We start from the raw sequence: 115343 nt of genomic DNA, 5'->3' as shown, positions 1-115343 counted from the left end.
TCCGTCCACGGCGGGATATGGGTCAGCACCAGCCGCCCCACCCCGGCGTCCCGCGCCTGAACCCCGGCCTCCCGGCCGTTCAGGTGGAGATCTGGAATGTCCTCTTTGCCATGGGTGAACGATGCCTCGCAGAGAAAGAGATCGGCCCCCTCCGCCAGCTCGTGCAGCGGCTCGCACATCCCCGTGTCACCGGAGTACGCCAGTGTCCGCCCGCCGTGCTCCAGCCGGATCCCGTACGCCTCCACGGGATGGGCGACCCGCTCGGTCCGCACGGCGAACGGCCCGATGTCGAAGGTGCCGGACTTCAGGGTGCGGAAGTCGAAGACCTCGCTCATCGCGGTGGGGGTCGGGACATCCGCGTACGCGGTGATCAGCCGCTGCTCGGTGCCCTCGGGCCCGTGGACGGGTATGGCGTCGCAGCGCCCGCCCTCGTGGCGGTAGTACCGGGCCACGAAGTACGCGCACATGTCGATGCAGTGATCGGCATGCAGATGGCTGAGGAAAACGGCGTCGAGGTCGTAGAGACCGATATGGCGCTGTAGCTCGCCGAGGGCGCCATTGCCCATGTCGAGGAGCAGCCGGAAGCCGTCGGCCTCTACGAGGTAGCTCGAACAGGCCGATTCCGCGGACGGGAACGACCCCGAGCAGCCGACGACGGTGAGCTTCATGGAGCTTGAACCTCCGTTGACGGGGAGGGCTGGGGGTGGGTCTGGGCCATGCGGTCCGTTGAGCGTAAAGCGCAAAAGGAGGGCTCGCGCCTCCGGGGAGGGGGGTTGTGAAGGAACTCACCTGCGCTGTCACTGATTCGGACGGCGCGGGAGGGCCATCTCGGGGGTGGGGCCGCGCTCCGGGGCACCCCTTCCGCCGGATTCCGCCCCGGCTCGGTGCCCCTGTGCGCCCCCCGCGGCGCGCGGGCTCCCGACGGGGCTCCGCCCCGTACCCCGCGCCTCAAACGCCGGCGGGGCTGATTCCGCCGCGCCCGACATCAGCCCCTCCGGCGTTTGAGGCGCGGGGGGGCGGGGTCCGGGGCGGAGCCCCGGTTACGGGAAGGGACGGGGAGGGGAAACGGCCCCGGCGGGGGTCACCCGGAGGCGTCCCCGGGGAGGAGCGGCTCGCCCCCGGGGCCCGGGGCGGAGCCACCCGGAGGGGTCAGGCCCAGAGCTGGCCCTGGAGAGCCTCGATCGCCGCCTCCGTCGTCTCCGCGGTGTACACACCCGTCGACAGATACTTCCAGCCCCCGTCGGCCACGACGAAGACGATGTCCGCGGACTCCCCCGCCTTCACCGCCTTGCGGCCGACCCCGATCGCGGCGTGCAGCGCCGCCCCCGTCGAGACCCCCGCGAAGATCCCCTCCTGCTGGAGGAGTTCCCGTGTACGGGTCACCGCGTCCGCCGAGCCGACCGAGAAGCGCGTGGTGAGGACGGACGCGTCGTACAGCTCCGGCACAAAGCCCTCGTCGAGATTGCGCAGCCCGTACACCAGGTCGTCGTAGCGCGGCTCCGCCGCCACGATGCTGACGCCGGGGACGTGCTCGCGCAGATAGCGGCCGACGCCCATCAGTGTGCCGGTGGTGCCGAGGCCGGCCACGAAGTGGGTGATCGAGGGGAGGTCGGCCAGGATCTCCGGGCCGGTGGTCGCGTAGTGGGCGCCCGCGTTGGCCGGGTTGCCGTACTGGTAGAGCATCACCCAGGACGGGTTCTCGGCGGAGAGCTCCTTCGCCAGGCGGACGGCGGTGTTGGAGCCGCCCGCCGCGGGCGAGGGGATGATCTCGGCGCCCCACATGGCGAGCAGCTGCCGGCGCTCCTCGCTCGTGTTCTCCGGCATCACACAGACGATCCGGTAACCCTTGAGCCGCGCGGCCATCGCCAGCGAGATGCCGGTGTTGCCCGAGGTCGGCTCCAGGATGGTGCATCCCGGGGTGAGCCGGCCCTCCTTCTCGGCCTGCTCGATCATGTGGAGCGCGGGGCGGTCCTTGATCGAGCCGGTGGGGTTGCGGTCCTCCAGCTTGGCCCAGATGCGGACGTCGTCGGAGGGGGAGAGCCGGGGCAGCCGGACCAGCGGGGTGTTGCCGACCGCCGCGAGCGGGGAGTCGTAGCGCATCAGTACATGCCGCCGGCGACGGCGGGAAGGATTGTCACGCTGTCGCCGTCGGAGAGTTCGGTGGCGATGCCGGAGAGGAAGCGGACGTCCTCGTCGTTGAGGTAGACATTGACGAAGCGGCGCAGCTCACCGCCGTCGACAATGCGCTCCCGGATGCCGCTGTGGCGGGTTTCGAGGTCGGCGAAGAGCTCGGCGAGCGTGTCCCCGCTGCCCTCCACGGCCTTGGCGCCGCCGGTGTAGGTGCGGAGGATGGTCGGAATGCGGACCTCGATGGCCATGGCGTGGACTCCAGTCGTGGGAGAGGAACTCGGAGGGGGAATCCCGGAGGCTCGGTGCGTCTCGGGAACTCTTCGGAACTCGCGTGCGGCAGGGGCGCGGCTCGGCCCCCGCGCGGGGTGGTGCGGAGGACGAGCTCCGTGCTCAGGTACACATCGCGCTGGCGAGTCGGCACAGGTCGACATGCAGCCGCGCCACGAGCAGGACGGAACCGCTCGGCGTCTTGTCGCGCATGTCGTGGAGAACCATGCGGTCATCGTATCGATTCCCGGTCCGGGATCCGGAATGTGATCTCGCATCCCGGACGGGGATCGCTCACGATACGGACCGCAGACCCGGTGGCAGATAGGTGATGGCGGGCGCTCCGGTCACCGGGTGGACCGAGACATCGGCGTCCACGCCGTAGACATCGGCGAGAAGTTCTGAGGTCAGAACCTCCGCCGGGGTGCCGGAGGCGACGATCCCGCCGTCCTTCAGCACATGGATCCGGTCGCAGTGATAGGCGGCGAGGTTGAGGTCGTGCAGGGCCAGCAGGCTGGTACAGCCCAGGGTGCGGATGAGGCCGAGGATCTCCAGCTGGTATCGGATGTCGAGATGGTTGGTGGGCTCGTCCAGGATGAGCAGTTCGGGCCGCTGGACCAGCGCGCGTGCCACCAGGGCCCGCTGGCGCTCCCCGCCGGAGAGGGAGGGGAAGAGCCGGTCGGCCAGTTCCGCGACGCCGAGCCGGGCGAGCGCCTCGTCCACCAGGGCGGTGTCCCCGGAGTCCGAGGGCTCCCAGAACCGCTTGTGCGGGGAGCGGCCCATCGCGACGATCTCGCGGACGGTCAGCTCGAATTCGGCGGGGCTCTCCTGCGGCACCCCCGCGACCCGCTGGGCGCGGGCGCGGGCACCGAGGGCGAGCAGATCGGTGTCGTCGAGCCGGATCGTTCCCGCGGTGGGGCGGAGGGTGCCGTACACACAGCGGAGCAGTGTGGTCTTGCCGCTGCCGTTGGGGCCGACCAGGCCGGCCGTCTCACCGGGACGGACGTCGAGACCGACACCGCGCAGCAGGGTGCGGCCGCCGGTGGCGTACCCGACCCCGTCGAGGGTGAGCGCCGCGCTGCCGGGCGGGGGAGGAATGACCTTCACAGCGCGGCTCCCTGTGCGGTACGGCTGCGCATCAGCCAGAGGAAGAGCGGTCCGCCGATGAGCGCGGTCAGCACCCCGACCGGAATGTCCTGTGGGGCGAAGAGGGTACGCGCGCCCAGATCGGCGACGATCAGCGCGACGGCGCCGGCCAGCGCGGCCACCGGGAGCAGCGCCCGGTGGGTGGCGCCGACCAGCAGCCGGGCCGCGTGGGGGACCATCAGGCCGATGAAGCCGACCGCGCCGCTCGCCGAGACGAGTACCGCGGTGATCAGCGAGACCAGGACGAAGACGGCGGCCCGGAAGCGGGCGACATCGAGGCCGAGCACGGTCGCCCCCTCCTCCCCCACCAGCAGCAGATCCAGCGGCCGGGCGAGTGAGAGCAGCAGCGGCAGCCCCAGGCAGACCACGATGCCGGGCGCCCAGAGGGTGTCCCAGCGGGCGCTGCCGAGCCCGCCCAGCGACCAGTAGAGCGCCTCGCGGAAGTGCTCGGGCCGCGCGGAGGCGACCAGTACGAGGGTGGTGACGGCGGAGAGGATGTACGAGACGGTCACACCGGCCAGCACCAGCCGGGTGCCGCTCATCGTGCCGCCGCCGCGGGCCAGTCCGTAGACGAGGGCCAGCGCGACCAGCGCCCCGGCGAACGCCCCGGCGGGCATCGCGACGGCGGTGGTGGCCCCGACCCCGAGGGTGAGCACCACGACCGCGCCGGTGGACGCCCCGGAGGAGATCCCGAGCAGAAACGGGTCGGCGAGCCGGTTCCGTACCAGCGCCTGGAGGACCGTGCCGACCACGGCGAGCCCGGCGCCGACGGCCGCGCCGAGCAGCACCCGGGGCAGCCGTACATCGACGACGATCGTCCGGAAGGGGCTCGGCGCCGCCCCCGGCAGCAGGGCCTCGATCACCTGTCCGGGCGGGATGGAGACGGAGCCGGCGGCCAGACCGGCCACGACGGCCGCCGCGAGGGCGGCCAGCAGGCCGGTGACCACGGCCGGGTACCGCAGCCGGGCGGCGGCACCCGCCCGGGGCGCCGCCCCCGGCCGCCCCTCCTTCACGAGCGGCGGCCGGGAGGAGACGTCGGAGGTCACCGCGCGGTCTCCGGCGCGAGCTGCGCGGCCAGCTTGGTGATGGCGTCGGGCATCCGGACCCCGACGACCGCGTCGGAGAGCGGCAGCACGGCGAACCGCTTGTTCTTGATCGCCGGGACATCGCGGAGCGCCGGGTCCTCCAGCAGCCGCTGCTTCTTCTGCTCGACGCTGGTCTTGCCGTAGTCGTAGATCACGACGATCTCGGGCTTGCGGGCCACCACCTGCTCCCAGGTGGCGTCGCCGAAGGTCTTGTCGAGGTCGGCGAAGACATTCCGGCCGCCCGCGCGGGTGATCAGCTCATTGCCGATGCCCTTGCCGCCGGCCGTGAAGGCGGTCTTGTCGCCGCTGTCGTACACGAAGACGGAGACGGCCTTCCGCCCCTTCAGCTTCTCGCCGGTCGCGGCGACGGAGGCCCGTGACGCCTCGATCCACTTCTTCGCCCGGTCACCGGCGCCGAAGGTGCGGCCGACCTCGTCGACCTCCCGGTACACATCGTCCAGGGTGGTCTTCGACTTGGTGCAGTACTCCAGATTGAGGCGGCTGTCGATGCCGGACTTCTTCAGCTCCTGGCGGGTCCGGCCGTCCTTGGCCTCGAAGGCGCTCGCGTAGCCGCCGTAGACGAAGTCGGGGTTGGCGGCGAGCAGCTTCTCCTTGGAGGGGTACTCCTTGGCGAGTACGGGTATCGCGGCGTACGCCTTCGCGTACTCCGGCAGCACCTGGTCGTCGAGATAGGCGGTGCCGACCAGGGACTTCTCCAGACCGAGCTCCAGCATGACCTCGGTGACGTGCTGGTTCATGGTCACGGCCCGCTTCGGGGGCGCCTGGTAGGTGGTCTTCACACCGCAGTTGTCGACGGTGTACGGGAATCCGGGGGCCGGCTTCGCGGCATCGGTCTTCTTCTCGGTCTCACCACCGCAGCCGGTGAGGGCGAGCGGGAGCAGCAGCGCGGCGGACATCAGGGCGGAACGGCGCCTGGACATGACGGGGTACGGCCTCCTCCGGGGATTTCCACGTCCCCTTGGTGCTGGGAGAAGGCGGCAGGTCAGTTCCTGGCTGGCGAGCGCCCCGCGGACGGGAGCGCTCGGTCACAGTGGCGGGACCGCGCCGGATTCGCACCGGCTTCCTGGGTCCAGCCGCCCACTTGTCGGATCTTCCGACGGGATCAGTATGCAGCCACGATCTTGACCTCTTCCTCGCTCACCTCACCGGCGACGATCCGGAAGGAGCGGAACTGGAAGGGGCCCGCGTCGTCGTTGTCGGCGGTGGAGACCAGGACGTAGTGGGCGCCGGGTTCATTCGCGTACGAGATGTCCGTACGGGACGGGTACGCCTCGGTCGCGGTGTGCGAGTGGTAGATGATCACCGGCTCTTCGTCGTTGTCGTCCATCTCCCGGTAGAGCTTGAGGAGATCCGCCGAGTCGAACTCGTAGAACGTGGGCGAGCGGGCGGCGTTCAGCATGGGGATGAACCGCTCGGGCCGGTCGGTGCCCGCCGGGCCCGCGACCACGCCGCATGCCTCATCCGGGTGGTCCGCGCGGGAGTGCGCCACGATCTGGTCGAAGAGAGCCTGGGTCAGCGTCAGCATGCCGATCAGGATAAGCAGCCCGCCGCGGGCGGCCCGGGGCGGTGCCCCGGGCCGTCCGTCCGCGCGAGGGTCAGCCCCTGCCCGCGCCGGCCTTGCTGAACGCCGCGCCCTGCGGGTCCTTCTTCTTCAGTACGAGGTAGGCGACGGCCAGCCCCAGCGCCCAGACGGGGGCGCAGTAGAGCGAGATCCGCGCGTCCTTGTCGATCCCCATGAGCACGATCACCATGCCGATGAAGGCGAGCGCGAACCAGCTCGTCCAGGGGGCTCCGGGGGCCTTGAAGGAGGACTGCGCCACCTCGCCGCGGTCGGCCTTGGCCCGGTAGCGGATGTGACTGGCCAGGATCATGATCCAGGCCCACATGCCGGAGATGGTGGCGAAGGAGACGATCTTGTTGAAGGCGTCGCCGGGCCACTGGTAGTTGATCCAGACACCGATCAGCATCAGCCCTGCCGAGAAGGTGGTGCCGATCAGCGGGGTGCCGTTGCGGGTCAGCCGGGTGAAGATCTTCGGGCCCTGGCTGTTGAGCGCGAGGTCGCGCAGCATCCGGCCGGTGGAGTACATGCCGGAGTTGCAGGACGACAGCGCGGCGGTGAGCACGACGAAGTTCACGATGGCCGCGCCGACCTGGAGGCCCATCTCGTCGAAGGCGGCGACGAAGGGGGAGACACCGGGCTGGAAGTTGGTCCAGGAGACTACCGACAGGATCATGATCAGCGCGCCGATGTAGAAGACGGCGATCCGGATCGGCACGGTGTTGATCGCCTTGGGAAGGTTCTTCTCCGGGTCCTTGGACTCACCGGCCGTGACACCGACCAGCTCGACCGCGAGGAAGGCGAACATCACGATCTGGAGGGTCATCAGGGTGCCGCCGATGCCCTTGGGGAAGAAGCCGCCGTCGCTCCACAGCAGGGAGACCGAGGCGGTGTCGCCGGCGTCGGAGAAGCCGATGGTGAGGATGCCGGCACAGATGAGGATCATGCCGACGATCGCGGTGACCTTCACCATCGAGAACCAGAACTCCAGCTCTCCGAAGAGCTTCACCGAGATCAGGTTCGCGGCGTACAGAATGATCGTGAAGGCGAGCGCGGAGATCCACTGGGGCGCGTCGAACCAGTACGTCATATAGGCCGCGGCGGCGGTGACCTCGGTCATTCCGGTGACGACCCAGAAGAGCCAGTAGGTCCAGCCGGTGGCGAAGCCCGCGAAGGGCCCGATGAACTCGCGCGCGTAGTCGGAGAACGAGCCCGCGACCGGGCGGTACATCAGCAGCTCGCCGAGGGCGCGCATGATGAAGAAGATCACGACGCCCGCGACGGCGTACGCCAGGATCAGGCTGGGCCCGGCCTTCGAGATGCCCTTGCCCGCACCGAGGAAGAGCCCGGTGCCGATCGCCCCGCCAATCGCGATCATCTGTATCTGACGGGCCCCGAGCGCCCGGTGATACCCCTGCTCCTCGGGTGCCGCCGCGCCGACCGTGGTCGCGCCCGCGGTGACGGCCTCGCCGTCGTGCCCGTCATCCTTGCCGACCTGCACTGAGGTCATGGTGATGCGCCCTTTCTCCATGCTGATCCGCGTCCGCCGCGACTGGCGCGTGCGTCTGCGGATCAGGTCCTGATCCCCCCGGATATGGATGGAGTGCCACCGGCGGTCCGCCGGTCCAAGCGCCTCCAGGGACATGGGTGGCGGCCCTGGCGGTCGTGCAGATTTATCACGGTTGAAACGGAGATCAAGTACATCGAATATGACTCACATCACCAATAAATGCGGGCAAATAGGTATCGGCGGGGTGAAGGGGGTGGGGGCGGTGACGTGATCGTTATCCGGATTTGAGTGTCCGCTGAGCGTGGGGGTACCGGTGGGTAGGCGGGGTACGGCTGCCTCCGGCGGGGCGGAGTCTTGTGCGCCCTTCCCCGTGGTGCGGGTCCTTTTGCGGGGCTCCGCCCCGCGCCCCGCGCCTCAATCTCCCCCAGAGCTTCGCCTGGGAGGTACCCCCAGCGAGGCTGAATTTGCTTGCCCTCTTTCGCGGGTGCGAGTTGGCGTGGGGGCGGTGTCGCGTCGTCGTTCGGGTTGTCCGGGGTGCGGGCCAATAAGCGGCCCCCCGCCCCAAGCCGCTTGTTTCCGGTGCGGGAGCGCCCGCCCAGAAGCACCCGCCCACTCTGACGCCCATCACGATCCGACCCCCGGGTGACCTTCCGGACCGGGGTTCCCCGCCTTGTGAAACCGACTCGGAACGCACGGACAGACAGAGCACCGTCATCACGCACTGGGGTCACTCGCGGAAGAGGGGGACGCGCAGGAGCGGTACTGGGGCATCAAGCGTGATTTGTGGCGCAAACCGGAGTAATCAATACAAGACCGGGTGCGCGCGCCGTAAATCATGCAGCCCCAGTACCGAACCGGAGCGGCACCCAACCCGCACCAACAAGCACCCCAGCCCGGGCATACGGGCACCCCGCACACACAAGAGCCCCGCCGGTTAGGCCGTCAGGGTTTCGACCAGGGTCTCCTGGAGGACGCCCAGCCACAGATACGCCATCACCATCGGCTTGCGCGGATCGTCGTCCGGGAGGCGGTACAGCCCCGCCCCCTCATCGTCGTCCGTGACCTCAAGACGCGTACCGATCGTCAGCCGGAGATCATTCAGCGCCCGCAGCCACCGCACGCTCACGTCGGGGGTGAGCTTCAGGACCGCCTCGTCCTCGCCCGTCACGCTCAGGGTGTCCAGCGCCCGGACGATCGCCACCGCGTCCTCGCGCTTGCCCGCGCGCAGGTCGTTCTCCGTGAAGCGGCGGAATTCGGCCGACGAGGCCCGGCCGTCGTCGTCCTGCGGGGCGGTCGCGGCGGGGTCCTCGTACGCGTCCGGGAAGAGCCGGGCCAGCGCCGGGTCCGAGGGCGCCTCGCTCGGGCCCTCCGCGAAGAGCGCGGCGAGCGGGTCCGCGCCCTCGACGGGCTCGTCGCCGGGGCCGATCAGCTCAAGGAGCTGCACCGCCAGCGAGCGGAGGATGGAGATCTCGACCTCGTCCAGGGCGATGGCCGCACCGCCGCCGGGAATGGCCTCGAAGTGCCCGGGCATCAGTTGCGGTCCTGGGTGAGGGTCGCCCACAGCCCGTAACCGTGCATGGCCTGCACATCGCGTTCCATCTCCTCGCGGCTGCCGCTGGAGACGACCGCGCGGCCCTTGTTGTGCACGTCGAGCATCAGTTTGCGCGCCTTGTCCTTGGAGTATCCGAAGTACGCCTGGAAGACATAGGTGACGTAGCTCATCAGATTCACCGGGTCGTTGTGGACGAGCGTCACCCACGGCACATCCGGCTCGGGGACGATGAAGGTCTCTTCCGCCGACTCGGGGCGTTCGATCTCTGTGGGAGCAACACTCACCCGGTCCATGCTGCCACTCACGGGGGCTCAGCGCATAAACGGCTCCCATCTCGTCACTCTGACGAAATGTGGGGTAGCATCCGGCCATTGAGTGGCCGGCCCGGCATGGGGGCCGCCGATACGAGAGCGCGAGGGTGAGTGTCGTGAACACTGCGGACCTGGGCCTGCCGGTGGATGTCCCGTCGACCGCCCTCTTCACCGACCAGTACGAGTTCACGATGGTGCAGGCGGCGCTGCGGTCCGGTACCGCCGACCGGCACTCGGTCTTCGAGGTCTTCACCCGCAGGCTCCCCGAGGGCCGCAGATACGGCGTGGTCGCCGGGACCGGCCGGGTGCTGGACGCGGTGGAGAACTTCCGCTTCGACGCGGACATCCTCGGCTTTCTGCGCGAGCAGCGGATCGTGGACGAGCCGACGCTGGAGTGGTTGGCCGGATATCGCTTCCGGGGCGACATCCTGGGCTATCCCGAGGGCGAGGTGTACTTCCCCGGCTCGCCGATCCTGCGCGTCGAGGGCTCCTTCGCGGAGTGTGTGCTGCTGGAGACGGTGATCCTCTCCATCCTCAACCACGACTCGGCGATCGCCGCCGCCGCCTCGCGGATGTCCGCCGCCGCCGGGGGCCGCCGGCTGATCGAGATGGGGGCCCGCCGTACGCATGAACTCTCCGCCGTGGCCTCGGCCCGCGCGGCGTATGTCGGCGGCTTCGACTCGACCTCCGATCTGGCGGCGGGGTTCCGTTACGGCATCCCGACGGTCGGCACCAGCGCCCACGCCTTCACGCTGCTGCACGACAGCGAGCGGGACGCCTTCCGGGCCCAGGTCGACTCGCTCGGGCGGGGGACGACGCTGCTGGTGGACACGTACGACGTGGCCGAGGCGGTCCGCACGGCCGTGGAGATCGCCGGTCCGGGGCTCGGCGCGGTCCGTATCGACTCCGGCGATCTGCTCCTCGTCGCCCACCGGGTCCGCCAGCAGCTCGACGAGCTCGGCGCCCGGGACACGAAGATCACCGTCACATCGGATCTGGACGAGTACGCCATCGCGTCGCTGGCCGCCGCGCCGGTGGACGCGTACGGGGTCGGCACCCAGCTCGTCACCGGCAGCGGTCACCCCACCTGCTCGATGGTCTACAAGCTCGTGGCCCGCGCGAAGTCCGCGGACCCGAGCGCGCCGCTGGAGCCGGTGGCCAAGAAGTCGCTGGGCGGCAAGGCGTCGGTCGGCGGGCGCAAGTGGGCCGCGCGGCGGCGGGACGCCGAGGGGTTCGCGGAGGCCGAGGTGGTCGGTGTCGGCCCGGTGCCGCCCGGCCTGGAGGACCGGCAGCTGCTGGTGGAGCTGGTCAGGGGCGGCGAGACGGTCGCCAGGGAGCCGCTGGACACGGCCCGCGACCGGCACATCGCGGCCCGTGCCGGGCTGCCGATGTCGGCCATCCAGCTCTCCCGGGGCGAGCCGGTGCTGGCGACCGAGTATCTGTAGGCGGTGCGCCCCGGGAATGCGCCGGGTATTCACGGGGAACCCGCGGGAGATGCAGAGAAGACGCGTCACGGGCCGCGCACCGGGCTCCGGTGGCGCCCCTCCCATATGCCCGGTGGAGTCTCTAGGCTCAATGGCACCCAGAGGGCAGCCGCGCCCCGGCTCCATATCCGCGTAACCACCGCATCTCCGTGAGGACAGCCGCCATGCACCGCGCCTTGATCGTTGTCGATGTACAGAACGACTTCTGCGAGGGCGGCAGCCTCGCGGTCTCCGGCGGGGCCGAGGTCGCCGCCGCCATCACCGATCTCATCGGGCAGGCCGCTCCGGCGGGCTACCGCCATGTGGTCGCCACCCGTGACCACCACATCGATCCCGGTGACCACTTCTCCGACACCCCGGACTATGTCGACAGCTGGCCGCGGCACTGCGTCGCGGGCACGGAGGGGGTCGGCTTCCACCCGAACTTCGCCCCCGCCGTGGCGTCCGGCGCCGTGGACGCCGTCTTCGACAAGGGCGCGTACGCCGCGGCCTACAGCGGCTTCGAGGGGTCGAACGAGAACGGCGAGACGCTGGCCGGCTGGCTGCGGGCGCACGAGGTCACGGAGGTGGACGTGGTGGGTATCGCCACCGACCACTGTGTCCGCGCGACGGCCCTGGACGCGGCCCGGGAGGGCTTCACCACCCGGGTGCTGCTGGAACTGACGGCCGCGGTGTCGAAGGAGCGGACGGAGCGGGTGCTGGTGGAGCTGCGCGAGGCGGGTGTGACGCTGACCGGCGAGCCGGCGGCCTGACCCGGCCGGGCGGGCACGAGCGCCGCCGGCCGGCGGGCACGAGGCCGGGCGGGCACCGAGGCCGGCGGGCACGGGAAGGGCCGGCGCACCCCCGGTCGCTTCCCCGCGCGGGCCCCGTACCCCGGGCGGACGCCTTCGTCACTCCCCCGCGCGGGCCCGTTCCCGCAGCAGGACCCGGGCCGGATGCCAGAGCTCGCCCCCGGCGCTCCCCGGCTGGGTGCGCCAGAGCAGGCCGTCCGGGTGGTGCAGTACGGCCGTGATCTCGTCCGGTGTCGGCGGCTCCGCGTTCCCCCGCAGATAGACCGCCCGCAGCCCCAGATTGCGCAGTCTGGTCAGGGCGCGCGCACGGTTGGCGGCGTGGACGAGGAAGCGGGCCGGACGGCCGTCGCCCAGCGGGCTGGGCAGACTGAGCGCGACGACCACGCTGCCGTTCGGCAGCTTGCTGAAACCTCCGCCGGGCATGGTGGAACACTCCCCCGTCAGCTGATGTGTCAATAAGGGTTGGTCTCCACGCACCTAAACACGATCGGCCGCTGCCCGCCAGGGGGCAACGGCCGATCATGGTCTGACCTGCGGCGATGCTGACTACTTGACGGAGGGGTCCACCCTCACAGTGATCTTGTCGCCGCTCGCCGACTCCTTCACCACGGTGATCTTGGTGTTGGTGTCAGTTACACGCACCCCACCGGTGGGGTTCTCGGCGTACCAGTACGTACCCTTGCGGTCGTCGAAGACCGCATTGCCCTTCTTCGCCTTGAGCTGCGTCGGGACATTCCCCTTGTGCAGCGTGAAGCCGTCGTACGGCTTCGTCGAGAAGGTCGAGTCGAAGGACTGGATCCGGTTCCGGATCAGCGTGCCGTCCGCCCACTTCAGCGGCTCCGGGTTGGCGTCGACCGGAAGGATCCGGCCCTCACCCGGGTGGGAGCTGGTGTTGTTGGTGGTGCGGAAGGTGTCCCACACCCAGATGAGCAGGCCGTTCTGGTACGGGTAGTGCTCGACCCACTTGTTCTGCGGCGCGGTGAAGCCGTAGTTGTACGGGCCGACCTGGAGGGTCTTGTCGTACGAGACGTACTGCCGGTTCTCGGCGATGTAGTACTGCTCGTAGTCCTTGGTGAAGGAGCCCCCGATACGGGAGAAGCCCTTGCTGGTCCAGGCCGCGTCGGCGGTCTCGGCGCCGTCGCTGAAGACCGGGGCGCCGTCCGCCGTGACGGTGATCGCGTCGGCGGCGAAGCCCTTCTCGGCGGTGGCGTTGTCGGTGCGGTAGTTGAAGCGGAGGTCGATCTTGCCGCCCGCGTAGGCGTTCAGCGGGTAGGCCAGCTTCTTGTACGCGCCCGACCTGCCGGTGAGTGCGGGCCGGTCGCTCGCGTCGCGGGTGATCGGCCGGCCGTCGGCGGTGCCGTCGAGCGCGGTCCAGCTGCTTCCGCCGTTGGTGGACACCTCGGTGTAGAGGTAGTCGTAGCCGTTCTCGATCTGCCACCAGCCGGAGAGGTCCAGGGAGGCGGCGGACTTGCCGGTGAGGTCGACCGAGCGGGTCAGGGTGTTGGAGAGGTTGTCACCCATGTCGCTCCACCACTGCCGGCTGCCCTCGGCGGGCGGCACGACGGGGGTGGTGCCCGGCTTCTTGGGCAGCTCGACGACGAGCGCCTGCGGGAGCTTGGTGTTGTACGCGGAGACCCCGAGGGTGTGCCGCGACTTGGTCGCCGCCTTGGCCTTCTCGTAGTTGAGCCAGCCGAGCTGGAGCTTGTCCCAGGCGGTCATGTCGCCGGGCAGCTCGCCGATGCTGCCGTCACCCATGCCGAGCCAGGAGCCGACGGACATCAGGCTCCAGTAGCCGGTGGAGTTCTCACCGCGGCCGGAGATGTCGTAGTGGTCGGGCAGGCCGAGGTCATGGGCGTACTCATGGGCGAAGACGCCGAGTCCGCCGTTCTCGGGCTGCACGGTGTAGTCGGCGACCCAGATGCCGGTGTCGCCGATCTGGGTGCCGCCGGCCTTGTTGTTCGCCGGGCCGGCCTGGCCGACCGCGGTGCCGTACGCGTACCAGCGGTGCGCCCAGAGGGCGTTGGCGCCCTGGGCACCGCCGCCGGCCGACTCGTCCTCGCCGGCGTGCACGAACTGGAAGTGGTCGATGTAGCCGTCGGGCTCGTTGAAGTTGCCGTCGGTGTCGAAGTCGTACCGGTCCCAGACGTCGTACTCGGCGAGGGCCGCCTTGATCTGCGCGTCCGACTGCCCCTGCGCCTTCTGGCCGGCGACCCAGGCGTTGACGCCGTCGCGGACCGCGTCCCAGGCGTTGTTGCAGGTGGACTCGCCGCAGTAGTTCGAGCCGTAGCGGGCCTCGTTCCAGTCGACCTTCACCCAGTCCGAGACGGCGCCCGCGACCGAGTAGCGGCCGGAGGAGACCTTCTCGTAGTAGGTCTTCAGCGACTCCTTCTTCTTCCCGGAGGCGTCCGTGCCACTGCCGAAGTAGAGCTCCTGGAAGTGGGCGCGGTTGTAGTCCGCCTGCCAGATCGTGGAGTTGTCGCGGGCCCGGTCCGGCTTGGCGATCCGGTTGTGCAGCGGGCCGGGGGTGCCGCCGTACTTGACGACGGACGGCTGGGGCCCGTCGCCGTCCGGGTCGTACAGGGTCTCGTTGTCGACCTTGTCGCCGAACTCGACCAGGATGGTGAAGATCTTGTCGGTCTTCTCCCGGCCCAGCTCGACATACTTGCGGTCGTCGAGCTTCACGACCTTGGACGCACCGCGCTGCTGCACGGTCGCGTCCCCGGCTATCACCTTCTCCAGCGCGGTCTCGCGCTGCTGTGCCTGCTTCTTGCTGAAGGGGCCGTCGAGGTCGTGGTCGACATGGCCCTTCTGCGGTGCCGGGTCGTCGCTGTGGCCGTGTCCGTGGCTGTCGGCGGCCGGCGCGGCGGCGCGTGCCGGGGACCCCTGATCCCCTGCCCGCGCGGTGCTGAGCGCCGAAACAGCCGCGGTGCTCACGGCGAGTGCGACGAGTACGGCGGACGCTCTGGTCGTCCGTCTCCTAGTGGTCACTTGATTGGTGTCCTCCCCCGCGCCTCGCAGGGACCATGGGTGGGGCTGTCCCGGCGGATCGGCGCGTCACAAGTGACGGCATTCGACCGTAGTCGGTGAGGAAAAAACAACCCTTGACTCGGACATTCCAACTGCACTATGCAGGAGAGCAGTTCCGCTATCCGGACAATCTTTCGGCCGATCCGGCAAATCGGTGAAGGGCGCACAAGAGGAACCGCCGGTCTGTCCATATGACTCCGTGCGCCCCCTATGCACCGGCACCGTGGGTTAGGTCACGCTTACCCCGGGTTCCGTGATGGCGTGGGGCCCCGTAAAGTCATTGGGCAGTGCGAACGCGTTGAGAGAGAACCCCCGAACATCTCCCGACAGCCCGTCAGGACGGATACCGCCATGCCGCGTCCGAATACCGCACAGCTCGCCTACGGTTCGGCCACCGTCGTGTTCTCCACACTCGCCCTGCTGCTGCTCACCGGCACCACCGCCACCGCGGGGGTCGTCGCCATCGGCGTCGCCTCGCTGGCGCTCGGGCTGCTGGTGGCGACCTCCCTGCCGCCGGCCCGGGCCGCGGCGCCGGCGCGGGCCTCCCGGAGTGCGCGCGACGGCCGTTCGGCCGCCCGCCCGGAGCCCGCGGGGGTGGGCGAGGGTTCGCGCCGCGGCTGAGCCCGCGCCGCGCGAGCGCGTCCCTCATTGCGGGACCGTCACCACGACGGTACGGCCCGCCTTGTCGTGCAGCCCCTGTTTGTAGGGCTTGTCGGTCAGGATCGTGACGATGAGCACCAGCCACCAGAGGCAGAAGCAGCAGATCAGCGCGGGCGCCCAGAGCACCGCGGCCCGGATCAGCGAGGAGCGGGTGTCGGGGGTGCTGCCGTCGTTGAGCATGGCGACCCGGAGTTTGAGCAGCCGCTTGCCCACGGTCTGGCCGTTCTTCTTCACCATCCAGGTGTCGTAGCCGATGTACGCCACCAGGGAGATCGCCGACCAGACCCACTGACGGCCGGTGTTCACCTCATTGGCGATGTCGTCCCAGCTGTCCCCGCCATCGGCGTTGACGCCCCAGCCGCCGAAGATGAGCGAGAGAAGGAAGAGCGGGACGAAGACGATCAGGGTGTCGATGATCCGGGCGGCGAGCCGTTTGCCGAAATCGGCGAGCGGGGGCATTCCGGCGAGCGGGTCGGGGCCGCCGCCGTAGGGGCCGCCGTAGGCGTTGGGATCGTACGGGGGCATTCCGCCGCCGCCCCCGTAGGGGGAGCCGGGAGGTGGCGGGGCACCGCCGCCGTAGGGGGAGCCGGGGGGCGGGGGGCCCGGCCGGCCGCCGTCGCCCCAGCCCTGGCCGGTGCCGTCCCCGCCGGCGGGGTTCTGGGGCCGCTTGCGGAAGGGATCGTCGTCGGGGCCTCCGGGGCCGGGGGGCGGTGGCTGATCGTTGCTCATGAGGGCAGTGCACCCCGAGCGGGCGGGACCCGCAAAGGCTGGCGCGCGTTCGGGGGACTTCTTCCAGCGGTTCGGCGCAGTGCCGCTGACAGCGGATCAGCCGGGGCCGGAGCCGGCGGCCGGCGCGGCGGGGGCGGCGGGGTCAGGCGGCGGTGACGAAGGTGTGCGCGGCCTTGTCGTGCCAGCACTGCCGCCACGGCCGGTCGATCAGCGCCCAGAGGACATTGACCGCCCCGACGGCGATCAGCCCGAGCCCTCCGTACACCAGCCAGCGCCGCAGCGCGGCCCCGAAGGGCGGGGGCTCGTGGGACTCGATGTCGACCACCTTGAGTCCGCAGAGCTTCTTGCCGAGGGTGCGTCCCCAGCGGGCGACCGGCAGCGCCTCGTACAGGGTCCCGAGGATCAGCAGGGCGGCGAGGACGATCGCGAGATGGACGCCGGTGGTGGAGTCGATGAGCCAGACGGTGACGGTCTGCCCGGAGTGTCTGGCCGCCTCGATCTTGGCGTCGACATGGGCGACGGCCCGGGAGACCACGGGCACGGCGACCGCGCCGACGAGCCCGCCCAGGACCAGGGTGTCGATCAGCCGGGCGGCCACCCGCCGGCCGAGCCCGGCCGGCCGCGCGGCGGCCTGCGCCCGCGCCATCCGCAGGAAGGGGTCGTCGGCCGGCGGCTTCCAGGGCGTCACGGGCTGCGGCTCGGCCTCCCCCGTGCGCGCCAGCCGGTGCACCTGCTGGGCCCAGGAGGCGGCACCGCCGCCCGGTCCTTCGGCGACCGGTGCCGGTGCCGGTGCGGCCGCCCGGGGCTGTGCGGACCTCGGCTGCGGGGGCTGCGGCCGTTCGGCGGGAGCGGCTCCGGGCGTCACGGACCCGACGGCGAGCCCCTCGGGCACACCCCGCGCACCCGGTGTTCCGGTCTCGGCGATCCTGGCCCGCAGCGCGCGGATGGTCAGGGTGCTCTCGGTCGCCGCCGGGCGTTCCCCGCCGCCGGCCGGCCGGGCGCCGGGCACCGCGCCCGCGGCCGGGTCGGCATCCGGCGCGGCGGTCTGCTCGGCGGGCGCGGCGGCGGCCTGCGCGGGGAGCCGGGTCTCGGCCGCGGCGCGCGGATCGGGCTCGGCGCCCCGGGGTTCGGCGCCCAGGGGTTCGCGTCCGCCGCCGCCCCAGTTCACCCGGTGGTCGCGCTCGCCGCCGAATCCGGACTGGCGGGCGGTGTCGGCCGCCCAGGCCGTCGCCGGTTCGGGCCGGGAGGGCTGATCGGAGGGCTCCTCGTCGAGGAAGACCGGTCCGGTCTCCTCCACCACCCGGGTGGGCGCGGGGTCGGCCGGCGCCGGAGCCGTCTCCGCCCTGGGCGCGGGCCTGCTCGTACCGGGAACCCAGGACGCGCCGTTCCAGTAACGGACATATCCCGGGATGGAAGGATCCGGATAGAAACCTGCGACCGGAGTGTCGTCACCGGCGGCCGGGGTTGGGGCGCTCATCACCGTGGACCCGTATCTCCTAGAGAGCCTCTATGCAAGGCTCCACATCTACCAGACACCCGCGTTTCGCCGGGCCGCTCCGACGGTAACAACCCCTTTCCGGTACGTTCCCGACACCACCGCTCCCATGGGTCCCGGGCCACCCGCGCGGCGGAACGCACGGGCGGGTCCGGGGGCCGGATACCCCCGTGGAGGGGCGGGCGCGGCCGTCCGCGGCGCGCGGGGCGCGGTGTCCGGCGGCCGTGTCACCCGAAGGAGACCGGGCCCCGCGCGCCGGGCGGGCGCGGCTCAGTCCGCGCCGGAGCCGGGCGGAAGCCGGGGTTCCGGGACTGCGGTGCGCACGGGGCCGTCGCCGCCCGCCCGGAGGGCCCGGGGCTCGGGGGGCCGGGGCGCGGAGGACTGGGGCGCGGGGGCCCGTGGCTTCGCGGCAGGGGGCTTCGCGGCGCGGGGATCCGAGGGCCGGGGCTCGGGAGCCGGGGCGAAGTCGCCGATTCCCAGGGCCGCCTCGCGCCACTTCGCGGCGAGGACGAGGAGGCGTTCGCTCTCGCCGGGCGGGGGCGCCGCGGCGGCACCGGACAGAAGACGGCGCAGCATCACGGCGGCGAACGCGACCGCGTGCCCGGCGGCGGTCGCGTGGGGTTCGACACCGGGCGCGCCCGCCGGGCGGCGCAGGGTTTCGAGGCGGGCGGCGGCGGCGAGCAGCCCGCGGTGGACCTCCTCGTACCCGGGGCGGTCGATCACGGTGTCGGCCACGGAAGGCTCCTCATGGTCACTGACGGCGTCGGCACGGGTACCGTACGTCCTTCTCCCGGGCCGGCCGGTGCGGCGGGCCGGTCCCGGCCGGCTCATCCGGGCCACCGGCGCGCCCCCAGCGGAATTCGAGCGACGGCCGTGCCTCCGGGGGCACATTCCGGGTGGTGCGGCGGTCGCGCGGACCGGGCGCCGGCGGCCGCGGACCGGCCGGCCGCACCCGGCGGAGTGATCACGAAAAGTTTTTCCCGAAAGTCGCGTCATAGTCGCGGGCGGTACTGCTCTCTCCAGTGCGGGCCCGGTCACGGGCACGCACCGGACGTCGGCACGATCCCGTGCGCACACCGTGCACACCTGTTTCGGACCGGCGCGACAGAGAAGGAGAGAGCTCATGCACTCAGTGGTCGAACGCGAGCTGGAGCTGAAGCTGGTGCTGTCCCCCGAGCGCGGGGTGTCCGTGCCGGCGCGGTTCACCTACCGCACGGACGACCCGTACGCGGTGCACATGACCTTCCACATCGGCTCCGAGAACCCCGTCCGCTGGACCTTCGCGCGGGAGTTGCTGGTGGAAGGGGTGTTCCGGCCCTGCGGGCACGGCGATGTGCGGATCTGGCCGACCAAGGTGGACGGCAGAAGCGTGGTGCTGCTGGCGCTCAGCTCGCCGGACGGTGACGCGCTGCTGGAGGCGCCGTCCGTGGCGGTGTCGGCGTGGCTGGAGCGGACGCTGCGGGTGATCCCGCCGGGCGCGGAGAGCGGAATGCTGGATTTCGAGGACGGGCTGAACGCACTGCTCTCCCCCCGGGAGGCGGGCGGCGCCTGGGCCCGGGGGCACTTCCCCGCACGCGGGAAGGAGAGCCCCGGGGCCGCCGAGGAACCTCCGGAGGGGGAAGCGCAGTAGCCCCGGGCCGGGCGGGATCGGGAAGAGCCGGACACCTCGCGACGGGCCTGGGCCGTGTCTCCGCGGTTTCGTCCGTCCGTCGTGCCCTGGCACGCGCGCTCGCCGCGTTGTCGTCAGTCGCCCGTGCTCCGCATCGGCTCCTTCCTCCGCCTCGCGATCGCACGCACCAGACCCGCCGGACCCGCCCTCCGGGCGGACGACGCCACGGTGAAGACACTCCCTAGGAGTACGGAGCCGGGTCGTCCAGAACGTACGTGCGGGTGATGAACTCCACCGAGTGGCCGTCGGGGTCGTCGAGATAGACCCCCCGGCCACCGTGGTGGTGGTTGATCTCCTGCGGTTCGTTGTGCATCGGGTCGGCCCAGTAGGGGATCTCCCGGTCGGTGATGCGGGCGAAGATGGTGTCGAACTCCTCGTCGGAGACGAGGAAGGCGAGGTGCTGGGAGACGATCTCCTGGTCCCAGTCGACGTAGTCGAGGGTGACCCCGCCGTCCAGGGGCACGCTCGCGAACGGGCCGAACGGCGTGGGGTCCGGCTCCCCGATCAGTTCGGTGAGGAAGCGGGCTCCGGCGAAGCGGTCACTGCTGTGGATGATGGTGTGGTCGAGTCGGGCGGGCATGGCGGGACCCCCTTCTGCGGCGGTGCTCGGTGTGTTCTCACCGTAGGAGGGCCAACCGGCCCCGGGCCATCGGGATTTGGCCTTACATCGGGGGACCGAGAGTCGATCCGGCCAATCGGCTCAGAACAGCTTTCCGGGGTTGAGAATGCCCAGCGGATCAAAGGTCTCCTTGATACCGCGCTGCAACTCCAGCCCCACCGGGCCGAGCTCGCGTGCCAGCCACTCCTTCTTCAGGGTTCCCACGCCGTGTTCGCCGGTGATGGTGCCGCCCAGTTCGAGGCCGAGCGCCATGATCTCGTCGAAGGACTCCCGGGCGCGCCGGGACTCGTCCGGGTCGTGCTGGTCGAAGCAGACGACGGGGTGGGTGTTGCCGTCGCCCGCGTGGGCGCAGACGCCGATCGTCAGACCGTGCTTCTCGGCGATCGCGGCCGTGCCGTCGAGCATCGCGCCGAGCCGCGAGCGGGGTACGCAGACATCGTCGATCATCGTCGCGGTGCCGAGGCTCTCCAGGGCGGGCAGGGCCATCCGGCGGGCCTGGAGGAGGAGTTCGGACTCGGCCGCCGAGTCGGCGGGGACGACCTCGGTGGCACCGGCCGCCAGGCAGAGCTCGCCGACCGCGGCGAGATCGGCGGCCGGGTCCGCGGTGTCGAAGGCGGCCAGCAGCAGGGCCTCGGTGGTGTCCGGCAGGCCCATGTTCCCCAGGGTGTTGACGGCCCGGACCGTGGTGCGGTCCATCAGCTCCAGGAGGGAGGGGGTGTGGCCGCGCTCCATGATCGAGCAGACCGCCGCACAGGCCGCCGCGGCGGACGGGAACTCGGCGCCCAGGACCAGTTGCGCGGGGGGCTTGGGCCGCAGCCCGAGCACGGCCTTCACCACGATGCCGAGGCTGCCCTCCGAGCCGACGAAGAGCCGGGTGAGGTCGTATCCGGCGACCCCCTTGGCGGTGCGGCGCCCGGTGGTCAGCAGCCGGCCGTCGGCGAGGACGACCTCGAGGCCGAGGACGTACTCCGCGGTCACCCCGTACTTCACACAGCACAGCCCGCCGGACGCCGTGCCGATGTTCCCGCCGATGGTGCACTCCTCCCAGCTGGAGGGGTCGGGCGGATAGCAGAGACCGTGCTCCTCCACGGCGCGCGAGAGCACGGCGTTGATCACGCCCGGTTCGACGACCGCGATCCGGTCGACCGGGCTGATCTCCAGGATCCGGTCCATCTTGGTGAGCGAGAGCACGATCCAGCCGTCGGAGGCGTTGGCCGCGCCGGAGAGTCCCGTACGGGCGCCCTGTGGGACGACCGGCACACGCAGCGCGGTCGCCGTGCGCATCACGTGCCGGACCTGCTCCACCGTGCGCGGCAGCACGACGACGGCCGGGGTGCCCGCGTCGCAGAAGCTCGCCATGTCGCGCCCGTACGACACCGTCACCTCGGGGTCGGTGATGAGCGCTTCGGCGGGGAGACCGGCCCGGAGCCGTTCGAGGAGATCGTCCATGATCCCAGCGTCGCACCCGGGGCCATCTGTGTGAACCCGTCCGCGAACCGGTTCACGACGCAGGTCACATTCTTCGTATGGACTGACTAATGACGCACAGTGAGCGCCATGAGCAGCGAACATGTGAAGAACGCCGCCGTCGGCGCACTCGTCGCCGCGACGCTGATCGGCGGGGTGATCGCGGTGGCCGCCGTCGGCGACCCGGGCGGCGGCGCGCGGCCGGCGCCGGGGCCCGCCGGACGGGCCCGCGCGGCGGTGGCGCTGGGCGCCCCGGCCGCCCCGGCGGATCTGAACGCGCTGATCGCCGACCGGGAGCGATGGCTGGCGGAGCACCCGGAGGACGGCGAGTCATGGGCCGAACTGGGGACGGCGTACGCCGAACGCGGCGCCCGGCAGGCCGACTGGGCCGCGCTGGGCCGGGCCGAGCGCGCGCTGGGGCGTTCACTGGACGTGCTGCCGGCCGCGGAGGGCAACACCGAGGCGCTGACCGGGCTCGCCGTGCTGGCCAACGCCCGCCAGGACTTCACCGCCGCCAGGGGCTACGCCGAACAGGCGCGGAAGCAGCGCCCCAGACGGTGGACGGTGTATCCGGCACTGATCGAGGCGTACACCGGGCTCGGCGCCTACAAGAAGGCCGGGAGCGCGCTGGAGGCCATGCAGAAGCTGTACGAGGGCCCGCAGGCGCGCGGCGTGGCGGCGCGGCTGTACCGGGTGCGCGGCTGGCGGGAGGACGCGGCGTCGACCGCGTACGACTCCGCCGCGGGCGCCGACGGCCCGGCGGAGAAGGGCGCGGCGCTGCTGCGGCTGGGGGATCTGGCCTGGGAGCGCGGGGAGCCGGCGGAGGCGCTGACCGCCTACGACCTGTCGCTGCGGCTGGCCCCCGGCGCGCGCGACACACTGGCCGCCCGGGGCCGGGCGCTGGCCGCGCTGGAGCGCACGGAGGAGGCGCTGCGCGACTACCAGGCCGCGCTGGCGGGGAGTCCGCGGCCCGAGCATGCCCTGGAGGCCGGGGAGCTCTACCAGTCGCTGGGGCTCGGCGGGGACGCGGAGTCGCAGTACGAGAAGGTGCGGACGGCCGCGGCGCGGGCGGCGGAGCACGGCGGCAACCAGGAGCTGGTGATCGGCCGCTGGGAGGCGGACCACGGCGATCCGGCGGAGGCGGCGGAGCTGCTGCGCGCCGAGTGGGACGGCGGCCGGCGCTCGATCGAGGTGGCGGACGCGCTGGCGTGGGCGCTGTTCCGTTCGGGGCGGGCGAAGGAGGCGCTGCCGTACGCGAGGAAGGCGACGGAGGAGGGGATGCGGTCGCCGCTCTTCTTCTACCACCGGGGCGAGATCGAGCGGGCGCTGGGACGGTACGGGCCCGCGCGCCGCTTCATCGGGCAGGCGCTGCGGATCAACCCGTACTTCTCGCCGCTGCTGGTGTCCGGGGCGCGGGACGCGCTGGAGGCGCTGGGCGAGCCGCCGCCGGGCGGGCCGCGGAAGGTGACGGGGCGGGAGGGGCTGTTGAAGCCCCGGCTCGCACCGAGGCGCGGGGCGGGGACGGGGAGTACGGGTGCGGGGGGTACGGCGGGGGCGGCGCCGGGACGGACCGCGGCGGGCGCGGCGGGCGGGCGGTAGGGGTGCCGGGGTGCGCACGGCGGAGGAACGGATGAGGTTCATCGGCGCCCGGCGACGGCTCGGGGGCGCCACCGGGGCGGGCCGGCCCGGCCTGATCCGCAAGAAACGGCCTAGGTGAGGGTGGCGTACACGATCAGGTTGTCGACCGTGTGGCCCTGCGCGTCGTACATGCCGTCGCAGGTGATCAGGCGGAGCTCGCGCCTGCCGTTGGTCTCCCCGTACACCTTGCGGGTCGGGAAGGCGTTCTTCCTGACCGCCTCCGTGCGGGTCACCGTGAAGCGGGCGGTCTTCCCGGCGGAGTTGCGGACGGTGATCTCGGCGCCCTTGCCGATCTTCCTCAGGTCCTTGAAGACGGCCGGCCCGGACTTGGTCTCGTTGTGGCCGATGATCACCGCGGCGCCGGGCTCGCCGGGGACCGCACCGCCGGTGTACCAGCCCGCCGTCATGTCCTTGCCGGGCGGCGGGACCTCGACGGTGCCGTCGTCGTTCAGCCCGAGTTCCATCAGCTCGGACGCCACCTTGATGGAGGGGATGGACACCTCCACGGGCGCGCTCTTCCCCGTCGCGGGGGAACCCTGCTCCGTCGCGGGGGCGGATTCCTCCTTCGCGGGGGCGCTCTTCTCCGCCGCCGGGGCGCCCGCCGGCTCGGCGGCGGCGGTGCCGGTGCCGGTCTCCGTCGAGCAGCCCGCGAGCGCCGCGGCGAGGAGGAGTGCGGCGAGTGCGGGCAGTGCGGCGCTCCGCCGCCGGGTGCGCGGGTGGTGCGTCAGAGTCATCGGGGCTCCAGGACGGGAGGTGCGGAGCCCGCGGCGGCACGGGGGGGGGCCGCCGCGGGTCCGGGCTTGCGGGACGGGTCAGCCGTTGGCGCCGGCCGGGGCGGCGCCCCGGCGGCGGATCACGAGGGTGCTCGCGCCCGCGAGCAGGGCGAAGCCGGCGACCGAGCCGACGATGACGGCGGTGTTGCCGCTGCCGCCCGCGGCGGCGGGCTGCTCACCGGCGGCGACACCGCCGCGCGGGGTGGTCGCCTTGCCGTCGCGGCTCAGATCGATGACACGGGTGTCACCGGCGCCGCGCTTCTCCTTGACGGCGGGCGAGGGCTTGTCCCCCGCGGCGACACCGCCGCGCGGCAGCTTCACCACCTTCGCGTCGCGGCTCAGGTCGAAGATCTGGCGCTCGCCGGCCTTGCGCTTCTCCTGAACGGCCGGCGAGGGCTTGTCCCCCGCGGCCACACCGCCGCGCGGCAGCTTCACCACCTTCGCGTCACGGGCGGGCGCGGGCGCCGGCTTCTCGCTCTTGGACTTGACGGCCGGGGAGGGCGACGCGGGGGTGGTGGAGTCCGCGAACGCGACACCGGCCGGGGCCAGTACCGCGCTGATCGCGGCACCGGCGACAGCGAGGGCGCGCAGGGAAAGTCGGGAAGACATCAGGACGGCTCCATTCCAGCGGTGATCCGGGTCGTGCCGGGCCCGTCGGGGACGACGCTCCCGGCATGGCACCCAGGCTGGCGTGAAGTTGTGAAGAACCTGTCAGGGCGCTGTTGTACCCGGATCAGGGTCGGGGCGCGGACGCCGGACGCCGGTCCCCGGGGCCGCTGAGGGGCCTCGGGAACCGGCGTCCGGCCGGAAGGGATCTGTCTGAAGGGATCCGTCTGAAGGGGTCAGCCGGAAGCGGCCGGCGCCCGGTCAGCGCACCACGCGCGCGGTCGCCCTGCTCACCGCCGAACCATGGGCGTGTCCGGTGAGCTTGGCCGTCACCTTCACGGTGATCTTCTTGCCGGCCTGCGCGGACTTGAGGGTCAGGCTGGTGCCGGTGGCACGGGCGATGGCCACGCCGTTGGCGTACCACTGATACGTGTACGAGCTCGGCACCGGTGTCCAGGTGCCCCGGGCGACGGTGAGCTCGCGGTTCACCTTCGCCGTGCCCGAGATGGCGGGCGCCTTGGTCGCTTTGGGGGCGGCGCCCTTGGCCACGGTGACGGGTGTGGTGGTGGCGGTGCCGTTGGCGTGGCCCGCGCGTCTGGCGGTGACCGTCACCGTGAGCTTCTTGCCCGCGTGCGCGCCGGCGATCGTGTATGTGGCGGCGGTGGCGCCGGAGATGGCCGTGCCGTTCGCCTTCCACTGGTAGGTGTACGACGTGGCCGCCGGTGTCCACGCACCCGGTACGGCGGCGACCTTCCCGCCCGCCTTCACCGATCCGGTGATCTTCGGATCGGTGCCGGCCCTGGGCGCCGCGCCCTGGCCGACGGCGACGGTCCCGGTGCCCGCCTGGCCGAAGACATGGCCCGGACGGCTCGCGGTGACCGTCAGGGTCAGGTTCCGGCCCGCGTAGCCGGCGGGCAGGGTGAGGGTCGGTCCCTCACCGACGATCTCCGTGTGGTCGATCTGCCAGAGATAGCCGTACGACGCCGCCGCCGGCGTCCAGACACCCGGGTCGGCGGTGAGCTTCTCCCCCACCCGCACCGTCCCGATGATCTTCGGACCGACCTTGGGCAGGAGGGTGGGGCCCCAGGGGATGGAGACCGGGTTGCTCCTGGCCGATCCGTTGTGATGGCCGTCCAGCTTTGCGGTCACCCGCACCACGACCGTGTGGCCACCCAGCTCGTCGGAGACCGCGAGGGTGGGCCCGGTCGCACCGGGGATCGGCCGGCCGCCGCTCTCCCACTGATAGGCGTACGAGGTCGGCTGGAGGGACCAGCGGCCCGGGTCGGCGGCGAGGGTCCCGCCCAGCTCCGGCAGGCCGAGGATGGACGGGGCCTGGGTGGCGTACGGGGCGGGCTGGGTCGGCTGCACGGTGAACCGGCCGTGCGGAATCGCCGTGCCCTTGCGCGGGACGAACGACAGATCCCACTGCCCCGGCGCCGCTCCCGTCAGGTCGATCCGGAGCGTGAGCAACCAGGGCTTTCCGTGTCCCCGGGGCGAGCCGGGGCCCCTCTCGGATCCCGCCGGTCCGCTCAGCCCGCCCGGTCCGGGGCGGCCGGGGCCGCACTCCCCCCGCTCCCGGCCGGCGCGGCGGCGCCGGCCGGCAGCCGCAGGGTGAAGACCGACCCCTTCCCCGTCTCGCTCGACACCGACACCGAACCGCCGTGCGCCTCCGTCAGTTTGCGCACGATCGCCAGCCCCAGACCGCTGCCCCCGGTGCGCCGGCTGCGGGACTTCTCCGCCCGCCAGAACCGGTCGAAGACATTCGGCAGATTCTCCGCCGCGATGCCCTCCCCGGTGTCCTCGACCTCCACCAGCAGCATCGCGCCGGACGGCCGGGCGCGCAGGGTGACCGAGCCGCCGGGCGGAGTGTGGCGTACCGCGTTGGCGACCAGATTGCCGACCGCCTGGCGCAGCCGGACCGGGTCCGCGAAGAGCTCCGGGTCGTCCGGCCCGGCGCCGGCCGCGCCGATACCGATGCCGATGCCGATGCCGATGCGCAGCCGGACGAACGCGGCCTCGGCGCGCGCCAGGTGCGCGGCGCGGACCTGGGCCAGCAGCTCCCCGATCCGGACGGGCTCCGGGTGCAGCCGCAGCGCTCCCGCGTCCGCCTCCGCCAGATCCTGGAGGTCGTCGATGATGTGCTGGAGCAGCACCGCCTCCTCCAGGAGCGAGGAGATGAACGCCTCGTCGGGCTCGGCGATCCCGTCCTCGGCGCCCTCCAGCCAGCCCCGGATATTGCTCAGCGGGGTGCGGAGCTCATGGGCCACATCGCTGACCATCGCCCGCCGCTGGGCCTCCAGCCGGTCCCGGTGCGCGGCCATGTCGTTGAACGCCGCGGCCAGCCGCCCGACCTCGTTGTCCGCGATCACCGGGACCGGCTCGGCGCTCTCGCCGTCCCTCATCCGCTGCGCGGCACCGGTCAGCGCCCGCAGCGGGCGCACCAGCCGGGTGGCGGCCAGCAGCGACGCGCCGACCGTGAGCGCCAGTACGAGGGCGGCGACCCCGGCGATCCGGGCGGTGCTCCTCGGCGAGAGATCGAGCAGCGGCACGGTCGCCTTCTCCGACTCCCCGATGAACAGCAGCGCCTTCGGGGAGACATGGGGGGCGAGTTGTTCCCCGCGGGATGCCGCCACACAGTCGGCGATGGCGCGGTCCTCGCCGCTGTCCGGGGTGACGGGGAAGATGTCGCCCGACGGCGGGCCGGGCGCCGGCAGCACCTCCGCCTTGTCCAGGAGCACCCGCCGCGGCTTCTCGGCGGGGACCGGGGCACCGGGCCCGCCGCCGGTGCCCCGCTGTTCCCAGGAGAGGTCCAGGGTCAGCCGGGCGCCGTCGCGGCCCTTGCGCTTCAGACAGGCGTCGGAGAGCTTGTTGAGGGCGGCGAGGGCCCTGCTCTCGGTCTTCGTGGGCCGGGCGAGCTCGCCGAGACCGCAGCGGCCCGTGCCCTCGATCTCCTGGGCCGGGCGGACGAACTGCACCAGGGAGCGCCCGCTGTGGGCTGTCACCACATTGGCGGCGATACCGATCTCCTTGAGACAGGACACGCTGCGCTTCGCGCTCGCGGCGACCGTGCGGGCCTCGGCGGCGGTCAGCTTGAAGGGACCGACCGCGAGCGGGTCTATCTCGTCCGTCGTCTCCGTCGTCCGTCCGCCGCTCCGCGTCCCGGTCCTGAGCGGGGCGCTGCTCATACGGAGCGGGTCGACGATCGCCGAGTGGTTCCCGGGGAGCGCGGTCCTCTCCGCCGGACCGGTGCCGGCGGCGGCCGAGTCCGCGATGAGGGCACGGTCCGCGGTGGTGAGGGCGATCCGGAGGCCGTACTGCGCGGAGAGCTTGCGCACGGTCTTCCCGACACCCTCCCAGCGCGGGTGGGTGGCGGCGTATTCGCGCAGCTCGTTGTAGATCTGGGCGTCGGTGTCGAGGGTCTGCCGCTGCTCCTCCCTGATCGCGCCGGAGGTGGTCTGCACGGCGAGCCAGGCGGTGGCCGCCACGGAACAGGCGGCCACCAGCGCGGAGACGGAGAGCATCCGGCCGAGCAGGCTCTTGCGCAGCGGTACGCGGCCGGGGTTGCGGTCCCCGGCGCGCCGCTCACGCGCGCCCACGGCGGCCTCTCGTCCCGGCACCGGAGCCGCTTTCCGCCTCCGCGCGGGCGGGGTCGGCGAGTTTGTAGCCGACCCCGAAGACGGTGACCAGCCGGACCGGCCGCCGGGGCGCGGGCTCGATCTTCTTCCGCAGATTCATGATGTGGACGTCGACGGTCCGGTCGCCTATGTAGCGGGCGAAGCCGTGGAGTTCCTCCAGGAGCCGCTGCCGGGTGAAGACCCGGCCCGGTTCGGCGGCCATCGCGGCCAGGATCCGGAATTCGCCGGGGGTGCACTCGATCCGGACGCCGTCCGCGGTGACCTCGTGCCGCTCGGGGTCGACGAGGAGGGTCCCCACCGCGAGTACGGGATCGGGCTCGGCCGCCGGTGCCGCCCCCGCCGCGCGGGCCCGGCGGAGCAGGGTCCGCACCCGGGCCATCAGCTCGCGCGGGCTGTAGGGCTTGGTCATGTAGTCGTCGGCCCCGAGGTCGAGCCCGAGCAGCAGATCGTCCTCGGTGGAGCGGGCGGTGAGCATCAGCACCGGCAGCTCGTACGCCTCGGCCCGGAGGATGCGCAGCACATCGAGGCCGTCGGCCCTCGGCATCATCACATCGAGCACCAGCAGATCGGGTGGCCTGCGGCGGACGGTCTCGATGGCCGCGCGGCCGTCCGTCACCAGCGTGACGGAGTGGCCCTCCCGTTCGAGATAGCGGCGGACCAGCTCGGCCTGCTTCTCGTCGTCCTCGGCGATCATCACATGTGCGCACACACGCTCGATCGTAGGCGGGTGGGACGGAAGGGGCGGAGATGGGCGACAAAAAGGCGGGGTACGGGGGAAATCGGGCGGGATGTCCTCCGTACCCCGCCCGTCAGGGGGCGGAGCCGCCGCGCGAGTCACGGCTCACGAGTGCGCCGGCTCAGAGGTTGCCGCGCTTCTCCTGCTCGCGCTCGATCGCCTCGAAGAGGGCCTTGAAGTTGCCCTTGCCGAAGCCCATCGAGCCATGGCGTTCGATCATCTCGAAGAAGACGGTCGGCCGGTCCTGCACCGGCTTGGTGAAGATCTGGAGCAGATAGCCGTCCTCGTCGCGGTCCACCAGGATCTTCAGCTCGCGCAGGGTCTCGACCGGCACCCGGGTCTCGCCGGCCCACTCGCCGAGGGTGTCGTAGTACGAGTCCGGGGTGTCCAGGAAGCTGACCCCGGCCGCCCGCATCGAGCGCACGGTGGCGACGATGTCATTGGTCGCCAGCGCGATGTGCTGCACACCGGCGCCGCCGTAGAACTCCAGATATTCGTCGATCTGGGACTTCTTCTTGGCGATGGCGGGCTCATTGATCGGGAACTTCACCTTGAGGGTGCCGTCCGCGACCACCTTCGACATCAGGGCGGAGTACTCGGTGGCGATGTCGTCGCCCACGAACTCCTTCATATTGGTGAAGCCCATGACCTTGTTGTAGAAGGCGACCCATTCATTCATCCGGCCGAGCTCGACATTGCCGACGCAGTGGTCGATGGCCTGGAAGGTCCGCTTCGCCGGGGGCGCCACCAGGGGCTCGGCGGAGCTGAATCCGGGCAGGTAGGGGCCGGTGTAACGGGAGCGGTCGACCAGGGTGTGCCGGGTCTGCCCATAGGTGGCTATCGCGGCCAGGACGACGGTGCCGTGCTCGTCCGTGAGCTCGTACGGCTCGGTGATGCCCCGGGCGCCGTGGGCGACGGCGTACTCATAGGCGGCGCGGGCGTCCGGCACCTGGATGGCCAGGTCGACCACGCCGTCGCCGTGCTCGGCGACATGCCCCGCGAGGAAGGCGCCCCGCTCGGTGGACTGCCTGATGACGGAGGTGAAGACGAATCGGGCGGAGCCGTTCTCCAGAACATAACTCGCCGTCTCGCGGCTGCCGTTCTCCGGTCCGGAGTACGCCACGAGCCGCATGCCGAAGGCGGTCGAGTAGTAGTGCGCGGCCTGCTTGGCATTGCCGACGGCGAAGACGACCGCATCCATTCCCTTCACCGGGAAGGGGTCGGCCTCGCGCGCGGTGGTGGGGTGGTGATCGATGGTCTCAGTCATAGCCGCAGACTCCTCTCGTTCCACAAGGTGCGCAATAGTTCGCCATTCCCCTGGGCAATATGCCCACCCCTGCCCCACCATGGTCATGCCTTCTGTACAAGATGACCATTGGGGAGACGCCATGGCGATCGATCATCTGGACGGCCGTCTGATCGTGCTGCTGGCGCGGGAGCCGAGAATCGGCGTTCTGGAGGCGTCCCGCAGGCTGGGCGTGGCACGCGGCACCGTCCAGGCGCGGCTGGACCGGCTCCAGTCCCAGGGGGTGATCCGGGGCTTCGGCCCGGACGTGGACCCGGCGGCGCTGGGCTACCCGGTCACGGCCTTCGCGACCCTGGAGATCAAGCAGGGCCAGGGCCCGGACGTGCGGGCCCATCTGGCCTCCGTGCCGGAGGTGCTGGAACTGCACACCACGACGGGCCACGGGGACATGCTCTGCCGGCTGGTGGCCCGCTCGAACGCCGATCTCCAGCGGGTGATCGACCGGGTGGTCGGCTTCGAGGGCATCGTCCGGGCCGCCACGACGATCGTGATGGAGAACCCGGTGCCGCTGCGGATCATCCCCCTGGTGGAACAGGCGGCGGCGGACCGGGCGGGGTGAGCCCGCCGGCCGGCGCCGCATCACCCGGGGATTCGTTGCAAAGCTTTCTCTGCAAAGATATCTTTGCATCATGACGGAGTCATCATGACGGAAGAGCCCGAGCGGGAATCCCGGTACCGGCCACTCGATCCGCGCACCCTGCGCGGGCTGGCCCATCCCCTGCGGATGCGGCTGCTCTCCGCGCTGCGGCACGACGGCCCCGCCACCGCGTCGCAGCTGGCCGAGCGGTTCGGCGAGTCCAGCGGTGCCACCAGCTACCATCTGCGCCAGCTCGCCGCCCATGGCTTCGTGGCGGACGACCCCGGCCGGGGCAAGGGCCGGGAGCGCTGGTGGAAGGCGTCCGCCGAGGGCAACAGCGCGGATCACACCCTCTTCACCGACGCCGATCCCGCCGTGCGCGGAGCGGCCGGCCTCTTCCTTCAGGAGGTGGCGGCCCAGCATGCCGAGGAGACCGCGCGCTGGCTCGCCGCCATGCCCGAGTGGCCGGAGAGCTGGCGGCGCGCCTCGGACCTCAGCGACTTCACCCTCCGGCTCACACCGGACCGGGCGTACGAGCTGAACGAGCGCGTCCACGCCCTGATCGAGAGCTACCGGGACCACGAGCCCGCGCCGGGGACGGCGGACGCCGCGCAGGTCCGGATACAGCTGCACGCCTTCCCGCGCACGGCCGGCTGACCGAGAGGAGCCCGGCATGGATTCGACGGAGCACCCGAAACACCCGGAGGGCCCCGGAGAGCCGGGAGCCCCGCAGAGCCCGGAGAGCACGGGGCATCCGGAGGTCCCGGAGCCCCGGGAGGAGACGGAGCCGGAATCCGGTCCCGGCCACGGACCGCCGCCCCGGCGCGGCCCCCTCGCGAGCCTGCTGGCGGCCAACGCCGTATCCATCACCGGGAATTCGCTGACCCTGGTCGGCGTCCCCTGGTTCGCGCTGGAGACCACGGGCAGCGCCGCCAAGGCCGGACTGGTCGCCTTCTGCGCCACCCTCCCGGTCGTGGTCTCGGCGGTCTTCGGCGGACCGGTGATAGACCGGCTCGGCCGCCGCCGGGTCAGTATCGCCTCCGACGCCGTCTGCGCCGTCGCCGTCGCCGCGATTCCGCTGCTGCACCACGCGCGGCTGCTGGATTTCTGGATGCTCTGCGCGCTGATGGCGGTCACCGGGCTGTTCCACGCACCCGGCGAGACCGCGCGCTATGTGCTCCTGCCCGAACTGGCCCGTATGGCGGGCACTCCGCTCCCCCGCGCCGCCGGCGCCTTCGACGCGGTCTCGCGCGGCGCGCGGATGGCCGGCGCGGCGCTCGCGGGCGTACTGATCGCGCTGACCGGCGCCGATGTGGTGCTGCTGCTGGACGGAGTGACCTTCGCCGTCTCGGCGGTGCTGGTCTTCCTGGGGATACGGGGCGTGCGCTCCGCCGAACCCCGCCGGGACGCGGCACCGATCACCCTCGCCGCCTACCGGAACGAGCTGCGCGAGGGGTACTCCTTCCTCCGGCACAGCGGGCTGCTCCTCGGGCTCACCCTGATGGTGATGCTCACCAACGGCCTCGACCAGGGCTGGAGCGCGGTACTCCTGCCGGTCCACGCCAAGGACAATCTGGGCGGCGCGGGCCAACTGGGCTTCCTGGTGGCGCTCTTCGCCGGGTCCGCTCTGCTGGGGGCCGTGCTGTACGGGGCGTTCGGCGAGCGCTTCCCGCGCCGCGTGGTCTTCCTGGCCGCCTTCCTGGTCGCCGGCGCGCCGAGGTTCGTGGTGGCGGCTCTGACGGACGGCACGGCTCCGCTGGCGCTCACCATGATCGCGGGTGGCCTCGGAGCGGGCATGCTCAACCCGATCCTGACGACCGTGACCTATGAGCGCGTACCGGACGAGCTGCGCAGCCGGGTGATGGGGGTGACCCTGGCGGGAGCGCTGCTCACCACCCCGCTGGGCGCTCTGGCCGCGGGCTTCCTGATCGAGCGGACGGGCCTGCCGGCGGCGCTGCTGACCCTGGGCGGGCTCTATCTGCTGGCGACGCTCACCCCGCTGCTGCCGTCCTGGCGCGGCATGAACGCACCCCCGGCCGGGACGGCCGGGGTCAGCAGGACGGCACCTTCCGGCCGGAGTCGAGTGCCTTCAGGGAGTTCACGGCCCCCTGAAGGGTCGTGACCGGGATCAGCCGCATCCCCTTGGGCGCGGTGGACTTCGCGTCCGAGCACTCCCCCTCGGGCACCAGGAAGACGGTCGCCCCGTCCCGCCCGGCGGCCTGGGTCTTCAGCCCGACGCCGCCGACGGCGCCGACCTTGCCGTCGGCGGTGATCGTCCCCGTACCGGCGATGTCCCGGCCGCCGGTGAGATCGCCGCCGGAGCCGTTGCCGCCGATCTTGTCGACGATCCCGAGGGCGAAGAGCAGTCCGGCGCTCGGGCCGCCGATGTCGGCGAGGGTCAGCTCGACCTTCACCTTCGCCGGGTCCTCGCCGAGATAGCCGAGCGCGGCCCGGGTCGCCTCGCTCTGCGACTTCTCCATGTCGGCGATATTGCGCTTCTTGACCTGCTCGGTGGACTTGCCGGACGGATAGACGCTGTCGCGCGGCAGTACGGAGCGGTCGGTGCGGAACCAGCTGTCGTACACCTCGCCGAGGCCGATGTCGGCGTCCGGGCCCGTCGCGACGATGGTGGTCATCCGCAGCGCCCCGTCCGTCTCGCGGACGGGCGCCCCGGTGATGGTGATGACCGGGGTGCCCCGGTGCTCCCCGAGCACATCGGCGGTGTCGCCGGGCTGTGCGATCACATACGGCAGCGGCGCGAAGGCCGCGGTGGCGAGAAGGGCGGCGACGGGGAGCGCGCAGAGGGCGAGCGCGCGGGGGCGCGTGAGACGGGAGAGCACGGTGTCAATCTATCCGGGGCGGGGGCGAGCGGGGGCACGGACGGCGGCGGTACGGGGAGGGCCGACCCGCTCCGAGGGCACGGTCCGATCGCCGGCCCGGCCCGGCGAAGGGGCGGACCGAACCGCCCCTCCCCGGCCCGTGCGGCCCCCGTTCCCCGTTCCCGCTCCCCGTTCCCGTTTACTGCTCCCCGCCCCCGGTCACCGCAGGGCGTCGGCCACCTCGCGCGCGGCGTCGACCACCCGGGGGCCCACCCGTTCGGGTACCGAGTCGGTGAGCATGACCACGCCCACACTGCCCTCTATCCCGGTGACCCCCACCAGCGCGGCGGCGGCGCCGCTCGCGCCCGCCTCCAGCTCACCGTGGGTGAGCGTGTAGCCGGGGTGGTCGGCATGGCCCTGGCGCGCGGCCAGGATCGCCTTGCCCGCGGCACCCCGGTCCAGGGGATGGCGGAAGCCGGCCCGGTAGGCGACGTGGTAGTCGGTCCAGGTGGGTTCCACGACGGCGACGGCGAGCGCCTCCGCCCCGTCCACCAGGGTGAGATGGGCCGTGGCTCCTATGTCCTCGGCGAGTGCCCGCAGCGCGGGCATCGCGGCCTCCCGCACCAGGGGGTGGACCTGGCGTCCGAGCCGCAGCACCCCGAGGCCGACCCTGGCCCGGCCGCCGAGATCGCGGCGGACAAGGGCATGCTGTTCGAGGGTGGCGAGGAGACGGTAGACGACGGTTCGGTTGACGCCGAGTTTGTTGGACAGCTCGGTCACGGTCAGACCGTGGTCGGTGTCGGCGAGCAGTTTGAGGACCCGCAGTCCCCGGTCGAGCGTCTGGGAGGTTTCCGCTGTCACGACGCCCTCTCATTCAAAAGTGAGTGATGGCGGATCCTCGCGGCTGACTTCCGCGGCACCGGTCCCATCGGCACCGCACCCAGAGGCCCGCCGGCAGGCCATGGCGCACCGGCTGGGCCCCGCGGCGGGCTGCCACGGGGCTTTCGCATGGCGGGGACAGTAGCGATCCGGTCCGCTCAGCGGAAGACCTCGTCCAGAATCCGGGCGTGACAGCGCGTCGGAGCACCGCTTGGCCCCTGTTCGGGGTGTACGTCCCGCACATCGGCGCGGTGCGGCCGGCGGAGGCGTGCCGATATCACGCGGCGGTGGGGTGATGAGGAGTGCCGCGTACGCGAACGGGGCCGCCGGGGCTTCCCCCGACGGCCCCGTGACCGGCGTACCGAACGACCCGGACCCGACCGGACGGGTCAGCGCATCCGGGTCGCCCACTCCTGGACCTTCTTGATCCGCTCACGGATCTGGCCGGCCGTCGCCTCCGCGCTCGGCGGGCCGCCGCACACCCGGCGCAGCTCGGTGTGGATCACCCCGTGGGGCTTGCCGCTCTGGTGGGTGTAGGCGGAGACCATGGTGTTCAACTGCTTGCGCAGTTCGAGGAGTTCCTTGTGGGAGACGACGGGCCGCCGCTCGGCGGGCAGCTCCAGCAGATCGGCCTCGGCGTCCGGCCTCTTGCGGCTGTGCGCGATCTGCCGGGCCTGCCGCTTCTGGAGGAGCATCTGCACCTGGTCGGGTTCGAGCAGGCCCGGAATGCCCAGATAGTCCTGCTCCTCCGCGCTGCCGGGATGTGCCTGCATACCGAATTCGGCGCCGTTGTACATGACCCGGTCGAAGACCGCGTCGGACTCCAGCGCCTCGAACGGCAGCATGTCCTGATCGCCGGTGTCCTCGTCCTGCTCCTTGTTCGCCTCGTCCATCTCCTTCTCGGACTCGGCGTAGGGGTCCTCCTCCCCTTCCTTCTTCGGCCGGTCGAGCACATGATCGCGCTCGACCTCCATCTCATTGGCGAAGCCGAGGAGGTTGGGGATGGTGGGCAGGAAGACGGAGGCGGTCTCACCGCGCCGCCGCGACCGCACGAAACGGCCGACGGCCTGCGCGAAGAAGAGCGGTGTCGAGATGGTGGTGGCGTACACCCCGACCGCGAGCCGGGGCACGTCCACCCCCTCGGACACCATGCGGACCGCGACCATCCACCGGTCGTCGCCCTCGCTGAACTCGTCGATGCGCTTCGACGCGCCGGTGTCGTCGGAGAGGACCACCGTCGCCTTGCAGCCGGTGATCTCGCGCAGCAGCTTGGCGTACGCGCGGGCGGAGTCCTGATCGGTGGCGATGACCAGCCCGCCGGCGTCCGGAATCGACTTCCGCACTTCGAGCAGGCGCTGGTCGGCGGCGCGCAGCACATTGGGCATCCACTCGCCGCGCGGGTCGAGCGCGGTGCGCCAGGCCTGCGAGATCGCGTCCTTGGTCATCGGCTCGCCGAGCTTGGCCTCGATCTCGTCCCCGGCCTTGGTGCGCCAACGCATGTTGCCGCTGTAGCTGAGGAAGATCACCGGCCGGACGACCCCGTCGCCGAGGGCGTTGCCGTAGCCGTAGGTGTAGTCGGCGGAGGAGCGGCGGATGCCGTCATTGCCCTCCGCGTAGGTGACGAAGGGAATGGGGTTGGTGTCGGAGCGGAAGGGCGTACCGGTGAGGGCCAGCCGCCGGGTCGCGGGGTCGAAGGCCTCGAGGCATGCCTCGCCCCAGGACTTGGAGTCACCGGCGTGGTGGATCTCGTCCAGGATGACCAGGGTCTTGCGCTGCTCACAGCGGTTGCGGTGCAGCATGGGCCGGACACCGACACCGGCGTAGGTCACGGCGACGCCGTGGTACTCCTTGCTGAGCGGTCCCGCGCTGTAGTCGGGATCCAGCTTGATGCCTATCCGCGCGGCGGCGGCGGCCCACTGCTTCTTCAGATGCTCGGTCGGTGCGACGACGGTCACCTGCTGGACGACATGGTGGTGCAGCAGCCAGGAGGCGAGGGTGAGCGCGAAGGTCGTCTTTCCGGCGCCGGGTGTGGCGACGGCGAGGAAGTCGCGCGGCTGCTCCTGGAGGTATCTCTCCATGGCCCCCTGCTGCCAGGCGCGCAGCTTGCCTGCGGTGCCCCAGGGGGCACGGCCGGGGAAGGCGGGGGAGAGATGGTGGGAGTGGGAGGCGGTAGTAGTCACGGTCTCCGGTTCGACACTCGTCCGTGGGACGGGGCGGGGGCTCGGGCTCGGTCTCGGCTTTCGCTCGGGTACGCCGGACTCTCGCCCGGGTACGACAACCGGGCCACCCTACCGGGGCGACGGCGCCGACCCGGGCCGGACGGAGCGACTCCGGGGCACGGTGAGACGGGCCTCACAACCCGCCGTCACGGTGGGGTGGAACGCCCCCTCCGGTCGGTGACACCGACCCGGGGAGGGCGGTCGCGGGTGGGCCCGGAACCAGGCTCCGGAGCCTGAACGGGCCCCGGATCCCGGCCGTCCCCGTACCCCGGCGGGTGCCGGGGCTCAGCGGCCGTCGGGGCTCAGCGGGCGTCGGGCACCCTCAGCCGGGTGACCACCCACGCGCCCACCAGCGCCACCACGGCCATCGGCAGGAAGAACGCCACGAAGGCGGCCGGATTGGACTCCCCGGCACCCATGACCCCGTGACCGGCGATCGAGCCGCCCCCCAGGGCCGCGAAGAGCGCGCCGCCCATGGTCAGCAGCATGGTGTTGGAGAGGCCGTCCGAGATCTGGAGGGCGGCGGAGTTGGCGCCCGCCTCCTCCGGCGCGGAGAGCTTCAGCAGCATCACACTGGTGGAGGCGATCACCATGCCCATCCCGAGGCAGCCGAGGCCCCACGCGACGCCGAGCGTCCACACCGGCACCGACTCGATCAGTACGGCGGGGGCGAAGGCGATCGCCCCGCCGGCCAGCAGCATCCCGAAGACCATCAGGCGCTCCCGATAGGGCTCCATGCGCGGCCGGGACTGGATGAACGAGCCGAGCGCCCAGGTCGCGCCGCCGACGGCGAGGGTGAGCCCGGCCATCGTCGGGGAGAGACCGCGCTGGGTGACCAGCATCAGCGGGATGAAGAACTCCGCGGCGATGAAGGAACCGGCGGCGAGCCCTCGCAGCAGGACGACGGACGGCAGCCCGCGCGCGGCCCGGTAGGTGCCCCTCGGCAGCAGTCCGAGCACGGCGGGCACCAGCAGCGCCGCGCCGGCCGCCGCCGGGAGGAGGGCGAGCCAGTTCCGGTCCTGGGCCGCGTACTGGAGCAGCACCGCACCGGCCGAGATGCCGAGCGCCAGCCGGATCCGGCGCGCGTCGAACGCCTGCCGGGGAGCGGACGGGTCGGCGGGCCCGGCGGCCATCCGCCGGATCGCGGGGAGCGCGAGGACGAGCGGGAAGACGACGAGGACGGGGATGCCGACGAAGACCCAGCGCCAGCCCAGGTGCTCGGTGACGGTACCGGCACCGAGCGGCCCCACCACCGAGGGAATCATCCAGCTCGCGGCGAAGGCGGCCAGGATCGAGGGCCGCAGCCGCTCCGGGTAGGCGCGCCCGATGACCACGTACAGCGCGACGATCACCATGCCGCCGCCGAGCCCCTGGACGGCCCGCCCCAGGATGAAGGTCCACATGTTGCCCGCGACACCGGAGAGCACCAGCCCGGCCCCGAAGGCGGCGATCCCGGAGGCGAGCGGCCGCAGCGGCCCGTCCCGGTCGGCCCACTGCCCGGCGAGGACCATCGCGAAGAGACTGGTGGTGAAGTACGCGGAGGAGGCGAAGGCGTACTGCGCGACGCCGTTCAGCTCACGGGCCGCCACGGGCATGGCCGTGTTGACGGCGGTCGCTTCGAAGGCGATCAGTACGACAACGGCGATGATCCCGATGCTGAGCGCTCGATATGTCCGCCCTAGGACTCCGCTCTGCGGGTTCTGATCAGCGAATTCGTCATGGGTCCGGGGTATCGGCGAGGTGACGTCGGTGTCACGGGGTTCGAGGGCGGTCATTGACCCAGAGTAAGGGGCGTAGTCAAGATTGAACCCTGTCTTTGGGCGGGGCCGGGGCTGGTCCCTTGGTCGTACGACTGTGAACGGCGTGTGGCGGTCGCGTTGCGGGATCCCGGGATTCCTTGATCGGGCGGAACCGGGCGCCCTACGGTCGATGCAGTAGCACAGCACACGGCCGTGTGCCCGAGTGGTTGAGGGACTCGCCTGCAAAGCGAGTTACGCCGGTTCGATTCCGGTCACGGCCTCCATGTACGCCGGCCCGCGCCCATCGTGCGCGGACCGGTCACCGCCTCCGCGCACGATGTGGGCGAGGCGGCCCCGGGAAGCCCGGGGTGAGCCGGATCACCCCGCCACCCGTGCCTCTCCCAGCCGGGACAGCACCGTGTCGACGGTCTCCGCCGGGGACTGCCCCGTGGTCTCCAGCCAGAGCCCTGTCCTCGGCGTCCCCTCCCGCAGAATCCGGTCCATGACCTCGGGCGTCCAGCCACCGGGCCCGTACCCCGTCTTCGGCCGCGCCGCCTCCCGCGCCTGAACCGTCGCGGGGGACGGGGCCAGCACGACGACATGGAATGGACGGGTCCGGACCATCGCGGCGTACGCGGCGAGGTCGGGCCCGATGACGATGTCCTGCACCACCGCCGTCCACCCCGCCTGCGCACAGGTGTCCGCCGCCTGCGCGGAGAGCCGGTGCCGCAGCCGGAGCTGTGCGAGGGCCTCGCGCTCGTCCTCGTCCCCCATCTCCACCCGCCCGGAGACGATCATCCGCCGGAAGCCGTCCCCCCGGATGTGCACGGCTCTGGGCAGGCGTTCGGCCAGGGCCTGGGCCACGGTGGATTTACCGGCCGCCATGATGCCGGTGATGAGGACGACGGAGGAGGCCGGCAGTCCGGCCGTCGGGAGCTCGGTCATACGGGGACGGTAGCCATGGCGGGCGGCCGCCCGCGAGGCGATTTTCCCTGGCGGGGCGGACGGGCCGGCGGGTGCACCGCATACGGCGGTGAGCTCGCGCGCGGCGGGCAGCGCTCCGAGCCGAACGGCTCGATACGGCGGGGGTGTTCCCGTGCCGGTGCCGATGCCGATGCCCAGGAGCGCCCCGGCGTGGTCCCCGCGTGTGCGGGGATGGCCCCGCATATGAACTGGTTCATGAAGTTCATCACTGCGGTCCCGTGCGCTTACCGGCTTCGAGGTCGGTCAGTGGCTCTGCCGGGGTGTCTGGGAGCGGAAGCTGCGGCCGAGTTCGGGGCCCAGCCCGAAGTAGTGACGGAAGTTGTAGATCAGTGGGCTCCACACGGCCGGGTCGATGTGCTGGGAGCCGGGGACGACGATGCGCGGATCGGCATGGACCTTGAGCACCTGGGCCTCGACGATGAGGAACGCTCCGGAGGCATCGGGTTGGACCCGGGCGGCGCGGGCCTCCAGCTGGACAGGACATTCGGCGGCCCTGGGGGGCCGAACCAGCTCGGAGGGTTCGGGTCGCAGGCCGGCAGCGGCGAACTTGTCCGGCTCGAAACGGAAGGTGCCGCGCTTGTCCGCGGGTATCGGGGTGCGTCCGGTCAGCGGCGCCAGCCGCTCCACCGCCGGCCACTGGGCGGGCGCGGGGAGGTTGACCACGAGATCGGGGCGGCTGCGGAGATTGTGCGCGGTCTGTCCCCCGGGCCCCAGACCGAGGACGATGACGTGGCCCAGTGCCCAGGCCGAGGACATCGGCGCCAGATTGAAGGAGCCGTTCTCGTTCTCCGTCGAGAGCAGTACGACCGGCGTCCCGAAGTACAGGATGCTCGGCTCGATGGCCGCATGGGCGGCCGACGTGTTGTCGGGTGTGGTGCTGGGTGTCGCGGTGTCCATGGGAGTCGACCGTAGGGTGAAGACTCTTCGGTCCCCGCCGAAGGATCGCTGGTGGATGATGGACGGCGATGAGAAACCATGACGCGAACCTGGAGGGCCCGGACCTGGCCGCTCTGGCCGGACTTCTGGCGGACGGCACCCGCGCGAGCTTCTGCCTGGCCTTCTGGACGGTCGGGCATGGACCGCGACCGAGTTGGCGCGCCATGCCGGGGTGGCCGCCTCGACGGCCACCGAGCACCTGAACCTCCTGGTCGGCGGAGGACTGCTCGCGCAGGAGCGTCAGGGCCGTCATCGCTACGTCCGTCTCGCCGATCCCGAGACGGCCCAGCTGATCGAGACCCTTGCCTCCATGGCGCCTCGACGCGGCGATCCGCCCCGCTCACTGCCCGCTGTCAACCGGAGCCGGGCGTTGGCCCGCGCCCGCACGTGCTATGACCACCTCGCGGGCGCCCTCGGGGTCGCGATCACCGAGGCGATGACCGACCGGGGGCTGCTGGACTGGGAGCAGGGGCTCACGCTCACCGGCAACGGGACCGACTGGCTGGCCGAACTCGGCATCGTGCTATCGGCCGCTACGCGGCGTCCGCCCGTCCGCTCGTGCCTGGACTGGACCGAACGCCGCCCTCACCTGGCCGGTGCCGTCGGTGCCTCCCTGTGCCGTCACGCCTTCGACTCCGGCTGGATCACCCGGATCGGCACCAGCCGCGCCGTCGCTCTCACCGAGACCGGTCGCCGCGCGCTCCGAGTCCACCTCGGCCTGTCCGGCGAGACGCACACGCCCATCAGATGAACACCGATCCCACCCGGTCAGACACTGTCGTCCCCGGCCCCGCGCCGCAGTCTGTGGTTCGTTGGTGACCCACGCTCCTGGACCCGCAGGTCACGAATGGTGGTCCCCGCGCCTGCGGGGGTGTGGGCATGTCACCCGGGCCGCCGGGACACAACACCGAGCAGGGCGCGGCGATGCGTCCACTCACGACAGCTCGGCACGGGCGGCAAACAGCCGGCAGAGGTCCGTGAATCGCCGCTCATCGCATATCGCGAGCCGGTCCATCAGCACACAGTCCGCGCCTGGCGCCACCGGGCGCCGGAGCCACTGCGCCATGAGCGTCAGCAGCAGAAGTAACAGAAGGCCGGTGTACGGGCGGTTCACCGGCCATCACCGGCGGACGTGGCGAGAACGCACCAGGTAAGGGTCCCGTCGCTGCTCACACCCCAGGTGTCGGAGAGCGCGTTGACGAGGAAGAGCCCACGCCCGCCTTCGTCCTCCGGGCCCGCGATCCGAGGGCACGGCCGGCCCGGACCACCTGCCCCGGTGACGACCTCGACGCACAGGTACGTCGCGGTCCGCGAGAGCCGGGTGGTGACCGTGGTCCCGTGACCGTGCTGGACGGCGTTCGTTACCAATTCGGAGACCAGCACGTCGACCGTCTCGGTCAGCTCCTCCACATCCCACCAGAGCAGTTGGGTACGCGCCAGCCGCCGCATCCGGCACGGCCACGACAGCTCCCGTTCCGTGAGCGGATCGCCCGGTGGGCGCGACCTGTGGAGGCTGGCGGCGAAGCCCTCCACGGTGTCCGGACATCCGGACACCAGGCGCCCGGAGTGGCAGATGGTGCCGGCGTGGGGTGCGGAGACAGCGATTGGCATAGCCCGGTCCTCCAGTGGGGGTTTTCGGACAAGCTGCGGCTGGACCCCATGGTCGCGAGGTCCGGATATGCGCATCGGTGTCCGGCTTGGCGCTGACTCAACTACTGTCTTGCACTGCGAACTTCACATGCAAGACGGCATGCAATTTTCGCGGAAACTGGCATATACAGCGAGGCGGACTCTCCCCTGTGCGAGGCGAACCACGGGTGGCACACTCAGGACTCGGCACTCGTCGGCACAGGCAGAGAGTCAGCTCCACAGGACTCGGGCGCGATTGAGCCCGACTTGGGGACGGATGGGGAGGACCCACACAGTGGCAGCACCCAAAGGGCCGACGAGCCGACGTGTATATCTCGGCAAGGTCTTCGAGAAGCTGCGTACGGATCAAGGACTGTCCATCGCCGAGGTGTCGGGGGTGCTCAACTTCTCCAAGGAGAAGATGTGGCGGTTCGAGAAGGGCCGCACCAGCCTGCCGAACACGGACGACCTCCGAGCGCTCATGGAGCATTACGGAGTGACCGACGAGGAAGACGTCGAAAGTCTGCTCAAGATCCACCGCGAGTCGCTGAGCCAGGGCTGGTGGGTCCCGTACAACCCTCATCTGCAGAAGGGCATGCGGGAGTACGTCGGCCTGGAGGCCGATGCCCGCGCCATCAGCGCCTGGCAGCCGAATCTGGTCTTCGGCCTCTTGCAGACCGAGAACTACACCCGGGCACTACTGGAGAGCGCAAAAGCGGTCGATGAGATCACGACCGAGTTCATAGACGCCAATGTCGATCTGCGCATGAGCCGGAAGCAGCTCCTGATCGAGGACGAGCCCCGCTCCATCTGGATCATCATGGCCGAGGGGGCTCTGCGCAGCACCATCGGCGGGCCGGAGGTCATGAGCGAACAGTACGAGGAGATCGGCCGGCTCGCCGCGCTCGATCACGTCACCGTGCAGATCGTCCCGTCTGCATCCGCTGGATATCGGGCCAGCCAGAATTTCATCATGCTCGATCTGGAAGAGCCGCTGTCGCGGATGGTGCAGGCGGATCACGTCAATGGCCAGGCATGGGTTACCGACAAGAAGCCCGATGTCGGCCGATTCTCGCGCAGGTTCGATGCACTGCGGGCAGCGGCGCTCGATCCCTCCGAGACGCCGAAAATACTGAAGTCTCTAGAACGGGAGTCCTAGCCATCACCACTCAGCCGAAGTCCACCGATGTGGCACCCGAGAGTGCTTGGTTCAAATCCTCCTACAGCGGGGCCGAGGGCAACGCCTGCGTCGAGATCGCGGACCTGACCCCCCGGGTGGGCATCCGCGACTCCAAGGACAAGCAGGGGCCCGCCCTGGCCATCCCCACCGGCGCCTGGCACGCCTTCCTCGCCTTCGCCGCCGATCCAGCAACCACCTGACCGGCGGCAGGCGAGCAGGCCGACATCCCCGACGCGGGGCGGTTCCGGTCTTCGCGGCCGGATAACCCGCGCGCCGACGGCCCGCCCGACTCCGATTGACAACTTCACACACTGTCAGGCTACGCTCACGCTCCGACAGTCGCACAAAAATGTGTGACCCCGGCGGTGCTACCAACACCCCGGGGTCCGACAGCGAAGAGACGAAGGTCTTCGATGCGTGTTCACCTTAGCGCGCGCACGCGCGCGTTCACGGTGCTGGGCAATGATGTGCTCCAGGACCGCAGGCTCAGTTTCACCGCCCGTGGGCTCCTCGCCTATCTGCTCTCCCTCCCCGACGGGGCACGCGAGGACGTGCGGACCCTCGCGGACCGGCATCCCGGCGTCGGGCGGCTCGGAATCGCGCGGGCGCTCGATGAGTTGATCGCGCTGGGGTATTACGTACGCCGGACCGTACGGGACCGGGACAGTGGACGGATCCGTACCGAGACCAGCGTCCGCGACCAACCCGACAACGCGGATGGCTTACCGCTTCCCGTACCGCCGGGAACCGGTGGCGCGACCGCCGGGCGGGCGGGAGCGTTCCCCAAGGGGAAAAAGAACCAGGGAAAAAAACCTCCCACCCCCTGCCCCGGCACCGGCGGAAAAACGGAGGCACCGGCCCGCGCCGTCGCGCTGCTCGCGCGGATCGGGGTCGTGGAGCCGAAGCTCGCTCTCGGGGCCGCCGAGGTCGTGGAGTTGGCGCCCCTCGCCGCGCCCTGGGTTGAGCGCGGGCTGTCCGATCTCCAGATGCGGAATCTGCTCACCGGCGGGCTGCCACCGGTCGTCCACTCCGCGAAGTCGCTGCTGGCCAACCGGCTCGTCCGCAAGCTCCCGCCGGTGCGTCCCGTACGCGACCCCGTCGCACCCGCCGCGCCGCCCGCCGAGTGCGGGCGGTGCCGGGAGCCACTGCCCCGCGGGGCGACGGCCTGTGGAAGGTGCGACACATCACCCGCCGCCGGAACCAACACACCGCCCGGCGTGCCGGATCCCGGCGGCGTGGCCCGCCATATGCGTACGCTGCGCACCGCACTCCGCCGCGACAGCCCCGCAGAAGCAGCCGCCCGGGGGTGAGCTCACGACCCCGAGGACGTCACCACGGCCGCCTGGGGGCGGATCGGGAGGCGGTTCACCGGGCGGCCGGTGGCCGCCCGCACCGCGCCCGCGACGGCGGCCGGGGAGGTGACCACCGGGACCGCGCTCGCCGCCTTCGCGCCGAAGGGAGCGATCACATCGCGTTCCTCGATCAGCTTGACGATCCGGATGTCCGGCGCGTCGAGGGCGGTCGGCAGGGCGTAACCGGTCAGGTCGGGGCGGCGGATCAGGCCGCGTGCCGTGCGGAGGTTCTCCGTCAGGGCGGTGCCGACGCCGAGGGTGACCCCGGCCTCGATCCGGCTGGCGAGCTGGGCCGGGTTGAGGACCCGGCCGACATCCTGGGCGACCGCCATCTCGACCACCCGGATGGAGCCCACCTCGATGTCGACATCGACCACGGCGCGCACCGCGCAGAAGGCCATGCCGACGAAGGCGTCGCCCTGGCCGAATTCGTCCAGTGGTTCGGTGGGGTGCGGGCGGCACTGCGCGGTGGCCCACAGCTCCTTGCCGTCCAGCGCCTCCATCACGGTGGTGGAGAGGACTCCGTCGTACGAGGTGATCTTGCCGTCGGTGATCTGGAGCAGCTCGGTCGACATGCCGAACTTGTGCGCGAGCGGCTGGAGCAGCTGGGTGCGGACCATCTTCGCCGCGCGCTCGACCGCGCCGCCGGAGACCCAGGTGTGGCGGCCGTGGGCGGACGGGCCGGCCGGGGGCTGGTCGGTGTCGATGGCGGCGACCTGGACGTCCTCGATGCCCAGGGTCTCCTGGACGATCTGGCGGGCCAGGGTGGCGAAGCCGGAACCGGGGTCGACGGCGGCGCAGATGACGGTGGCCATGCCGTCGTGGACCTTGACGGTGGCGGTGGAGACCTCGTCGGTGCCCTCCGCGCCCAGCATGTGGACCATGCCGAGGGCATAGCCGACGCCGCGCCGCACCGCGCCCGGTTCGCCCGCGCCCTCGGGGCCGCCGGGGAGGAGCCAGTCGTCCTCGGGCGAGTCCTTGGGGAGGGAGGGGAGCGGATAGTCGCGTACGGCTTCGAGGAGTTCGGCGACCGGGGCGGGGCAGGTCACGGTCTGGCCGGTGGGAAGAATGTCGCCGGTGGCGAGGGCATTGCGCAGCCGGATGTCGGTCGGGTCGAGACCGATCCGGGCGGCGAGCTTGTCCATCTGCGCCTCGTAGGCGGCGCACACCTGCATCGCGCCCTCGCCGCGCACATGGCCGGAGGGGGGGTTGTTGGTGCGGACCGCCCAGCCCTCGATGAAGGCGTGGGGGACGACATAGGGGCCGCAGGCGAAGGCGACGGCGGCGGCGAGGGATTCGGCGGAGGAGTCGGCGTACGCGCCCGCGTCCAGCAGCAACTGGGCCTCGACCTTGACCAGCCGGCCCTCGGCGTCCGCGTGGTGGCGGTAGCGCAGGAGGGTGGGGTGGCGGTGGGCGTGGCCGAGAAACGACTCCTCGCGGGTGGCGGTGAGCTTGACCGGGCAGCCGGTCTTCAGGGCCAGCAGACCGAGCGGGAGCTGGAAGCCGGGGTCCTCGCGGTCGCCGGTCGCGCCCGGGACTCCGGTGACGACGATTTTCACCCGGTCGGGCTCAAGGCCGAAGCAGGCGGCGGCGAGATCGCGGTCGGTGTGCGGGTCGGTGGAGGCGACATAGAGCTCGACGCCGCCGTCGGGGCGGGGCACGGCGAGGCCGGCCTCGGCGCCGATGGGGGCGGGGTCCTGGCGGCCGATGCGGTAGAGGCCCTCCACGACGACCTCTCCGGTGATGTCGGGGTCGCCGTACTGGAGCGGGATGTGGCGGATCAGATTGCCGTCGGGATGGAGCGGTTCGGCGACGAACGCCTGCTCGGGGTCGGTGACCGGCTCCAGGACCTCGTACTCGACGGTGATCGCGGCGGCGGCGAGCCGGGCGGTGTCGGGGTGGTCGGCGGCCACGGCGGCGATGGCCTCGCCGTGGTGGCGGACGATGTCGGAGGCGAAGACGGGCCGGTCGACGACGCGGCGGCCGTAGGCGGAGTCGCCGGGGATGTCCTGGTGGGTGACGACCGCGCGCACGCCGCGCATCTCCAGCGCGCCGGAGGTGTCGATGGCGGTGATCCGGGCGTGCGGGTGCGGGGAGCGCAGGATGGCGGCCCAGAGCAGCCCCTCGGCCCAGAGATCGGCGGCGTACGGGAAGGTGCCCTCGGTCTTGGCGCGGGTGTCGGCCGGGGGGAGCGAGGCTCCCAGGCCGTGGGCGGGCTGTTCCGGCCGGGGGGCGGGAGCCGGCCGGTGCGTCGCGGTGCCGGCCGCGTCGTTGGTCACGCCATGCCTCCGTCATGCGGGTGGGGCTGCACACTACCGGCGCCGGGGGGCGCCTGGTGCGGAATGCGGGCTTCCGTCGCACCTGTGACAGATGTGGCCTCTGCGGCCTCCGCGGCGGCGCCGGCCGCGGCCTCGCGTCCGGCGACCACGTCCCGCACGGCGTCCAGGACGCCTCGGTAGCCGGTGCAGCGGCAGAGGTTGCCGCAGAGCGCCTGGCGGGTCTCCAGCTCGGTGGGGTGGTGGTTGCCTTCGAGGAGGTCGTGCACGGTCATGGCCATGCCGGGGATGCAGAAGCCGCACTGGACGGCTCCGCAGGCGGCCAGGGCGCGCTGGACGTCGGAGGGTTCGCCGTCGGTGGCGAGCCCTTCGACGGTGCGGACCTCGGATCCGGCGGTGGTGGCGGCGGGGACCATGCAGGAGGCGACGAGCCGGCCGTCGACCTGGACATTGCAGGCGCCGCACTCGCCCTGGGAGCAGCCGTCCTTGGCGCCGGCCAGGCCGAGGCGCTCGCGCAGCACATAGAGCAGCGATTCGCCGATCCAGGCGTCGGCGACGGAGCAGTCGGTGCCGTTGACGCTCAGGACGTAGGAGGTGAGCGGGTGCTCGTCGGCGGGGGTGTGGAAGACCGGATCGAGGTCGGCTTCGCCGGCCTCGCCCTCGGGGTCCGTTTCGGCCTCGGCGTCGGCCTCGGGGCCGGTCGCGGCCTCGGGCTCGGGCTCGAACTCGGCCTCGGTGTCCGGGTCCGGTTCGGTGCCGGACTCGGCTTCCGGCTCCGGCTCGGCTTCCCGCTCCTGTGCCTGTTCCTGCTCCTGTTCCCGGACAGGGGTCTGCGGTACGGGGGCTTCCGCCGCCGGCCCGGGCGCCGGGGCCTCGGCCTCCGGGGCGGGCGGCTCCGCCACGGGTGCGTGCGGCGATTCCACGAACGCCTGCTCGACGGGTGCATGCTCCACCGGCACGTGGCCGGCCGGGGCGTCGTCCGCCGGCGCGTGATGGTCGGCGGGCGCGTGGTCCGCCGGGGCGTGCTCGGCGGGGGCCCAGGGAGCGGGCGCGCCGCCGGGCAGCGTGGCGGGCGGTTCGGTCGCCCAGGGGGCGGTGGCGCCGCCGGGCAGGGTCGCGGGGGCGGAGTTCCACTGGTCCCGGAGCATGGCGGTGGTGAATTCGCCGGTCTCGTCGGAGAGATCGCCCCGGGCGGCCGGGATCGTCCACTCGCCCGTGCCGTCGGCGGGCGGGCCCGCGCCCGGTCCGGGCTCGGCGCGCCCGGTGTCGTGGAAGACCCACTGCTCGGTGGCTTGGGGGTCGTCCGCGCCGCGGCCGCCGTGCCGGTGGTCCACGTCGTGGTGGTCGACGCCGAGGTGTTCCACACCGGAGTGGCCCGAGTGGGCGGGGCGTCCCGGCTGTCCGGTGCCCGCCTCGGGCCAGCTCTGCGCGGGCGGCTGCTGTTGCGACCGGCCGTGCTCCCGGGCGTGCTCCCGCACGGGCTCCGGGCCGTGTTCCTGCACATGCTCCTGCACGTGTTCCGTCACGTGGTCCTGGGCGTGCGGGATCCGCCACTCCCCCGGCACCTGCGGGTCGGCGGCGGGCGTCAGCGGCCGGATCATCGGCGGCACATAACCGTGCCCCGGTGCCTCCAGCGGCGCGCCGCCCAGGTCCTCCTCGGTGGGCAGCTGCACGAAGGCGGTGGCGTCGTGGTCGTACTCGCCGTGCGGCATCGGCTGCCAGCCGCCGTGCGGCGCGTGCTGCGCGCGTACGGGCGGACGGCCGCCGTGCGGTTGTTCGTGCGGGTTCTCTTCGGTGCTCACGACAGCGCCCTCCCCAGTGCACGTCGGGCCAGCGCGGCGACGGTGCGCCGCAGATGCAGTACGGCGGGCGGGTGGACCGGCTGTTCCTCGCCCTGGGGGGCGGGGGGCGGGTCCGGGATGCAGGCGGCGGCCACGTACTCGCCGAAGGCGGCCAGCGCCTCCGCCGCGAGGCCGCGTTCGCCGTCCCAGTCGATGAGCGAGGCGATCCAGCGCTCGGCGTCCAGCGGGCGCAGCGGCATCGGCGCGATGGCGCCGACCGCGCAGCGCACCCCGCGCCGCATCGGGTCGAGGACGACCGCGACGGAGGCGGTGGCGCGGCCGGGGCCGGTGCGGCCGGTCGCCTTGAGGAAGACCTGGGGGGCGTGGAGCAGCGGCACCCGGACATGGCCGATGAGTTCGGCCGGGGCGAGCATCTCGCGGCCGGCGAGCAGATGGGAGACCGGGATCTCGCGGCGGCTGCCGCCGGGCCCGGCGATGATCAGATCGGCTTCCAGCGCGGCGAGCACGGGCAGCGCGTCACCGGTCGGGGCGGCGGTGGCGATATTGCCGCCGAGGGTGCCCGCGTTGCGGATCTGCGGCGGTCCGGCGGCGCGCGCGGAGGCGGCGAGCGCGGGGATGAGCGCGGCGAAGTCGGGCCGGCCCATCCGGGCGTGGGTGAGGCCGGCGCCGAGGAGGGCGTGGCCGTCCTGGTAGCGCCAGCCGCGGATCTCACTGATACGGCCGAGGCCGACCAGCCCCGACGGGCGCAGCTGTCCCTTGTTGACGGCCGACATGAGGTCGGTGCCGCCGGCCACCGGCACGGCGGCGGGCATGTCGGTCAGGGCTGCCACGGCCTCGTCGAGCGAGGTCGGCAGCGTCACCGACCGCGATGTCTGCGGTGCGTGCGTGGTCACCCAGCTGCCCCTTCCCGGTGTCCGGCGATCCCGCCTGTGTTGCCGTACCGTACGTGCTCACAGGCCGGACGTGGCAACTCTGGCACATTCTCGGAGCCGACCGGCGAGAGGGTCCACGAAGGACGCATCCATCACGGATGCGCCCTTCGCACGATGGTGCCCCATTCTGAAGCACCTTCCGAACCTTGCCCGGATTGACACTTTTCGGCCATTCTCAAGCGAGTTGTCCCGGCAGACTCCGCATGACCGCTCCACGGTCGCAGAGTCGGGGCGGCGCCGGGCCCGCTCCGGGAAAGCCTCACACGTTCGGAGGCGCGCCCTCCCTCGGGAATCCGGCCACACCGGGACGCTTCTGCCACGGCAGCGGGCCGCCGGGCGGACGGTAGTCGACGCCCAGGGCGTCGAGCCTGCGGTAATGGGTGGCCATCCGGCGCTCGAACCCCGCGTAGTCGCGGTCGGCGGATTCCGGCAGCGCGGACCAGGCGACCTCGGCGAAGGCGGCGAGGCGCGGGAAGACCTGGTAGTCGATACGGGAACGGTCCTGCATGACCTCGGTCCAGACATTGGCCTGGGTGCCGATGATGTGCGCGGCGGCCTCCGGGGAGAGCCCGGGCGGCACCGGGTCGAACCGGTAGACGTCCTCCAGGGTGCGCACATAGCCGATCGGCATCGGCTCGTCGGGGCCGCCGTCCTGCCGGTGGTCGAGATAGACCTGCTGTTCGGGGCACATCACCACATCGTGTCCCGCCTCGGCGGCCTCGATGCCGCCGGCGTACCCCCGCCAGGAGGAGACGGCGGCGCCGGGCGCGAGCCCGCCCTCCAGGATCTCGTCCCAGCCGATGAGCCGGCGCCCGCGCGCGGTCAGCCAGGTGTCGAAGTGGCGGATCAGCCAGGACTGGAGTCCGTCCTCGTCACCGACGCCGAGTTCGCGGATCCGGGCCTGGGCGGTGGGCGACTGCTTCCACTGCTCCTTGGGGCACTCGTCGCCGCCGATGTGGATGAAGGGCGAGGACTCGGCCGGGAAGAGTTCGAGGATCTCCTCCAGGACGCCCTCGTAGAAGCGCAGGGTGTGCTCGGTGGGCGCGAGGACATTGGGGCTCACTCCCCAGTTGTCCCAGGGGGTGAGCGACGCGGTGTCGACGACATCGGTGTTGCCCAGCTCCGGATATGCGGAGATGGCGGCCTGGGAGTGTCCGGGGATGTCGATTTCGGGGACGATCCGGATATGCCGCTCGGCGGCGTAGGCGACGATTTCCCGGATGTCGTCCTGGGTGTAGTAGCCGCCGTACGGCTTCTCGTCCCAGAGTTCCGATGCCCGGTGGCCCCATTTGGTGCGGGAGCGCCAGGAACCGATCTCGGTGAGCCGGGGATGGCGCTTGATCTCGATGCGCCAGCCCTGGTCGTCGGTGAGATGGAAGTGGAAGACATTCAGTTTGTGCGCGGCGAGCAGATCGAGATACCGCAGAATGTCGGTCTTCTGGGTGAAGTGGCGCGACACATCGAGCATCAGACCGCGCCAGGCGAAGCGCGGTCCGTCCTCGATGCGCTGGACGGGAATTCCGCGGCGGGCCGCGGCGCCGACCGGCGCCCGGCGGAACGCCTCCGGCCCGAGGAGCTGCCGCAGGGTCTGCGCGCCCCAGAAGACGCCCGCCCCGCTGCCGCCCAGGATCTCCACCCCGTCGGGGGTGACGGTCAGCCGGTACGCCTCCGGCGCCAGCGCCTCGTCCACGGTCAGGGTGATGGTGTTGGCGCCGCCGGGCCCGCCGGGGGCGAGCGGCAGGCCGATGGCGGCTCCGACGCCGGCGCGCAGCCAGCGCTCGGCGGTCCCGGTGCCCGGTCCCGCGTAGAGGGCGGTTTCCGTGTCGAGGACGAATTCGGCGCCGGGCGCGGTCACATCGGGTGAATCCGTGACGGAATTCGGTGCGGGAATCAGATCGGGGGCGACCTCTGCGGTCATTTCGGGTTCTGTCCTTTCCTGTCGTCCGGAGTTCTCGGTACGTCTCGGTCGGTCTCGGTCCGCGCCGGCCGGAGCCGGGCCGCGTCGGTGTGTTCCGGCCCGCGCCGGCCCGGCTCGGTCCGGCTCAGTCCTTGACCGCGCCGCCCAGTCCGGAGACGAGCCGGCGCTGGACGAGTACGAAGAAGATCAGCACGGGAACGGTCATGATGGTGGATCCCGCCATGATGCCGCCCCAGTCGTTTTCATCGGGTTTGAAGAAGACGAGCAGTGCCATCGGCAGAGTCGACTGCGAGGTGTCGCTGATGATGAAGGACTTGGCGAAGAGGAAGTCGTTCCAGGTGGAGATGAAGGAGAAGACACTCGTCGCCACCAGGCCGGGGAAGACGAGCGGGAAGAGAATCTGCCAGAGGAATCGGGTGCGGCTCGCGCCGTCGATGTAGGCCGCTTCCTCCAGCGCCTCCGGCACCGCCTTCACGAATCCCCGCAGCATCCAGATGGCGAAGGGCAGCGAGAAGGCGATGTGCGGGAGAATGAGCGACCAGAGGGTATTGAGCTGGCCGGTGTCCCGCATGAGGAAGAAGAGCGGGATGGCGAGCGCCTCGATCGGCACCATCTGCGCCACCAGGAACATGATCAGGAGGGTGGTGCGGAATTTGAACCGGAATCGGGTGACCGCCGTCGCGGCGAGGAAGGCGATGAGGGCCGAGACCAGCACCACCACCGTCGCCACGAAGAGGCTGTTGAGGAAATAGCGCCCGAATTCCTGCTGCTCGAAGACGCGGCGGAAGGAGTCGAGCGACGGGGAGAGCGTCCAGGGGCGTGCCTCGGTGGACTGGATCTCGCCCGCCGGCTTGAAGGCGGAGAGGACCATCCAGTACAGCGGGAAGGCCACCACGACCGCGATGACGAGCGCGGATGCCTCGGCGGCCAGTCGCCAGGGACGGCGGATACGGGGCAGGCTCACAGTTCTTCTCCCTGCCGTCGGATCAGGCGCAGATACACGAGGGTGACGGCGAGCAGAATCAGCAGCATGACCACGCCGATCGCCGATCCCAGGCTGTACTGCGAGGAAGCGAAGGCTTTCTGATACGCATACACATTGAGCACGAGATTCTGGCCCGCGATACCTCCGCCATTCGTCATCACATAAATCTGGGTGAAGACCTTGAAGTCCCAGATGATCGACTGGATGGTGACGACAACCAGAATGGGGCGGAGCATGGGTGCGGTGATCGAGCGCCAGATCCGCCACTGGGATGCGCCGTCCAGGGAGGCCGCCTCCAGCACTTCGGTGGGAATGGCCTTGATGCCCGCGTACACGGTCACCATCACAAACGGGAACGAACACCAGACGACTTCGAAGAGGACCAGTGCGAAAGCGCTGTAGCGCCCATAGGTCCAGGAGAAGTCCCCGAGTCCGAGAAGCCGGTTGACCGGGCCGTAATCGGGGTCGAAGAGAAAGACCCAGACGGTGGAGCCGGTGATGGCGGGGGTGGCCCAGGCGCCGAGCGCGGCCAGCATCAGCAGGAGCCGGGGCAGTGCCCGGATCCGGGTGAGCAGGACGGCGAGGGCGCAGCCGACCGCGAGGGTGGCCACCACACAGGAGGCGGCGAAGAGCACGGTCGCGCCGAGCACCTGCCAGAACTGCTCGTCGGCGAAGAGTTCCCGGTAGTTGCCGAAGCCCTTGAAGGTGGTGGGTTCACCGCCGCTGACCTGTGCCTGGGTGTATTCCAGGAAGGAGATCAGGCCGAGCTGGTAGATCGGGTAGACCAGCAGCCCGGCGAGGACCACGAGGGCGGGGATCAGATAGAGCCAGGGTGTCCAGCGGCTGCCGTGGCGGTTCGAGCCCGGTCCCCGGCGCTTCGGCCTCCCGCTCCCGGCGCCCGGGGTCTTGGGGCTGCGGCCGGGGGCCGGAGCGGTCCGGGTGACCGCCTCCGGCCCTGCGGCTGTCGGTTGGTGCGTCATATCGGTCAGCCGCTCGCGCTCAGCCGGCGGCCGAGAAGGCCGCGTCCATCTTCTTCGCCGCGTCGCCGGAGGCGGCGGCCACGTCCTTCTTGCCGCTGACGATCTCCTGGAACATCGTCGGCAGCACGAGCGAGGCGTCGATCTGGCCCCAGCCCGGGGAGGCGGGCACGAACTTGGTCTCCGCGCCGAGGGTCTTCACGAAGGGCTCGACGAACGGCTCCTTCTGCGCGACCTCGCCGCGTACATCGGTGTAGGTCGGCAGGAAGCCCATGGCGTCGAAGAGCTTGCGCTGGGTGTCCTTGGCGGAGAGCTGCTTCATCAGGTCCACCGCGAGGGTGCGGTGGGAGCTGCTCTTGAGCACGCCGATGTTGTTGCCGCCCGCGAAGGCCGGCGCGATCTCGCCGTTCTTGATGCCCGGCAGGGGGACGACCGCGTACTTGCCCTTGACGCTGCCCGCCTCGACGGCCTGGTGGCTGAAGTCGCCGCCGATGGCCATGCCGGCCTTGCCGGAGGCGAAGGCGGTGACGGTGGCGTTGCCGCCCATGGAGGCGCACTTGGCGGCCGGGCAGTTGTCGTCGCCGAAGAGCGAGGTGTACGCCTTGATGCCCTGCTGGGCCTCCGGGCTGTTGATGGCCGCCTTGAAGGAGGTGCCGCTGTCCTCGGCGATCTCGCCGCCGTTGGCCCAGATGAACGGCATCGCGCCGTAGGTGTACGCGCCGCCGACGGCTATGCCGTAGAGGTCGGGCTTCTCCTTGCGGATCTTCTTCGCGGTGGAGATCAGCTCGGCCTGGGTGGTGGGCGGCTTGAGGCCGAGCTCCTCGAAGACGTCCGTGCGGTAGTACAGCGCGCGCACGCCGACGAAGAAGGGGGCGCCGTAGACCTTGCCGCCGACGGTGACCGACTCGGTGGCGGTCGGGTCGACGGCCTTGGCCTCGTCCCAGGCCATGAATTCCTTGGTGACGTCCGCGAGTCCGCCGTCCTTGACGTAACCGGCCGTGTCGGTGTTGCCGTACTCGATGACGTCGGGGGCGCTCTCGGGGTCGTTGAAGGCCGCCTTGATGCGCTGGGCGCGGGTCTCGACGGGGATGTACTCGACCTCGACCTTGGTCTTGGCGTTCTTCCCGGTGAAGGCGGCGATGGCCTCGTCGACGACCTTCTTCTTGGGGTCGTTGTTGACCTCCTGGAAGAGCCAGACGCGGAGGGTGCCGGACTTCTCGTCCTTCTTCGCGCTGTTGTCGGAGGTCTGCGGGGCACAGGCGGTGGCGGTGAGACCCGCCAGCACCAGGGCCGCGGCGGGGGCAGTGATACGGGTACTGAGCTTCATCGGCGGTCCCCTACGAGTAGTCATTGCAGCATCTGCAACGCACGTTTCGTTCTGCACAACACCGAGGAGGCTAGAGCGGCGGCACACCGGGGACAAGAGGTCTCAACCACTCTGTGACCGGGTGACGCATTCTGTGCAACGCGGGAGGCCCGGGGCGGGGAGACCGGAACGCCCGGTGAGCGGGCGGGCACGCAAACGGCCCCGGGGGCGCGCTCGACTTCGCGCGCCCCCGGGGCCGTACTTTTCCGGCTGTCCGCCGTAACCGGCCGCCGGCGAATCCGCCGCCGGCGGCGGGACCGGCCGGCCGGTTCACCGGAACCGGCCGCGGCGGGTCACTTGTCCTTGCCGCCCTTGTCCTTGTCGCCACCGGGGCCCATGGACTCGTAGATCTCCTTGCACATCGGGCAGACCGGATACTTCTTGGGGTCGCGCCCCGGCACCCAGACCTTCCCGCACAGCGCCACCACGGGAGTGCCGTCGAGCGCGCTCGCCATGATCTTGTCCTTCTGGACATAGTGGGCGAAGCGCTCGTGATCGCCGTCGCCGTGCGACACCTGGGGTGTCGGCTCTACAAGGGTTCCCGTCCCTGTCCCGCGATCGGGCTCAAGAGTGCTCATGAACTCCAAGGGTACCCGTGCCGGAACGGCCCGTAGCCCGCCCACCCGGGACTTCTTCGGCCTGTCTCGCGGAGCCCCGCCGAGGCGCCCGGCCGGGGTCAGTTCATGGAGGGATCGTCCGGATAGGTGGCGAACATCGCCAGCTCGCTGCGCTGTCTGCGCAGCACCGCCCGCCAGAGCGTCTCCGGCTTCGGCGAGGAGACGTCGCCGGGCTCGGACTCGACCACGTACCAGGCGCCGTCGCCCAGCTCGCTCTCCAGCTGGCCCGGCCCCCATCCGGCGTATCCGGCGAAGATGCGGAGCGCCCCGATGGCCGGGCCGAGGAGCTCGGGCGGGGTCTCCAGATCGACCAGGCCGATGGCGCCGTGCACCCGGCGCCAGCCCACCGGGCCCTCGTCGCCGGGGATCACGGCGACCCCGAGCGCGGAGTCGAGCGCGACCGGCCCGCCCTGGAAGACCACCCCCGGCTCGCCGGCGAACAGCGCCCAGGGCGCCAGGATGTCGGCGACCCCGACGGGCGTCGGCCGGTTGAGGACCACCCCGAGGGAACCCTCGTCGTCGTGGTCGAGCAGCAGAACGACCGCCCGGTCGAAATTGGGGTCGGCCAGGGCGGGCGTGGCGACGAGCAGCCGCCCTGTGAGCGAGGACACCTCGGTCATGCGACACATGATCCCGCATCCCGGCCCCGCGCGGGGCCGTAGCGGGCGGACCGGGTACCGGCGCAGCTCAGACGGGATACGGAGAAGGCCGCCCCGAGCATCCGGAAGGTGACCCTCCGCAAGGGCGGCGGAACCGAGAGTGCTGTACCGAAGTCATTACGCCGCGGAGCGTCCCTGCCCTTACGGCACAGGGGGTGCAGCCCCTTACCCTTTTCTCTGACCCTCTGCCCGACCACTCCGGAACGCGAGATTCATGACCGGCACAGACGATGTACTGCTTGTCCACGGCGGGACCCCGCTGGAGGGCGAGATCCGCGTCCGCGGCGCCAAGAACCTGGTGCCGAAGGCGATGGTCGCCGCGCTGCTCGGAAGTGAACCGAGCAGACTGCGCAATGTGCCCGACATCCGCGACGTGCGGGTGGTGCGCGGACTGCTCCAGCTGCACGGTGTGACGGTCCGGCCGGGCGACGAGCCGGGTGAGCTGGTGCTCGACCCGACGTACGTCGAGAGCGCCAATGTCGCCGACATCGACGCCCACGCCGGCTCCTCGCGCATCCCGATCCTCTTCTGCGGCCCGCTGCTGCACCGGCTGGGCCACGCCTTCATCCCCGGCCTCGGCGGCTGCGACATCGGCGGCCGGCCGATCGACTTCCACTTCGACGTGCTGCGGCAGTTCGGCGCGAAGATCGAGAAGCGCGACGACGGCCAGTATCTGGAGGCCCCGCAGCGGCTGCGCGGCTGCAAGATCCGGCTGCCCTACCCCTCCGTCGGCTCGACCGAGCAGGTCCTGCTGACGGCGGTGCTCGCGGAGGGCATCACCGAGCTCTCGAACGCGGCCGTGGAGCCCGAGATCGAGGACCTGATCTGCGTACTCCAGAAAATGGGCGCGATCATCTCGATGGACACCGACCGCACCATCCGCATCACTGGCGTCGACCGCCTCGGCGGTTACGCCCACCGTGCCCTCTCCGACCGCCTGGAGGCCGCCTCCTGGGCTTCGGCGGCGCTGGCCACGGAGGGCAACATCTATGTGCGCGGAGCCCAGCAGCGCTCGATGATGACCTTCCTCAACACCTTCCGCAAGGTCGGCGGCGCGTTCGAGATAGACGACGAGGGAATCCGCTTCTGGCACCCCGGCGGCTCCCTCAACGCCATCGCCCTGGAGACCGATGTGCACCCCGGTTTCCAGACCGACTGGCAGCAGCCGCTGGTGGTGGCGCTCACCCAGGCCGCGGGCCTGTCCATCGTCCACGAGACGGTCTACGAGTCCCGGCTGGGCTTCACCTCCGCGCTGAACCAGATGGGCGCGCACATCCAGCTCTACCCGGAGTGCCTGGGCGGCTCGGACTGCCGCTTCGGCCAGCGGAATTTCCTCCATTCGGCGGTGGTCTCCGGCCCCACGAAGCTCCAGGGCGCCGATCTGGTCATCCCCGACCTGCGCGGCGGCTTCTCGTATCTGATCGCGGCTCTGGCGGCGCAGGGCACCTCCCGGGTCCACGGCATCGACCTGATCAACCGCGGTTACGAGAACTTCATGGACAAGCTCCGGGAGCTCGGCGCCAAGGTCGAACTCCCGCCGAGCACCTCCCGTACCGCCTGACCCACCCCGCACACCCGGCACCGCACACGACAGGGCCGGCCCCGGATCGCTTCCGGAGCCGGCCCTGTTCGTGTGCGGCACGGGCACATCCGGCCCCGCCGGCGAACCCGGCCCCGACGGCGATTGAGGCGCGGGCACAACCAGCCCCGACGGCGATTGAGGCGCGGGGGCCGGGGCGGAGCCCCGCTCGGCCCCCCACCGCCCCCGGGCATGCGGAAGGGCGGCCACCCCGGCGAACCGGGATGACCGCCCCTCGCAGCGTCACGCAGACGAGCCCAGCGGGCTCACTTGCCCTTCGCCGCTTCCTTCAGCTTCGAGCCCGCCGAAACCTTCACGCTGTAGCCGGCCGGAATCTGGATCGGGTCGCCGGTCTGCGGGTTGCGCGCCGTACGAGCCGCACGGTGCGTGCGCTCGAACGTCAGGAAGCCGGGGATGGTGACCTTCTCGTCGCCCTTGGCGACAACCTCACCGACGGTCTCGGCAAGGGCGGCCAGCACGGCGTCGGCGTCCTTGCGGGTCACCTCGGCGCGGTCGGCCAGCGCGGCCACCAGCTCACTGCGGTTCATGTTCTTACTCCCGTGTTTCTACTTGCCTGTGAGGCGTGAGATCGAAGCCGATGCTGCCAGGGCCCTCTGACAGTCCCCGGACCAGGGTCTGCATCAGACCCTCTCGCCCGATTACGCATCCTGCCCCCACCAACGGCGGGAACGCCAATCCGGCACCCACCCGAGTCACACGAAAAGCGCCAATGCAACGTCGCGGTGACGCTGCGTTCACCAGGTGTGGGCTCCGCGGAGCCGCCGGGGCCATGGTCCGTCACCCTAGATCGGCGGCGGGGGCCCGGCGCTCCGCGACGCGCCGTGGAGCGGCCGGTCAGACGCCTGTGTGCCCGGTCACAGTCGCCCCCGCGGCCTTCGCGGCGGTGCGGACGGCGCCCGCGACCGCACCCGCGACCTTGTCGTTGAAGACGGACGGGATGATGTAGTTCGGGTTGAGCTCGTCCTCGGTGACGACCCCGGCGAGGGCACTCGCGGCGGCGAGCATCATCTCGGTGTTGACGGTACGGGACTGGGCGTCCAGCAGGCCGCGGAAGACACCCGGGAAGACCAGGACATTGTTGATCTGGTTGGGGAAGTCGGAGCGCCCGGTGGCGACCACCGCGGCCGTCCGGCGGGCGATCGCCGGGTCGACCTCGGGGTCGGGATTCGCGAGTGCGAACACAATCGAGTCCTCGGCCATGGCGGCGACATCCTCCGCGCCGAGCAGATTCGGGGCCGAGACACCGATGAAGACATCGGCACCGGCCACGGCCTGCCGGAGGGTGCCGGTGACGCCCTCCGGGTTGGTGTTGTCGGCGATCCAGCGCAGCGGCGAATCGGCGGCGGCGGCCACCAGATCCTCGCGCCCGGCGTGCACCACACCATGGATGTCGGCCACGACGGCGTGCTTCACACCCGCCGCGATCAGCAGTTTCAGGATGGCGGTACCGGCCGCGCCGGCGCCGGACATGACGACCCGGACATCCCCGATGTTCTTGCCGACGACCCGCAGCGCATTGGTCAGCGCGGCGAGCACGACGATCGCGGTGCCGTGCTGGTCATCGTGGAAGACCGGGATGTCCAGGGCCTCGCGGAGCCGCGCCTCGATCTCGAAGCAGCGGGGCGCGGAGATGTCCTCCAGGTTGATGCCGGCGAAGCCGGGGGCGATGGCCTTGACGATCGCGACGATCTCGTCGGTGTCCTGGGTGTCCAGGCAGATCGGCCAGGCGTCGATGCCCGCGAACCGCTTGAACAGGGCGGCCTTGCCCTCCATGACCGGCAGCGCGGCCATGGGGCCGATGTTGCCGAGGCCGAGCACGGCCGAGCCGTCGGTGACCACGGCGACGGAGTTCCGCTTGATGGTGAGGCGGCGCGCGTCCTCGGGGTTCTCCGCGATGGCCATGCAGACCCGGGCGACGCCCGGGGTGTAGATCATGGAGAGGTCGTCACGGTTGCGGATCGGGTGCTTGGACTGCATCTCGATCTTGCCGCCGAGGTGCATCAGGAAGGTCCGGTCGGAGACCTTGCCGAGGACGACACCCTCGATGTCCCGCAGACCTTCGACGATCTCGTCGGCGTGCGCGGTCGAGGAGGCGGCGATGGTGACATCGATCCGCAGCTTCTCGTGGCCGGACGCGGTCACATCCAGGCCGGTCACGGAGCCGCCGGAGGACTCCACGGCCGTGGTGAGCTGGGAGACCGCGGTTCCGCTCGCGGGCACCTCCAGCCGGACCGTCATCGAGTACGAGACGCTGGGCGCCGTTGCCATGACCGGGTTCCTCTGCTTTCCCTAGCTTCATTGCTATCCGTCCGGCGGGTGGTGACCCGGCGGGCGGTATGCCGATGTTCGCACCTACCAGCCAGTAGCCGGTAATAATGGTCGTTTTGTTTCCGGAAAACACATTCCACGGTGTGAGATATGCCCGGCCCGGCCGGGAGCCGCCGGACCGGGCCCGGAAAGGCCCGGCGGGGGCGCGCGGCGGGGGCGGACCGGGCCCGCGTACACGCTGGAGTGTGACGGGAACCTCACGCGCGGGGGCCCGCCCGGCACGAGAAAACCCTCCCCGGGGGGGGAGGGTTCTCCGAAGCTGAGCGACACCGGCCCGCCATGCTCGCCTCGCGGCAAGTGGTCGCTCGTGGCGACGAAGGTTGGGCCCGGGGGCTTGGATCGGGCCGGTGTCACAACCAGGCTAACAAAGAGCACCGATAAGTGATTCCCCCCTCACCGGTTGACTCTCCATCAGCCCTGTGCGGGTACCTCCCGGAGCAGTTCGGGCACCCCGTCCGCGTCGGGGTCGTCGCGCCGGTCGGAGACGACCGTCAGCTCCTGGGTGGCCCGGGTGAGGGCCACGTACAGCACCCGCAGTCCGACCGCCGTGCCCTCGGAGATGTCCGCCGGGGAGACGACCACGGTGGCGTCGTACTCCAGCCCCTTCGCCTCCAGCGAGCCGAGTGCCACCACCCGGTCGCCGAGCCCGGCGAGCCAGCGGGCGGCCTCCTCGCGGCGGTTCATGGCCACCACGACGCCGACGGTGCCGTCGACCCGGTCGAGCAGGCGTTCGGCCTCGGCCCGGACCACCCGGCCGAGCTCCCCGCCCCGGCCGGCCGCGGAATCGCCGCCGCCGACGACGGCGAAGCGCGGGACGACTCCGGTCGAGCGGACCGCCGACGGCGACTCCATCCCGGGCATGGCACGGGCCAGCACCCGGGCGGCGAGTTCGGCGATCTCGGCCGGATTGCGGTAGTTGACGGTGAGCCGGAACCGGCGGCGCGGCCGGCTGCCGAGGGCTTCCTCGCGGGCCTCGGCGGCCTCCTCCGGGTCGGGCCAGGAGGACTGCGCCGGGTCCCCGACGACCGTCCAGGTGGCATGCCGTCCCCGGCGGCCGACCATCCGCCACTGCATGGGCGTCAGGTCCTGGGCCTCGTCGACGATGACATGGGCGTACTCGGTGCGCTCGGCCGCCAGCCGTTCGGCCCGCTCGCGCTGGCTCTCCTCGCGCTGGGGCATCAGCTCCTCCAGGCCGGTGAGCTGGTCCAGCGGATCCAGCTCACGCCGCTTGCGGGGCCGGGGCGGGGCGCCGAGCAGGGTCTGGAGCTCGTCCAGCAGCGCCACGTCGTGGACGGAGAGCGGCCCGGTGCCGTCCTCGCCGACGCGCTTGAGGGAGCGGGCGAGCCGGCGCACCTCGCCCGGGTTGAGGATCCGGCGGGCCCAGCGGCCGAGCCGGCGCTCCTCGGCCATGGCGGCGAGCACCCCGCGCGGGGTCAGCTCCGGCCACCATTCGTCCAGGAAGGAGATGAAGCTGTCCTCGCCCGTGACGTCCTCGTCGAAGGAGGAGCGCAGTTCGGCGGCGAGCTCCGGATCGGTGTGCCGCCCGGCGGACCCGGAACGGGACCAGAGCGCGTCCAGCAGCAGCCGGCGGGCGCGCGGGCGCAGCAGATTGACGGGGGCGGTGCCGCCGAGGACGTTGTTGCGGATCCGCTGGAGGTCGTCGGCGGACAGCTCCAGCCGGCGGCCGAAGGCGACCACCCGCAGCCGGTCCGGCGTGGCCGGGGCGCCGTCGTCGTCCAGGGTGAGCCGGCCGTCCCGTACGGTCACGGTCGGCGCGGAGCGCTCCAGGGCGCCTCTGGCGGCCTTGCGGAGCACCTTGAGCATGCGGGCGGAGCCCTTGATCCGGGCGACGGCCGGCGCGTCGTAGACGGTGGCCTCCGCTCCGTCGACCAGGCTGCCGACCGCGCGGATGGCGACCTGGCCCTCCTCGCCCAGGGAGGGCAGCACTCCCTCGGTGTAGGCGACGAGGAGCGGGGTCGGGGAGACGATCAGGATGCCGCCCGCGTACCGCCGCCGGTCCTGGTAGATCAGATAGGCGGCCCGGTGCAGCGCGACCGCGGTCTTGCCGGTGCCGGGGCCGCCCTCCACATGGGTGACGGAGGCGGCGGGGGCGCGGATGACCAGGTCCTGTTCGGCCTGGATGGAGGAGACGATGTCGCGCATGGTGTGGCTGCGGGCCTGGCCCAGGGCGGCCATCAGGGCGCCGTCGCCGATGACGGCGAGCGGGGTGCCGCCGAGGCTGGCGGTCAGCTCGGGGCGCATCAGGTCGTCCTCGACGCCCAGCACCCGGCGGCCCTTGGAGCGGATGACCCGGCGGCGCACCACCCGTCCCGGTTCGACCGGGGTGGAGCGGTAGAAGGGCGCGGCGGCGGGGGCCCGCCAGTCGATCACCAGGGGGGCGTACTCGGTGTCGAGGACCCCCATCCGGCCGATGTGCAGGGTCTCGGCGATGTCGGCGGTGCCGTCGGGGCGCACGGCGTCGTCGGCGGGCTCCACGGAGGTGTGGGCGCCGTCCGGGCCCTTGACGCCGTCCTTGCCGGAGAGCAGGTCGATCCGGCCGAAGAGGAAGTCCTCGAATTCGTTGTTGAGCCGGTTGAGGTGGACACCGGCCCGGAAGACCTGGGCGTCGCGTTCGGCGAGCGCGCCGGGGGTGCCGACCTGGCCGAGCTGGGCGGCGTCGCGGAGCAGGAATTCCGCCTCGCCGATCTTCTCCTCCAGCCGGCGGTAGACGCGGTCGAGGTGGGTCTGCTCGACGGCGATCTCGCGGTCGCGGACGGAGTCGTCGCGGGGCGCGTCGTCACGGATCACGCTCTCGCCGTCCGTTCCGGCGGGGGGTACGGAGGCGGCGGGCCCCGGATCCGGGGCCGCTCCGGGATCCGGGGTCGCTCGCGGGTCCCGGGCCGCTCCGGGATCCGGGTCCGCTTCCGGGTCCCGGGCCGTCTCCGGGTACGGCCGCGGGGCGGCGCCCGGGGGCGGCTCCCCCGCGGCTCCCCGGCGCTTCTCCGGGGCGGATTCCGCGCCGGAACCCCGCCCCGGTTCCGGGGCGGCCCCCCGGGCGGAGCCAGCTGTGACGGAACCGTCTCTGACCGGGTCGACAGCGTCGACAGCGGCTTCCTGCGCGGCCACCGAAGGCCCCCTTCTGACGTGCACTGGGCGACCGTCAACCGTACGCGAAGGGGGCGATTCTGTCAGGCTTCAGCCTCCGCGGGCTCGCGGCCGTCGAACGCACGGACCTCGAAACGATCGATGTCCCGTCGGTCCATGGCCGCACCGCCGCGGACGCGGAGCGGATTCCTCGCGGTCTCGTTCGGGCTGTCCGGAATGCCATATCCCCATGTGGGGACGGTCCAGGATGTCATGATCTCCCCTTCGCCGGTCCTGGATACGGCGAGGAGGCCGCGCTCGGGCCGCCGCCCGCCGGGTGCGCACGGCCGCTCCTCGCTCCCCGCCCCGGCGCGGGGTGTCAGACCCGGGTCACGGCGGCGGCCCGGCGCCGGTGCCGGGCCACCCGCTCACGGTTGCCGCAGACCTCACTGGAGCACCAGCGCCGTCTGCGCCCGCGCGAGGTGTCCAGATAGACCCGGTGGCACCGCTCCCCCTGGCACTCCCGCAGCCGGGCCCGCGCGACCGGGTCGGTCAGCAGCTCCAGGACGTCCCGGGCGACGGCCGCGAGCAGCGCCCCGCACTCCGGGGCGGTGCCGAGGGCGCGCACCAGGGTGCCGTCCGCGTCCGGCACGGCCCTGATCACCGGCGGCGGTCCGGCGGCGACCGCGTTCACCCGCTCCAGCGCGGGCTCCGCGCACCGGCCGTCGATCTGGGCCCGCACCAGTTCGTCCGTCCAGCCGCGCAGTTCGGCGAAGCGCCCGGCCCACGCGTCGGCGAAGGCGCCGAGCGCGGTTCCGGGCGGCAGCAGGCCGGCCCCGAGCAGCCAGCGGACGAGCCCGCCCGGCGCGGCCAGTGGCTCGCCCCCGCCCTCCTCCGCACCGTCGTCACGGGATTCCGCGGTGGCCATCAGATCCAGGCACATCCGGCCCGAGTCGTGCCGCCACTCGTACGGAGCCGTACGGGTCGCATCGTCCGCCATGCGCCTGTCACCGCCTCAAGGTCACTGCCTCAGGGTCACTGCCGGGGTCGTGGTGCGGGGGTCTCACCGGGGGGGGGTGGTGCGGGGGTCGTACGGGGGTGGTGGTGCGGGGAGCGCCCCGGGCGCGCGGGGGGCGTACGGAACAGCCGGCGGGCGCCGTGGGGCATGTCCCCCAGAGTGCCTGTCCGAACGGACGGCCGGAACCCCTCCCGCCATCGGGGTCCGGCCGTCCGTCCGGGATCGGTGTCAGTCGCGCACGACGTCCGGGGCGATGTCCTCCCGCTCCGGGGCGGTCTGCCGCGGCGCGGCGGAGCGCGCGGCGGCGGCCGGGGGCGTGCCGCAGAAGGTGGCCTCCAGGGTGCGGGGCAGGGTGTTCAGCACGGCTCCGGTGTTGGAGACGTTGGCGACCGAGGTGACCGAGCGCTTCCCGTCGGCGGAGGTGAAGGCGAAGGTGTAGTACCCCTGCACGGTGCCGGTGTGCCCGTAGACCGAGACTCCGCAGGAGAGATCGCGGCGGCGGAGGCCGAGACCGTACCCCTGGGTGGCGTTGACCGGTGTCCAGGTGCGCATGTCGGCGAGGCGCGCGGAGGAGAGCAGCTCACCGCGGAGCAGGGCGGAGAGGAAGGTGTTCAGATCCCGGGTCCCGGAGATCACCGCGCCCGCGCTCTGGCCCCAGGAGACCGTCTGGCGGGTGGAGTCCACCAGCGCGCCGCCGGCCTCGTCGGGGCGGAGGTAGCCCTTGGCGTGCCGGCCGGGGATGGCGGTGGCGGGGTGGACGTAGAAGGTGTCACGGAGCTTCAGCGGCTCGATGATCCGGTCCCGGAACTCCTCGCCGACCGTGTCGCCGGTGATCTTCTCGATCAGCATTCCGGCGACGGCGAAGTTGGTGTTGGAGTACGAGTAGGAGGTGCCCGGCGTGACCTGGAGCGGCTTGGCCAGGGAGAGGTCCACCAGCTCACGGTAGGTGAAGACCCGGTTGCGGACGGCCTCGAAGCCGGGAACCGTACGGGCGAAGAGGTCGTTGGTGTAGTCGTACAGGCCGCTCCGGTGGCTGAGCAGATGGCGCACGGTGATGCGGCTGTCGATCAGTCCGGGCAGATAGGTGTTGACCGGGGCGTCCAGCGACAGCCTGCCCTCGTCGACGAGCTGGAGGAGGACGACCGCGGAGAAGGTCTTGGAGACGCTTCCGATCCGGAAGCGGTCGTCGGCGGTGATGGCCCGCCCGTCGCCCCGGTCCGCGATCCCCTCCGCGATCTTGTGCACCGTGCCGTGATCGTCGATCCGGGCCATCGCGCCGGGTGCTCCGTTGGCGAGCGCCGTCCGGAGCGCGGCCCGCAGCGCCGCCGTGTCGGGCGCGGGCGCGGCCGAGGTGTTCCGTGCCGAGGCGGTCCCCGCCCCCTTGCCGCCCCGGTCCGTGTCCGGGCCGCTCGCGGCGTGTGCCGGTACGACCAGGAGCGAGAGCAGTGCGGCTCCGAGTGCCGTGCCTCTGCCCACCATGCCTGAGACCATCGGTGTCCTTCTCCGTTTCGCGAGATGACCGCGCCCACGAGTGCGGACACGGCTACCCCGTATGAACGGGAAAAGGGCGCCGGGGTTCCGTCCGGCGGAACGAACTCCTCCGTCTGCCGCCGGAGTTGACCCGGGGAGCGGAGCGGGGACGGTCGCTTCGATCGCTCCGGCCCCGGAACACGACAGAGGCCCGGCTGTCGGAACAGCCGGGCCTCGGCCCACATGGGGTGTTGGTGGAGATGGCGGGAATCGAACCCGCGTCCAACGGTGCAGAACCAGGACTTCTCCGAGCGCAGTCCGCTGCGATTTTCTCGGCCCCGGAGATCACACGGACAAGTCTCCGACGGGCTCAGTCACTGTTTGATTTCCCTCCGGACCCCGTGACCGGGCCCAGAGGTTTAGTTCCCTAGTTGACGCCAGGAACCGGGTCGGGAACAGCCCCGGGCTGACGCTCCATTAGTGAAGGTTCGCTTTGGCTACCTGAAATCAGGCAGCGAGGGCGAAGGCTTCGGAGTTATCGCGCTTGGAATTGGCGATTATTTTTTGCGACATATGGTTTACGAGATCATTGCCGCTTCCTCGGCTCGCTTCTCCTGCCTCGACATCCGCTGTCGAAACCGATCATCCCCATGTTGATTTTTCAATGCTCGCCCCTGCGGTGAGGAGCTGACGCCATCGTACGCGACCAACGGCGACAGGTGCCAGCATATTCCGCCCGGCGGGCTCCCCGGCCTGCTCACGGCGGTGCGGCACCCCCGTACCACCGGGCCGGGAGCAGCCCGGCGGGCGTCACGCCCGCTGCCTCCGGCGCACCGCCGACATGACCTTCTCCGCCTCGCGGTGGTCCTGGCGCTCCCGGAGGGTCTGCCGCTTGTCGTACTCCCGCTTGCCCTTCGCCAGCGCGATCTCGATCTTCGCCCGGCCCTTGGTGAAGTACAGGGCCAGCGGGATGATCGTGTGGCCCGTCTCCTGGGACTTCGCCTCCAGCTTGTCGATCTCCTCCCGGTGCAGCAGCAGCTTCCGCTTCCGGCGCACGGAGTGGTTGGTCCAGGTGCCCTGGGAGTACTCGGGAATGTGCACGTTGTGCAGCCATGCCTCATGGCCGTCGATCTGGACGAAGCCGTCCGTCAGCGAGGCCCGCCCCATGCGCAGCGACTTCACCTCGGTGCCGGTCAGCACCAGACCGCACTCATAGGTGGTGACGATGAGGTAGTCGTGCCGCGCCTTCTTGTTCTGCGCGATCAGCTTGCGCCCTTGAACCTTTTCCTTAGCCATAGTGCGCCCATTTTCGCACTACGACCCCGTGCCGAGGCCACCCAATACTGTGCGCGCCTGTTCCTCCGCGCCCTCGTCGGCCGGGAGATCGGGGGTGATGCCGGCGCCGTCGACACTGTGGCCGGCGGGGGTGCGGTAGTGCCCGACGGTGAGCTCGGCCACCGAGCCGCCGGGGAGCTCGCTGGGCATCTGGACGGATCCCTTGCCGAAGGTGCGGGAACCGACCGTGACCGCCCGGCCCCGGTCCTGGAGTGCCCCGGTGACCAGCTCGGCCGCGCTCATGGTGCCGCCGTCGACCAGGGCGACCAGGGGCCGCTCGGTGTCGCCGCCCGGCTCCGCGTACAGCGCCTGCTGCTCGCCCCGCAGGTCGTACGTGGCGACCAGACCGCCGTCCAGGAAGGCAGAGGCGGCGGTGACGGCCTCCGTGACCAGCCCGCCCGGGTTGCCCCGGAGATCGAGCAGGACACCGGCGCCGTGCGGGGCGCCCCGGACCGCCTCGCGCACCCGGGCGCCGGATCCCTTGGTGAAGGCGGCGATCTTGATCATCACCGCCCCGCCGTGCAGATGCTCGACGGTCACCGACTCGGTGGCGACGGTGGCCCGGGTGAGCGAGCGGGTCCAGCTCCGGCCGGCCCGCTCCAGGCCGAGCGCCACACTCGTGCGCTCCCGGCCGCGCAGCAGCGCCACCACCTCGGTCACGGGGCGCCGGTCGACGGCCTCCCCGTCGATCGCGCGGAGCCGGTCACCGGCACGGATGCCCGCCCGGTCGGCCGGACCGCCGTCTTGGACCCGGGCGACCTCGACCCGGCCGTCCCCCGAACGGCGCGCCCAGAGCCCGACGCCGGTGTAACGGCCGTCGAGGGCCTGGCGGAACGATTCGTACTCCCGCTCGTCATAGACCGAGCCCCAGCGGTCCCCGCTGCGGCTGACGAACTCCTCGGCCGCCTCCGTACCCGACTTCCCGTCCGCCACCGCCTCGGCGGCGGCACGGGCCAGATCCTCCCGGTCGACGGTGGACCCGGCCGGGCGGACGGCGAGGGGGCGGGGCTCGGCGTCCTCGTCGCGCGGCAGCGTATTGGTGGCCGCGCCGGTGGCGAGAACAGCCGCGAAAACCAATGTCAGGGCCGCCCCGCGGCGAATGCGGCGGGGTCGGGGGAGACGGAGATCCGGGCCCGGCATGGCGACGAGTCTAGGGGAAGCGAAAGGCGCCGTACGGTTGTTGTCCGTACGGCGCCCGGGGCGCATGTCACACCTTGAGGTACTTGCGCAGAGCGATGGCGGCGGCAAAGGCGGGCATCAGCAGACCGATCGCGAGGACCAGCGGCAGTTTGGTGAAGACCGCGTCCCAGCCGATGAAATCGACCAACTGCATCTTGTCCGCGAGCGCCAGGCCGTTGTCGATCAGGAAATAGCGCCCGAGGAGCAGGAATCCACAGGCGACCGCGCCGCCGAGGAGTCCCGCGAAAGCGGCTTCCATGATGAACGGCATCTGGATGTAGAAACTGGACGCGCCGACCAGTCGCATGATTCCGGTCTCACGCCTGCGGCTGAAGGCCGAGACACGCACCGTGTTGACGATCAGCATCATCGCGATCACCAGCATCAGGCCCATGACACAGAGCGCCGCGATCCGCATGCCGTTCATCAGGGAGAAGAGGTTCTCCAGAATGTCGCGCTGATCACGGACCGACTGCACACCGTCCCGGTCGGCGAAGGCGGAGGCGACGACCTGGTACTTCTCCGGGTCCTTCAGCTTGACCCGGAAGGACTCCTGCATCTGGTCCGGGGTGATGGTGGCCGCGATCTCCGTGTCGCCGTACTGCTCCTTGTAGAGCTTGTACGCCTGCTCGGCGGTCTCGTGATGGACCTTGTCGACGACATTCATCTTTTCGAGGTCGGCCTTGATCTGGTGCCGCTGCTGATCGGTCACCGCGCCCTTCCCGCAGGAGCGGGCGGTGATCGTGGCGTCGTTCTTGTTGCAGAGGAAGATCGAGACGTTGACCTTGTCGTACCAGAAGTCCTTCATCGTATTGACCTGCTGGCTCATCAGCAGCGCACCGCCGAAGAGAGCGAGCGAGAGGGCCACGGAGACGATGACGGCGAAGGTCATGGTGAGATTGCGGCGGAGACCCACGCCGATCTCCGACAGTACGAACTGGGCGCGCATCGCGTGCGTTCAGCCTTTCTTGCGCTCTGACTTTCCTGCGCTCTTGTTGATTGCGCGAGATCGCGCTCTTCGTGCGGTCCGGGCGCGAGCCCTGCCGGGGGCGCTGGTCAGTTCTGGTAGCCGTAGACGCCGCGAGCCTGGTCACGGACGAGACGGCCGGATTCCAGCTCGATCACGCGCTTGCGCATCTGGTCGACGATGTTCTGGTCGTGGGTGGCCATCACCACGGTCGTACCGGTGCGGTTGATCCGGTCGAGCAGTTTCATGATGCCGACGGAGGTCTGCGGGTCGAGGTTGCCGGTCGGCTCGTCGGCGATCAGGAGCATCGGCCGGTTGACGAACGCGCGCGCGATGGCCACCCGCTGCTGCTCACCGCCGGAGAGCTCGCCGGGCATCCGGTCCTCCTTGCCGCCGAGGCCGACCAGATCGAGGACCTGGGGAACGGCCTTGCGGATCTCACCGCGCGGCTTTCCGATGACCTCCTGGGCGAAGGCCACATTCTCCGCGACGGTCTTGTTCGGGAGCAGCCGGAAGTCCTGGAAAACGGTGCCGAGCTGGCGGCGCATGTGCGGCACTTTCCAGTTCGACAGCCGGGCCAGATCCTTGCCGAGCACATGGACGAGTCCCTGGCTGGCGCGCTCCTCGCGGAGGATCAGCCGCAGAAAGGTCGACTTTCCGGAACCGGACGAGCCGACGAGGAAGACGAACTCCCCCTTCTGGATGTCGAGCGAGACATCGTGCAGGGCCGGCTTGCTCTGCTTGGGGTAGCTCTTGGAGACATTGTCGAATCGGATCACGGGTGCACCATGGTCGTCCGGGAGTGTAGGTGTGCGTGACACTACGCGACGGGGGCTCGCGGGCGCAGTCCGCGGCCTGGGATGCACGTTTTGTCCCCCGGGCCGGGGGGCTCCGGGCACTCCCCCTCAGGTGCCCGCCTGGAGAGGGGCGCGCCGAAAGGCGTGGGAGCTGGCACAGTGGTAGGGGAACAGCCGCACCCCGGGAATCGTTGTTCCGCAGAGAGCCCGAGTCCGGAGAGCCTGATTTTCACGGTCCGCGCGTATCCGCGTCCGGCGTATCCGCGTCCGGCGGGTCCGGGGCGCGAGAGGAGGAGAGCGCATGACCTATGACCGATTGGTGTGCGCCAACTGCGCGGCCCCGGTCACGGAGGGTCGCTGCTCGGTCTGCCGTGCCAGCCGCCGGCGCCTGGAGGAGCAGGGCGAGGGCCCGTTCGGCGGGATGAATCCGGCGATGCTGCTGGCCCTGCTGGTGCTGCTGGTGGGAGCACTGGCCGTACTGGCGGCACGGACGGCGTAGCGGCGCCGATCGGCGCCTCTGAAGCATGAAGAAGGGTCCGGGGTGCTGTGCCACACCCCGGACCCTTCTCCGTACTCACGCGTACCGCTACGGCACCGGGAGCGACACTGTCACTCTCCGTGCCGGTTGTTCACTGTCCGGCATTCTGCGGTCAGGCGCTCCGCGGTCAGGCGGCGGTGCGGTTGCCGCCGACGAGCCGGGGCAGGAACCGGAAGCCGATACCACCGACGATCATGGTCGCGGCCCCGATGACCAGGTACCCGGTCTCCAGCGCACCGGTCTCGGCCAGCTCTTCCTTGGCCTGGCCCTGCTGGACCGGCTTGGAGCCGGCGTTGTTGGTGTCGGTGTTGTCGGTGCACTCGACACCCTCGGAATTCACGGTGCACTCGCCACCGCCGGTGGAGCCGCCGGTGGTGCCACCGGTGTTTCCACCGGAGGTGGTGCTGGTGCTCGCACCGGACGTGCTGTTGCCGCCGGAGTCGTCACCGGAGCCACCGGAGTCGCCGCCGTTGCCACCGGTCGAGGGGCCACCGGACGTCGGGTTGCCCGAGGTGGGGTTACCGGAGGTGGGGTTACCCGAGGTGGGGTTACCGGACGTCGGGTTGCCCGAGGTGGGGTTACCGGACGTCGGGTTGCCCGAGGTGGGGTTACCGGACGTGGGATTGCCCGAGGTGGGATTGCCCGAGGTGGGGTTACCCGACGTGGGGTTGCCCGACGTCGGGTTGCCCGAGGTGGGGTTACCGGAGGTCGGGTTGCCCGAGGTGGGATTGCCCGAGGTCGGGTTACCCGACGTGGGGTTGCCCGAAGTCGGGTTACCGGACGTCGGGTTACCCGAAGTCGGGTCACCGGTGGTCGGGTTGCCGGACGTCGGGTCGCCGGTCGAAGCCGCAGCACCCGACTGCTGCCCCGGGTCCACACCGGTCGCACCGCCGGCACCGGTCGTTCCGGTGGTACTGAAGGTGCCGGTGCCACTGTCCACACCGGTACCGGCCTGGACGGACAGGGTCTCCGTACCGATCGCCGAGGCCACACCCGCGGCCGTCAGCGACGCCCCGGCGGCGATCACCGCGCCGGCGGCGACCCGTGCCACACGGATCCGCGTCTTCTTCGTCATTTAGCTGCTACCCCCAGTAGCTCATCGTCAGGTAAGGCAGGGTCCAGGACGGTGACCGCGGAGGGCTTGTACTCTCCCCCGCTCACCCACGCCCCGGAAATCACGCATGCCGCGCGCAACCCTTCCCACTTTTCGCGGACGCGTCAAGGCGGATGAGTACGCGGTGCCCGATATGAGGGAAGTTGCCGGACGTGGGGTGCGCAACTGTGACGAAGGGCCTCACCAACCGGCTTTACATCAGGCCGTCTTATCGACAAATCGAGTCATGCGAAGAGAGACCGGCAGAGCCGATGCCCCACCCCGCCGAACGCCCGCGTTGAGCTCTCGGCCGGGCTCCCGCATGGGTCAACGGGATTGCGGCGCGGTGGAAATCCCGCAGCGAACCCTCAGAACGAACCGAAGAATCGATCCCACCAATCAGGCTCCCCGGAACCGTGGAAAACCAGACGGGCAACCCCGTCATAACGGGTCGTCAGAAGCTCTTCCGGGATCACGACGTACCCCGATTCGACGAGGGCCTGCTCCGCTTTCCCAAGGTCAGCGAGGTCGAGAGCGCCCTCGGCGCGCGCTTCGTCCGTACCGAGGAAAGCACCGGGGTTGTCCGCGGCGATCATGGCAAGCGGCTTGAACTTACTCACCAGGAAGACAATCCGCATCCCGCGGACCGTGGCCTCTTCAGGCACATCGATTCTCCCGTACTGGGCGGAATCTTGAATGTCCCGGTCGATTTCACAGTTCACCGAGAAGCGGGACTCGATCTGTTCGATCAGGCGGTCGAAGGACGCGTCGGCTTCGGCACGGCTGTAGCCGTCCGGGAATTCCAGCCCAGCAGGATCGTCCAGCCGGCGCAGAATGTTCATGAGATCCACACTCATCCCCGCATTCTTCAACCGAGAAGGCGCCCGACCCTGTCGGGGTCGGGCGCCTTCTCTTCACAAACATGAGGGCCAAGGGCCCGAGGTGCTATCGCTCCTGGCTCTTGCGCCAGCGGATGCCGGCCTCCAGGAAGCCGTCGATCTCGCCGTCGAGGACCGCCTGCGGGTTGCCGACCTCGAACTCCGTGCGCAGGTCCTTGACCATCTGGTACGGGTGCAGGACGTACGAGCGCATCTGGTTGCCCCAGGAGTTGCCGCCGTCGCCCTTGAGGGAGTCCATGAGGGCCTGCTCCTCCTGACGGCGGCGCTCCAGCAGCTTCGCCTGGAGGACGTTCATCGCGCTCGCCTTGTTCTGGATCTGGGAGCGCTCGTTCTGGCAGGAGACCACGATGCCGGTGGGGAGGTGGGTGATGCGCACCGCCGAGTCGGTGGTGTTGACGCCCTGGCCGCCGGGGCCGGAGGCGCGGTAGACATCCACCCGCAGCTCGGACTCGTCGATCTCCACATGGTCGCTCTGCTCCACGACCGGGAGCACCTCGACGCCCGCGAAGGACGTCTGGCGGCGGCCCTGGTTGTCGAAGGGGGAGATGCGGACCAGGCGGTGGGTGCCCTGCTCCACGGAGAGGGTGCCGTAGGCGTACGGGGCCTTCACCACGAAGGTGGTCGACTTGATGCCGGCCTCCTCCGCGTAGGAGGTCTCGTAGATCTCCGCGGCATAGCCGTGGCGCTCGGCCCAGCGCAGATACATGCGCTGAAGCCGCTCGGCGAAGTCGGAGGCGTCGACGCCGCCGGCCTCGGCGCGGATGTTGACCAGGGCCTCGCGCTCGTCGTACTCGCCGGAGAGAAGGGTGCGCACCTCCATCTCGTCGAGCGCCTTGCGGACCTCGGTCAGCTCGGACTCGGCCTCGGCGAGCGTGTCGGCGTCGTCCTCGGCCTCCGCGAGCTCGAAGAGCACGGAGAGATCATCGATCCGGCCGCGGAGCGCCTCGGTCTTGCGCAGCTCTGCCTGGAGGTGGGAGAGCTTGCTGGTGATCTTCTGGGCCGCATCCGGGTCATCCCACAGCGACGGGGCCGCTGCCTGCTCCTCGAGCACGGCGATGTCGGCCCTCATCCTGTCGAGGTCCAGGACGGCCTCGATCGACCCCATGGTCGAGGAGAGGGACTTCAGCTCTTCGGATACATCGACGACTGCCACGGGTCCAGCGTAACGGCTGAGCGCCGGAGCCCGGGCCCCACGGGTGGGCGGAAGCCGTCGCGGGGTCCCGGAAAACGGTCGGAGGCGGATGGGAGGGGGTGCACGGCCACTCGCGCACGGCCGGCCCTTGCGGCCCGCCCCCGTACGGCCGGGGCCTCCCCGAGGGTGCCCGTGAGCGGCTTCCGTACCCCTTGTGAGCTGGGGTTACGGCTCGCTCGGGGAGGACTGTTCGGTGTCGCGCGGCGGGCGCTCCCGCTCGGCCGAGTCCGCGGTGGCCAGCCAGCCGCCGACGCCCAGCGCGGCGGCGAGGAGAAGGCCCGTGGCGCCGAGGGCGATGCGCCGCTTGCGGACCGCCGGGGAGAGGGTGCCGGACTTGTTGCGGGCCGAACCGGGGCGGGGCTGCCCCGGGGAGCGGGGGGCGCGGGCCGTGCCGTGGGCGCCGCCGGCGAGCTCGTCGGGGGCCGGGACGCGCATCGAGGTGTGGGTGTCGCGGTTGGAGTCGGCGGGGGCCGCGCCGGGGACCAGCGGGACGGCTCCCCGGCGGCGTACCTCGCCGGCGGGCTCGGGGTCGGGCTCCTCGTACGGTTCCGGCGGGGGTTCGGAGCCGGGTTCGTCCACGTCCAGCGGAGGCATGCCCGCCAGCGCCGGGAGCAGCTCGCGCAGCCGGGTGCCCAGCTCGGAGGCGCGGAGCCGGGAGGCGGGGGCCTTGGCCAGGCACTGGACGACGAGCTGCCACAGCTCGTCGGGGATGCCGGGGAGCGGGACCACGGTCTCGGTGACATGGCGGCGCAGTACGGCTCCGGGGTGGCCGCCGCCGAAGGGGGTGAAGCCCGCGAGGAGTTCGTACAGCACCGTCGCGAGGGCGTAGATGTCGACCGCGGCGCGCGGCGGCAGGCCCTCCACGATCTCGGGGGCCAGATAGTCGGGTGTGCCGATGATCCGGGTCGACTTGGTGCGGCGGGGGGTGTCGATGAGTTTGGCGACGCCGAAGTCGGTGAGGAGGGCGGGGTGCGCGGCGCCCGGGCCGAGCGGGCCCTCCATGTCGAGCAGGATGTTCTCCGGCTTGACGTCGCGGTGGACGACTCCGGCGCGGTGGGCCGCGGCGAGGGCGTCGGCGACATCCGCGATGATCGCGACCGCGGCCTCGGGGGCGAGTCTGCGTTCCCGGTCGAGCCGGGTGCGCAGATCGGTGCCCCGGATCAGGTCCATGACCAGGGCGAGATCGTTTCCGTCCACGACGAGGTCGCGGACGCCGACGATGCGGGGGTGGTCGAGCCCGAGCAGCGCGGTGCGTTCCTGGACGAAGCGCCCGACCAGTTCCTGATCGGAGGCGAGATCCTCGCGCAGGATCTTGATGGCGACGGGCCCTTCGGGACCCTCGCCCGCCCAGACGGTGCCCGCGCTGCCCCGTCCGAGGATCTGGTGGGCTGTGTACCGGCTGCCGATATTCCGTGCCAAGACTGCTCCCTCAGCGGCTGGCGATGCCCTTAACGTACGCAAGGTTCCGGGGGCTGTGTGCCCCGGGACGGCGCCAACCTTGACTTCTCCGGGCGAAATTCGCCCGGAGAAGTCGATAAATCCATTCAGTGGCCGCTATTGGGCTCCGCCGCCGGTGCCATTGCCGGTGCCGGGTTCGGCGGGTACCTCGGAGGCGCCGAGCTCGGAGATCCAGTCGGTGACGCTGGAGATCCCGTCGCCGATCGCCTGCCAGTACCCCTTGCCCTCGGCCACCCAGCTCTGGAGCGGGGTGAGCTCCCAGACCAGCCAGCCGGCGACGAACATCATCACGACCATGACCAGACAGCCCTTGAGGCAGCCGAGGCCGGGGATGCGCACCGGGTTGGCGCTGCGACGGCGCGGCTCCCGGGGCGGACGCGGCGCGGGCGCCTGCGGCTGCTGGGGCTGGGGAGACTGCGGAGCGTACGGCTGGGGGTTGTACTGCTGCTGCTGAGGGGCGTACTGCTGCTGGGGAGGCTGCTGCGGCTGACGGCGCGGCTGCTGCCTCGGCTGGGGGCGGGGCTGCTGCTGCGGCTGCGCGTACTGCTGCTGAGGAGGCTGGTGGGGCGGCTGGTGCGGTGCCTGGTGGGGCGGCTGCTGCGGCTGCCGCTGCGGGCGCCGCCGGAGCGGGTCCTCGCTCGGGTCCAGATACTGGATCTGGGTCTGGTCGTTCCGGTCGCGGGCGGCCTGGAGCTGGGACTGCCAGGGGTGCGGGTCGCCCGGCTGGGATCCCTGCTGCGGGCCCTGGCCCGGTGCGCCGTCCGGGCGCGGCGGCACGGGCGGCAGGACCGCGGTCGGGTCGGGGGCGCCGCCGCGCGGCAGCACGCTGGTCGGATCGGCGGCGCCCGCGGGCCCGCCCGTCCGCATCACGCTGGTGGCGGCGTTGGGGTCGTGCGCGCCGAGTGCGGCGTTGTTCGGCAGCACCTGGGTGAGGGCGGCGGCATCCTGGCCCGGGGGGACCTGGGCGGGAGCCGGGTCGGGGGCGAGCAGGGCGGCGACTCCGTCGGCCGCGGCGACCTGGGCGGAGCTGGAGTGGACGCCGATCCCGGCCGCGACGGTGCGCAGCGCACGGGCGAGACTGACCGCGCTCGGGCGCTCGTCGGGCTCCTTGCGCAGGCAGCGCTCTATGACCGTCCACAGCGGTTCGGGGACGGTGGTGGGGCGGCGCGGCTCCTCCATCAGATGGCGCTGGAGGACTTCGAGCGCGGTGCCGCCGTCGAACGGAGGCCGGCCGGTGACCAGCTCGTACAGCAGGATGCCGGCGCCGTAGACATCGACGGCGGAGGTCTGCGGGCGGCCCTCGGCGGACTCCGGGGCGATGTAGGCCGGGGTGCCGACGAACTCATGGGCGCGGGTCAGGCCCGGCGAATCCGCGAGGCGGGCGATGCCGAAGTCGGTCAGCATCGGGTGCATCTGGCCGTCGGCGTCGGTCTTCAGCAGGACATTCGCGGGCTTCAGATCGCGGTGGACGACGCCGTCGGCATGGCTGGCGGCGAGCGCGTCCGCGACCTGGGCGGTCAGCAGGGCGGCGGCGACCGGGGTGAACCGGCCGCTCTCGCGGAGATAGCGGTGCAGATCGGGGCCGTCGATCAGATCCATGACGAGGGCGAGGAGATCGCCCTCCACGACCAGATCCCGGGTCCGCACGATATTGGGGTGGGTCAGGCGGAGGAGTACGGAGCGCTCGCGCAGAAAGCGCATCACGACATCCGCGTCGTTCGCCAGCTCCTCCCTGAGGACCTTGATCGCGACGGTCTCGCCCGGCTGTCCTGCCACGGCCGCCTCGGCGCCCGCCGTCTCCCGCTGCCGGGCGCGCCAGACGGTGCCGGTGGCACCGCGTCCGAGCGGCTGCTCCAGGAGGTACTTGCTGCCTACAGGCCGCACGTCATGCGCTCCCTGCTGATCGTGGTCCTTGCGTGGCCCGGGCCCACGGTGGAACACGCCCGGGTGTCCGACCCACTTTAGTGCCGCCGAACGGACACCGGCCGGTTGTCCACAGGCGGTGATCGCGGTTCGCGCGCCGCCGGGGTGTCCGGCGCCGGGCCGGTGGCGCCCGGCGGTGTCCGGTGTGAGGACGCGGAAAGGGGCCGGAAGGTTGCCGTCCGGATGTGCCGGGCCGTCGTGCCGGACACCACACCCGGCCGGCTTTTCCCAATCCAGCCAGGCACTTTTCCGTCCGGACCGGATCAATCAAGATCACTTATTGGCGGTACCCGGGCGTGTTGTCAGTGTCAGGTGCGAGGATGCCCCCAGCGCGGAATCCATGGGGTGGGGGAGCCCTGTGATCCGTGCCAGAACTGCCGGGTGGGGGCGATTCGAGGCGGCTCCCCCGCCGGGCACCCCGCGCAGAAGGGATTGCTGACGGCGATGCAGATCCGGCTGACCGTTCTCGCGCCGCGGGGCGGCCCGTCCGCGGCGGCGGGACCAGCGTCCGGCCCGAGCGCCGGGACCGGTGTGCGGGCCGGGTCCGGAGCCGGCCGCGGCGCCCCCTCGGGCGCGCGCGGGCGCGCGGGTTCCGGGTCGCGGGCCTGTGACGTCCTCATCACCGCCCCCGCGGGCACGGCGCTCGCGGCCGTCGCCTCCGGGCTGGCGACCGCCGTGGCCGGCCCCGATGTCACCGGCGCCGTGGTGCTCTACGCGGGCGAGGAGCGGCTGGACGCCCAGCGCCGGGTGCTGGGGGAGCCGCCGCTGGTGGACGGTGCGGTGCTCTCGCTCCACTTCCCCTTTCCCGGCGCCGCGGAACCGCCGGGCGCCGACACCTCGGCGCAGCTCCATGTCGTCGCGGGGCCCGACGCGGGCGGGGTGCATCTGCTGCACGGCGGGCGGATCAGCGTCGGGCGGTCCGCGGGTGCCGATGTGCCGCTGGACGACCCCGATGTCTCCCGGCTGCACTGCGAGGTCACCGTGGGGGACGACGGCCTGATCACGGTCGCCGACCTCGGCTCGACGAACGGCACACATCTGGACGGACGGCCGGTGGGCGAGCACCCGGTGGCGCTGCCGCCGGGTGCGCTGCTGCGGCTGGGCGAGTCGACCCTCCGGCTGACGGCCGGGGGCCGGGCGGCGGCCCGGGTGGCGACGGTGCCGGACGGGGAGGGTTTTCTGCGCGTGCCGGGGGCGGAGGCGGTGGCCCCCGGGGCGCCGGAGGACGCGGGGCATGCGGGCGACGGATCCGGGGCCGGTGCGGATGCGGCGGGCCGGGAGGCGGCTCGGGCCGGCGCGGGTACGGCCGGCCCGAGCGGCATGGGCGGCGCGGATGCCCCCGGCGCGCGCGCGGACGGTTCCGGCGGGCAGGGGCGGGCGGGTGAGCAGGGCCGTTCCACACCGTACGGGCAGGGCGCGGGGGCCGTGCCCGGACCGCGCGGCGCGCAGGGCGGCGGGCACCGGACACCCGGTGCCGTGACCGCGTCCGGTTTCCACGCGGACTCCGGTGCGGGGGCCGGCGGACACCGCGAGTCCCGTTCCGGGGCAGCGCACGGACCGTATGAGAGCCATCCGGAGGATCCGGAAGCGGGCGGCCGGCGCACCTCCCGGGCTCGCGGCGAAGGATCGGTGCCCACCGGCAGTACGGGTACGGCGCACTCCGCTTCGGGCGCGGGCGGCGCCCGTGCGGAGGGCACCGCCCCGGGCGGCGGGTACATCCGGGAGAGCGGCCCTGCGGAGGGCGGCCGTCCGGGGGCGGGCGCCGGCGATCCGGGAGCCGGGTCCGCGTATCGCGACGACCGGACTCATGGCGCGGGCACATCGCACGGCGACCGTCCGGGAGCCGGTGACACCCCCCGCCGCGAGCGGCCGGGCGGAGGCGACACGGCCCGCGAGCACCGCCGGGGAGCGGACAGCGGGCAGCCCGGCGACCGTCCGGGCCCCGGCGGCTCATCACACGGTGCCGCGCACTCGCCCGGTGGCGCCGCGGGCGGCCGGGCCGTGGACAGCGGCGGGCCCGGGGAGGCTCGGGAGCGGGACACGGCGACGGGGTCCGGGGCCGCCCGGGTGCCCGCGCAGTACGCACCCGCACAGGACACCGCACCGTACGGCGGGGCGGAGGCAGCAGGTCCGGCGCCGGAGGAGTCCGGCGGGGCACACCCCGGGGGCCGGGCACCGCGCAAGCGGGGCATAGGGGCATGGGCGCGGCGGCTGACCGGGGCCCGCGAGGAGCCGGCCTCGGCGGAGCCGGAGACGGCCGAGCCGCCGGCGGTCGCCGCGCCGGTCTCCGAGTGCTGGCCCGACCCCGCCGCGATTCTGCTCACCGCGCTCGGACCGGGGCCCCGGCTCTGGGAGCGCGGGCCCCGGCATCCCGAATCGCTGGTGCTGCGGCTCGGCACCGCCGACCGCGACGGGCTCACATCCGTCCCCGTGACCGTGGGGCTGCGGGAGGCCGGATCACTGGGGCTCGCCGGGCCCCGGGGCCGGCTCGCCGGGCTGGCCCGGTCCGCCGTGGCCCAGCTCGCCGCGCTGCACTCCCCCGGCGATCTGGAGCTCGTCCTGATCAGCGCCGACCGGAACCGCGCCCTGGAGGAGCGCCGGGCCGAGTGGGCCTGGCTCGGCTGGCTGCCCCATCTGCGGCCCGCCCGCGGCCAGGACTGCCGGCTGCTGCTGGCGTACGACCGCGACCAGGCCGCCGCCCGCGCCGCCGAGCTGACCCGGCGGCTGGACGACGGACCGCTCGGTCCCGGCTGGGCGAGCGCCGACCGCACGGCGGTCGCCGAGGCCGCCGACCGGTACGACGGCCCGCGCACCGTCGTCGTCGTGGACGGCGACCCCGGCTCGTCGGCGCTGCGCGAGACCACCGCCCGGCTGGCGGCCAATGGCAGGGCGGCCGGAATCCATCTCATAGCCCTCGCGGAGACCCCCGCCGCCTCCCCGCTCTCCCCGGTCGCCGCCACCTATGAGGCGGCCTGCGAGACCGCGCTCCCCTTCCGGGAGTGCGGGGCCGTCGGAATCCTCAGCGGCGATGTGGCCACCGCGCTGCGGGTGCTGCGCACCGCGGGCGGGCTGCCCGCGGGTCATGGCACCCCCGCCGCGGTGGACGCGGTGTCGGCGGCCTGGGCCGAGCGGTTCGGCCGGGCGCTCGCCCCGCTGCGCGTCGAGGGGTCCGGCGCCGGCACCCGCCCGGCGACCGCGCTTCCCAGAACCGCGCGGCTGCTGGACGAACTCGGTCTCGCCCGGGCCACCCCCGCCTCGCTGATGGCCCGCTGGGCTTCCGCCGGTGACGGCTCCGGACCGTCCGAGACGGTCATGGTGCTCGGCACCGGCCCCGGCGGCCCGCTCGCCGTGGATCTCCTCGCCGAGGGCCCCCATCTGCTGATCGAGGGCCCGCCCGGCAGCGGCCGCACCGAGCTGCTGCGCGCCGTCGCCGCCTCCCTCTCCGCCGGTGCCCGGCCCGACCGGGTCGGGCTGCTGCTCATCGACGGCGCGGGCGGGGAGCGCGGCGAAGGGCTCGCGGCCTGCACCGAACTGCCCCATGTCGCCGAGCACCTGGTGGCCGCCGACCCGGTGCGGATGCGGGTCTTCGCCCAGGCCCTGGGCGCGGAGCTGAAGCGCCGCGCCGAATTGCTGGGCGGGATCCCCTTCGCCGACTGGCACTCCCGCCGCCGGTCCGGCCGGCTCACCGGCCCGCGCCCGCCCGCGGGCAGCGACCCGCGCTCGCACGCCGACCCGCGCTCGCTCACGGATCCGCGCTCGCACGCCGACCCGCGCTCGCTCGCCGATCCGTCGTCGGCCGGCGATCTGGAGTCTCCGCCGAGCGGCACCCTCCGGCTCCGTCCCGGCGCCCGGACGAGAACCTCCGCGGCGACGACCGACCGTCCGCTGCCCCGGCTCGTGGTGCTGGCCGACGACTTCGACGCACTGGTCGCCCCGGCGCTCGGCAGCACGGGCCGGCCGGCCGCCGGTTCGGTCGTCCGGGCGCTGGAGGCCGTCGCCCGCGACGGCGAGCGGCTGGGGGTCCATCTGATCGCCACCTCGGCCCGGCCCGACCGCACCGCCGACACCGAGCTGGCCCATGGCGCACGGCTGCGGGTGGTGCTGGATCCGCCGCCCGCGTCGGCCGGCCCGGACGATCCGCTTCCGGGTCGCGGCAGGCTGGGCCACCCGGACGGCCGGGTGACTCCCTTCCAGGGCGGCCGGGTGACGGGCCGTATCCCGCGCACCGCGACGCTCCGTCCGACGGTGGTGCCGCTGGAGTGGGAGCGGATGGGCGATCCGCCGACCCGCCGGCCGGTGCGCGAGCTGGGCAATGGGCCGACGGATCTGGCACTGCTGGCCAGTGCGCTGGAGCGGGCGGCCAGCCTGGTGGACGCGATTCCGGTGGCGCCCCTCTCCCCCGTCCAGTCCTGAGCGGGGGACGCACCCGAGGACCGCGAGCGAGGCGGGCGTGGCGCCGGCGGCAAGCCGGCCGGCGCCGCCCCCGTACCGCCCATGCCCGCGCCCGTACCGCACGGCCCCGTAACCGCCCATGCCCGCGCCCGTACCTCACGGCCCCGTAACCGCCAACGCCCGCGCCCCGGCCGACGCCACACCCGCGCCTTCCGCCCGCTCCGTACCACGGGCGTCGCTTTCGCACACAGGGAACGGCGGCACCGCGCGGTGGCCCGGTGTGCCTCCCGCGTACGCGTCACCCCCGCCCCGGACGCGACACGCAGGCGCGCATCCGGCATCGAGGTCACCCGAGCCTCACACAACACACGCACAACTCTCTTACTCCTTGGGCACATTGAGTGGTGAGCGCGCCGCGGAGGCATCACGAAAGGCTCCCGGGACTCCGCGCCGGTATTGCGGGCCCCCGGCCCCGGGCGTACACCTGACCGACAACGGGACAGCGTTCAGGGAGAGACGGGGCAGGAATGCGCACAACTCTTCGCACAGGCAAGGCCGCGGTGGTGTTCGCCGCCGTCGCCGCCCTCGCCCTCACCGGGTGCGGCGGCGACGGGGACAGTGGCGGCGGTACGGGCCCGGAAGGGACCGGCGGCAAGGAGTCCGCCGCGTCCGGCGTCCGGCTCCCGAAGCTGGACGGCGAGAAGATCGAGGTGGCCGCCGTGTGGAGCGGCCCGGAGCAGGAGAACTTCGTCAAGGTGCTGGACGAGTTCGAGAAACGGACCGGCGCCGAGGTCACCTTCGTTCCCGCCCAGGACCCGATCGTCAACTTCCTCGGTACGAAGATCGCCGGCGGCAGCCCGCCCGATGTGGCGATGCTGCCCCAGCCCGGCGCGGTCCGGCAGGCCGTGGAGCGCAAGTGGGCCAAGCCGGTGGGCGCCGAGGCCAAGGCCGAACTCGCCGAGAACTACTCGGCCGGCTGGCAGTCCATCGGCCAGATCGACGGCGAGCAGTACGGCGTGTACTACAAGGTCGCCAACAAGTCGCTGATCTGGTACAACAACACCGTTTTCGAGAACGCGGGCGCCCAGGTCCCCAAGACCTGGAAGGACTTCCTCGCCACCGCCGAGACGATCTCCGCCTCCGGTGTCGTCCCGGTCTCCGTCGCCGGCGCGGACGGCTGGACGCTCACCGACTGGTTCGAGAACATCTATCTCTCCCAGGCGGGTCCCGAGAAGTACGACCAGCTCGCCCAGCACCGGATCAAGTGGACCGACGCCTCCGTGAAGGACGCGCTCACCTCGCTCGCCCAGCTCTTCGGCAAGCCGAACCTGATCGCGGGCGGTGCCGACGGCGCTCTCCAGACGGAATTCCCCGCCTCGGTCACCCAGACCTTCACCGGCGGCGACCAGCCCAACGGCGCGATGGTCTTCGAGGGCGACTTCGTGACCGTGAACATCGCGCAGACCGATGCCGAGATCGGCAAGGACGCGAAGGTGTTCCCCTTCCCGGCGGTCGGCGCGCAGCCGCCCGTGGTCACCGGCGGGGACGCGGCCATCGCGCTGAAGGACAGCAAGGGCGCGCAGGCCCTGCTGACCTTCCTCGCCTCGCCGGACGCGGCCGAAATCCAGGCGCGGGCGGGCGGATTCCTCTCCCCGAACAAGTCGCTGGACCTCGCCGCGTACCCCAATGACGTCCAGCGCGACATCGCCAAGGCGCTCATCGAGTCGGGGGACGACTTCCGCTTCGACATGTCGGACCAGATGCCGCAGTCCTTCGGCGGCACGCCCGGCAAGGGCTTCTGGAAGATCCTTCAGGACTTCCTGAAGAACCCCGGGGACATCGCGGGGACCCAGCAGAAGCTCGAATCGGACGCCGCCAAGGCGTACAAGAGCTGACCGGTGAGCGACACAGCGGAGGGGAAGGCGGCGGACCCGGTGCCTCCGGGCCCGCCCGCCGCCCGGCGCAAGAGCGTGACCGGCACCAGCAGGGTCATGGCCGCGGGCTTTCTGCTGCCCGCGCTGGTGCTGCTGGGCGCGCTCGTGGTCTACCCGATCGGGTACTCGGTCCACCGTTCGTTCTTCGACAAGTCCGGCGGCGGCTTCGCCGGTTTCGACAATTACGCGGAGATCTTCACCGACAGCACGATCCTCACGGCGGTCTGGAACAACGCCGTCTGGGTCGTGGTCGCGCCGGCCGTGGCGACGGCGCTGGGGCTGATCTTCGCCGTGCTGACGGAACGGGTCCGCTGGGGCACCGCCTTCAAGCTGATCGTCTTCATGCCGATGGCCATCTCCATGCTGGCGGCGGGGATCATCTTCCGGCTGGTGTACGAGCAGGACCCGGAGCGCGGGGTCGCCAACGCGGTGTGGGTGGGGGTGCACGACACCTTCGCCGAGTCGGCGGCCTTCCCGCGGGCCCGTCCGCTGCCGGTGCATCCGCTGAAGGCGGGCGAGCGGGGCGCGTTCGTCACCCGGGAGCCGGTGAGTGCCGGTACGCCGGTGCTGCTGCCGCTGGTCGGGGTGGCGCCCGCGAAGATGCCGTCCGGCGCCGGCCCGGCGAGGGCGGCGGAGCCGGGCGGCGACGGCCGGATCACCGGTACCGCCTGGCTGGATTTCACCCGGGGCGGGGGCGGCAAGCCCAATGTCATCGACGGAGAAGAGCTGGGGCTCAAGGGCATCAAGGTGGAGGCGGTCCGGGACGGAAAGGTGGTCGCCTCGGCCAGAGCCGGCGCCGACGGCCGGTTCTCGCTGCCCGCGTCCGCCGGCGGAGCGCAGCTCCGGCTGCCCGCCGAGAACTTCCGGGAGCCGTACAACGGTGTCGACTGGCTCGGACCGTCACTGGTCACCCCGGCGATCATCGGCAGCTATGTCTGGATGTGGGCGGGTTTCGCGATGGTACTGATCGCGGCCGGGCTCGCGAGTGTGCCGCGGGAACTCCTGGAGGCAGCCCGGATCGACGGCGCGAATGAGTGGCAGGTCTTCCGGCGGGTGACGGTGCCGCTGCTGGCGCCGGTGCTGGCGGTGGTGCTGGTCACGCTGATGATCAATGTGCTGAAGATCTTCGACCTCGTCTACATCATCGCTCCGGGGTCGGCCCAGGACGATGCCAATGTGCTGGCGCTTCAGCTGTACCGGTCCTCCTTCGGCACCGATTCCCATCTGGGTGTGGGCAGTGCGATCGCCGTGCTGCTGCTGTTGCTGGTGATTCCGGTGATGTTCCTCAACATCCGGCGTCTGCGAAGGGAGAGCCGCCGATGAGCACGGGACATGGCGGGGTGAAGGGGAAGCGGTCCCTTCCGGTCCGGATCGCGGCGCGGGCCGGCGGCGGCGCGATGCGGGTGTTCCTGATCCTGGTGGGTCTGTTCTGGCTGATGCCTGCCTTCGGGCTGCTGGTCTCCTCGCTGCGGGGGCCGTCCGACATCGCGGAGAGCGGCTGGTGGAAGGTCTTCACGGCCCCCGCGCAGCTGACGGCGGACAACTACTCCCGGCTGCTGGAGAACGAGGCGATCACCGGCTCGCTCTGGTCGAGTGTCATGATCACCGTTCCGGCGACGGTTCTGGTGGTGGTGATCGGGGCGCTGGCGGGGTACGCCTTCGCCTGGATGGACTTCCCGGGCCGCGACTGGTGGTTCATGCTGGTGGTGGGTCTGCTGGTGGTCCCGGTGCAGGTGGCCCTGGTACCGGTGTCGAAGCTCTTCGGCGAGATCGGGATCTTCGAGACGACCCTGGGCGTGATCCTGTTCCATGTCGCCTTCGGGCTGCCGTTCGCCATCTTCCTGCTGCGGAATTTCTTCGCCGAGATCCCGCGCGAGCTGCTGGAGGCGGCCCGGCTGGACGGGGCGGGTGAGCTGAGGCTCTTCACCCGGGTGGTGATGCCGCTGGGCGCTCCGGCCATCGCGTCGCTGGGCATCTTCCAGTTCCTGTGGGTCTGGAACGACATGCTGGTGGCCCTGATCTTCGCGGATTCGGAGAACGCGCCGATAACCGTGGCGCTCCAGCGCCAGGTCCGGCAGTTCGGCAACAACATCGATGTACTGGCTCCGGGCGCGTTCGTCTCGATGATCATTCCGCTCGCGGTCTTCTTCGCCTTCCAGCGGCACTTCGTGTCGGGGGTGATGGCGGGGGCGGTGAAGTAGTCACCTCTTCGCCGCCCATCGGGGGGCGGGGCCGGGTCCGCGGGCGCTCCGGCGCCGGGCCCGGCCTCGCGGCGTTACGGGCCCCGGCTCACCCCTCGGCGTACGGGCCCGGCCTCGCGGCGTTACGGGTCCGGGCCTCCGGGCCGGAGGAGTACGGGCCCGGGGGCGAAGGCACCGCCAAACAGGTGCACCATCGGATCCGGAAATAGCGCGAAAAGCCACCAAAGCGGGTTAAAGTACGCGCCGATGACGCCTCAAGGGATCGCTCCGCTGCCCGCCGCCCACCAGCTCTCCCTCACCCCCGGGGAGCGGACCCGGCACCCCCGGCACGCCCTCGCGCTCGCCGCCGCCTGGACGGCGACCCGCGTCGGCATGCTGGTGCTGCTGCTCGTCGACCGGATCGGCGACTCCGGAGTCGCCGGGGAAGTGCACACGCTCTACCGGGGCTGGTACGACCAACTCGTCCAGGGCGCCTTCCCGGCCGGGGATGTCACCTGGCAGTACCCGCCGGGCGCCGCGGTGGTCTTCCTCTCCCCCGCGGCCCTGCCCTGGTTCACCTACTTCCAGGCGTTCGTGGCGGTGATCCTGCTCGCCGACGCGGTGGTGACCATCGCACTCGCCCGCGCCGGGATCCAGGGCGCCTGGCTCTGGGTCTGCGGGGTGCCACTGCTGCTCAATGTCCCGCTCGCGCGCTATGACATCCCCGTCACCGCCATCGCCGTACTCGCCCTGCTCTCACTGCGCGGACGGCCCCATCTCGGCGGGGTGCTCGCCGGCATCGGCGCGATGATCAAGGTGTGGCCGCTGCTGACCGTGCTCGGTACGCCGCCGGGCCGCACCACCCGGGCGGTCTGGAGCTCGGCACTCACCTCGGCGGCCGTCCTGCTCGGCGTCCTGCTGATCGGATTCAGCGATCCGCTGGACTTTCTGCGGCACCAGGGCGCGCGGGGGGTGCAGATCGAATCGCTCGGCGGGACCGCGCTCCACCTCGCGGGGAAACTGGGCTGGTCGGGTGAGGTCGCCTACCAATACGGGGCGTTCGAATTCACCGGCCCCTATGTCTCCAGTGTGGCGCGGCTCTCCCTGGCGCTGAGCCTGGCCGCCCTCAGCTGGCTGGTGATCTGGCGGATCCGGGCGCGGCGCTGGAATCCGGCCACCCCCTATGACGCCGCGTTCGCCGCCGTCCTGCTCTTCACCGTCACCAGCCGGGTGATCAGCCCGCAGTACCTGGTCTGGCTGCTCGGTCTCGCCGCGGTCTGTCTCACCTCACGGCACACCACTCAGCGGCTGGTGGCCCTGCTGATGGTGCCCGCCGCCGCGCTCAGCGCACTCGCCTTCCCGATGCTGTACGGCGAGGTCATCGACGGCACCGTGATCGGCTGTGTGCTGATGGTGCTCCGCAATGGCCTGCTGCTGCTGGCCGCGCTGCTGGCCTGCCGGAGGCTGTGGCTGTCGACTGTCCCGTGACCCGAAGGTCCGGAACGGCCGCAGCCACAGCCCCGCGGCGGACAGACGCGAGCGGAGAGACGCGAGCGGCGAACGGGAGCGGGGAACGGGAGCGCCCGCCACCCCGGCGGCCCCGGGATGTGGCGGTTGCTCCCCGCTCCGTACCACCCGTCCGGTGCCACGTCACCGCTTTACGCGTCGGTCAGCTGTGAGTCCGCAGCAATTGCCGCATCGTCCGCATGGCCACCGACAGATTCGCCAGGTCGAAGGTGTCCGACCCCTGGATCTCCTCCAGCGTGGCGCGCGCCCGGCCCAGGATCGAGGCGTTGTGCTGTTCCCAGGTGAGGAAGCGCTCCTCGGGAGTGGAGGTGCCATTGCCCACCGACAGCACATCCGCCGTCAGCATCGCGTGCGCCGCGTACAGGTCCTCACGGATCGAGGCACGGGCCATCGACTGCCAGCGGTCGGCCCTCGGCAGTTCGATGATCCGGTCCATGAGCTGGGTGATCCGCAGCCGGTCGGCGAGGTCGTAGTAGACCTCGGCGACGGCCAGCGGGTCCTTGTCCACCCGGTCGGCGATGGCGACGATGTCGAGCGTCGGGAAGGCGGAGGAGAACCCGGCCACCCGCAGCGCCAGCTCCTCCGGCACCCCGGCCTCGGTCAGCTCGTCGAGGATGTTCCGGTACCAGTCCAGATCGGCACCGCGCAGCAGCTTCGGCAGGTCGGCCCAGACCTGCTCGACCCGGTCGGCGAAGAATTCGATGGTCTCGGCCAGCTCCAGCGGCTGCGGCCGGTTGCCGAGCAGCCAGCGCGTGCCGCGCTCGACCAGCCGGCGGGAGTGGAGCCGGATCCGGGTCTGGACATCGGCCGCGACCTTGTTGTCCAGCGCCTCGACCGCGTCCCACACCGCACCGAGGCCGAAGATCTCCCGGGCGGCGGTCTGTGCCCGGACGACCTCCTCGATCGACGCGCCGGTCTCCTCCCGCAGCCGGTGCAGGAAGGTGGAGCCGCCGGTGTTCACCGTATCGTTGACCAGGACGGTCGTCACGATCTCGCGGCGCAGCGCGTGGCTGTCGACGGCCTCGGGGAACTTCTCCAGCAGCGGCTTCGGGAAGTACGCGTGGAGCAGCCGGGTCAGATAGGGGTCGTCCGGCAGGGTCGTTGCGATCAGCTCGTCCGCCACCGTGATCTTGGTGTAGGCGAGGAGGACGGCCAGCTCGGGCTGGCTCATGCCCCTGTTGTTGTTGAGCAGATCCCGGATCTGGCGGTCGGTGGGGAGGAATTCCAGCGCGCGGTCCAGGGCGCCGTCCCGGCCGAGCCGGCGCATATAGCGCTGGTGGGCGTGGAGCAGGGAGGGCGACTGGGCGACGGCGTTGGAGAGGGCGACATTCTGCGCGTAGTTGTTGCGCAGCACCAGCGAGCCGACCTCGTCGGTCATCTTCGCCAGCAGGGTGTTGCGCTGCTTGACGGTGAGATCGCCCTCGGTGACCAGGCTGTTGAGCAGGATCTTGATGTTCACTTCGTGGTCGGAGGTGTCCACACCGGCGCTGTTGTCGATGGCGTCGGTGTTGATCCGGCCGCCGGTGCCGTCGGGGCCGCCGAGGCGGCTGAATTCGATCCGGCCGAGCTGGGTCAGCCCGAGGTTGCCGCCCTCGCCGACGACCTTGACGCGCAGCTGCTCGCCGTCGACCCGGATGGCGTCATTGGCCTTGTCGCCGACATCGGCGTTGGACTCGGTGCTCGCCTTGGCATAGGTGCCGATGCCGCCGTTCCACAGCAGGTCCACGGGGGCCTGGAGGATCGCCTTCATCAGCTCGGCCGGGGTGAGCTTGGTGATGCCCGCCTCGATGCCGAGCGCCGTGCGCATGTGCGCGTTGACGGGGATCGCCTTCGCCGTACGCGGGTGAATGCCGCCGCCCGCGGAGAGCAGCTCGGGGTTGTAATCGGCCCAGCTGGAGCGGGGCAGCTCGAAGAGCCGGCGGCGCTCGGCGTACGAGGTGGCCGCGTCCGGGCCCGGGTCGATGAAGATGTGCCGGTGGTCGAAGGCGGCGACCAGCCGGATGTGCTCGCTGAGCAGCATGCCGTTGCCGAAGACATCGCCGGACATGTCGCCGACGCCGACGACCGTGAAGTCCTCGGTCTGGGTGTCGTGGCCCAGCTCGCGGAAGTGGCGCTTGACCGATTCCCAGGCGCCGCGGGCGGTGATGCCCATGCCCTTGTGGTCGTATCCGGCGGAGCCGCCGGAGGCGAAGGCGTCGCCGAGCCAGAAGTCGTAGGCGACGGCGACCTCGTTGGCGATGTCGGAGAAGGACGCGGTGCCCTTGTCCGCGGCGACGACGAGATAGGTGTCGTCCTCGTCGTGGCGTACGACATCGGCGGGCGGGACGACCTCTCCGGCGATCAGATTGTCGGTGATGTCGAGCAGCGCGGAGATGAAGGTCTTGTAACTGGCGATGCCCTCGGCGAGCCAGGCGTCCCGGTCGGCGGAGGGGTCGGGGAGCTGCTTGGCGACGAAGCCGCCCTTGGCGCCGACCGGCACGATGACCGTGTTCTTGACCATCTGCGCCTTGACCAGGCCGAGGATCTCGGTACGGAAGTCCTCGCGCCGGTCGGACCAGCGCAGACCGCCGCGCGCGACCTTGCCGAAGCGGAGGTGGACGCCCTCGACCCGCGGGGAGTACACCCAGATCTCGTACGCCGGGCGGGGCGCGGGCAGATCGGGGATGGCCTGCGGGTCGAACTTCATCGACACATAGCTGTGGTGGCCGCCGCCGGTGGCGCTCTGGAAGAAGTTGGTGCGCAGGGTCGCCTTGATGACGGTGAGGAAGGAGCGCAGGATGCGGTCCTCGTCGAGGCTGGCGACCTGGTCGAGCGCGCCCTCCAGCTCTTCGAGAAGGCCGTCGGTCAGCTCGGTGCCCGCCTTCTGGCGGCCCGGGGACATCCGGGCCTCGAAGAGGGAGATCAGCAGCCGGGTGGTGTGGACGTTGGTGCGGAGGGTGTCCTCCATGTACTCCTGGCTGAAGGTGGCACCGGCCTGCCGGAGGTACTTGGCGTAGGCGCGCAGCACCATGGCCTGACGCCAGCTGAGGCCGGCGCCGAGGACCAGGGCGTTGAAGCCGTCGTTCTCCGCCTCGCCGGTCCAGACGGCGGCGAATGCCTCCTGGAACCGCTCGCGGGCGTCGTCGCCGAGGTAGTCGCCATTGCCCGGGGTGGGCGGCATGCGCAGCCCGAAGTCGTAGATCCAGGCGAGGGAGCGGTCGGCGCCGCGCAGCTCGTACGGCCGCTCGTCGACGACCTCGCAGCCCAGGCGCTGGAGCACGGGCAGTACGGCGGAGAGGGAGACCTGCTCGCCGGTGCGGTAGATCTTGAAGCGGCGCTCGCCGGGGCCGGCGCCGACCGGCTCGTAGAGCGAGAGGGCGAAGTTCCGGCCGGTGTCGGCGAGGTCTTCGAGGTGGACCAGGTCGGCTACGGCGGCGCGCGGCGAGTGGTCGGCCTTGTACCCCTCGGGGAAGGCGTTGCCGTACCGGCGCAGCAGCTCGGCGGCGCGCTCCTCGCCGAGTTCGGCGTTGAGGGCGTCGGAGAAGCCGTCGGCCCAGGAGCGGGCGGCCTCCACGAGGCGGGCCTCGATCCGGTCCGTGTCGGCGTCGGTGAGGTGCGGCAGTTCGGTGCCGGAGGGGACCCGGACGACGAAGTGGATACGGGAGAGAATCGATTCGGTGTTCCACGCGGTGAAGTCGACGCTGGAGCCGCCGAGCTCCTCCTTGAGGATGTCGATCAGCCGCAGCCGCACCCCGGTGGTGTACCGGTCGCGCGGGAGGTAGACCAGGGCGGAGTAGTAGCGCCCGTACTCGTCCTGCCGGAGGTAGAGCCGCAGCCTGCGGCGCTCCTGGAGGTAGAGCACGCTGGTGGCGATGGAGCGCAGCTGGTCGACGGGGGTCTGGAAGATCTCGTCGCGCGGGTAGGTCTCCAGGATCTGGAGCAGATCGCGGCCGTCGTGGCTGTGCGGCGAGAATCCGGCGCCGTCCAGCACCTCGGCGACCTTGCGGCGGATGACCGGGACGCGGCGCACGGACTCGGTGTACGCGGCCGACGAGAACAGGCCCAGGAAGCGGCGCTCGCCGATCACATTGCCCTGGTCGTCGAACTTCTTGACGCCGACGTAGTCGAGGTAGCTGGGGCGGTGCACGGTGGCCCGGCTGTTGGCCTTGGTGAGGACGAGGAGCTTGTGCTCACGGGCCTTGGCGCGGGCGTCGGCGGGGAGCCGGCTGAAGGAGGGGCTGACCGGGTGGTCCTCGTCCTCGCTGTGGTGCGGGTCGGAGCGGAGGATGCCGAGGCCGGTACCGGGGACGGCGGCGAGCGCGTCGCTCTCGGTGAGCTGGTACTCGCGGAAGCCGAGGAAGGTGAAGTGGTCGGCGGCGAGCCAGCGCAGCAGCTCCCGGGCCTCCTCCACCTCCTGGCCGGGCAGATCGGCGGCGACCGGCTCCTTGGGGAGCTCGTCGGCGATGCGCAGCGCGGCCTCGCGCATCTTCTCCCAGTCCTCGACGGCCTCGCGGACGTCGGAGAGGACCCGGAGCAGATCGGCGGTGATCTGCTTGAGGTCGGCCCGGTCGGTCTCCCGGTCGATCTCGACATGGATCCAGGACTCGACCAGCGCGTCGTGCGGGAGCTTCGACGCGCCCTTGGCGGGCCGGGCGTCCCGGGCGTGCTTCTCGGCCAGCACCTCGATGAGCTTGCCCGTGACATCGCGGCGGACGATGACCTGCGGGTGGATCACGACATGGATGCCGCGGCCCTGGCGGGAGAGCTCATTGGTGACGGAGTCGACGAGGAAGGGCATGTCGTCGGTGACCACCTCGACCACGGAGTGGCTGCATGTCCAGCCGTTCTCCTCGACGGTCGGGGTGTGAACCCGGACATTGGCCGTGCCCTGGGGGCGGTTCTCGGCCAGACGGTAGTGGGAGAGCGCCGCACCGAAGACGTCGACCGGGTCCCGGTCGGCCAGATCCTCCGGGGCCGTGTGCAGGTAGTAGCGCTGGAGGTAGCTGAGCAGCGTGCCCTTGTCCGGACGCTGCCCCTGCTCGTCCCCGCTGGGAAGGTGCCTCCCGCCGGGACCGTTATCGGCTACCCGGGCGGCCCGTGCGAGCAGCTCGGCCTTGGCTTCGTCCAGCTTGGTCTGCATGTCCTCTGGCTCCTGTCGCGCGCCGTTGCGTGACGTAGGGGAAAGAAGCGACGCAACGCCACGGCCCGGGGTGTCCGGTCGGAGTCGACGTTATGCCGCGATGAGAGTTGTCCGAGCCGCATTCGGAGAATTTCCGGAACGGGGCCGGCGCAAGGGGATCGGCGATTGCCCGGGCGCGGTGGCGCTCCGGGCGAGGGCCGGGGGCTTCGCTGCCCCCACGGCATATCGCACTGATCACGGCTCCAGGCTATCGCCCCTCACCCCGAAGCCGTCATGAGCCTCATATGAACAAATGCGGGCGGGAAAGTCTGTCGCTCCGAGCAGCGACAAAGAGACCCCCGGCACGCTGCCCCTCCGGGGGCGGGCCGCCGGTGACCGCAGGGGGCCGGCGGGCGCCGGGGAGCGGTCGCGGGGATCCGCCGCTCGCCGGCACGAGGGCCGGGAGGAGGAAGGGAATCACACCGGCGGCCGGTGCCGCGTGGGTGAAATGAGCCAAGTGAAGCCTCCGGATCACTTGAAGTGGTTGAACTTCCCGAAGTACCTGAACCGCTCGCACACCGCTGGGAACCTTGCGGGAGCCGTTCGAGGCGCGGGCGGTACGGGCGGGTGCGGCACCGGACTGCCGGGCCGCCCCTCCTCCCCCGGCCTCCCCGGCGTCCGCGGGATCGGCGATCGCGTCCATCGCGTCGGTCTCACCGCCCCTTCGACCATCCGGAGCAGTCATGACAGCCAAGGTTCTGATCGTCACCGGCGACGCAGCCGAATCCCTTGAGGTGCTCTACCCCTACCAGCGGCTGCTGGAGGAGGGTTACGAGGTCGACATCGCGGCTCCCACCCGCAAGAAGCTTCAGTTCGTGGTGCACGACTTCGAACCGGGATTCGACACCTACACGGAGAAGCCGGGCTACACCTGGCCGGCCGACCTGGCGTTCTCCGAAGTGGACCCCGGGCAGTACAAGGCGCTGGTCATCCCGGGCGGGCGGGCCCCGGAGTATCTGCGCAACGACCCCGAGCTCCGGAAGATCACCAAGGCGTTCTTCGACGCGGACAAGCCGGTGGCGCAGATCTGCCACGGCCCGCTGCTGACGGCCGCGGTCGGCGGCCTGGAGGGCCGCCGGGTCACGGCGTACCCCGCGCTGGAGCCGGACATGCAGAGCGCCGGGGCCACCTTCCAGGATGCGGAGGCCGTGGTGGACGGCGCCCTGGTCTCCTCCCGCGCCTGGCCCGACCACCCGGCGTGGATGCGCGAATTCCTGAAGGTGCTGCGAGCGGAGAAGTAGCCCCGCCCGGGCCCTCGGCCGCGAGCACCGTCCGCCCGGGGCGCCCCGGGCGGACGGGATCGGCACCGGGGCCCGGCACGGGAGCCGGGAGCCGGGAGCCGGGAGCCGGGAGCCGGGAGCCGGGAGCCGGGAGCCGGGAGCCGGGAGCCGGGAGCCGGGAGCCGGGAGCCGGGAGCCGGGAGCCGGGAGCCGGGAGCCGGGAGCCGCAACACCAACGTTCCCCGGCCCGCCGCGTCACGCCGACTCCCACAAAGCGCCGCCCCGCCCACGCCGTCACGCGTTCGCCCCGTCGCCCCGTCCACGCCGCAACGCCGTCACGCCGTCACGCCGTCACGCCGTCACGCCGTCACGCCGTCAGACGTATCGCTTCCCGCACCGCTTCCTTCAGCGTGTCCACCACCGGCACCCCCACCGCCTCCAGGCTCGCCCTGCTGTGCGACCCGCCCGTGTAGAGCACCGCCCGCGCGCCCACATGCGCCGCCGCCACCGCGTCGTCCACCGCGTCCCCGATCACCACGGTGCGCTCCGGGGCGGCGGTCCCCGCGAGGGCGGCGAGATGCCGCTCCATGTGGAGCGCCTTCGAACCCCCGGACGGCCCCAGCCTGCCGTCCACCCGGACGAAGTGGCTCTCTATGCCATAGCCGCGCACGACCGGGATCAGCTCATCGTGCATGTACATACTCATGATCGACTGGCTGTGCCCGGCCCGGTGCCACTCACTCAGCAACTCCTCGACCCCCTCGGTCAGCCCGCACTCGACCCGCCGCTCGCTGTAGTACCGGTGGAAGATCACATCCATGGCCTCCCACTCCGCGTCCGTCGGCAGCCGCCCCAGCAGCCGCTCGTAGAACTTCGGAATCGGTATGCAGTAGAGCTCCCGGTAGCGCTCCAGGGTGATCGGCTCCAGCCCGATCTCCGCGAAGGCCGCGTTGGTCGCCCCGATGACCGCCGTGACGTCGTCGAGCAGTGTGCCGTTCCAGTCCCAGACCAGATGCGCGGCGGGCCGCGGCGGTCTCGTGGGCGGCACCGGGCTGATGGGGTTCCCTCGAACCCCCGGATGATTCCCCATGCGAAAACCGTACCCGCCGGGTCTGACAACGGACCGTGACCGACCGGACACCCGCAGGTCAGCGCAGGATGCTGGGGATCTCCTGGATCCCGAACCAGAGCAGTTCGTGGTCCTCGGCGCCGTCCACGGTGAACCGCGCGTCGTCGTCGCCCTGGTCCGCCGCCCCCAGCGCGCCCGCCGCCGCCGTCACGTCCTCGACCGCGTCGTCCGCGTCGACATGCACCGCGGCGGCCCCGGTCAGCGGGATCGGGCCGGCGATCCGCACCTCGCCCAGCGAGCTCGCGTCGAGCGCGCGGTCGGGATCCGCGGTCGCGTCCCCGTCCCGGACATCGGCCGCCACCACGACCCGGCGCCCGGCCGCGTCGGGGCGGCCCGCGATCATCCGCAGGGACGCGGCGGCGGCGCGGCTCAGCGCCGCGTACTCCAGCTCCTCGACGTCGTCGGAGACGTACCACTCGCGCAGTCCGGGTGTGACGGCGTACGCGGTCACCGGCCCGGGGCCCAGTTCACCCCTCTTGTGCACCTCTGCGAGACCGGAGAGGGTCAGGGGGACGTAGACGCGCATGGCAGGCCGCTTTCGTAGTGGGAGACGCCCTCGGGGCGCCCTCAGGATACGTGCGAGCTCCCTCTTTCGAGGTGCCGCCCGCGCCTCGCCGGGCGTCCACCCGGCGACCCGCCGATCCTGCGGTTTCCTTGCCCCGCCCGGGCCCGTTCACCCTGATGGGTGATTCTTCGGCCGCCCCCGGCCGGCCCGGTGCCCGATTGCGCTCGACGCCCCGGCGGACGTAGAAGAACCCCCACGAAGTTACCGCCCGGTATCCATCGAAGCCGGGCCCGGCGCATCGGGGGATACGCATGAACAGGACAAGGCCCGCCGGACGGAGCGATCAGCGTCGGCCCGCCGCGGCCGCGGCAGCGGCGACGGCCCGCGCGCGGCGGCAGGACAGGCCCCACTACTGGTTCGCCGAGCGGCTTCTCGCGGTGCTCAGCGGGCGGCGGCCGGTGCACTGGATGCTCGGTCACACCATCGGCGAGGCGTACGACCAGCTCGTCCGGCTGGCCCCGGGAGCCCCGCTGCGGCCGGCCGGGACCCTGACCCCGGTGGTACGGCACTGCGGGGAGTTCCATCCGGGGCCGGGGGTGATCGAGGCGTTCGCCCGGATCGGCGCGGGCGACCGGGTGAGCGCGATGGCGTTCCGCCTGGAGCAGGGCGCGGACCTCCGCTGGCGCTGCGCGGCGGTGGAACTCGGCGGCGAGCGGGTCGGCGCGTCCGCTCCGGCCCGCCGATAGCCCCCGGCACCCCTGCGGGCACCCGGGACGCCCGGGACGCCCGGGACGCCCCCACGGGCCCGGGGGCGGCCCGCGGAGGCCCCGGGGCCTGCCCCACCCGCCGGCGGCCCCTCGGGGCCCGGGCAGAGAAACGGACGGGCCGGAACACCGCGCGTGCGGTGTTCCGGCCCGTCCCCTGTACGTACTCGGTCCGGCGGCCGGGTGGCCGGCCGGGCGGTGGGCTACTTCTTGCGGCGGCGGCCCGACGTCTTCTGCGCCTTGCGGCGCTCCGCACGCGTCATGCCGTCCGACTCCGAGCGGGCGGGCGCGTCGGTCTCGAAGTCGCCCTCGACGATGCCGCCCTCACCGTCCACCGTGGGGGCGGAGAAGTGCAGCCGGTCCGGGCGCTGCGGAGCCTCCAGGCCCTTGGCGCGGATTTCCGGGCGCGCGGCGGGCACCGAGTCCTTCTTGTCCAGCGAGGGACGGCCGGCATCCTGCACCGGAACCTCCTCGACCTGCTGCTCGACCTGGACCTCCAGGTTGAACAGATAGCCGACGGACTCCTCCTTGATGCCGTCCATCATGGCGGTGAACATGTCGAAGCCCTCGCGCTGGTACTCCACGAGCGGGTCCTTCTGCGCCATGGCGCGCAGGCCGATGCCCTCCTGGAGGTAGTCCATCTCGTAGAGGTGCTCGCGCCACTTCCGGTCGAGCACGGAGAGAACCACGCGCCGCTCCAGCTCGCGCATGATGTCCGAGCCGAGCTGCTTCTCGCGCTCGTCGTACTGGGTGTGGATGTCCTCCTTGATCGACTCGGCGATGAACTCGCCGGTGATCCCGGCCCGGTCGCCCGCGGCCTCCTCGAGGTCCTCGATGTCGGCCTTCACCGGGTAGAGCTGCTTGAAGGCGCCCCACAGCCGGTCCAGGTCCCACTCCTCCGCGAAGCCTTCGACCGTCTCCGCCTGGATGTAGGCGTCGATGGTGTCGTCCATGAAGTGGCGGATCTGCTCGTGCAGGTCCTCGCCCTCCAGGACACGGCGGCGCTCGCCGTAGATGACCTTGCGCTGCCGGTTGAGGACGTCGTCGTACTTGAGGACGTTCTTGCGGGTCTCGAAGTTCTGCTGCTCGACCTGCGACTGGGCGGACGCGATGGCGCGCGTCACCATCTTGTTCTCGATCGGGACATCGTCCGGGACATTCGCCATCGACATCACGCGCTCGACCATCTGGGCCTTGAAGAGGCGCATCAGATCGTCGCCGAGCGAGAGGTAGAAGCGGGACTCGCCCGGGTCGCCCTGACGGCCGGAACGACCGCGCAGCTGGTTGTCGATACGGCGCGACTCATGGCGCTCGGTGCCCAGGACATAGAGCCCGCCGAGGTCCTTGACCTCCTCGAACTCCGCCTGGACGGCGCGCTCGGCCTTCTCCAGCGCGGCGGGGAGGGCGGCGGCCCACTCCTCGACGTGCTCGACCGGGTCGAGCCCGCGCTGCCGCAGCTCCGCCTCGGCGAGGTCGTCCGGATTGCCGCCGAGCTTGATGTCGGTACCGCGGCCGGCCATGTTGGTGGCCACGGTGACCGCGCCCTTGCGGCCGGCCTGGGCGACGATGATCGCCTCCCGGTCGTGCTGCTTGGCGTTGAGCACCTCGTGCTGGACGCCGCGCTTGCTGAGCTGCTGGGAGAGGTACTCGGACTTCTCGACCGACGTCGTGCCGACGAGGATCGGCTGGCCCTTCTCGTGCTTCTCCACGATGTCGTCGACGACCGCCGCGAACTTGGCGACCTCGGTGCGGTAGATCAGGTCCGACTGGTCGGCGCGGACCATCGGCCGGTTGGTCGGGATCGGGACGACGCCCAGCTTGTAGATCTGGTGGAACTCCGCCGCCTCGGTCATCGCGGTACCGGTCATTCCGGACAGCTTGCTGTAGAGAAGGAAGAAGTTCTGGAGGGTGATGGTGGCGAGGGTCTGGTTCTCGTCCTTGATGTCCACCCCTTCCTTCGCCTCGATCGCCTGGTGCATGCCCTCGTTGTAGCGGCGGCCGGCGAGGATACGGCCGGTGTGCTCGTCGACGATCATGACTTCGCCGTCGATGACGACGTAGTCCTTGTCCTTCTTGAAGAGCTCCTTGGCCTTGATCGCGTTGTTGAGGTACCCGACGAGGGGGGTGTTCACCGACTCGTAGAGGTTGTCGATCCCCAGCCAGTCCTCGACCTTGGCGACACCGGCCTCGTGAATGGCGACGGTGCGCTTCTTCTCGTCGACCTCGTAGTCGCCGGTCTCCTCGATGCCCTTGAGCTGGTTGCCGGGCTCGCCCTTGGTCAGGCGGATGACCAGCTTGGCGAAGTCGCCGTACCACTTGGTGGCCTGGTCGGCGGGGCCGGAGATGATCAGCGGCGTACGGGCCTCGTCGACCAGGATCGAGTCGACCTCGTCGACCACGGCGAAGTTGTGGCCGCGCTGGACGAGCTCGTCCTGGGACCACGCCATGTTGTCGCGCAGGTAGTCGAAGCCGAATTCGTTGTTCGTGCCATAGGTAATGTCACAGGCGTACTGCTCGCGGCGCTGCGCGGGCGTCATGTTCGCCAGGATGCAGCCGACGGTCAGGCCCAGGAATTTGTGGATCCGGCCCATCACCTCGGAGTCGCGCTCGGCGAGGTAGTCATTGACCGTGATCAGGTGGACGCCCTTGCCGGAAATCGCGTTGAGGTACGCGGGCAGCGCGCCGGCCAGGGTCTTGCCCTCACCGGTCTTCATCTCGGCGACATAGCCGAGGTGCAGCGCGGCGCCGCCCATCATCTGGACGTCGTAGGGGCGCTGGCCGAGAACGCGCTTGGCGGCCTCGCGGACGGTGGCGAACGCCTCGGGAAGAAGATCGTCGAGCGTCGCGCCCTCGGCGTAACGCTCCTTGTACTCCTCCGTGAGCGCCCGCAACTCGGCGTCGGAGAGGCCGATGAAGTCCTCTTCGATGGATTTCACCTGGTCCGCGATGCGGTGCAGTTTGCGCAGGATCTTGCCTTCGCCTGCACGCATGAGCTTGTTGAAGACGGACACTGAGGCTGGTCTCCTTGCCGATCGGGCCCGGCTGGGTCGTTTATGGACAGTGACGCGGGCACGGCAGGCGGGCCCCACCGCAACGGCCATCGTAAGCGAGGACCCCGCCGGGTCGGGAGGTCCGTCGTCGGCCGGGCCCTGCCATTACCCGCAGGGTGAACGCGCGGGACATGCGGAAGGTGCCGGGGCGGGCGGCAAAAGTGCTCGCACAAGTCGTGATGGACGACCAGAATCCGCTCATGGAACCCGTCACGCTCACCACCGAGCGCCTGCTGCTGCGCACCTTCACCCCCGACGACGCGGAAGCCACCCGCCGGATCTGCCAGGACCCGGAGATCCAGCGCTGGACGACGGTCCCCTCGCCCTACACGGCGGAGGACGCCGCCGAGTTCACCGGCCGGATCGTCCCGGAGGGCTGGCGGAACGGCACCATGTACACCTTCGCGGTGCTGCCCCGCACCGGCGGCCCGCTGATGGCCTCGGTCGCGGTCACTCTCCGTACCTTCTCGGGCACATGGGAGATCGGCTTCTGGACGGCCGCCGAGTTCCGGGGCCGCGGGATCATGGTGGAGACCGTGGGCGCGGTGGCGCACTGGTCCTTCACCCGGCTCGGGGCGAACCGGCTGGAGTGGCGGGCCGAGGTCGGCAACGCGGGGTCGCGAGCGGTCGCCGAGAAGGCGGGTTTCCGGGTCGAGGGCGAGCTGCGCGCGGCCCTGATGAACAAGGGCACGCTCCGGGACGCCTGGGTGGGCTCGCTCCTCCCGTCGGACGTGGGCGCCACCGGCTCCCACCCTTATCTGCCGGTACGCCGCTGACTCCCCCGCCGGCCCGCCGCCGGCCCCGCGGGCGGCACGGTTCCGGCCGCCGGGAACGCCCGGGGCACGGCCACGCGTGTCAGTGCCGCCGTCTATCGTGCGGACCATGACGACGCTGCCGCCTCCCGTTGCCGAACTCTCCGCCGACGAGGCCCGCCGGATGGCGCTGCGCGCCCAAGGGTTCCTGGGAGCGCCGGACAGACGGGCCGGGGTGCGGGGAGTGCTCCGTCATCTGGGCGCCGTCCAGCTGGACACGATCTCGGTCCTCGCCCGGTCGCACGAGCTGATCCCGTACGCCCGGCTGGGCGCCGTCGGCCGCAGAACCGTCGAGGACGCCTACTGGACCGAGGGCCACAGCTTCGAGTACTGGTCGCATGCGGCATGCATCCTGCCGGTCGAGGAGTGGCCGCATTTCGCCTTCCGCCGGCGCGCCTACCGCGCCCGTCCGCAGTGGCACCACGACCTCCCGGACGGCGCCTACGAGACGGTGATCAAGCAGCTGCGCGACGAGGGCCCGCTGACCGCGACCGAGCTGGGCGGCGCGAAGAACGGCGGCGAGTGGTGGGACTGGTCGGCCTCCAAGGTCGCCGTCGAGCGGGCGCTGATGCACGGCGAGGTGGTGTGCACCGAGCGGCGGGGCTGGAAGCGGGTGTACGACCTGGCGGAGCGGGCGATCCCGGCCGGTCTGCTGGAGACCGAGCTGGACGACCGGGAGTGCCTGCGCCGGCTGGTCCGGCTGGCGGGCCGGTCCCTGGGGGTGGGCACCCGGGCGGATATCGCCGACTACCACCGGCTCAAGGGGGAGCAGTTCGACGCGGTGGCGGCCGATTCCGGTCTGGTGCCGGTGACCGTGGAGGGCTGGTCCAAGCCGGCGTGGGCGGATCCCGAGGCCCTGGCCTCGGTGCCCCGCGGCCGGCACCGCACCACCCTGCTCTCGCCCTTCGACTCGCTGATCTGGGAGCGGTCGCGCACGGAGCGGATCTTCGGTTTCTCGCACCGGCTGGAGGCCTATGTCCCCAAGCCCAAGCGGGTGCACGGATATTTCGCGATGCCGCTGCTCTCGGGGGGCAGGCTGCTGGGCCGGGTCGACCCGGCCCGCGAGGGCACCACCCTGGTGGCGAGGCAGGTGTCGCTGGACTCCGCGAAGGCGGTGGAGCCCATGGCGCGGGCACTGCGGGAGGCGGCCGGGTGGGTGGGCTGCGCCTCGGTCCGGGTGGAGCGGGTCGACCGCCCCGAGCTGGCCGCCGCACTGATCGCGGCGGTCGCCTGAACGACCCGGCTGAAGCGGGGCCGCCCGTCCCGCCGGCCGTCCGGGCATCCGCCTCGCCGCTCCGGTCCCTGCCCGTCACGGGCGCCGGGGCTCCTGGGGCGGCCCAGGCCCTCACTCAATTGCCCGGCCGCCCGGGCGGGGCCGGGACCGCGCCCCCGGCCCGGTGAACGCCCGGTCCCCCGGCCGCCGGCCCGGAAGCGCTAGCGGATCTCCAGGATCTTCTCGCGCATCGCGTAGACCACCGCCTCCATCCTGGAGTGCAGTTGCAGCTTCTCCAGGATGTTGCGGACATGGTTCTTCACGGTGTTCTCGGAGATGAACAACTGCTTCGCGATGTCGCGGTTGTTCATCCCGGTGGCGACCAGCTTGAGCACCTCCAGCTCCCGGTCGGTGAGCCTCGGCGCGGGGACGAGCCGGCGCTCGTCGGTCCGCTGGATCATCGACTTGAACTCGGTGAGCAGCTTGGAGGCCATGGAGGGGCTGATCTGCGACTGCCCGTCCGCGACCGCGCGGATCGCCGTGGCGACCTCGTCGGTGGAGATCTCCTTGAGGAGATATCCGGTGGCCCCGGCCTTGATCGCGTCGTAGAGATCGGCCTCCTCATCGCTGATCGTCAGCATGATGATCTTCGCGCTGGGGGCGACCTCCTTGATGGAGGTGCATGCCTCGATACCTCCGCGCCGGGGCATCCGCACATCCATCAGCACAATGTCCGGCAGCAGGTCGGCGGCCTTGTCGACCGCCTCCGCGCCGTCACCGGCCTCGCCCACGACCTGGATGTCCTCCTCCTGGGCGAGGACGATCTCCAGCCCGCGCCGGAAGAGGGCGTGGTCGTCCACCACGAGAACCCGGATCGGCTCGGCACGGGAGCCGCTCGCGGCCGTTACGGCCTCCGCGGCTGTCTCTCCCGCACCGGCCGTGTGATCGTGCACGGGTCCGAAGCTGTCCGCCATCGTTCCTCCCCCTGAAGGCAGTGGCCTGAAGGGCATGGTCAGGTTCGCCAACACCAGTGCACAGGGCACCGGTTGGCCTGAGGAGGCCATGCTTTCATGCCCGGGCGCACCAGCGGTGCCTCCGCGGCTCGCGGAATGGTGCCCCCGGGGGCGCGGACAGCGCTCCGGGGGCACCTTTTCTCCTGCTCGATCGGATCGGCGGTGGGATCAGCCGCCGAGCGCGCCTCCGGCGCCGCCCGCGTCGGATCCGGCCAGCGGGTCGGTCTCCAGGTGGATGACGCCGTAGTCATAGGCGTGTCGCCGGTAGACGACACTGGGCTGCTTCGTCTCCGCGTCGACGAAGAGGTAGAAGTCGTGCCCGACCAGCTCCATCTCGTAGAGGGCCTGGTCGAGCGCCATCGGTGCCGCGGTGTGCACCTTCTCGCGTACCACCAGCGGTCCCTCGCCCTGCACTTCGAGCGAGCCGATCCTGGTGGTGGGGACGGATTCCGTCACCTCTTCCGCCGGGAGGTGACCATTGGCGTCCAGCTCGGCGACGCCGGGGACGACATCGGCGACATCGGCCGCCGAGAGCCGTCCATTGCCACGGCGCGTGAAGCGCTTGTCGTGCTGCTTGCGCAGCCGCGCCTCCAGCTTGCCCGTGGCGAGGTCAAGCGCTGCGTACGGGTCGCCGGCCGCGGCTTCCGCCCGGATGACCGGGCCTCGTGAGTGAACGGTGATCTCCACCCGGTCCGAACGGTCGGCCTGCCGCGGGTTGTGCTCCTTGGACACCTCGACGTCCAGGCTGATCACCTTGGCGTCGAGCTTCTGGATCTTGTCCAGCTTCAGCTTCTCGGCCACGTGCTTGCGGAACCGCTCGGGCACCTCGGTCTTGCGGCCCTTGACGACGATGTCCACGCAGAACTCCGTTCCCGGATTTGCCCCGCTCGCTCGCCGGCTGCGGAGCGTCTCCCTGTTGCACCAGACCCCGGCGGCTTGCCGGAGTCCCGGACTAGGCGACTTTCACCTCCTCCTCCCCAGTCGACAAGATCTCCACCCCACCAACTTTCGAGGTTTTCCGTTGCCCCGAATCCCTGGCCTGAAACACGGCAGTGCATTCGATGAGATACGGCATCCCATTCGTGGATCCTCACAACCGAACATAGCTCGATCGGGCGGGTAACGGCACCCGCTACCAGCAACTACCTCCGTTCAGAGCCTTTCGTCTCTTACTGGCTGCAACGTTCCGCCTTCCCCGTCGGTTCCGGTTCATTGCCACCGAAAAATGGCGGTGCGGCGATGACCGCCGCGCTCGGACGGGCGAATCCCGGGATTCCCGAATCCCCGGCCGCGCGCAGGGCCCGTACACCCTCGGCGAGCGACGCTCCCGTGGTCATCAGATCGTCCACCAGGACGGCTGCCGCGCCCCTCGGCAGGCTCCGGACACCGCGCGGGACCACCATGGCCCCGGCGAGGTTCGCCACCCGCTCAGCGGCCGTCAGCCCGCTCTGGTCGGCGACCTCCCGGCACAGCCGCAGCACCGGCAGGACTCCCGCCTCGACACCGCCCCGGCGCAGCTCACCCGCCGCCGCCCGGGCGATCCGCCGCCCGGCGTCGTGCCCCCGGGCCCGTACCGCCCGCCGGGACGAGGGAACCGGCACCAGCAGCAGCGGCCCGGCGGCCCGGGGAACGGCGGCCCGCACCGCCCCGGCGAGCGCTCTGCCCAGCGGCCGGGCCAGCCCCAGCGCGCCCCGCTCCTTGTGGGCGAGGAGAACGGCCCGCACCGCGTCGGCGTAGACCGCCGCCGCGTACACCCGCGGCAGGCCCGGCGGCTCCGGGCCGGGCCGCACCCGGCCCGGGGCCGAGCCGTACAGCTCGTGCCCGCACTCCTCGCACAGCGGGGTCCGCGCCACACCGCAGCCGGCGCAGGCGGCCGGCAGCACCAGTCCGGAGAGCTCCTGCCACCACCACATGCCCACCACTGTGCCAAGGCGCGGAACACCCCGCCACCCCTGTGGAAAACCCTCCCGGCGGACCGCGCCGCCGGGGCCTTCGCGCCGGTCAGCCCGGGTAGACCGGCGATGAACCCTCGGTGACCACCGTCTGCCAGTTGGCGGCGGCGGGCAGCCGTACGATGCCGTCCTCCTCGGAGTGCGCCACCAGCGGCCGGTTCGGGTCGTCGGACGCGGCGACCGACTTCACACTGTTGACGCCCTGGAGCACCGCGTCGGGCGAGCTGGAGCCGTCGGTTCTGATGTACCGCACCTGCTGCACACCGCCGGCCTCCTTGCCGACGACCACCAGACGGCTGGGACCGGCCCAGGAAACCGCCGTGACGGTCTCCAGCTGGGGCGTGACGGGCCGCAGGTCGGCCACGGACACCAGAGTGTCACCCTTGTCGTCCCGGCGCTCCACCCGCCCGATCTGGAGCGTCGTCTTCTTGCCATCGGTCAGCAGCAGCGCGATCCGGGTGCCGTCAGAGGAGACCCTCAGCGACTCGATCCGCGCCCCGTCGAGCCCCGCGACCACCACTCGGCGGGGCGGCCCCGCCCCGCCGGCGAACCTCAGCAGCGCCGGATCCCCCGGATTGCGGTCGGCGATCCACAGATCGCCCCGGCCGTCCCAGCTGGGCGCCGAGAGCCGCTGCTCCGGGGTCTTGCCCGCGCTCTGCACCACCGGGGGGTCCTGAACGACATCGGAGGTGATCGAGGCGACGTACAGCTGGCGATGATCGGTGGAGACGGCCGCCGCGGTGCTCTCGTCGCGGGCCACCGCCACCAGGGTCAGCGGAACGGCCCCGGTGCCGAGCGGGCCCAGGACGACATCCGGTTCGCCCTTCGCGTCATCGGGCAGCACGGCGAGCCTGCCCTTGCTGTCGACGAAGTACTGATTGCCCGCGCGGGTGGCGGAATGGTCGGGGGAGTACGCCTCCTCCTGGCCGCTGCGCAGGCCGCAGAGCGGACCGCCGTTCGCCCGCTGGAGCTGGACCTCGTCGACCCGGGTGGCCGAGAGGTCCTTCAGGGTGAAGAGGATCTGCGCCGCCATCTTGTTGCACTGCGAACGGCTGACGCCCGACGCGTACTTGTTCAGCGGCACCTTCAGCGTGTTCCGGTCGTCGAACCGCAGCGAGGTGGTGCCCTTCTTCAGCGCGGTGCCCTCCGGGAAGGGGGATTCGACCACTGGTTTCAGCCAGTCCGTGGGGCCGTCCAGCAGGGCCTTGACGGACTGGGTGACCGGATCCATACGGGTGACCGGGTCGATCCGCTGCCGGATGAAGACCGGGTCGGCGACCACGGTGTTCCGCCCCGCCGCGAAGTAGTACTTGTTCACCGAACGGTGGCTCCGCTGGAAATCGGAGGCGCCGAGAACCAGGCCGGGCGGCAGATTGTCGATCCGCCACTCCGCCTTGCCGCCCGCGGTCTCGTACTGGGAGAGGTGGATGGTTCTGCGGTAGTCGGTGGGCGCGACGGCCTGATAGGCCCGCTGGGCGTCGACCTCGGCGATCTGCCTGCCGAGCAGCGGAACGTCAATGCCCGGATTGTCCCGGCCGCCGGACCGCGCCGGCCCGGGGTCGGGAGCCTTCGACAGCACGGTCGTGCCCGTCTCCGGCCGCCACTTCTTCGACATCTCCGGTGTGAGATAGGTGCGGGCGGTGGCGAAATTGGCGTCGTCGCTGGTGATCGCCTCCAGGAAACCGGCCACCACCTCACCGGGCCCGGCGCCCTCCCGCGGCGGCACCGCCTCCACCTGGACCTGGGAATCCCCCCGGGGGGACGCCTTGACGGCCCGGACATCGCCCCGGTCGGGCATCGAGGCACAGCCGGCCAGCAGAACACCACTGCTCACCAGCACCGCCGCGAGCCGCTGTCCGTCCCGGCGCCCATGGGATTCCCCGGGGCCCGGAAGACCCCGCTCCCGCTCGTGACGAAGATCAGCGCCCACGGGTCGAGTCCTCCCGGTCCGGCGCCGGCCGCGCCGCGTCGTCGTCCTGGCGGTCCCCCACCGGCCGCGCCACCACCCGGGCACCGCTGCCCGGCAGGGCCGCCGGATCGACCCCGGCGGGCGCCGTGCGGGGCGTCACCGGCAGCGGCGAGCGCGCCGACGCCGGCTGCGCGGGCACGGAGGCCAGCAGCTGCCCGGACGCCTCGGCCTGAGCCCGCTCCCGGTTCTGCCGGGAATCCTCCGGCTCCAGGGGTATCGGTGAGCCCCGCAGGGGCTCGTCGGCGGTACGCGGCAGAGTCAGCCGGAACTGTGAGCCGCCGCCGGGCTCGCCCCATGCCTGGAGCCAGCCGCCGTGCAGCCGCGCGTCCTCGACCGCGATCGACAGCCCGAGCCCCGTACCGCCGGTGGTACGCGCCCGGGCGGGATCGGCCCGCCAGAAACGGTTGAAGACCCGGGTCGCCTCGCCCGGCTTCAGCCCGACCCCGTAGTCCCGTACGGCGATGGCGACGGCCCCGCCGGCGACCGCCATCCGCACCACCACATCGCGGCCCTCGCCGTGTTCCACGGCGTTGACCACCAGATTCCGCAGCACCCGCTCCACCCGGCGGGCATCCGCCTCCGCCACCACGGGCTGCTCGTCGCCGACGACGCGTATCCGGGTGCCCTTGCGCTCGGCCAGCGGCTCCGCGCCGCCGATCACCCGGCGGACGACCTCGCGCAGATCTATCGGCTCGGCCTCCAGCGCCGCCGCTCCGGCGTCGAACCGGCTGATCTCCAGCAGATCCGACAGAAGGGACTCGAAGCGGTCCAGCTGATCCCCGAGCAGCTCGGCCGAGCGAGCGGTGACCGGGTCGAAGTCGACACGGGCCTCATGAATGACGTCGGCCGCCATCCGCACCGTGGTCAGCGGGGTGCGCAGTTCGTGGGAGACATCCGAGACGAAGCGGCGCTGCATCCGGGAGAGCTCCTCCAGCTGCTGGATCTTGAGCTGAAGGCTCTGCGCCATTTTGTTGAACGCTTCACCGAGTCTGGCGATGTCGTCCTCGCCGGTGACCTTCATCCGCTCCTGGAGCCGCCCGGCGGAGAGCCGCTCGGCGATCCCCGCGGCCATCCGCACCGGGGTGACGATCTGCCGCACCACCAGCCAGGCGATGGCCCCGAGCAGCACGACCACGAAGAGGCCGGCGGTGGTCAGGGTGTTCCGGACCAGATTGAGCGACTTCTCCTCGTGCGCGAGCGGGAAGACGTAGTACAGCTCGTACGGATTGCCGTCGATGTCATTGAGCCGGGTGCCCACCGCGAGGCCGGGCTCCGACTCGTGCTCGTCGTTCCAGTAACTGATCCGGACGTATCGCTCGTAGGTCCCGGTGCCCTTGCCCACCTCGGCCCGCAGCGCGTCGGGGATGGACGCCACATCGACGTCGCCCGAGCTGCGGCCGCCCCGGTACAGCCCCCCGGTGTCGGCGTTCAGCGCCACCACCTTGAAGGCTCCCTGGCCACCACTGGCCAGCTGTTCCACCAGATCGGTCCGCCAGGAGCTGTTCGCGGCGGCCTCGTCCTCGCCCGCGTTCTCCCGCCCGGCGGGATTGGCCGGCTCGCCGGCCAGCTGGCGCGCCACGGCGAAACCGCCGGCCGCCTGGCTCTGGGCCGCCTTGGCCTTGGCGTCGAGCAGCCCGTTGCGCACCTGGCCGATGACGACAAAACCGAGAAGTACCACTACTCCCAATGACATGAGCAGTGTCGTGACAACGATCTTCAACTGGATGTTCCGCCGCCACAGCCGCACGGCGGGCAGCAGCGGACGGCGCACCCAGCGCATGACGAGGCGGAACATCAGACGTCCGGGCTCGCCGTCCCGGCCCGGCCGTCCGCCCTGCGGCGAACGGCCGAATCGCGACAGCCAGGACCCGGCCCCGGCAGCCCGCTCCCCACGGACTCCCGGATCCCCGGGCTCCGGAGCAACACCGCCGGGGGACATATCAGCTCGGTCCGGCCTTGTAGCCGACGCCGCGCACGGTAACCACGATCTCCGGACGCTCCGGATCCTTCTCCACCTTGGAACGCAGCCGCTGAACGTGCACATTCACCAGCCGGGTGTCCGCGGCATGGCGGTATCCCCAGACCTGCTCCAACAGCACCTCACGGGTGAAAACCTGCCACGGCTTGCGGGCGAGAGCGACCAGCAGATCGAACTCCAGCGGCGTCAGCGCGATGGACTGTCCCTCGCGCTTCACCGAGTGTCCGGCCACATCGATGACCAGATCCCCGATCGCCAGCTGCTCCGGCGCCGGCTCCTCCGACCTCCTCAGTCGCGCCCTGATACGGGCCACGAGCTCCTTCGGTTTGAATGGCTTGATGATGTAGTCATCGGCGCCGGATTCCAGCCCGACAACCACATCCACGGTGTCGCTCTTGGCGGTGAGCATCACGATTGGCACACCGGACTCGGCCCTGATCAGCCTGCAGACCTCGATGCCGTCCCGTCCGGGAAGCATGAGATCGAGCAGAACAAGATCGGGCTTCGCCTCACGGAAAGCGGCAAGTGCCTTGTCACCGTCCGCAACGAACGACGGCTCGAAACCTTCACCACGCAGCACAATCCCGAGCATCTCGGCCAGTGCGGTGTCGTCGTCGACGACAAGGACTCGTCCCTTCATAATCGACATCATCCCATTAGCTCATCGTGACCCGGCGTGACCTGGCACACAGCTCGGCGATTCCCCCGCCGGTGACCGGGGACAACGCCCCCTCCTCGGTGACGATCGCCGTCACCAGTTCCGGTGGTGTGACGTCGAAAGCGGGGTTGTACGCCTGTGTCCCCGCCGGCGCCGTCGGAAGTCCTCCCCCGCCCTCTCCCCCGGCCCCGGAAGCCCCCGGAACGGGCATTTCCGTCACCTCGTGCCCCGGCCGCTGCTCCACCTCGATCGCCGCCCCGTCCGGAGTGCCGAGATCGACCGTCGTGGTGGGCGCCACCACGATGAACGGCACATGGTGGTATTTCGCCAGCACCGCCAGCGGGTAGCTGCCCACCTTGTTCGCGACCGAGCCGTCCGCGGCGATCCGGTCGGCGCCGATGAGTACGGCATCCACCTCTCCCGCCGCGAAGAGCGAGCCGGCGGCACCGTCCGTGAGCAGGGTGTACGCGAACCCGTGCCGGGCGGCCTCGTACGCCGTCAGCCTGGCCCCCTGGAGCAGCGGCCGGGTCTCGTCCACCCACAGCCGCCGCAGCCGCCCCGCGCGGTGCGCCCCGAGAGCCACCGCGAAGGCCGTGCCCTCCCCGCCCGAGACGAGCATCCCGGTATTGCAGTGCGTGAGGATCCGGTGGGAACCCCCCGGGAACAGCTCGTCGAGCAGCGCGAGACCGTGGCCGGCCATCCGGGCACTCGCCTCGGCATCCTGCCGGTGCAGCTCCACGGCCGCCGCGAGCGCCGCCCGCGCCGCCTCCTCGGCCCCCTGCTCCCGCACGGCCCGGTACGCGGCCAGCGCCACCCGTACCCCGTACGCCAGATTCACCGCGGTGGGCCGCGACCGCTCCAGCAGCAGCGCCGCCTCCTCCACGTCATGACCGCGCCCCGCCGCGAGCGCCACCCCATAGGCACCGGCGATACCGAGCAGAGGAGCTCCGCGCACGGCGAGTGTCCTGATCGCCCGCACCAGAGCGGGCACATCCGCACAGACCAGTTCGACTTCCTCGGCGGGCAGCCGCGTCTGGTCGAGAAGCACCAGGACCGGCCCTTCTGGAGGCTCCGCCCACCGCAACACCGATGGGGTCCGCGAGTCGACGCGGGCCGGGTTCCGCTCGTACTGATCAGCCATCCGCCCAGTCTGCCCGCTCGGCCACCGACAAAGAAGGCACCGGGGAGATACGGCCACCGGTCCGCCGCCGGACCACCCGTGGCACGATGGCTGCCAGCCTGCCGAACCAATACCCGGACAAGGCGTCTACACCACGCCGGCTCCCCGAGCCGGCCCCGCAACCGAGTCATGAGGTGGACGACCCCGTGAACGACACTCCGGGCTGGGCTTCGCCCGGATCCGCTCGCCCCGACGAGCCGAACGCGGCCGTGCCCCGCCCCGCCGAACCGGCCGACGACAAAAGCGGCTCCACGAAATGGTCCAGCAACCAGCCACCGCCGAGCCAGTGGTCCGCGCCCTCCGGCCAGTACGGCCCTCCGCCGCCCCCCGGACCGGGCCGCGGCGGCCGGGCCCACAGCGGCTGGGGCCCACCGCAGGCGGCCAAGCCGGGCGTCATCCCCCTCCGGCCGCTGGGCGTCGGTGAAATCCTCGACGGCGCGGTGTCGACCCTGCGGACGCACTGGCGCACGGTATTGGGCATCACCCTCACCGTCTCCGTGGTCACTCAGCTCGTCAGCCTTCTCATCGACCGCTTCCTGCTCCCCGCACCGGTCGAGATCGACCCGAAGGCCGACGCGGCGGAAGCCATCCGGCAGTTCACCGAGGCGCTCCAGTCCGGCTTCCTCAGGCTGGGGCCGACGACCCTGATCACTCTCATCGCCACCCTCTTCACCACGGCACTCCTCACCGTGGTCATCAGCCGCTCGGTGCTGGGCCGCCCGGTGACGCTCAAGGAAGCATGGCGCGAGGCCCGCCCCCGCTTCCCCCAGCTCCTCGGCCTGACCCTGCTGTTGCCGCTGATCGCCATGGCCGTCATGGGCGTCGCGATCCTGCCCGGAGTGATAGTGGGCGGGCGGGGCGGCATAGGACTGATCGCCCTCGGTTCGCTCGTCGCGCTGCCCGTCGTGGTCTGGCTGATGATCCGCTTCGCTCTCGCCTCGCCCGCGCTGATGCTGGAGCGCCAGGGGATCATCGCCTCGCTGCGCCGCTCCGCCAAGCTCGTCCAGGACGCCTGGTGGCGGACGTTCGGCATCGTGGTGCTCACTCAGGTGCTGATCATCCTCGTGACGATGATCGTCGCAGTGCCGTTCACCCTGATCGCCGTCCTCGCGGACGGCAGCAGCATGACCGACCTCATGGCCGGCCGCACACCCGACGGCTGGATGTTCGCGATCGTCATGGGCATCGGCGCGGTGGTCTCCTCCGCCGTGACCTACCCGGTCTCCGCCGGAGTGAATGTCCTTCTCTACATCGACCAGCGGATCCGCCGCGAAGCCCTCGATCTCGAACTCGCCCGCGCCGCCGGGGTCCCCGGCTACGAGAACGAACCGCCCGGCGGCGGGCAGGGGAGCTGACGGGGTGATCGCCCCGGGGGGTGCGAGGGCGGCTCCGTCACTGATCCGCACGCGGGACGACGTGCCGGTGGAGTCACCCCGCATCCCCGCCCGGGAGGCGGCACAACGCGAACTCTCCCGGCCGATGTACCACGAGAACGACCCCAATCCTCTACAGCGCGGCATCGCGGACTTCCTGGACTGGGCCGACGGCCTTCTCCTGGCCGCGTCCGCAGCGGCACCCGGCGGCCCGCTGGGCATTCTCGTCATCGCACTGGCCGCCTGCTGCCTCCTCGCCGCCCTCTGGTGGCGCCTCGGCACCCCCGCCCGCCGGACAGCCCGGCCGGCCGCCCTCTTCGGCGGAACGCCGCGCACCGCGGCCGACCACCGCGCCGCCGCCGCGAGCCATGCCGCGGCAGAAGACTGGAACCAGGCGGTCCAGGAACAGATGCGGGCCATCGTCCGGTCACTGGAGGAACGGGCCCTCATCGACCCCCGCCCGGGCCGAACCGCCGACGAGGCCGCGGACGAGGCGGGACGACAACTCCCCGGCCACACCGCTGATCTCCGCTCCGCCGCAGGAGTGTTCGACGACATCACATACGGCGGGCGGACAGCAGACCGGCAGGCACACCTCCGGCTGCGCCAACTGGACACGGAGCTGGAGGAGACACGCCCCGAACCGGCCCGAGCGGCCGACGGGACGCCCCGATGACCGCCGCCATCTCGGTGTCCCCGACCGGCCGCCGGGTCTGGAAGCGCACCCGCGGCCCGCTGCTCGCCCTCACCGTCCTGATCATCGCCGGAGTCACGATCGCGGCCCTGCGCTCCGGTGACCACCACGGCAGTCTGGACCCCCGCTCCGCCGACCGCCTCGGCAGCCGCGCCGTCGCCGAACTCCTCGGGGAACGCGGAGTGTCCACCCGTGTGGTGACCACGCTCGACGAAGCCCGCGCCGCCGCCGGACCCGACACCACGCTGCTGGTCACCGGCCCCGATCTGCTCACCACCCCACAACGCGAGACCCTGCGCCGCACCACCGCCCCCGCTGGCGGGCGCACGGTTCTCGTCGGAGCCGGCCCCGCGTCCACGAGGGAACTGGTCCCCGGCGTCCGCACCCGGCCCTCCGTGCCGGTCTCCGAGCGGGCCCCCGACTGCGCCCTGCCGGCCGCCCGGCGCGCGGGCAGCGCCGACCTCGGCGGCATGCGCTACACCAGCGACGCCCCCGGACACGACGCCTGTTACCCCGGCGGGGGCACGGCCACGCTCCTGCGGCTCGACACCCCCCGAGGAGGCGACACCGTCCTCCTCGGCTCCCCCGACCTCCTGTACAACGACCGCCTCGACAACCACGGCAACGCCTCCCTCGCCCTCCAACTGCTCGGCTCCCGGCCTCATCTCGTCTGGTACCTCCCCTCACTCGCCGACGGCGCGGTTTCCGGCGATGACACGGAGCGCACGCTGCCCGAACTCATTCCCTCCGGCTGGCTCTGGGGCGCTCTTCAGCTCTCCCTCGCGGCCGTCCTCGCCGCGATCTGGCGCGCCCGCCGACTCGGCCCGCTGGTCGAGGAGAACCTCCCCGTCGTCATCCCGGCCTCCGAGTCCACCGAGGGCCGCGCCCGCCTCTACCACCAGGTGAACGCCCGCGACCGGGCGGCCGACGTCCTCCGGGCCGCCACCCGCACCCGTATCGCCCCGCTCCTCGGCATCGCCCGCGCCGATGCCCACTCGCCGGAGATCCTGCTCCCCGCCCTCGCGGCCCGGCCGGACCGCGGGGGCCCGGACAGCGGGGACAGAGCCGCACTCCTCTTCGGCCCGCCTCCGGCCAAGGACGCCGACCTCGTCCTGCTCGCCGGCCAACTCGACGCCCTCGAAAGAGAGGTACGCACTTCATGAGCGCCCCGACCCCCGAGACAGCAGTGGACTCGGACCGTGCCCGCGCCTCCCTGGAGGCCCTGCGCTCCGAGATCGCGAAGGCCGTGGTCGGCCAGGACTCCGCTGTCACCGGACTGGTCGTGGCACTGCTCTGCCGCGGCCATGTCCTGCTCGAGGGTGTGCCGGGGGTGGCCAAGACACTCTTGGTGCGCGCCCTGGCCGCCTCCCTCGAACTGGACACCAAGCGGGTGCAGTTCACTCCGGACCTGATGCCGAGCGATGTCACCGGATCCCTGGTCTATGACGCGCGCACCACGGAGTTCTCCTTCCAGCCGGGCCCGGTCTTCACCAATCTGCTGCTCGCCGACGAGATCAACCGGACTCCGCCCAAGACACAGTCCTCACTCCTGGAGGCCATGGAGGAGCGGCAGGTCACGGTCGACGGTGTCCCCCGGATGCTCCCCGAGCCCTTCCTGGTCGCGGCGACGCAGAACCCGGTCGAGTACGAGGGCACCTACCCCTTGCCGGAAGCGCAGTTGGACCGCTTTCTGCTCAAGCTGACGGTCCCGCTGCCGTCCCGCGAGGACGAGATCGATGTACTGACCCGTCACGCGGCGGGCTTCAACCCGCGAGATCTCCACGCCGCCGGAGTACGCACCGCGGCGAACGCGGCCGATCTGGAGGCTGCCCGAGCCGCTGTCGCCACGACCACGGTCTCCGCCGAGATCACCGGCTATGTCGTCGATATCTGTCGTGCCACCCGTGATTCCCCCTCACTCACCCTCGGCGCCTCCCCGCGAGGCGCCACGGCCCTGCTCTCCACCGCACGTGCCTGGGCTTGGCTCACCGGCCGCGACTATGTGATCCCCGACGATGTGAAGGCTCTGGCCCTGCCCACACTCCGCCATCGGATCCAGCTTCGGCCGGAGGCGGAAATGGATGGAGTCACTACCGACTCCGTCATCACCGCGATCCTCAACCACGTGCCCGTACCCCGATGAGGCGGCGCTGATGGCTCTCACCGGACGGACCGCTCTCCTCGCCGCCCTCGGCTCGATCCCCGTGGGGGTGCTCGCTCCGAGCTGGGCGGGGATACTCGCCGTCAACGCGCCTCTCTCCTTGGCAATCTTGTGCGATTACGCCCTCGCGGCGCCAGTGCGAACGCTCCGATTCACTCGAAGTGGTGACACAACAGTTCGACTCGGAGACTCCGCCGAGGTCGGGCTCACCGTCACCAACCCGGCCGCACGGCCCCTGCGCGCTCAGCTCCGCGACGCGTGGCCGCCGAGCAGCTGGACCCCCGGTACCGAACAGCCGGCCTCACGCCATCGCCTGACCATCCCGGCCGGCGAACGCCGCCGCGTCACCACGGTCCTGCACCCCACACGCCGCGGCGACCGCCACGCGGAACAGATCACCGTCCGCTCCTACGGCCCCCTGGGCCTGGCCGCCCGCCAGGGCAGACACCGTGTCCCCTGGTCGGTCCGTGTTCTGCCGCCCTTCACCAGTCGCAAGCATCTGCCGTCCCGACTGGCACGGCTGCGCGAACTCGACGGCCGCACCAGTGCTCTGACCCGAGGTCAGGGCACCGAGTTCGACAGCCTGCGCGACTATGTGCCGGGGGACGACACCCGCTCCATCGACTGGCGTGCCACCGCGCGCGGCAGCAGCGTCGCGGTACGCACCTGGCGCCCGGAGCGAGATCGCCACATCCTGCTCGTACTCGACACCGGCCGCACATCGGCCGGCCGGGTGGGCGATGTACCGCGTCTGGACGCCTCCATGGACGCCGCTCTCCTGCTCACCGCACTCGGGACCCGGGCCGGCGACCGTCTCGGGCTGCTGGCCTACGATCGCCGCATCAGAGCCCGGGTCCAGAGCCGCTCCGCCCGTGACGCGCTGCCCGCCATGGTGGAAGCCCTCGCCGCGCTCGAACCGGAACTGGTCGAGACCGATGCCCGGGGCATCATCGCGGCCATTCTCGGCAACACTCCGCGCCGCTCTCTCGTCGTGCTCTTCACCAGTCTCGACGCGGCCGTCGTCGAAGAGGGTCTGCTGCCTGTGCTTCCTCAGCTCACTCAGCGGCATTCCGTCCTGGTGGCTTCTGTCGCCGACCCCCGGGTCGAGCAGATGTCGGCGGAACGGGGCAGCGTGCAGGCCGTCTACGGTGCCGCCGCTGCCGCCCGGACTCAGGCCGAGCGCCGGCGGATGGCGGAGCAGCTGCAACGCCAGGGAGTGATTGTCGTGGACGCGAACCCGGAAGAACTCGCACCGGCTGTTGCGGATGCCTACCTCGCGCTGAAGGCCGCCGGGCGGCTGTAGACCGTCGCCAGAACGCACTCAGGCCCCGGTTCGCCGAACCGGGGCCTGAGAATGCGGAGCGCACCCGAGGTGTCTGCGACTCGGGGGCAGTTGTTTTCGGGCATGCGAAAGGGCCCCACACCTAAGGCATGGGGCCCTCTCTCAAAAATTGTTCGGCGGCGTCCTACTCTCCCACAGGGTCCCCCCTGCAGTACCATCGGCGCTGAAAGGCTTAGCTTCCGGGTTCGGAATGTAAC

Annotated in this window: 92 protein-coding genes, 1 tRNA gene, 1 rRNA gene, 1 other RNA gene, 2 pseudogenes and 1 riboswitch (1 of these 98 running past the window's edge); of the genes and pseudogenes, 29 read left to right on the top strand and 68 right to left on the bottom strand. The window is 71.5% G+C overall.

What is annotated here, in order from left to right; translation table 11 throughout:
• The 11 genes from AAFN69_RS30675 to clpS form a co-directional block, all read right to left on the bottom strand.
• Positions 1-668, bottom strand: the 5' portion of a protein-coding gene (locus AAFN69_RS30675) for an MBL fold metallo-hydrolase (protein ID WP_347732142.1). 85 nt of this gene lie to the left of the window's left edge; only the first 668 of its 753 coding nucleotides appear in the window; it begins with the start codon at positions 666-668; the stop codon falls past the left edge of the window.
• Positions 669-1149: 481 nt separating this feature from the next.
• Entirely contained in the window at positions 1150-2100 is a 951-nt protein-coding gene (locus AAFN69_RS30670; protein ID WP_347732141.1) for a cysteine synthase, read from the bottom strand.
• Positions 2100-2378, bottom strand: coding sequence for a MoaD/ThiS family protein (locus tag AAFN69_RS30665; protein ID WP_347732140.1), 279 nt, complete (start codon positions 2376-2378; stop codon positions 2100-2102). Before AAFN69_RS30665 ends, AAFN69_RS30670 begins: the two co-directional genes overlap by 1 nt.
• 142 nt (positions 2379-2520) lie before the next feature.
• Positions 2521-2625, bottom strand: a complete 105-nt coding sequence (locus AAFN69_RS30660; protein ID WP_347732139.1) for a putative leader peptide — start codon at positions 2623-2625, stop codon at positions 2521-2523.
• A gap of 66 nt (positions 2626-2691) precedes the next feature.
• Positions 2692-3504, bottom strand: a complete 813-nt coding sequence (locus AAFN69_RS30655) for an ABC transporter ATP-binding protein (protein WP_347732138.1) — start codon at positions 3502-3504, stop codon at positions 2692-2694.
• Positions 3501-4505, bottom strand: coding sequence for an iron ABC transporter permease (locus AAFN69_RS30650; RefSeq protein WP_347732178.1), 1005 nt, complete (start codon positions 4503-4505; stop codon positions 3501-3503). Before AAFN69_RS30650 ends, AAFN69_RS30655 begins: the two co-directional genes overlap by 4 nt.
• Positions 4506-4585: 80 nt before the next feature.
• Positions 4586-5569 (bottom strand): ABC transporter substrate-binding protein, encoded by a 984-nt coding sequence (locus AAFN69_RS30645; protein ID WP_347732137.1) that lies wholly within the window; start codon positions 5567-5569, stop codon positions 4586-4588.
• 42 nt (positions 5570-5611) lie between these two features.
• A riboswitch (cobalamin riboswitch) is annotated at positions 5612-5758 on the bottom strand.
• Entirely contained in the window at positions 5752-6174 is a 423-nt protein-coding gene (locus AAFN69_RS30640; protein ID WP_347732136.1) for a M67 family metallopeptidase, read from the bottom strand. Its footprint overlaps the riboswitch before it by 7 nt.
• Positions 6175-6244: 70 nt before the next feature.
• Positions 6245-7717 (bottom strand): amino acid permease, encoded by a 1473-nt coding sequence (locus AAFN69_RS30635; protein WP_347732135.1) that lies wholly within the window; start codon positions 7715-7717, stop codon positions 6245-6247.
• 934 nt (positions 7718-8651) lie between these two features.
• Positions 8652-9248, bottom strand: a complete 597-nt coding sequence (locus tag AAFN69_RS30630; RefSeq protein ID WP_347732134.1) for a DUF2017 domain-containing protein — start codon at positions 9246-9248, stop codon at positions 8652-8654.
• On the bottom strand, positions 9248-9562 hold the full coding sequence (clpS, locus tag AAFN69_RS30625; protein ID WP_347732177.1) for an ATP-dependent Clp protease adapter ClpS: 315 nt from the start codon (positions 9560-9562) through the stop codon (positions 9248-9250). The genes AAFN69_RS30630 and clpS overlap by 1 nt, the downstream gene beginning before the upstream one ends.
• A 134-nt stretch (positions 9563-9696) precedes the next feature.
• On the opposite strand from clpS, the gene AAFN69_RS30620 reads away from it, so the two are divergent.
• Positions 9697-11025, top strand: coding sequence for a nicotinate phosphoribosyltransferase (locus AAFN69_RS30620; protein WP_347732133.1), 1329 nt, complete (start codon positions 9697-9699; stop codon positions 11023-11025).
• A gap of 203 nt (positions 11026-11228) precedes the next feature.
• Positions 11229-11816: an isochorismatase family protein gene (locus AAFN69_RS30615; RefSeq protein ID WP_347732132.1), complete on the top strand. Its 588-nt coding sequence runs from the start codon at positions 11229-11231 to the stop codon at positions 11814-11816.
• A 138-nt stretch (positions 11817-11954) separates the two neighbouring features.
• Here AAFN69_RS30615 and AAFN69_RS30610 read toward each other — a convergent pair whose 3' ends face one another.
• Both AAFN69_RS30610 and AAFN69_RS30605 read right to left on the bottom strand, forming a co-directional pair.
• Entirely contained in the window at positions 11955-12278 is a 324-nt protein-coding gene (locus tag AAFN69_RS30610) for a hypothetical protein (RefSeq protein WP_347732131.1), read from the bottom strand.
• A gap of 123 nt (positions 12279-12401) precedes the next feature.
• Complete coding sequence (locus AAFN69_RS30605; protein ID WP_347732130.1) at positions 12402-14843, bottom strand: immune inhibitor A domain-containing protein; 2442 nt, start codon at positions 14841-14843, stop codon at positions 12402-12404.
• Between the two features lie 390 nt (positions 14844-15233).
• Here AAFN69_RS30605 and AAFN69_RS30600 point away from each other — a divergent pair, with 390 nt between their 5' ends.
• Complete coding sequence (locus AAFN69_RS30600) at positions 15234-15503, top strand: hypothetical protein (protein WP_347732129.1); 270 nt, start codon at positions 15234-15236, stop codon at positions 15501-15503.
• A 24-nt stretch (positions 15504-15527) separates the two neighbouring features.
• Here the strand turns inward: AAFN69_RS30600 and AAFN69_RS30595 are convergent, their stop codons facing one another.
• The 3 genes from AAFN69_RS30595 to AAFN69_RS30585 all read right to left on the bottom strand — a co-directional run bounded on the left by AAFN69_RS30595 (position 15528) and on the right by AAFN69_RS30585 (position 18501).
• A complete protein-coding gene (locus tag AAFN69_RS30595; RefSeq protein ID WP_347732128.1) occupies positions 15528-16271 on the bottom strand; it encodes an RDD family protein in 744 nt (247 codons plus the stop codon).
• Positions 16272-16413: 142 nt separating this feature from the next.
• Positions 16414-17748: an RDD family protein gene (locus AAFN69_RS30590; protein WP_347732127.1), complete on the bottom strand. Its 1335-nt coding sequence runs from the start codon at positions 17746-17748 to the stop codon at positions 16414-16416.
• Between the two features lie 288 nt (positions 17749-18036).
• Complete coding sequence (locus AAFN69_RS30585; RefSeq protein ID WP_347732126.1) at positions 18037-18501, bottom strand: hypothetical protein; 465 nt, start codon at positions 18499-18501, stop codon at positions 18037-18039.
• 388 nt (positions 18502-18889) lie between these two features.
• Between AAFN69_RS30585 and AAFN69_RS30580 the strand changes: the two genes are divergently transcribed.
• The gene (locus AAFN69_RS30580; RefSeq protein WP_347732125.1) at positions 18890-19396 is read left to right on the top strand and encodes an SsgA family sporulation/cell division regulator; all 507 of its coding nucleotides are present in this window, start codon (positions 18890-18892) and stop codon (positions 19394-19396) included.
• A gap of 220 nt (positions 19397-19616) precedes the next feature.
• Here the strand turns inward: AAFN69_RS30580 and AAFN69_RS30575 are convergent, their stop codons facing one another.
• Both AAFN69_RS30575 and AAFN69_RS30570 read right to left on the bottom strand, forming a co-directional pair.
• Entirely contained in the window at positions 19617-20015 is a 399-nt protein-coding gene (locus AAFN69_RS30575) for a VOC family protein (RefSeq protein ID WP_347732124.1), read from the bottom strand.
• A gap of 120 nt (positions 20016-20135) precedes the next feature.
• Complete coding sequence (locus tag AAFN69_RS30570; protein WP_347732123.1) at positions 20136-21503, bottom strand: FAD-linked oxidase C-terminal domain-containing protein; 1368 nt, start codon at positions 21501-21503, stop codon at positions 20136-20138.
• Between the two features lie 108 nt (positions 21504-21611).
• Between AAFN69_RS30570 and AAFN69_RS30565 the strand changes: the two genes are divergently transcribed.
• Positions 21612-23120, top strand: coding sequence for a tetratricopeptide repeat protein (locus AAFN69_RS30565; protein ID WP_347732122.1), 1509 nt, complete (start codon positions 21612-21614; stop codon positions 23118-23120).
• Between the two features lie 110 nt (positions 23121-23230).
• Here the strand turns inward: AAFN69_RS30565 and AAFN69_RS30560 are convergent, their stop codons facing one another.
• From AAFN69_RS30560 to hppD, 6 genes are all read right to left on the bottom strand, one after another.
• A complete protein-coding gene (locus AAFN69_RS30560) occupies positions 23231-23893 on the bottom strand; it encodes a class F sortase (RefSeq protein ID WP_347732121.1) in 663 nt (220 codons plus the stop codon).
• A 78-nt stretch (positions 23894-23971) separates the two neighbouring features.
• Positions 23972-24541 carry a hypothetical protein gene (locus AAFN69_RS30555; protein ID WP_347732120.1) on the bottom strand — a complete coding sequence of 190 codons (570 nt, stop codon included), beginning with the start codon at positions 24539-24541 and terminating at the stop codon, positions 23972-23974.
• Positions 24542-24799: 258 nt separating this feature from the next.
• Positions 24800-26008 (bottom strand): hypothetical protein, encoded by a 1209-nt coding sequence (locus tag AAFN69_RS30550; protein ID WP_347732119.1) that lies wholly within the window; start codon positions 26006-26008, stop codon positions 24800-24802.
• Positions 26009-26067: 59 nt separating this feature from the next.
• Positions 26068-28059 (bottom strand): HAMP domain-containing sensor histidine kinase, encoded by a 1992-nt coding sequence (locus tag AAFN69_RS30545; protein ID WP_347732176.1) that lies wholly within the window; start codon positions 28057-28059, stop codon positions 26068-26070.
• A 61-nt stretch (positions 28060-28120) separates the two neighbouring features.
• Entirely contained in the window at positions 28121-28867 is a 747-nt protein-coding gene (locus AAFN69_RS30540; RefSeq protein WP_347732175.1) for a response regulator transcription factor, read from the bottom strand.
• Positions 28868-29030: 163 nt separating this feature from the next.
• Positions 29031-30176 (bottom strand): 4-hydroxyphenylpyruvate dioxygenase, encoded by a 1146-nt coding sequence (gene hppD / locus AAFN69_RS30535; protein ID WP_347732118.1) that lies wholly within the window; start codon positions 30174-30176, stop codon positions 29031-29033.
• A gap of 121 nt (positions 30177-30297) precedes the next feature.
• Between hppD and AAFN69_RS30530 the strand changes: the two genes are divergently transcribed.
• The 3 genes from AAFN69_RS30530 (at position 30298) to AAFN69_RS30520 (ending at position 32914) form a co-directional block, all read left to right on the top strand.
• Positions 30298-30774, top strand: a complete 477-nt coding sequence (locus tag AAFN69_RS30530; RefSeq protein ID WP_347732117.1) for an Lrp/AsnC family transcriptional regulator — start codon at positions 30298-30300, stop codon at positions 30772-30774.
• Between the two features lie 84 nt (positions 30775-30858).
• The gene (locus AAFN69_RS30525) at positions 30859-31449 is read left to right on the top strand and encodes a helix-turn-helix domain-containing protein (RefSeq protein ID WP_347732116.1); all 591 of its coding nucleotides are present in this window, start codon (positions 30859-30861) and stop codon (positions 31447-31449) included.
• 16 nt (positions 31450-31465) lie between these two features.
• Complete coding sequence (locus AAFN69_RS30520) at positions 31466-32914, top strand: MFS transporter (RefSeq protein WP_347732115.1); 1449 nt, start codon at positions 31466-31468, stop codon at positions 32912-32914.
• Here the strand turns inward: AAFN69_RS30520 and AAFN69_RS30515 are convergent.
• The 4 genes from AAFN69_RS30515 to AAFN69_RS30500 all read right to left on the bottom strand — a co-directional run bounded on the left by AAFN69_RS30515 (position 32844) and on the right by AAFN69_RS30500 (position 38484).
• Positions 32844-33632 (bottom strand): S16 family serine protease, encoded by a 789-nt coding sequence (locus AAFN69_RS30515; protein WP_347732114.1) that lies wholly within the window; start codon positions 33630-33632, stop codon positions 32844-32846. The two genes, AAFN69_RS30520 and AAFN69_RS30515, sit on opposite strands and share 71 nt — an antisense overlap.
• 198 nt (positions 33633-33830) lie before the next feature.
• Positions 33831-34472, bottom strand: a complete 642-nt coding sequence (locus tag AAFN69_RS30510; protein WP_347732113.1) for a helix-turn-helix domain-containing protein — start codon at positions 34470-34472, stop codon at positions 33831-33833.
• 407 nt (positions 34473-34879) lie between these two features.
• Complete coding sequence (locus AAFN69_RS30505; RefSeq protein WP_347732112.1) at positions 34880-36670, bottom strand: DEAD/DEAH box helicase; 1791 nt, start codon at positions 36668-36670, stop codon at positions 34880-34882.
• A gap of 341 nt (positions 36671-37011) precedes the next feature.
• On the bottom strand, positions 37012-38484 hold the full coding sequence (locus AAFN69_RS30500) for an MFS transporter (RefSeq protein WP_347732111.1): 1473 nt from the start codon (positions 38482-38484) through the stop codon (positions 37012-37014).
• Between the two features lie 173 nt (positions 38485-38657).
• On the opposite strand from AAFN69_RS30500, the gene AAFN69_RS30495 reads away from it, so the two are divergent.
• A tRNA-Cys gene (locus AAFN69_RS30495) sits at positions 38658-38732 on the top strand.
• A gap of 94 nt (positions 38733-38826) precedes the next feature.
• Here the strand turns inward: AAFN69_RS30495 and AAFN69_RS30490 are convergent.
• Together AAFN69_RS30490 and AAFN69_RS30485 are read right to left on the bottom strand one after the other, a co-directional pair.
• On the bottom strand, positions 38827-39393 hold the full coding sequence (locus tag AAFN69_RS30490; RefSeq protein ID WP_347732110.1) for an AAA family ATPase: 567 nt from the start codon (positions 39391-39393) through the stop codon (positions 38827-38829).
• A 282-nt stretch (positions 39394-39675) separates the two neighbouring features.
• A complete protein-coding gene (locus tag AAFN69_RS30485) occupies positions 39676-40329 on the bottom strand; it encodes a flavin reductase family protein (protein ID WP_347732109.1) in 654 nt (217 codons plus the stop codon).
• Between the two features lie 68 nt (positions 40330-40397).
• On the opposite strand from AAFN69_RS30485, the pseudogene AAFN69_RS30480 reads away from it, so the two are divergent.
• Positions 40398-41119, top strand: a pseudogene (locus AAFN69_RS30480) (helix-turn-helix domain-containing protein).
• Positions 41120-41478: 359 nt separating this feature from the next.
• On the opposite strand, the gene AAFN69_RS30475 reads toward AAFN69_RS30480, so the two are convergent.
• Positions 41479-41979, bottom strand: coding sequence for an ATP-binding protein (locus tag AAFN69_RS30475; protein WP_347732108.1), 501 nt, complete (start codon positions 41977-41979; stop codon positions 41479-41481).
• Positions 41980-42292: 313 nt separating this feature from the next.
• Here AAFN69_RS30475 and AAFN69_RS30470 point away from each other — a divergent pair, with 313 nt between their 5' ends.
• From AAFN69_RS30470 to AAFN69_RS30460, 3 genes are all read left to right on the top strand, one after another.
• Positions 42293-43156: a helix-turn-helix transcriptional regulator gene (locus AAFN69_RS30470; RefSeq protein WP_347732107.1), complete on the top strand. Its 864-nt coding sequence runs from the start codon at positions 42293-42295 to the stop codon at positions 43154-43156.
• Between the two features lie 29 nt (positions 43157-43185).
• Positions 43186-43377: a DUF397 domain-containing protein gene (locus AAFN69_RS30465; RefSeq protein ID WP_347732106.1), complete on the top strand. Its 192-nt coding sequence runs from the start codon at positions 43186-43188 to the stop codon at positions 43375-43377.
• A 213-nt stretch (positions 43378-43590) separates the two neighbouring features.
• The gene (locus tag AAFN69_RS30460; RefSeq protein WP_347732105.1) at positions 43591-44487 is read left to right on the top strand and encodes a helix-turn-helix domain-containing protein; all 897 of its coding nucleotides are present in this window, start codon (positions 43591-43593) and stop codon (positions 44485-44487) included.
• A 2-nt stretch (positions 44488-44489) separates the two neighbouring features.
• Here AAFN69_RS30460 and AAFN69_RS30455 read toward each other — a convergent pair whose 3' ends face one another.
• The 9 genes from AAFN69_RS30455 to AAFN69_RS30415 all read right to left on the bottom strand — a co-directional run bounded on the left by AAFN69_RS30455 (position 44490) and on the right by AAFN69_RS30415 (position 56022).
• The gene (locus AAFN69_RS30455) at positions 44490-46808 is read right to left on the bottom strand and encodes a xanthine dehydrogenase family protein molybdopterin-binding subunit (RefSeq protein WP_347732104.1); all 2319 of its coding nucleotides are present in this window, start codon (positions 46806-46808) and stop codon (positions 44490-44492) included.
• Positions 46805-48517, bottom strand: coding sequence for a 2Fe-2S iron-sulfur cluster-binding protein (locus AAFN69_RS30450; RefSeq protein WP_347732174.1), 1713 nt, complete (start codon positions 48515-48517; stop codon positions 46805-46807). Before AAFN69_RS30450 ends, AAFN69_RS30455 begins: the two co-directional genes overlap by 4 nt.
• 86 nt (positions 48518-48603) lie before the next feature.
• Positions 48604-49500, bottom strand: a complete 897-nt coding sequence (locus AAFN69_RS30445; protein ID WP_347732103.1) for an FAD binding domain-containing protein — start codon at positions 49498-49500, stop codon at positions 48604-48606.
• Positions 49501-49798: 298 nt separating this feature from the next.
• Positions 49799-51457: a beta-N-acetylhexosaminidase gene (locus AAFN69_RS30440; RefSeq protein WP_347732102.1), complete on the bottom strand. Its 1659-nt coding sequence runs from the start codon at positions 51455-51457 to the stop codon at positions 49799-49801.
• Positions 51458-51581: 124 nt separating this feature from the next.
• Positions 51582-52421, bottom strand: coding sequence for a carbohydrate ABC transporter permease (locus tag AAFN69_RS30435; RefSeq protein ID WP_347732101.1), 840 nt, complete (start codon positions 52419-52421; stop codon positions 51582-51584).
• Positions 52418-53422: a sugar ABC transporter permease gene (locus AAFN69_RS30430; RefSeq protein ID WP_347732100.1), complete on the bottom strand. Its 1005-nt coding sequence runs from the start codon at positions 53420-53422 to the stop codon at positions 52418-52420. Before AAFN69_RS30430 ends, AAFN69_RS30435 begins: the two co-directional genes overlap by 4 nt.
• 19 nt (positions 53423-53441) lie before the next feature.
• The gene (locus tag AAFN69_RS30425; protein WP_347732099.1) at positions 53442-54746 is read right to left on the bottom strand and encodes an extracellular solute-binding protein; all 1305 of its coding nucleotides are present in this window, start codon (positions 54744-54746) and stop codon (positions 53442-53444) included.
• Between the two features lie 332 nt (positions 54747-55078).
• On the bottom strand, positions 55079-55363 hold the full coding sequence (locus AAFN69_RS30420) for a DUF3039 domain-containing protein (protein WP_347732098.1): 285 nt from the start codon (positions 55361-55363) through the stop codon (positions 55079-55081).
• A gap of 98 nt (positions 55364-55461) precedes the next feature.
• Positions 55462-56022 carry a YqgE/AlgH family protein gene (locus tag AAFN69_RS30415; protein WP_347732097.1) on the bottom strand — a complete coding sequence of 187 codons (561 nt, stop codon included), beginning with the start codon at positions 56020-56022 and terminating at the stop codon, positions 55462-55464.
• 253 nt (positions 56023-56275) lie between these two features.
• On the opposite strand from AAFN69_RS30415, the gene murA reads away from it, so the two are divergent.
• Complete coding sequence (gene murA, locus AAFN69_RS30410; protein WP_347732096.1) at positions 56276-57622, top strand: UDP-N-acetylglucosamine 1-carboxyvinyltransferase; 1347 nt, start codon at positions 56276-56278, stop codon at positions 57620-57622.
• Positions 57623-57906: 284 nt separating this feature from the next.
• On the opposite strand, the gene AAFN69_RS30405 is transcribed toward murA, so the two are convergent.
• The 11 genes and pseudogenes from AAFN69_RS30405 to ftsE form a co-directional block, all read right to left on the bottom strand.
• On the bottom strand, positions 57907-58188 hold the full coding sequence (locus AAFN69_RS30405) for an HU family DNA-binding protein (protein ID WP_004571953.1): 282 nt from the start codon (positions 58186-58188) through the stop codon (positions 57907-57909).
• Between the two features lie 307 nt (positions 58189-58495).
• Positions 58496-59929 carry an NAD-dependent malic enzyme gene (locus AAFN69_RS30400; RefSeq protein ID WP_347732095.1) on the bottom strand — a complete coding sequence of 478 codons (1434 nt, stop codon included), beginning with the start codon at positions 59927-59929 and terminating at the stop codon, positions 58496-58498.
• Positions 59930-60400: 471 nt separating this feature from the next.
• On the bottom strand, positions 60401-62797 hold the full coding sequence (locus AAFN69_RS30395) for a UvrD-helicase domain-containing protein (protein ID WP_347732094.1): 2397 nt from the start codon (positions 62795-62797) through the stop codon (positions 60401-60403).
• A 380-nt stretch (positions 62798-63177) separates the two neighbouring features.
• Positions 63178-63384 (bottom strand): annotated as a pseudogene (locus AAFN69_RS30390) (RNA polymerase subunit sigma); the annotation flags it as partial.
• Between the two features lie 68 nt (positions 63385-63452).
• Positions 63453-64073 (bottom strand): CGNR zinc finger domain-containing protein, encoded by a 621-nt coding sequence (locus tag AAFN69_RS30385; RefSeq protein WP_347732093.1) that lies wholly within the window; start codon positions 64071-64073, stop codon positions 63453-63455.
• A gap of 246 nt (positions 64074-64319) precedes the next feature.
• A complete protein-coding gene (locus AAFN69_RS30380) occupies positions 64320-65582 on the bottom strand; it encodes a serine hydrolase domain-containing protein (protein ID WP_347732092.1) in 1263 nt (420 codons plus the stop codon).
• A 231-nt stretch (positions 65583-65813) separates the two neighbouring features.
• Positions 65814-66211, bottom strand: a transfer-messenger RNA (tmRNA) gene (gene ssrA, locus AAFN69_RS30375).
• Between the two features lie 160 nt (positions 66212-66371).
• The gene (smpB, locus tag AAFN69_RS30370) at positions 66372-66857 is read right to left on the bottom strand and encodes an SsrA-binding protein SmpB (RefSeq protein ID WP_347732091.1); all 486 of its coding nucleotides are present in this window, start codon (positions 66855-66857) and stop codon (positions 66372-66374) included.
• An 18-nt stretch (positions 66858-66875) separates the two neighbouring features.
• Positions 66876-68036 carry a S41 family peptidase gene (locus AAFN69_RS30365; protein ID WP_347732090.1) on the bottom strand — a complete coding sequence of 387 codons (1161 nt, stop codon included), beginning with the start codon at positions 68034-68036 and terminating at the stop codon, positions 66876-66878.
• A gap of 67 nt (positions 68037-68103) precedes the next feature.
• A complete protein-coding gene (gene ftsX / locus AAFN69_RS30360; protein ID WP_347732089.1) occupies positions 68104-69024 on the bottom strand; it encodes a permease-like cell division protein FtsX in 921 nt (306 codons plus the stop codon).
• A gap of 107 nt (positions 69025-69131) precedes the next feature.
• Positions 69132-69821, bottom strand: coding sequence for a cell division ATP-binding protein FtsE (gene ftsE, locus AAFN69_RS30355; protein ID WP_347732088.1), 690 nt, complete (start codon positions 69819-69821; stop codon positions 69132-69134).
• A 319-nt stretch (positions 69822-70140) separates the two neighbouring features.
• On the opposite strand from ftsE, the gene AAFN69_RS30350 reads away from it, so the two are divergent.
• Entirely contained in the window at positions 70141-70338 is a 198-nt protein-coding gene (locus AAFN69_RS30350; protein WP_347732087.1) for a hypothetical protein, read from the top strand.
• A gap of 166 nt (positions 70339-70504) precedes the next feature.
• Here AAFN69_RS30350 and AAFN69_RS30345 read toward each other — a convergent pair whose 3' ends face one another.
• From AAFN69_RS30345 to AAFN69_RS30325, 5 genes are all read right to left on the bottom strand, one after another.
• Positions 70505-71428, bottom strand: a complete 924-nt coding sequence (locus AAFN69_RS30345) for a hypothetical protein (protein WP_347732086.1) — start codon at positions 71426-71428, stop codon at positions 70505-70507.
• A gap of 410 nt (positions 71429-71838) precedes the next feature.
• On the bottom strand, positions 71839-72327 hold the full coding sequence (locus AAFN69_RS30340) for a hypothetical protein (protein WP_347732085.1): 489 nt from the start codon (positions 72325-72327) through the stop codon (positions 71839-71841).
• An 88-nt stretch (positions 72328-72415) separates the two neighbouring features.
• Entirely contained in the window at positions 72416-73522 is a 1107-nt protein-coding gene (prfB, locus tag AAFN69_RS30335) for a peptide chain release factor 2 (RefSeq protein ID WP_347732084.1), read from the bottom strand.
• Positions 73523-73726: 204 nt separating this feature from the next.
• On the bottom strand, positions 73727-74980 hold the full coding sequence (locus AAFN69_RS30330; protein WP_347732083.1) for a serine/threonine-protein kinase: 1254 nt from the start codon (positions 74978-74980) through the stop codon (positions 73727-73729).
• A 135-nt stretch (positions 74981-75115) separates the two neighbouring features.
• The gene (locus AAFN69_RS30325; RefSeq protein WP_347732082.1) at positions 75116-76903 is read right to left on the bottom strand and encodes a protein kinase; all 1788 of its coding nucleotides are present in this window, start codon (positions 76901-76903) and stop codon (positions 75116-75118) included.
• 483 nt (positions 76904-77386) lie between these two features.
• On the opposite strand from AAFN69_RS30325, the gene AAFN69_RS30320 reads away from it, so the two are divergent.
• From AAFN69_RS30320 to AAFN69_RS30300, 5 genes are all read left to right on the top strand, one after another.
• A complete protein-coding gene (locus AAFN69_RS30320) occupies positions 77387-81355 on the top strand; it encodes an FtsK/SpoIIIE domain-containing protein (protein WP_347732173.1) in 3969 nt (1322 codons plus the stop codon).
• Between the two features lie 506 nt (positions 81356-81861).
• The gene (locus tag AAFN69_RS30315) at positions 81862-83229 is read left to right on the top strand and encodes an ABC transporter substrate-binding protein (protein ID WP_347732081.1); all 1368 of its coding nucleotides are present in this window, start codon (positions 81862-81864) and stop codon (positions 83227-83229) included.
• A 39-nt stretch (positions 83230-83268) separates the two neighbouring features.
• The gene (locus AAFN69_RS30310) at positions 83269-84591 is read left to right on the top strand and encodes a sugar ABC transporter permease (RefSeq protein ID WP_347732172.1); all 1323 of its coding nucleotides are present in this window, start codon (positions 83269-83271) and stop codon (positions 84589-84591) included.
• Positions 84588-85469, top strand: coding sequence for a carbohydrate ABC transporter permease (locus AAFN69_RS30305; protein ID WP_347732080.1), 882 nt, complete (start codon positions 84588-84590; stop codon positions 85467-85469). Before AAFN69_RS30310 ends, AAFN69_RS30305 begins: the two co-directional genes overlap by 4 nt.
• A gap of 246 nt (positions 85470-85715) precedes the next feature.
• Positions 85716-86936, top strand: coding sequence for a glycosyltransferase family 87 protein (locus AAFN69_RS30300; protein WP_347732079.1), 1221 nt, complete (start codon positions 85716-85718; stop codon positions 86934-86936).
• 181 nt (positions 86937-87117) lie between these two features.
• Here the strand turns inward: AAFN69_RS30300 and AAFN69_RS30295 are convergent, their stop codons facing one another.
• Entirely contained in the window at positions 87118-92094 is a 4977-nt protein-coding gene (locus AAFN69_RS30295; RefSeq protein WP_347732078.1) for an NAD-glutamate dehydrogenase, read from the bottom strand.
• Between the two features lie 722 nt (positions 92095-92816).
• Here AAFN69_RS30295 and AAFN69_RS30290 point away from each other — a divergent pair.
• A complete protein-coding gene (locus tag AAFN69_RS30290; RefSeq protein ID WP_347732077.1) occupies positions 92817-93374 on the top strand; it encodes a DJ-1/PfpI family protein in 558 nt (185 codons plus the stop codon).
• Positions 93375-93720: 346 nt separating this feature from the next.
• On the opposite strand, the gene AAFN69_RS30285 is transcribed toward AAFN69_RS30290, so the two are convergent.
• On the bottom strand, positions 93721-94401 hold the full coding sequence (locus AAFN69_RS30285) for an HAD family hydrolase (protein ID WP_347732076.1): 681 nt from the start codon (positions 94399-94401) through the stop codon (positions 93721-93723).
• 100 nt (positions 94402-94501) lie between these two features.
• Entirely contained in the window at positions 94502-95008 is a 507-nt protein-coding gene (locus AAFN69_RS30280; protein ID WP_347732075.1) for a hypothetical protein, read from the bottom strand.
• A 290-nt stretch (positions 95009-95298) separates the two neighbouring features.
• Here AAFN69_RS30280 and AAFN69_RS30275 point away from each other — a divergent pair, with 290 nt between their 5' ends.
• Positions 95299-95733 (top strand): Rv3235 family protein, encoded by a 435-nt coding sequence (locus AAFN69_RS30275; RefSeq protein ID WP_347732074.1) that lies wholly within the window; start codon positions 95299-95301, stop codon positions 95731-95733.
• 221 nt (positions 95734-95954) lie between these two features.
• Here the strand turns inward: AAFN69_RS30275 and secA are convergent, their stop codons facing one another.
• Complete coding sequence (gene secA / locus AAFN69_RS30270; RefSeq protein ID WP_347732073.1) at positions 95955-98762, bottom strand: preprotein translocase subunit SecA; 2808 nt, start codon at positions 98760-98762, stop codon at positions 95955-95957.
• 239 nt (positions 98763-99001) lie between these two features.
• Between secA and AAFN69_RS30265 the strand changes: the two genes are divergently transcribed.
• Positions 99002-99577, top strand: a complete 576-nt coding sequence (locus tag AAFN69_RS30265; RefSeq protein WP_347732072.1) for a GNAT family N-acetyltransferase — start codon at positions 99002-99004, stop codon at positions 99575-99577.
• 106 nt (positions 99578-99683) lie between these two features.
• On the top strand, positions 99684-100847 hold the full coding sequence (locus tag AAFN69_RS30260; RefSeq protein WP_347732071.1) for a crosslink repair DNA glycosylase YcaQ family protein: 1164 nt from the start codon (positions 99684-99686) through the stop codon (positions 100845-100847).
• 200 nt (positions 100848-101047) lie between these two features.
• On the opposite strand, the gene AAFN69_RS30255 is transcribed toward AAFN69_RS30260, so the two are convergent.
• The 7 genes from AAFN69_RS30255 to mtnA form a co-directional block, all read right to left on the bottom strand.
• The gene (locus AAFN69_RS30255) at positions 101048-101800 is read right to left on the bottom strand and encodes a response regulator transcription factor (RefSeq protein ID WP_347732070.1); all 753 of its coding nucleotides are present in this window, start codon (positions 101798-101800) and stop codon (positions 101048-101050) included.
• Positions 101801-102007: 207 nt separating this feature from the next.
• Positions 102008-102697, bottom strand: a complete 690-nt coding sequence (gene raiA, locus AAFN69_RS30250; protein WP_347732069.1) for a ribosome-associated translation inhibitor RaiA — start codon at positions 102695-102697, stop codon at positions 102008-102010.
• 311 nt (positions 102698-103008) lie between these two features.
• On the bottom strand, positions 103009-103752 hold the full coding sequence (locus tag AAFN69_RS30245) for a ComF family protein (RefSeq protein WP_347732068.1): 744 nt from the start codon (positions 103750-103752) through the stop codon (positions 103009-103011).
• A gap of 88 nt (positions 103753-103840) precedes the next feature.
• Positions 103841-105589 carry an LpqB family beta-propeller domain-containing protein gene (locus AAFN69_RS30240; protein WP_347732171.1) on the bottom strand — a complete coding sequence of 583 codons (1749 nt, stop codon included), beginning with the start codon at positions 105587-105589 and terminating at the stop codon, positions 103841-103843.
• 121 nt (positions 105590-105710) lie between these two features.
• Positions 105711-107699 (bottom strand): MtrAB system histidine kinase MtrB, encoded by a 1989-nt coding sequence (mtrB, locus tag AAFN69_RS30235; protein ID WP_347732067.1) that lies wholly within the window; start codon positions 107697-107699, stop codon positions 105711-105713.
• A gap of 1 nt (position 107700) precedes the next feature.
• Positions 107701-108390: a two-component system response regulator MtrA gene (mtrA, locus tag AAFN69_RS30230; RefSeq protein WP_347732066.1), complete on the bottom strand. Its 690-nt coding sequence runs from the start codon at positions 108388-108390 to the stop codon at positions 107701-107703.
• A 4-nt stretch (positions 108391-108394) separates the two neighbouring features.
• Positions 108395-109537 (bottom strand): S-methyl-5-thioribose-1-phosphate isomerase, encoded by a 1143-nt coding sequence (gene mtnA, locus AAFN69_RS30225; protein ID WP_347732065.1) that lies wholly within the window; start codon positions 109535-109537, stop codon positions 108395-108397.
• Positions 109538-109722: 185 nt separating this feature from the next.
• On the opposite strand from mtnA, the gene AAFN69_RS30220 reads away from it, so the two are divergent.
• The 5 genes from AAFN69_RS30220 (at position 109723) to AAFN69_RS30200 (ending at position 115107) form a co-directional block, all read left to right on the top strand.
• Positions 109723-110931 (top strand): hypothetical protein, encoded by a 1209-nt coding sequence (locus AAFN69_RS30220; protein WP_347732064.1) that lies wholly within the window; start codon positions 109723-109725, stop codon positions 110929-110931.
• Positions 110932-110998: 67 nt separating this feature from the next.
• A complete protein-coding gene (locus AAFN69_RS30215; RefSeq protein WP_347732063.1) occupies positions 110999-111625 on the top strand; it encodes a DUF4129 domain-containing protein in 627 nt (208 codons plus the stop codon).
• A complete protein-coding gene (locus AAFN69_RS30210; RefSeq protein WP_347732062.1) occupies positions 111622-112806 on the top strand; it encodes a DUF4350 domain-containing protein in 1185 nt (394 codons plus the stop codon). The genes AAFN69_RS30215 and AAFN69_RS30210 overlap by 4 nt, the downstream gene beginning before the upstream one ends.
• Positions 112803-113786, top strand: a complete 984-nt coding sequence (locus AAFN69_RS30205) for a MoxR family ATPase (RefSeq protein WP_347732061.1) — start codon at positions 112803-112805, stop codon at positions 113784-113786. Before AAFN69_RS30210 ends, AAFN69_RS30205 begins: the two co-directional genes overlap by 4 nt.
• Positions 113787-113796: 10 nt before the next feature.
• Positions 113797-115107, top strand: coding sequence for a DUF58 domain-containing protein (locus AAFN69_RS30200; protein WP_347732060.1), 1311 nt, complete (start codon positions 113797-113799; stop codon positions 115105-115107).
• A gap of 150 nt (positions 115108-115257) precedes the next feature.
• On the opposite strand, the gene rrf is transcribed toward AAFN69_RS30200, so the two are convergent.
• A 5S ribosomal RNA gene (gene rrf / locus AAFN69_RS30195) occupies positions 115258-115343 on the bottom strand; the annotation flags it as partial.

Origin of the sequence: Streptomyces sp. CAU 1734 (genome assembly GCF_039888735.1) — a bacterium.
Taxonomy (GTDB): Bacteria; Actinomycetota; Actinomycetes; order Streptomycetales; family Streptomycetaceae; genus Streptomyces.
Note: the sequence above shows the minus strand (reverse complement) of the source record. Positions and strands in the feature narration are given on the sequence as shown.

Coding starts and splice junctions, on each gene's coding strand:
- AAFN69_RS30670 (WP_347732141.1), bottom strand. CDS start 2,100: ATGCGCTACGACTCCCCGCTCGCGGCGGTCGGCAACACCCCGCTGGTC.
- AAFN69_RS30665 (WP_347732140.1), bottom strand. CDS start 2,378: ATGGCCATCGAGGTCCGCATTCCGACCATCCTCCGCACCTACACCGGC.
- AAFN69_RS30660 (WP_347732139.1), bottom strand. CDS start 2,625: ATGGTTCTCCACGACATGCGCGACAAGACGCCGAGCGGTTCCGTCCTG.
- AAFN69_RS30645 (WP_347732137.1), bottom strand. CDS start 5,569: ATGTCCAGGCGCCGTTCCGCCCTGATGTCCGCCGCGCTGCTGCTCCCG.
- AAFN69_RS30640 (WP_347732136.1), bottom strand. CDS start 6,174: ATGCTGACGCTGACCCAGGCTCTCTTCGACCAGATCGTGGCGCACTCC.
- AAFN69_RS30635 (WP_347732135.1), bottom strand. CDS start 7,717: ATGACCTCAGTGCAGGTCGGCAAGGATGACGGGCACGACGGCGAGGCC.
- AAFN69_RS30630 (WP_347732134.1), bottom strand. CDS start 9,248: ATGCCCGGGCACTTCGAGGCCATTCCCGGCGGCGGTGCGGCCATCGCC.
- clpS (WP_347732177.1), bottom strand. CDS start 9,562: ATGGACCGGGTGAGTGTTGCTCCCACAGAGATCGAACGCCCCGAGTCG.
- AAFN69_RS30615 (WP_347732132.1), top strand. CDS start 11,229: ATGCACCGCGCCTTGATCGTTGTCGATGTACAGAACGACTTCTGCGAG.
- AAFN69_RS30610 (WP_347732131.1), bottom strand. CDS start 12,278: ATGCCCGGCGGAGGTTTCAGCAAGCTGCCGAACGGCAGCGTGGTCGTC.
- AAFN69_RS30600 (WP_347732129.1), top strand. CDS start 15,234: ATGCCGCGTCCGAATACCGCACAGCTCGCCTACGGTTCGGCCACCGTC.
- AAFN69_RS30595 (WP_347732128.1), bottom strand. CDS start 16,271: ATGAGCAACGATCAGCCACCGCCCCCCGGCCCCGGAGGCCCCGACGAC.
- AAFN69_RS30590 (WP_347732127.1), bottom strand. CDS start 17,748: ATGAGCGCCCCAACCCCGGCCGCCGGTGACGACACTCCGGTCGCAGGT.
- AAFN69_RS30580 (WP_347732125.1), top strand. CDS start 18,890: ATGCACTCAGTGGTCGAACGCGAGCTGGAGCTGAAGCTGGTGCTGTCC.
- AAFN69_RS30575 (WP_347732124.1), bottom strand. CDS start 20,015: ATGCCCGCCCGACTCGACCACACCATCATCCACAGCAGTGACCGCTTC.
- AAFN69_RS30570 (WP_347732123.1), bottom strand. CDS start 21,503: ATGGACGATCTCCTCGAACGGCTCCGGGCCGGTCTCCCCGCCGAAGCG.
- AAFN69_RS30565 (WP_347732122.1), top strand. CDS start 21,612: ATGAGCAGCGAACATGTGAAGAACGCCGCCGTCGGCGCACTCGTCGCC.
- AAFN69_RS30560 (WP_347732121.1), bottom strand. CDS start 23,893: ATGACTCTGACGCACCACCCGCGCACCCGGCGGCGGAGCGCCGCACTG.
- AAFN69_RS30555 (WP_347732120.1), bottom strand. CDS start 24,541: ATGTCTTCCCGACTTTCCCTGCGCGCCCTCGCTGTCGCCGGTGCCGCG.
- AAFN69_RS30545 (WP_347732176.1), bottom strand. CDS start 28,059: ATGCTCTCCGTCTCCGCGCTGGTGGCCGCCTGTTCCGTGGCGGCCACC.
- AAFN69_RS30540 (WP_347732175.1), bottom strand. CDS start 28,867: ATGATCGCCGAGGACGACGAGAAGCAGGCCGAGCTGGTCCGCCGCTAT.
- hppD (WP_347732118.1), bottom strand. CDS start 30,176: ATGACTGAGACCATCGATCACCACCCCACCACCGCGCGCGAGGCCGAC.
- AAFN69_RS30530 (WP_347732117.1), top strand. CDS start 30,298: ATGGCGATCGATCATCTGGACGGCCGTCTGATCGTGCTGCTGGCGCGG.
- AAFN69_RS30525 (WP_347732116.1), top strand. CDS start 30,859: ATGACGGAAGAGCCCGAGCGGGAATCCCGGTACCGGCCACTCGATCCG.
- AAFN69_RS30520 (WP_347732115.1), top strand. CDS start 31,466: ATGGATTCGACGGAGCACCCGAAACACCCGGAGGGCCCCGGAGAGCCG.
- AAFN69_RS30500 (WP_347732111.1), bottom strand. CDS start 38,484: ATGACCGCCCTCGAACCCCGTGACACCGACGTCACCTCGCCGATACCC.
- AAFN69_RS30490 (WP_347732110.1), bottom strand. CDS start 39,393: ATGACCGAGCTCCCGACGGCCGGACTGCCGGCCTCCTCCGTCGTCCTC.
- AAFN69_RS30485 (WP_347732109.1), bottom strand. CDS start 40,329: ATGGACACCGCGACACCCAGCACCACACCCGACAACACGTCGGCCGCC.
- AAFN69_RS30475 (WP_347732108.1), bottom strand. CDS start 41,979: ATGCCAATCGCTGTCTCCGCACCCCACGCCGGCACCATCTGCCACTCC.
- AAFN69_RS30460 (WP_347732105.1), top strand. CDS start 43,591: ATGCGTGTTCACCTTAGCGCGCGCACGCGCGCGTTCACGGTGCTGGGC.
- AAFN69_RS30450 (WP_347732174.1), bottom strand. CDS start 48,517: ATGCCGCACGGCGAGTACGACCACGACGCCACCGCCTTCGTGCAGCTG.
- AAFN69_RS30440 (WP_347732102.1), bottom strand. CDS start 51,457: ATGACCGCAGAGGTCGCCCCCGATCTGATTCCCGCACCGAATTCCGTC.
- AAFN69_RS30430 (WP_347732100.1), bottom strand. CDS start 53,422: ATGACGCACCAACCGACAGCCGCAGGGCCGGAGGCGGTCACCCGGACC.
- AAFN69_RS30425 (WP_347732099.1), bottom strand. CDS start 54,746: ATGAAGCTCAGTACCCGTATCACTGCCCCCGCCGCGGCCCTGGTGCTG.
- AAFN69_RS30420 (WP_347732098.1), bottom strand. CDS start 55,363: ATGAGCACTCTTGAGCCCGATCGCGGGACAGGGACGGGAACCCTTGTA.
- AAFN69_RS30415 (WP_347732097.1), bottom strand. CDS start 56,022: ATGACCGAGGTGTCCTCGCTCACAGGGCGGCTGCTCGTCGCCACGCCC.
- murA (WP_347732096.1), top strand. CDS start 56,276: ATGACCGGCACAGACGATGTACTGCTTGTCCACGGCGGGACCCCGCTG.
- AAFN69_RS30405 (WP_004571953.1), bottom strand. CDS start 58,188: ATGAACCGCAGTGAGCTGGTGGCCGCGCTGGCCGACCGCGCCGAGGTG.
- AAFN69_RS30400 (WP_347732095.1), bottom strand. CDS start 59,929: ATGGCAACGGCGCCCAGCGTCTCGTACTCGATGACGGTCCGGCTGGAG.
- AAFN69_RS30385 (WP_347732093.1), bottom strand. CDS start 64,073: ATGGCGGACGATGCGACCCGTACGGCTCCGTACGAGTGGCGGCACGAC.
- AAFN69_RS30380 (WP_347732092.1), bottom strand. CDS start 65,582: ATGGTCTCAGGCATGGTGGGCAGAGGCACGGCACTCGGAGCCGCACTG.
- smpB (WP_347732091.1), bottom strand. CDS start 66,857: ATGGCTAAGGAAAAGGTTCAAGGGCGCAAGCTGATCGCGCAGAACAAG.
- AAFN69_RS30365 (WP_347732090.1), bottom strand. CDS start 68,036: ATGCCGGGCCCGGATCTCCGTCTCCCCCGACCCCGCCGCATTCGCCGC.
- ftsX (WP_347732089.1), bottom strand. CDS start 69,024: ATGCGCGCCCAGTTCGTACTGTCGGAGATCGGCGTGGGTCTCCGCCGC.
- AAFN69_RS30350 (WP_347732087.1), top strand. CDS start 70,141: ATGACCTATGACCGATTGGTGTGCGCCAACTGCGCGGCCCCGGTCACG.
- AAFN69_RS30340 (WP_347732085.1), bottom strand. CDS start 72,327: ATGAGTGTGGATCTCATGAACATTCTGCGCCGGCTGGACGATCCTGCT.
- AAFN69_RS30320 (WP_347732173.1), top strand. CDS start 77,387: ATGCAGATCCGGCTGACCGTTCTCGCGCCGCGGGGCGGCCCGTCCGCG.
- AAFN69_RS30315 (WP_347732081.1), top strand. CDS start 81,862: ATGCGCACAACTCTTCGCACAGGCAAGGCCGCGGTGGTGTTCGCCGCC.
- AAFN69_RS30305 (WP_347732080.1), top strand. CDS start 84,588: ATGAGCACGGGACATGGCGGGGTGAAGGGGAAGCGGTCCCTTCCGGTC.
- AAFN69_RS30300 (WP_347732079.1), top strand. CDS start 85,716: ATGACGCCTCAAGGGATCGCTCCGCTGCCCGCCGCCCACCAGCTCTCC.
- AAFN69_RS30295 (WP_347732078.1), bottom strand. CDS start 92,094: ATGCAGACCAAGCTGGACGAAGCCAAGGCCGAGCTGCTCGCACGGGCC.
- AAFN69_RS30290 (WP_347732077.1), top strand. CDS start 92,817: ATGACAGCCAAGGTTCTGATCGTCACCGGCGACGCAGCCGAATCCCTT.
- AAFN69_RS30280 (WP_347732075.1), bottom strand. CDS start 95,008: ATGCGCGTCTACGTCCCCCTGACCCTCTCCGGTCTCGCAGAGGTGCAC.
- AAFN69_RS30275 (WP_347732074.1), top strand. CDS start 95,299: ATGAACAGGACAAGGCCCGCCGGACGGAGCGATCAGCGTCGGCCCGCC.
- AAFN69_RS30265 (WP_347732072.1), top strand. CDS start 99,002: ATGGAACCCGTCACGCTCACCACCGAGCGCCTGCTGCTGCGCACCTTC.
- AAFN69_RS30260 (WP_347732071.1), top strand. CDS start 99,684: ATGACGACGCTGCCGCCTCCCGTTGCCGAACTCTCCGCCGACGAGGCC.
- AAFN69_RS30255 (WP_347732070.1), bottom strand. CDS start 101,800: ATGGCGGACAGCTTCGGACCCGTGCACGATCACACGGCCGGTGCGGGA.
- AAFN69_RS30245 (WP_347732068.1), bottom strand. CDS start 103,752: ATGTGGTGGTGGCAGGAGCTCTCCGGACTGGTGCTGCCGGCCGCCTGC.
- AAFN69_RS30240 (WP_347732171.1), bottom strand. CDS start 105,589: ATGCCCGACCGGGGCGATGTCCGGGCCGTCAAGGCGTCCCCCCGGGGG.
- mtrB (WP_347732067.1), bottom strand. CDS start 107,699: ATGTCCCCCGGCGGTGTTGCTCCGGAGCCCGGGGATCCGGGAGTCCGT.
- mtrA (WP_347732066.1), bottom strand. CDS start 108,390: ATGATGTCGATTATGAAGGGACGAGTCCTTGTCGTCGACGACGACACC.
- mtnA (WP_347732065.1), bottom strand. CDS start 109,537: ATGGCTGATCAGTACGAGCGGAACCCGGCCCGCGTCGACTCGCGGACC.
- AAFN69_RS30210 (WP_347732062.1), top strand. CDS start 111,622: ATGACCGCCGCCATCTCGGTGTCCCCGACCGGCCGCCGGGTCTGGAAG.
- AAFN69_RS30205 (WP_347732061.1), top strand. CDS start 112,803: ATGAGCGCCCCGACCCCCGAGACAGCAGTGGACTCGGACCGTGCCCGC.
- AAFN69_RS30200 (WP_347732060.1), top strand. CDS start 113,797: ATGGCTCTCACCGGACGGACCGCTCTCCTCGCCGCCCTCGGCTCGATC.